At 63.0% G+C, this 110767-nt stretch carries 109 protein-coding genes, 1 tRNA gene and 7 pseudogenes (2 of these 117 cut by a window edge); 55 read left to right on the top strand and 62 right to left on the bottom strand.

What is annotated here, in order from left to right:
• From NLY44_RS01050 to NLY44_RS01035, 4 genes are all read left to right on the top strand, one after another.
• Positions 1-404, top strand: the 3' portion of a protein-coding gene (locus NLY44_RS01050; protein WP_023827490.1) for an NUDIX hydrolase. It extends 4 nt beyond the left edge of the window; the window shows 404 of its 408 coding nt (coding positions 5-408); the start codon falls outside the window, past its left edge; its stop codon occupies positions 402-404.
• A gap of 67 nt (positions 405-471) precedes the next feature.
• Complete coding sequence (locus NLY44_RS01045; RefSeq protein WP_023754767.1) at positions 472-849, top strand: TIGR02301 family protein; 378 nt, start codon at positions 472-474, stop codon at positions 847-849.
• 327 nt (positions 850-1176) lie between these two features.
• Positions 1177-1434 (top strand): hypothetical protein, encoded by a 258-nt coding sequence (locus NLY44_RS01040; protein WP_023673564.1) that lies wholly within the window; start codon positions 1177-1179, stop codon positions 1432-1434.
• Positions 1435-1540: 106 nt separating this feature from the next.
• Complete coding sequence (locus NLY44_RS01035; RefSeq protein ID WP_023705384.1) at positions 1541-2344, top strand: hypothetical protein; 804 nt, start codon at positions 1541-1543, stop codon at positions 2342-2344.
• Between the two features lie 21 nt (positions 2345-2365).
• Here NLY44_RS01035 and NLY44_RS01030 read toward each other — a convergent pair whose 3' ends face one another.
• The 3 genes from NLY44_RS01030 to NLY44_RS01020 all read right to left on the bottom strand — a co-directional run bounded on the left by NLY44_RS01030 (position 2366) and on the right by NLY44_RS01020 (position 4770).
• Positions 2366-3094, bottom strand: coding sequence for a nucleotidyl transferase AbiEii/AbiGii toxin family protein (locus tag NLY44_RS01030; protein ID WP_023684480.1), 729 nt, complete (start codon positions 3092-3094; stop codon positions 2366-2368).
• Between the two features lie 62 nt (positions 3095-3156).
• The gene (locus NLY44_RS01025; protein WP_027049982.1) at positions 3157-3384 is read right to left on the bottom strand and encodes a hypothetical protein; all 228 of its coding nucleotides are present in this window, start codon (positions 3382-3384) and stop codon (positions 3157-3159) included.
• Between the two features lie 54 nt (positions 3385-3438).
• Positions 3439-4770 carry a dihydroorotase gene (locus NLY44_RS01020; protein ID WP_023709773.1) on the bottom strand — a complete coding sequence of 444 codons (1332 nt, stop codon included), beginning with the start codon at positions 4768-4770 and terminating at the stop codon, positions 3439-3441.
• An 81-nt stretch (positions 4771-4851) separates the two neighbouring features.
• On the opposite strand from NLY44_RS01020, the gene ygfZ reads away from it, so the two are divergent.
• The 4 genes and pseudogenes from ygfZ (at position 4852) to NLY44_RS01000 (ending at position 8549) form a co-directional block, all read left to right on the top strand.
• The gene (ygfZ, locus tag NLY44_RS01015; RefSeq protein WP_023805689.1) at positions 4852-5712 is read left to right on the top strand and encodes a CAF17-like 4Fe-4S cluster assembly/insertion protein YgfZ; all 861 of its coding nucleotides are present in this window, start codon (positions 4852-4854) and stop codon (positions 5710-5712) included.
• Entirely contained in the window at positions 5712-6350 is a 639-nt protein-coding gene (locus NLY44_RS01010; RefSeq protein ID WP_023670260.1) for an HD domain-containing protein, read from the top strand. The genes ygfZ and NLY44_RS01010 overlap by 1 nt, the downstream gene beginning before the upstream one ends.
• Before the next feature lie 67 nt (positions 6351-6417).
• Positions 6418-7686, top strand: a pseudogene (locus tag NLY44_RS01005) (PAS-domain containing protein); the annotation flags it as partial.
• Between the two features lie 14 nt (positions 7687-7700).
• Entirely contained in the window at positions 7701-8549 is an 849-nt protein-coding gene (locus NLY44_RS01000; protein ID WP_353654476.1) for a putative bifunctional diguanylate cyclase/phosphodiesterase, read from the top strand.
• On the opposite strand, the gene NLY44_RS00995 is transcribed toward NLY44_RS01000, so the two are convergent.
• Complete coding sequence (locus tag NLY44_RS00995) at positions 8518-9366, bottom strand: AraC family transcriptional regulator (RefSeq protein WP_031356081.1); 849 nt, start codon at positions 9364-9366, stop codon at positions 8518-8520. The genes NLY44_RS01000 and NLY44_RS00995 overlap by 32 nt on opposite strands.
• 91 nt (positions 9367-9457) lie before the next feature.
• Between NLY44_RS00995 and NLY44_RS00990 the strand changes: the two genes are divergently transcribed.
• Positions 9458-10624: an amidohydrolase gene (locus NLY44_RS00990; RefSeq protein WP_023805692.1), complete on the top strand. Its 1167-nt coding sequence runs from the start codon at positions 9458-9460 to the stop codon at positions 10622-10624.
• A 12-nt stretch (positions 10625-10636) separates the two neighbouring features.
• Here NLY44_RS00990 and NLY44_RS00985 read toward each other — a convergent pair whose 3' ends face one another.
• Positions 10637-11554 carry a fatty acid desaturase family protein gene (locus tag NLY44_RS00985; RefSeq protein WP_023743772.1) on the bottom strand — a complete coding sequence of 306 codons (918 nt, stop codon included), beginning with the start codon at positions 11552-11554 and terminating at the stop codon, positions 10637-10639.
• An 87-nt stretch (positions 11555-11641) separates the two neighbouring features.
• Here NLY44_RS00985 and NLY44_RS00980 point away from each other — a divergent pair, with 87 nt between their 5' ends.
• Positions 11642-12541 (top strand): LysR substrate-binding domain-containing protein, encoded by a 900-nt coding sequence (locus NLY44_RS00980; protein ID WP_023805693.1) that lies wholly within the window; start codon positions 11642-11644, stop codon positions 12539-12541.
• A 13-nt stretch (positions 12542-12554) separates the two neighbouring features.
• Here the strand turns inward: NLY44_RS00980 and NLY44_RS00975 are convergent, their stop codons facing one another.
• The 8 genes from NLY44_RS00975 to NLY44_RS00940 all read right to left on the bottom strand — a co-directional run bounded on the left by NLY44_RS00975 (position 12555) and on the right by NLY44_RS00940 (position 20541).
• Positions 12555-12827, bottom strand: a complete 273-nt coding sequence (locus NLY44_RS00975) for a DUF3303 domain-containing protein (protein ID WP_023670254.1) — start codon at positions 12825-12827, stop codon at positions 12555-12557.
• A gap of 38 nt (positions 12828-12865) precedes the next feature.
• On the bottom strand, positions 12866-14329 hold the full coding sequence (locus NLY44_RS00970) for a RimK family ATP-grasp domain-containing protein (RefSeq protein ID WP_023692866.1): 1464 nt from the start codon (positions 14327-14329) through the stop codon (positions 12866-12868).
• 5 nt (positions 14330-14334) lie between these two features.
• Complete coding sequence (locus NLY44_RS00965; RefSeq protein WP_023692865.1) at positions 14335-15432, bottom strand: peptidase C39 family protein; 1098 nt, start codon at positions 15430-15432, stop codon at positions 14335-14337.
• Positions 15433-15591: 159 nt separating this feature from the next.
• Entirely contained in the window at positions 15592-16383 is a 792-nt protein-coding gene (locus NLY44_RS00960; RefSeq protein WP_023687291.1) for an anti-sigma factor family protein, read from the bottom strand.
• Complete coding sequence (locus NLY44_RS00955) at positions 16380-16898, bottom strand: RNA polymerase sigma factor (protein ID WP_023692862.1); 519 nt, start codon at positions 16896-16898, stop codon at positions 16380-16382. Before NLY44_RS00955 ends, NLY44_RS00960 begins: the two co-directional genes overlap by 4 nt.
• 162 nt (positions 16899-17060) lie before the next feature.
• Positions 17061-17477 (bottom strand): type II toxin-antitoxin system VapC family toxin, encoded by a 417-nt coding sequence (locus NLY44_RS00950; protein ID WP_023692861.1) that lies wholly within the window; start codon positions 17475-17477, stop codon positions 17061-17063.
• A complete protein-coding gene (locus NLY44_RS00945) occupies positions 17477-17719 on the bottom strand; it encodes a type II toxin-antitoxin system VapB family antitoxin (RefSeq protein ID WP_023670248.1) in 243 nt (80 codons plus the stop codon). Before NLY44_RS00945 ends, NLY44_RS00950 begins: the two co-directional genes overlap by 1 nt.
• A gap of 47 nt (positions 17720-17766) precedes the next feature.
• Positions 17767-20541, bottom strand: coding sequence for a DUF2339 domain-containing protein (locus NLY44_RS00940; protein ID WP_023805694.1), 2775 nt, complete (start codon positions 20539-20541; stop codon positions 17767-17769).
• 248 nt (positions 20542-20789) lie between these two features.
• On the opposite strand from NLY44_RS00940, the gene NLY44_RS00935 reads away from it, so the two are divergent.
• Complete coding sequence (locus tag NLY44_RS00935; RefSeq protein WP_023670246.1) at positions 20790-21254, top strand: NUDIX hydrolase; 465 nt, start codon at positions 20790-20792, stop codon at positions 21252-21254.
• A gap of 100 nt (positions 21255-21354) precedes the next feature.
• On the opposite strand, the gene recO is transcribed toward NLY44_RS00935, so the two are convergent.
• From recO to rpoZ, 11 genes and pseudogenes are all read right to left on the bottom strand, one after another.
• Positions 21355-22146 carry a DNA repair protein RecO gene (recO, locus tag NLY44_RS00930; RefSeq protein WP_023805695.1) on the bottom strand — a complete coding sequence of 264 codons (792 nt, stop codon included), beginning with the start codon at positions 22144-22146 and terminating at the stop codon, positions 21355-21357.
• 102 nt (positions 22147-22248) lie between these two features.
• Complete coding sequence (locus NLY44_RS00925; RefSeq protein ID WP_023805696.1) at positions 22249-23142, bottom strand: aminoglycoside phosphotransferase family protein; 894 nt, start codon at positions 23140-23142, stop codon at positions 22249-22251.
• A gap of 44 nt (positions 23143-23186) precedes the next feature.
• On the bottom strand, positions 23187-24113 hold the full coding sequence (gene era, locus NLY44_RS00920; RefSeq protein WP_023670243.1) for a GTPase Era: 927 nt from the start codon (positions 24111-24113) through the stop codon (positions 23187-23189).
• The gene (gene rnc, locus NLY44_RS00915; protein WP_023684493.1) at positions 24110-24826 is read right to left on the bottom strand and encodes a ribonuclease III; all 717 of its coding nucleotides are present in this window, start codon (positions 24824-24826) and stop codon (positions 24110-24112) included. The genes era and rnc overlap by 4 nt, the downstream gene beginning before the upstream one ends.
• A complete protein-coding gene (gene lepB / locus NLY44_RS00910; protein WP_023805697.1) occupies positions 24826-25575 on the bottom strand; it encodes a signal peptidase I in 750 nt (249 codons plus the stop codon). The genes rnc and lepB overlap by 1 nt, the downstream gene beginning before the upstream one ends.
• Before the next feature lie 90 nt (positions 25576-25665).
• On the bottom strand, positions 25666-26079 hold the full coding sequence (gene acpS, locus NLY44_RS00905; RefSeq protein ID WP_023670240.1) for a holo-ACP synthase: 414 nt from the start codon (positions 26077-26079) through the stop codon (positions 25666-25668).
• Complete coding sequence (locus tag NLY44_RS00900; RefSeq protein WP_023670239.1) at positions 26076-26660, bottom strand: DUF2062 domain-containing protein; 585 nt, start codon at positions 26658-26660, stop codon at positions 26076-26078. Before NLY44_RS00900 ends, acpS begins: the two co-directional genes overlap by 4 nt.
• A 264-nt stretch (positions 26661-26924) precedes the next feature.
• Positions 26925-27301 (bottom strand): annotated as a pseudogene (locus tag NLY44_RS00895) (VOC family protein).
• 11 nt (positions 27302-27312) lie between these two features.
• On the bottom strand, positions 27313-27891 hold the full coding sequence (gene pyrE / locus NLY44_RS00890) for an orotate phosphoribosyltransferase (protein WP_023805698.1): 579 nt from the start codon (positions 27889-27891) through the stop codon (positions 27313-27315).
• An 87-nt stretch (positions 27892-27978) separates the two neighbouring features.
• Positions 27979-30210 carry a RelA/SpoT family protein gene (locus tag NLY44_RS00885; protein ID WP_023670236.1) on the bottom strand — a complete coding sequence of 744 codons (2232 nt, stop codon included), beginning with the start codon at positions 30208-30210 and terminating at the stop codon, positions 27979-27981.
• A gap of 127 nt (positions 30211-30337) precedes the next feature.
• The gene (rpoZ, locus tag NLY44_RS00880) at positions 30338-30739 is read right to left on the bottom strand and encodes a DNA-directed RNA polymerase subunit omega (protein WP_023670235.1); all 402 of its coding nucleotides are present in this window, start codon (positions 30737-30739) and stop codon (positions 30338-30340) included.
• A gap of 331 nt (positions 30740-31070) precedes the next feature.
• Between rpoZ and NLY44_RS00875 the strand changes: the two genes are divergently transcribed.
• Both NLY44_RS00875 and NLY44_RS00870 read left to right on the top strand, forming a co-directional pair.
• Positions 31071-31652: a LabA-like NYN domain-containing protein gene (locus NLY44_RS00875; protein ID WP_023670234.1), complete on the top strand. Its 582-nt coding sequence runs from the start codon at positions 31071-31073 to the stop codon at positions 31650-31652.
• Complete coding sequence (locus NLY44_RS00870; RefSeq protein ID WP_023805699.1) at positions 31649-32314, top strand: uracil-DNA glycosylase; 666 nt, start codon at positions 31649-31651, stop codon at positions 32312-32314. Before NLY44_RS00875 ends, NLY44_RS00870 begins: the two co-directional genes overlap by 4 nt.
• A gap of 10 nt (positions 32315-32324) precedes the next feature.
• On the opposite strand, the pseudogene NLY44_RS00865 reads toward NLY44_RS00870, so the two are convergent.
• A pseudogene (locus tag NLY44_RS00865) lies at positions 32325-32788 on the bottom strand (zinc-binding dehydrogenase); the annotation flags it as partial.
• Positions 32789-32796: 8 nt separating this feature from the next.
• On the opposite strand from NLY44_RS00865, the pseudogene NLY44_RS00860 reads away from it, so the two are divergent.
• Positions 32797-32904: pseudogene (locus NLY44_RS00860) on the top strand (winged helix-turn-helix transcriptional regulator); the annotation flags it as partial.
• 89 nt (positions 32905-32993) lie between these two features.
• Here the strand turns inward: NLY44_RS00860 and NLY44_RS00855 are convergent.
• A complete protein-coding gene (locus tag NLY44_RS00855) occupies positions 32994-33482 on the bottom strand; it encodes an Lrp/AsnC family transcriptional regulator (RefSeq protein WP_050588913.1) in 489 nt (162 codons plus the stop codon).
• A 132-nt stretch (positions 33483-33614) separates the two neighbouring features.
• On the opposite strand from NLY44_RS00855, the gene NLY44_RS00850 reads away from it, so the two are divergent.
• The gene (locus NLY44_RS00850) at positions 33615-34520 is read left to right on the top strand and encodes a DMT family transporter (protein ID WP_023805702.1); all 906 of its coding nucleotides are present in this window, start codon (positions 33615-33617) and stop codon (positions 34518-34520) included.
• Between the two features lie 35 nt (positions 34521-34555).
• On the opposite strand, the gene NLY44_RS00845 is transcribed toward NLY44_RS00850, so the two are convergent.
• The 3 genes and pseudogenes from NLY44_RS00845 to dapA form a co-directional block, all read right to left on the bottom strand.
• A complete protein-coding gene (locus NLY44_RS00845) occupies positions 34556-35296 on the bottom strand; it encodes a glycoside hydrolase family 25 protein (RefSeq protein ID WP_023670227.1) in 741 nt (246 codons plus the stop codon).
• A 72-nt stretch (positions 35297-35368) separates the two neighbouring features.
• Positions 35369-35847, bottom strand: a pseudogene (smpB, locus tag NLY44_RS00840) (SsrA-binding protein SmpB).
• A gap of 25 nt (positions 35848-35872) precedes the next feature.
• Positions 35873-36754, bottom strand: coding sequence for a 4-hydroxy-tetrahydrodipicolinate synthase (dapA, locus tag NLY44_RS00835; RefSeq protein ID WP_023747466.1), 882 nt, complete (start codon positions 36752-36754; stop codon positions 35873-35875).
• A gap of 277 nt (positions 36755-37031) precedes the next feature.
• On the opposite strand from dapA, the gene NLY44_RS00830 reads away from it, so the two are divergent.
• Together NLY44_RS00830 and NLY44_RS00825 are read left to right on the top strand one after the other, a co-directional pair.
• On the top strand, positions 37032-39065 hold the full coding sequence (locus tag NLY44_RS00830) for a lytic transglycosylase domain-containing protein (RefSeq protein WP_023805703.1): 2034 nt from the start codon (positions 37032-37034) through the stop codon (positions 39063-39065).
• 276 nt (positions 39066-39341) lie between these two features.
• On the top strand, positions 39342-40262 hold the full coding sequence (locus NLY44_RS00825) for an alpha/beta fold hydrolase (RefSeq protein ID WP_023805704.1): 921 nt from the start codon (positions 39342-39344) through the stop codon (positions 40260-40262).
• Positions 40263-40302: 40 nt separating this feature from the next.
• On the opposite strand, the gene NLY44_RS00820 is transcribed toward NLY44_RS00825, so the two are convergent.
• Positions 40303-41379, bottom strand: a complete 1077-nt coding sequence (locus NLY44_RS00820) for a tyrosine-type recombinase/integrase (RefSeq protein WP_023805705.1) — start codon at positions 41377-41379, stop codon at positions 40303-40305.
• 240 nt (positions 41380-41619) lie between these two features.
• Positions 41620-42792, bottom strand: a complete 1173-nt coding sequence (locus tag NLY44_RS00815; protein WP_286456457.1) for a porin — start codon at positions 42790-42792, stop codon at positions 41620-41622.
• A 463-nt stretch (positions 42793-43255) separates the two neighbouring features.
• On the opposite strand from NLY44_RS00815, the gene NLY44_RS00810 reads away from it, so the two are divergent.
• The 3 genes from NLY44_RS00810 to NLY44_RS00800 all read left to right on the top strand — a co-directional run bounded on the left by NLY44_RS00810 (position 43256) and on the right by NLY44_RS00800 (position 45155).
• Positions 43256-43346 (top strand) — tRNA-Ser (locus NLY44_RS00810).
• A gap of 270 nt (positions 43347-43616) precedes the next feature.
• Positions 43617-43859: a GIY-YIG nuclease family protein gene (locus NLY44_RS00805; RefSeq protein WP_023805707.1), complete on the top strand. Its 243-nt coding sequence runs from the start codon at positions 43617-43619 to the stop codon at positions 43857-43859.
• Positions 43860-43982: 123 nt separating this feature from the next.
• Complete coding sequence (locus NLY44_RS00800) at positions 43983-45155, top strand: porin (RefSeq protein ID WP_286456454.1); 1173 nt, start codon at positions 43983-43985, stop codon at positions 45153-45155.
• A 277-nt stretch (positions 45156-45432) separates the two neighbouring features.
• Here the strand turns inward: NLY44_RS00800 and NLY44_RS00795 are convergent, their stop codons facing one another.
• The gene (locus NLY44_RS00795; protein WP_023805708.1) at positions 45433-47085 is read right to left on the bottom strand and encodes a tetratricopeptide repeat-containing sulfotransferase family protein; all 1653 of its coding nucleotides are present in this window, start codon (positions 47083-47085) and stop codon (positions 45433-45435) included.
• Between the two features lie 196 nt (positions 47086-47281).
• On the opposite strand from NLY44_RS00795, the gene NLY44_RS00790 reads away from it, so the two are divergent.
• The 9 genes from NLY44_RS00790 (at position 47282) to NLY44_RS00750 (ending at position 55747) form a co-directional block, all read left to right on the top strand.
• Positions 47282-48394: a pyridoxal phosphate-dependent aminotransferase gene (locus NLY44_RS00790; protein WP_023805709.1), complete on the top strand. Its 1113-nt coding sequence runs from the start codon at positions 47282-47284 to the stop codon at positions 48392-48394.
• A gap of 146 nt (positions 48395-48540) precedes the next feature.
• The gene (locus tag NLY44_RS00785; RefSeq protein WP_023805710.1) at positions 48541-48831 is read left to right on the top strand and encodes an acylphosphatase; all 291 of its coding nucleotides are present in this window, start codon (positions 48541-48543) and stop codon (positions 48829-48831) included.
• Between the two features lie 69 nt (positions 48832-48900).
• Complete coding sequence (locus tag NLY44_RS00780; protein WP_023692832.1) at positions 48901-49545, top strand: TetR/AcrR family transcriptional regulator; 645 nt, start codon at positions 48901-48903, stop codon at positions 49543-49545.
• Positions 49514-50677 (top strand): isovaleryl-CoA dehydrogenase, encoded by a 1164-nt coding sequence (locus NLY44_RS00775; RefSeq protein ID WP_023805711.1) that lies wholly within the window; start codon positions 49514-49516, stop codon positions 50675-50677. Before NLY44_RS00780 ends, NLY44_RS00775 begins: the two co-directional genes overlap by 32 nt.
• Before the next feature lies 1 nt (position 50678).
• Positions 50679-52286 carry a carboxyl transferase domain-containing protein gene (locus tag NLY44_RS00770; RefSeq protein WP_023805712.1) on the top strand — a complete coding sequence of 536 codons (1608 nt, stop codon included), beginning with the start codon at positions 50679-50681 and terminating at the stop codon, positions 52284-52286.
• Position 52287: 1 nt separating this feature from the next.
• Complete coding sequence (locus NLY44_RS00765; RefSeq protein ID WP_023805713.1) at positions 52288-52818, top strand: O-acetyl-ADP-ribose deacetylase; 531 nt, start codon at positions 52288-52290, stop codon at positions 52816-52818.
• A 120-nt stretch (positions 52819-52938) separates the two neighbouring features.
• Positions 52939-53313: a hypothetical protein gene (locus tag NLY44_RS00760; protein ID WP_023670207.1), complete on the top strand. Its 375-nt coding sequence runs from the start codon at positions 52939-52941 to the stop codon at positions 53311-53313.
• Positions 53314-53358: 45 nt separating this feature from the next.
• On the top strand, positions 53359-53736 hold the full coding sequence (locus NLY44_RS00755; RefSeq protein WP_023684512.1) for a hypothetical protein: 378 nt from the start codon (positions 53359-53361) through the stop codon (positions 53734-53736).
• A gap of 49 nt (positions 53737-53785) precedes the next feature.
• Positions 53786-55747 carry an acetyl/propionyl/methylcrotonyl-CoA carboxylase subunit alpha gene (locus tag NLY44_RS00750; protein ID WP_023805714.1) on the top strand — a complete coding sequence of 654 codons (1962 nt, stop codon included), beginning with the start codon at positions 53786-53788 and terminating at the stop codon, positions 55745-55747.
• 66 nt (positions 55748-55813) lie between these two features.
• Here NLY44_RS00750 and NLY44_RS00745 read toward each other — a convergent pair whose 3' ends face one another.
• On the bottom strand, positions 55814-56935 hold the full coding sequence (locus NLY44_RS00745) for an ABC transporter substrate-binding protein (protein WP_023670204.1): 1122 nt from the start codon (positions 56933-56935) through the stop codon (positions 55814-55816).
• Positions 56936-57321: 386 nt separating this feature from the next.
• Positions 57322-57588 carry an SEL1-like repeat protein gene (locus NLY44_RS00740; protein WP_006199745.1) on the bottom strand — a complete coding sequence of 89 codons (267 nt, stop codon included), beginning with the start codon at positions 57586-57588 and terminating at the stop codon, positions 57322-57324.
• 437 nt (positions 57589-58025) lie between these two features.
• Here NLY44_RS00740 and NLY44_RS00735 point away from each other — a divergent pair, with 437 nt between their 5' ends.
• The gene (locus NLY44_RS00735) at positions 58026-58367 is read left to right on the top strand and encodes a DUF2147 domain-containing protein (RefSeq protein ID WP_023687258.1); all 342 of its coding nucleotides are present in this window, start codon (positions 58026-58028) and stop codon (positions 58365-58367) included.
• Positions 58368-58503: 136 nt separating this feature from the next.
• Here NLY44_RS00735 and NLY44_RS00730 read toward each other — a convergent pair whose 3' ends face one another.
• Positions 58504-58734, bottom strand: coding sequence for a hypothetical protein (locus tag NLY44_RS00730; RefSeq protein ID WP_156935551.1), 231 nt, complete (start codon positions 58732-58734; stop codon positions 58504-58506).
• A gap of 51 nt (positions 58735-58785) precedes the next feature.
• Here NLY44_RS00730 and NLY44_RS00725 point away from each other — a divergent pair, with 51 nt between their 5' ends.
• The 3 genes from NLY44_RS00725 (at position 58786) to NLY44_RS00715 (ending at position 61868) form a co-directional block, all read left to right on the top strand.
• The gene (locus tag NLY44_RS00725; RefSeq protein ID WP_023670200.1) at positions 58786-58980 is read left to right on the top strand and encodes a hypothetical protein; all 195 of its coding nucleotides are present in this window, start codon (positions 58786-58788) and stop codon (positions 58978-58980) included.
• 273 nt (positions 58981-59253) lie between these two features.
• Positions 59254-60714 (top strand): AMP nucleosidase, encoded by a 1461-nt coding sequence (locus NLY44_RS00720; protein WP_023731828.1) that lies wholly within the window; start codon positions 59254-59256, stop codon positions 60712-60714.
• 140 nt (positions 60715-60854) lie between these two features.
• On the top strand, positions 60855-61868 hold the full coding sequence (locus tag NLY44_RS00715; RefSeq protein ID WP_155922474.1) for an endonuclease/exonuclease/phosphatase family protein: 1014 nt from the start codon (positions 60855-60857) through the stop codon (positions 61866-61868).
• A 25-nt stretch (positions 61869-61893) separates the two neighbouring features.
• On the opposite strand, the gene NLY44_RS00710 is transcribed toward NLY44_RS00715, so the two are convergent.
• Positions 61894-62640 (bottom strand): DUF922 domain-containing protein, encoded by a 747-nt coding sequence (locus NLY44_RS00710; protein ID WP_348524362.1) that lies wholly within the window; start codon positions 62638-62640, stop codon positions 61894-61896.
• Positions 62637-64315: pseudogene (locus tag NLY44_RS00705) on the bottom strand (electron transfer flavoprotein-ubiquinone oxidoreductase). Before NLY44_RS00705 ends, NLY44_RS00710 begins: the two are co-directional and overlap by 4 nt.
• A 303-nt stretch (positions 64316-64618) precedes the next feature.
• Here NLY44_RS00705 and NLY44_RS00700 point away from each other — a divergent pair.
• The 3 genes from NLY44_RS00700 (at position 64619) to NLY44_RS00690 (ending at position 67237) form a co-directional block, all read left to right on the top strand.
• Positions 64619-65173 (top strand): hypothetical protein, encoded by a 555-nt coding sequence (locus NLY44_RS00700; RefSeq protein WP_023698594.1) that lies wholly within the window; start codon positions 64619-64621, stop codon positions 65171-65173.
• 141 nt (positions 65174-65314) lie between these two features.
• Complete coding sequence (locus NLY44_RS00695) at positions 65315-66193, top strand: uracil-DNA glycosylase (RefSeq protein WP_023805716.1); 879 nt, start codon at positions 65315-65317, stop codon at positions 66191-66193.
• Between the two features lie 231 nt (positions 66194-66424).
• Positions 66425-67237 (top strand): helix-turn-helix domain-containing protein, encoded by an 813-nt coding sequence (locus tag NLY44_RS00690; RefSeq protein WP_023731034.1) that lies wholly within the window; start codon positions 66425-66427, stop codon positions 67235-67237.
• A gap of 18 nt (positions 67238-67255) precedes the next feature.
• On the opposite strand, the gene NLY44_RS00685 is transcribed toward NLY44_RS00690, so the two are convergent.
• The gene (locus NLY44_RS00685) at positions 67256-68158 is read right to left on the bottom strand and encodes a DMT family transporter (protein WP_084013026.1); all 903 of its coding nucleotides are present in this window, start codon (positions 68156-68158) and stop codon (positions 67256-67258) included.
• Positions 68159-68475: 317 nt separating this feature from the next.
• On the opposite strand from NLY44_RS00685, the pseudogene pepN reads away from it, so the two are divergent.
• Positions 68476-71114, top strand: a pseudogene (pepN, locus tag NLY44_RS00680) (aminopeptidase N).
• A 308-nt stretch (positions 71115-71422) separates the two neighbouring features.
• A complete protein-coding gene (locus tag NLY44_RS00675; protein ID WP_023684522.1) occupies positions 71423-73744 on the top strand; it encodes a PAS domain-containing sensor histidine kinase in 2322 nt (773 codons plus the stop codon).
• Positions 73745-73847: 103 nt separating this feature from the next.
• Here the strand turns inward: NLY44_RS00675 and NLY44_RS00670 are convergent, their stop codons facing one another.
• The 5 genes from NLY44_RS00670 to NLY44_RS00650 form a co-directional block, all read right to left on the bottom strand.
• The gene (locus NLY44_RS00670; RefSeq protein ID WP_023754798.1) at positions 73848-74321 is read right to left on the bottom strand and encodes an EF-hand domain-containing protein; all 474 of its coding nucleotides are present in this window, start codon (positions 74319-74321) and stop codon (positions 73848-73850) included.
• 64 nt (positions 74322-74385) lie between these two features.
• Positions 74386-77352: a bifunctional [glutamine synthetase] adenylyltransferase/[glutamine synthetase]-adenylyl-L-tyrosine phosphorylase gene (locus tag NLY44_RS00665; protein WP_031356082.1), complete on the bottom strand. Its 2967-nt coding sequence runs from the start codon at positions 77350-77352 to the stop codon at positions 74386-74388.
• A complete protein-coding gene (locus tag NLY44_RS00660) occupies positions 77352-78827 on the bottom strand; it encodes a sensor histidine kinase (protein WP_023805719.1) in 1476 nt (491 codons plus the stop codon). The genes NLY44_RS00665 and NLY44_RS00660 overlap by 1 nt, the downstream gene beginning before the upstream one ends.
• Positions 78828-78934: 107 nt before the next feature.
• Positions 78935-79609: a response regulator transcription factor gene (locus NLY44_RS00655; RefSeq protein WP_023670185.1), complete on the bottom strand. Its 675-nt coding sequence runs from the start codon at positions 79607-79609 to the stop codon at positions 78935-78937.
• Positions 79610-79863: 254 nt separating this feature from the next.
• The gene (locus NLY44_RS00650) at positions 79864-81417 is read right to left on the bottom strand and encodes a Do family serine endopeptidase (RefSeq protein ID WP_023670184.1); all 1554 of its coding nucleotides are present in this window, start codon (positions 81415-81417) and stop codon (positions 79864-79866) included.
• 190 nt (positions 81418-81607) lie between these two features.
• Between NLY44_RS00650 and NLY44_RS00645 the strand changes: the two genes are divergently transcribed.
• A complete protein-coding gene (locus NLY44_RS00645) occupies positions 81608-81877 on the top strand; it encodes a CopG family ribbon-helix-helix protein (protein WP_023670183.1) in 270 nt (89 codons plus the stop codon).
• Positions 81874-82182 carry a type II toxin-antitoxin system RelE/ParE family toxin gene (locus NLY44_RS00640; RefSeq protein ID WP_023670182.1) on the top strand — a complete coding sequence of 103 codons (309 nt, stop codon included), beginning with the start codon at positions 81874-81876 and terminating at the stop codon, positions 82180-82182. The genes NLY44_RS00645 and NLY44_RS00640 overlap by 4 nt, the downstream gene beginning before the upstream one ends.
• Here the strand turns inward: NLY44_RS00640 and NLY44_RS00635 are convergent.
• The 8 genes from NLY44_RS00635 to NLY44_RS00600 form a co-directional block, all read right to left on the bottom strand.
• Positions 82179-82643: a cytochrome c-type biogenesis protein gene (locus NLY44_RS00635; RefSeq protein ID WP_023670181.1), complete on the bottom strand. Its 465-nt coding sequence runs from the start codon at positions 82641-82643 to the stop codon at positions 82179-82181. The two genes, NLY44_RS00640 and NLY44_RS00635, sit on opposite strands and share 4 nt — an antisense overlap.
• The gene (locus tag NLY44_RS00630; RefSeq protein ID WP_023805720.1) at positions 82640-84631 is read right to left on the bottom strand and encodes a heme lyase CcmF/NrfE family subunit; all 1992 of its coding nucleotides are present in this window, start codon (positions 84629-84631) and stop codon (positions 82640-82642) included. The genes NLY44_RS00635 and NLY44_RS00630 overlap by 4 nt, the downstream gene beginning before the upstream one ends.
• Positions 84631-85074 carry a cytochrome c maturation protein CcmE gene (ccmE, locus tag NLY44_RS00625; RefSeq protein ID WP_023705431.1) on the bottom strand — a complete coding sequence of 148 codons (444 nt, stop codon included), beginning with the start codon at positions 85072-85074 and terminating at the stop codon, positions 84631-84633. Before ccmE ends, NLY44_RS00630 begins: the two co-directional genes overlap by 1 nt.
• 3 nt (positions 85075-85077) lie before the next feature.
• On the bottom strand, positions 85078-86232 hold the full coding sequence (ccmI, locus tag NLY44_RS00620) for a c-type cytochrome biogenesis protein CcmI (protein WP_023805721.1): 1155 nt from the start codon (positions 86230-86232) through the stop codon (positions 85078-85080).
• 85 nt (positions 86233-86317) lie between these two features.
• Positions 86318-86761, bottom strand: a complete 444-nt coding sequence (locus tag NLY44_RS00615) for an RT0821/Lpp0805 family surface protein (RefSeq protein ID WP_023687241.1) — start codon at positions 86759-86761, stop codon at positions 86318-86320.
• 174 nt (positions 86762-86935) lie between these two features.
• Entirely contained in the window at positions 86936-88354 is a 1419-nt protein-coding gene (locus NLY44_RS00610) for an ATP-binding protein (protein WP_023747490.1), read from the bottom strand.
• Entirely contained in the window at positions 88338-89003 is a 666-nt protein-coding gene (locus NLY44_RS00605) for a response regulator transcription factor (protein WP_023670175.1), read from the bottom strand. The genes NLY44_RS00610 and NLY44_RS00605 overlap by 17 nt, the downstream gene beginning before the upstream one ends.
• Before the next feature lie 82 nt (positions 89004-89085).
• Positions 89086-89346, bottom strand: a complete 261-nt coding sequence (locus tag NLY44_RS00600) for a hypothetical protein (protein WP_023670174.1) — start codon at positions 89344-89346, stop codon at positions 89086-89088.
• Between the two features lie 280 nt (positions 89347-89626).
• Here NLY44_RS00600 and NLY44_RS00595 point away from each other — a divergent pair, with 280 nt between their 5' ends.
• Positions 89627-90013, top strand: coding sequence for an ester cyclase (locus NLY44_RS00595; RefSeq protein WP_023684533.1), 387 nt, complete (start codon positions 89627-89629; stop codon positions 90011-90013).
• Between the two features lie 6 nt (positions 90014-90019).
• On the opposite strand, the gene NLY44_RS00590 is transcribed toward NLY44_RS00595, so the two are convergent.
• On the bottom strand, positions 90020-90427 hold the full coding sequence (locus NLY44_RS00590) for a DUF3168 domain-containing protein (RefSeq protein WP_023670173.1): 408 nt from the start codon (positions 90425-90427) through the stop codon (positions 90020-90022).
• Between the two features lie 217 nt (positions 90428-90644).
• Here NLY44_RS00590 and NLY44_RS00585 point away from each other — a divergent pair, with 217 nt between their 5' ends.
• Together NLY44_RS00585 and NLY44_RS00580 are read left to right on the top strand one after the other, a co-directional pair.
• On the top strand, positions 90645-90854 hold the full coding sequence (locus tag NLY44_RS00585) for a hypothetical protein (protein ID WP_023727640.1): 210 nt from the start codon (positions 90645-90647) through the stop codon (positions 90852-90854).
• A 7-nt stretch (positions 90855-90861) separates the two neighbouring features.
• Positions 90862-91053 carry a hypothetical protein gene (locus NLY44_RS00580; RefSeq protein ID WP_023684535.1) on the top strand — a complete coding sequence of 64 codons (192 nt, stop codon included), beginning with the start codon at positions 90862-90864 and terminating at the stop codon, positions 91051-91053.
• Between the two features lie 43 nt (positions 91054-91096).
• On the opposite strand, the gene NLY44_RS00575 is transcribed toward NLY44_RS00580, so the two are convergent.
• Positions 91097-91363 carry a DUF1488 family protein gene (locus tag NLY44_RS00575; RefSeq protein ID WP_023670170.1) on the bottom strand — a complete coding sequence of 89 codons (267 nt, stop codon included), beginning with the start codon at positions 91361-91363 and terminating at the stop codon, positions 91097-91099.
• Entirely contained in the window at positions 91360-91623 is a 264-nt protein-coding gene (locus NLY44_RS00570) for a hypothetical protein (protein WP_023670169.1), read from the bottom strand. Before NLY44_RS00570 ends, NLY44_RS00575 begins: the two co-directional genes overlap by 4 nt.
• A 247-nt stretch (positions 91624-91870) precedes the next feature.
• On the opposite strand from NLY44_RS00570, the gene NLY44_RS00565 reads away from it, so the two are divergent.
• The 3 genes from NLY44_RS00565 to NLY44_RS00555 all read left to right on the top strand — a co-directional run bounded on the left by NLY44_RS00565 (position 91871) and on the right by NLY44_RS00555 (position 94226).
• Positions 91871-92233 carry a co-chaperone GroES gene (locus NLY44_RS00565; RefSeq protein WP_023698577.1) on the top strand — a complete coding sequence of 121 codons (363 nt, stop codon included), beginning with the start codon at positions 91871-91873 and terminating at the stop codon, positions 92231-92233.
• 64 nt (positions 92234-92297) lie between these two features.
• Positions 92298-93926 (top strand): chaperonin GroEL, encoded by a 1629-nt coding sequence (groL, locus tag NLY44_RS00560; protein ID WP_023687238.1) that lies wholly within the window; start codon positions 92298-92300, stop codon positions 93924-93926.
• A gap of 135 nt (positions 93927-94061) precedes the next feature.
• The gene (locus NLY44_RS00555; RefSeq protein ID WP_023687237.1) at positions 94062-94226 is read left to right on the top strand and encodes a hypothetical protein; all 165 of its coding nucleotides are present in this window, start codon (positions 94062-94064) and stop codon (positions 94224-94226) included.
• Positions 94227-94238: 12 nt separating this feature from the next.
• Here NLY44_RS00555 and NLY44_RS00550 read toward each other — a convergent pair whose 3' ends face one another.
• A complete protein-coding gene (locus NLY44_RS00550; RefSeq protein ID WP_023805722.1) occupies positions 94239-95792 on the bottom strand; it encodes a trimethylamine methyltransferase family protein in 1554 nt (517 codons plus the stop codon).
• A complete protein-coding gene (locus NLY44_RS00545) occupies positions 95774-96079 on the bottom strand; it encodes a glycine cleavage T C-terminal barrel domain-containing protein (protein WP_023727644.1) in 306 nt (101 codons plus the stop codon). Before NLY44_RS00545 ends, NLY44_RS00550 begins: the two co-directional genes overlap by 19 nt.
• A gap of 127 nt (positions 96080-96206) precedes the next feature.
• On the opposite strand from NLY44_RS00545, the gene NLY44_RS00540 reads away from it, so the two are divergent.
• The 4 genes from NLY44_RS00540 to NLY44_RS00525 all read left to right on the top strand — a co-directional run bounded on the left by NLY44_RS00540 (position 96207) and on the right by NLY44_RS00525 (position 100972).
• Positions 96207-98366, top strand: coding sequence for a transglycosylase domain-containing protein (locus tag NLY44_RS00540; protein ID WP_023805723.1), 2160 nt, complete (start codon positions 96207-96209; stop codon positions 98364-98366).
• A 73-nt stretch (positions 98367-98439) separates the two neighbouring features.
• On the top strand, positions 98440-99024 hold the full coding sequence (locus NLY44_RS00535; RefSeq protein ID WP_023670163.1) for a DUF1214 domain-containing protein: 585 nt from the start codon (positions 98440-98442) through the stop codon (positions 99022-99024).
• Positions 99017-99565 carry a DUF1254 domain-containing protein gene (locus NLY44_RS00530; protein ID WP_023702197.1) on the top strand — a complete coding sequence of 183 codons (549 nt, stop codon included), beginning with the start codon at positions 99017-99019 and terminating at the stop codon, positions 99563-99565. Before NLY44_RS00535 ends, NLY44_RS00530 begins: the two co-directional genes overlap by 8 nt.
• A 396-nt stretch (positions 99566-99961) precedes the next feature.
• Positions 99962-100972, top strand: a complete 1011-nt coding sequence (locus tag NLY44_RS00525; protein ID WP_286456430.1) for a hypothetical protein — start codon at positions 99962-99964, stop codon at positions 100970-100972.
• Here the strand turns inward: NLY44_RS00525 and NLY44_RS00520 are convergent.
• The 3 genes from NLY44_RS00520 to NLY44_RS00510 all read right to left on the bottom strand — a co-directional run bounded on the left by NLY44_RS00520 (position 100959) and on the right by NLY44_RS00510 (position 103888).
• A complete protein-coding gene (locus tag NLY44_RS00520) occupies positions 100959-101306 on the bottom strand; it encodes a DUF1491 family protein (protein ID WP_023698568.1) in 348 nt (115 codons plus the stop codon). The genes NLY44_RS00525 and NLY44_RS00520 overlap by 14 nt on opposite strands.
• Before the next feature lie 73 nt (positions 101307-101379).
• Positions 101380-102168, bottom strand: coding sequence for a peptidoglycan-binding domain-containing protein (locus tag NLY44_RS00515; RefSeq protein ID WP_023732036.1), 789 nt, complete (start codon positions 102166-102168; stop codon positions 101380-101382).
• The gene (locus tag NLY44_RS00510; RefSeq protein WP_023732037.1) at positions 102143-103888 is read right to left on the bottom strand and encodes a sensor histidine kinase; all 1746 of its coding nucleotides are present in this window, start codon (positions 103886-103888) and stop codon (positions 102143-102145) included. Before NLY44_RS00510 ends, NLY44_RS00515 begins: the two co-directional genes overlap by 26 nt.
• A gap of 532 nt (positions 103889-104420) precedes the next feature.
• On the opposite strand from NLY44_RS00510, the gene NLY44_RS00505 reads away from it, so the two are divergent.
• Complete coding sequence (locus tag NLY44_RS00505; RefSeq protein WP_023732038.1) at positions 104421-104789, top strand: DUF5330 domain-containing protein; 369 nt, start codon at positions 104421-104423, stop codon at positions 104787-104789.
• Between the two features lie 117 nt (positions 104790-104906).
• Positions 104907-105335 carry a SufE family protein gene (locus NLY44_RS00500; RefSeq protein ID WP_023684547.1) on the top strand — a complete coding sequence of 143 codons (429 nt, stop codon included), beginning with the start codon at positions 104907-104909 and terminating at the stop codon, positions 105333-105335.
• 126 nt (positions 105336-105461) lie between these two features.
• Here NLY44_RS00500 and NLY44_RS00495 read toward each other — a convergent pair whose 3' ends face one another.
• Positions 105462-105887, bottom strand: coding sequence for a Ros/MucR family transcriptional regulator (locus NLY44_RS00495; protein ID WP_023673680.1), 426 nt, complete (start codon positions 105885-105887; stop codon positions 105462-105464).
• 412 nt (positions 105888-106299) lie between these two features.
• On the bottom strand, positions 106300-106674 hold the full coding sequence (locus tag NLY44_RS00490; protein ID WP_023673681.1) for an SH3 domain-containing protein: 375 nt from the start codon (positions 106672-106674) through the stop codon (positions 106300-106302).
• A gap of 114 nt (positions 106675-106788) precedes the next feature.
• Here NLY44_RS00490 and NLY44_RS00485 point away from each other — a divergent pair, with 114 nt between their 5' ends.
• The 3 genes from NLY44_RS00485 to NLY44_RS00475 all read left to right on the top strand — a co-directional run bounded on the left by NLY44_RS00485 (position 106789) and on the right by NLY44_RS00475 (position 110095).
• Positions 106789-108936 (top strand): S9 family peptidase, encoded by a 2148-nt coding sequence (locus tag NLY44_RS00485; protein WP_023805724.1) that lies wholly within the window; start codon positions 106789-106791, stop codon positions 108934-108936.
• Positions 108933-109559, top strand: coding sequence for a LysE family translocator (locus NLY44_RS00480; RefSeq protein ID WP_023673683.1), 627 nt, complete (start codon positions 108933-108935; stop codon positions 109557-109559). Before NLY44_RS00485 ends, NLY44_RS00480 begins: the two co-directional genes overlap by 4 nt.
• A gap of 146 nt (positions 109560-109705) precedes the next feature.
• The gene (locus tag NLY44_RS00475) at positions 109706-110095 is read left to right on the top strand and encodes an SET domain-containing protein (protein WP_023673684.1); all 390 of its coding nucleotides are present in this window, start codon (positions 109706-109708) and stop codon (positions 110093-110095) included.
• 20 nt (positions 110096-110115) lie between these two features.
• Here NLY44_RS00475 and NLY44_RS00470 read toward each other — a convergent pair whose 3' ends face one another.
• On the bottom strand, positions 110116-110767 hold the 3' portion of the coding sequence (locus NLY44_RS00470) for a cytochrome c (protein ID WP_023673685.1). 299 nt of this gene lie beyond the right edge of the window; only the last 652 of its 951 coding nucleotides appear in the window; the start codon falls outside the window, past its right edge — the gene reads right to left on this strand; its stop codon occupies positions 110116-110118.

Here is a 110767-nt window from a genome sequence, read left to right as displayed (position 1 = left end):
ACGAGCAGCGCAAGACACTTCCCGCAGTCTCGGTCGCCGTCGTGCGCGGCAGGACGGTGCTGCTGGTCAAGCGGGCGCGCCCGCCGTCGCAGGGGCTTTATGCCTTTCCCGGCGGCAAGGTCGAGCCCGGCGAGACGCTGCAAGAAGCAGCGTCGCGCGAATTGCTGGAGGAAACCGGGCTGCGTGCGCAGGACTATCGTCCGCTTCGCGACATCCGCATCGACGGCAGCGGCGAGAATCACCCGGTCGACTATCTGCTGACCGTGTTCGGCGCCGTTTATGCCGGCGGCGAAGCGACGGCCAGCGACGATGCCGAGACCGCTGCCTTCTATAGTCTTGATGAAATGGCGACGCTGCCGCTCGCGGGTGACGTCATGGAGGTGGCTGAAGAGCTTTTGGCCTGAAGCAGGCCCATATCTGCCGCTCCGAGAATCGCCTTGCAGGCGACAAAATGTTTCGTCAGATAGACTTATGACCCGCACCTCGCTGTTCCTTGCCGCATGCATCGCCACCGCCACGGCTGTTGGCGTGCAGCCGGCGCTGGCCGCCGAGTCGCCGTTCGAGCCCGGGCTGATGCGACTGGCCGAGGTGCTGGGGTCGCTGCATTTCCTGCGCAATCTGTGCGGCGAAAAGGGCGACCAGTGGCGCACCGAGATGGAAAAGCTGATCGATTCGGAAAATCCCGATCCGGAGCGGCGTGCCCGCTTCATCGCCAGCTTCAACCGCGGTTACCGTTCCTTCGGCGGCACCTATACCCAATGCACGCCGTCAGCGACCGAAGCCATCAGCCGCTACATGAAGGAAGGCGAGACGCTGTCGCGCGACATCGCCTCGCGTTACGGCAACTGACGAGCGCCAGACGGCGTTTAGCCAACGCCTTTTCGAGCACCCGCCTTGTATCCACGGCACGTTGATGCAATCTTGGTGTTGCACTTGCGCAACAGTATTAACGAAACGTTAGCGCGCGAATGCGGAATTAACTCAAACTGAAGGTTTTCATCCCGCTCACCGGTCTAATCGGCTAAGTTTGAATCGGACCGAACGCAGGCGACGAAGTTGTAAAGACGATCAAAAAAATGTCGTATTTACAGATACTTACTTAGCCTGCGTGAGATAGGGGCAGCCCAAGCCGGATCCGACCCGTCGGACCGCCGCTTGAAAAGGTGGACATCGCAAATGGAACATGGCGTCAACGACATCGACGCGCTGGTCAGGGAAGAAAAGCGCCTGACCGCGGTGGAAAGCCATAGCGAGGCCTGGGCGGAAGGTCTGTCGGCCGGCATAGAACCTGAGATCATCGCCGAGGCAGCGCTTGAAACCGCGTTCGGCGAGATGCTGCGTGCCAATGGCGAAACCTCGGCCCTTGCCCTGCTCGATCGCATGCGTGAAAAGGTGATCGCCGGCGCCTTCGAGCCGGAGCGGTTTCGGCACTAGGCGTCGCGCGTCTCAGAGGGTGCACTGCCAGCTTACCGGTTCTTTGACGACGGCGAGTCGTTTGGGCATCATGCCTGAAGAGCCTAGGCCCGAGGAGAGGCAAGCGGTGAATTTTTCGATGTCAGGCCGGCCTCGCGGCGTGGTCCTCAGCATCTGGCTTGCCGCTTCCTGCGCCGCGGTTCCGCTGGCGCTTGTCCTGACCAGCAACCCTGCCTATGCGCTGAGCGAGATCAAGCGCGAGGAGCTTCCAGCTCCTGCCGGGCCACCAGCCAATGGTGAGACGGCGCCGTCTGAAAATTCAGTGCCAATGCCCGATCTGCCCGGCACGGCGCCACCGGCCGCCAGCCAGCCGAAATCGCCCACGGAGCCCGAACAAAGCCAACCGGAAGCCCCCGCCAACGATGGCGGCGTGGCCAACCCAAGTGCCGATCCCGAAGGGCCGGTGCCTGAAGTCGTCTACGACCTTTCCAAATTGCCGGAGCCCGTCAGGCGCATGCGCGATCTGATGGTCGAGGCCTGCGTCAGCGGCGACATCGAGAAGCTGCGGCCGCTGATCGGCAAGGGCGACACCATGACCCAATTGTCGCTGGGCGAAATCGAGGGCGACCCGATCGCGTTCCTGAAAGGGCTATCGGGCGACAAGGAAGGTCAGGAAATCCTCGCTATCCTGGAAGAGGTGCTCAATGCCGGCTATGTCCATGTAGACGTCGGCACACCGCAGGAACTCTATGTCTGGCCGTATTTCTTCGCCCTGCCGCTGGACAAGCTCAACGCCAGACAGCGGGTCGAACTGTTCAAGATCGTCACCGCCGGCGACTATGACGACATGAAGCAGTTCGGCGCCTACATCTTCTACCGCGTCGGCATCACGCCGGCCGGGCAGTGGACATTCTTCGTCGCCGGGGATTGAACGGCGATTCCCCTGGGATGGCTACTGGCTAGGGCTAGAAAGCTCGAGGCCTGTGTCAGGCCATATGCGGATACCTTCATTTCGAAGGGCCGAAATCGCTTCGACCGCCGCGTTGGGATCCATTTGCAGCACCTCGGCGGCATGCCGCAATTCTTCCTTGTCCCGCAGCCTGTTTACCACCCAAGCCACCTTGCGCTCGATATCCACGCCATAGGCCGCCTTCGCCTTGCCAACAGCGTCGCTCGGGATTTCCTTATAGATGCCAACCAGCACTCCAAGATCGATGGCATCGCGATATGCAATTGCACGGTCCTGACATCGATCCGCGTTCGCCAGCAACTTCTCGGCAAACATATCCGCCGGGACCAGGGCGGATACATTCAGATCGTCGTCGAAATGGCCTCGCAGTTTTATGCGGCCTTCGCGGATGACTTCAAACTTGATCGTTTGGCCTTTCAACCGCACGATCGTCCGCAAGCCATATTGATCGATCTGGAAGTCCCGAACAGCCTCGACCGGCTCAGGAAAGAATGCTCTGACGCCACGTTCGGCTGCGGAGGTCCGCAATTCGCGATAGCCATCACTGTCGGCACACAGGAAGTCCACATCCAGTGAGCGGCGATATTCCCCGAATTTCATAACGATCGCAGTGCCACCGCCGAACCAGCACTGGTTTGCGGTCAGGAAATGGCGATCCATCAACCCGAGCGCTTCGGCAATGATCTGGTGCTCGGGCCTCTTGAATTCCATCATGACGCTCGCGGTGTGTCCTGTTGATATTCCGGCTGCGAGGAACGATCAGGTGAGGGAAATCAGCCGGCGGTCAAGAGCACGCCGTGACCGAATTTGTCTGCCAAACTTTGGATAAGCATCTTCTCACGCACAGTAAGACGCTTTTGATCGACAAACCGCCAATTACGCTCATACAGCGCAAATGCCTCTTCGGCCGGAATCGGGCGTGCCGCATCGCGGTTCCAGGCGAGCGCCTGGAGCTCCGGAAACTCCGCAGGGACAATCATGGGCGCGATATCTGCGTTCATAATGCCCTTAACGTAGTGGATAGCGCTTAAAAAATCCAACGCAGCAAGAAACCGCTAAGCCGGCAGCGCCTCGGAAAACTCTACCGGCCTGCCCTGCCCGGGCGTGACGATCTCGCCTTCCCACATCACGCGACGACCGCGCACGATGGTGCCGATCGGCCAGCCGGTGACTTCCTTGCCGTCATAGGGCGTCCAGCCGGCCCTGGAGCCGGCTTGCGCATTGGTGATGGTCTCGCGCCGCTGGAGGTCGACAATGGTGAAATCGGCATCGTAGCCGGCGGCGATGCGGCCTTTCCTGGCCATGCCGAAGATGCGCTGCGGGCCGTGGCTGGAGAGGTCGACGAAGCGCTGCAGGGTCAGCAGGCCTGAATTGACATGGTCGAGCATGATCGGCACCAGCGTCTGCACCCCGGTCATGCCGGACGGCGAGGCCGGATAGGGCTTTGCCTTCTCGGCCGGCGTGTGCGGGGCGTGATCGGAGCCCAGCACGTCAATGATGCCTTGCGCAATGCCGTGCCAGACGCCGTCGCGATGGCGGGCCGCGCGAACCGGGGGATTCATCTGGATCAGCGTGCCCAGCCGCGCATAGTCGTCGGCGGCGAGTGTCAAATGGTGCGGCGTCGCCTCGCAGGTGGCGACATCCTTGTGCTGTTGGAGGAAGATGATTTCCTCGGCAGTGGAGATATGCAGCACATGGATGCGGGCGCGGGTGTTTCGCGCGATGCGCACCAGCCGCTCGGTACAGCGAAGCGCCGCGATCTCGTCGCGCCAGACGGGATGCGATGACGGGTCGCCCTCGACGCGCAGGCCCAGGCGCTCGCGCAGCCGGAACTCGTCCTCCGAGTGAAAGGCGGCACGGCGGCGGGTGTTGCGCAGGATCGATGCGACACCCTCGTCGTCCTCGACCAGCAGGTCGCCGGTGGACGAGCCCATGAACACCTTTATCCCGGCAGCACCCGGCAGCCGCTCGAGCTCACCGACATCATCGGCATTCTCGCGCGTGCCGCCAACCCAGAAGGCGAAGTCGCAATGCATCCGGCTGGTGGCGCGGCGCACCTTGTCGGCAAGCGCCGCCTCGCTGGTGGTCAGCGGATTGGTGTTGGGCATTTCGAAGACGGCGGTGACCCCGCCCAGCACAGCCGCGCGCGAGCCCGTCTCCAGATCTTCCTTGTGCTCCAGCCCCGGCTCGCGAAAATGCACCTGACTGTCGACGACGCCTGGCAGGACGTGCAGCCCGCGACAGTCGATCGCTTCGCCGGCCGAAGCTTGGCGAAGATCGCCCATTGCGACGATGCGACCACCCTTGACGCCGACATCGCCCGCGCCCTCGCCATCATGGTTGACCACCGTGCCGCCAGTCAGGATGAGGTCGTAGGTGGTGGCCATGGGCGTTCGGTCTCTTGCGGGGGAGTATCGTCGGCTTACGTAAAGGCCGACCGTTTTGCAAGATCAGGTTCTTTGCCGCCCATGCCTTTTGCCCTGCTCAAAGACCGCGCTCTCATTTCTGTGTCAGGCCCGGAGGCCGAGCATTTTTTGCAGAACATCCTCACCACCGACCTCGACACGCTGGGCGCCGGTGCGGCAAAACCCGGTGCGCTGCTTTCGCCGCAAGGCAAGATCCTGTTTGATTTCCTGATCTCGCGTAGCGGCGAGGACGGATTCCGGCTGGATTGCCGTGCCGACGTCGCAGACGACTTCCTGCGCCGGCTGATGCTTTACAAGCTGCGCGCCAAGGCCGAGATCGCGAAGCAGGATCAAGTGCTTGTGACGGTTGCGTGGGGCGATGATTCAAGCGCCTCACCTTCTGATTCAACGACACTTGCCGATGCCCGCTTCCGCGATGTGGTTGTGAGCCGTTCCTATGGCGGCGCATCCGTAGGTGGCGATCCGGCTGCATGGCAGACGCTCCGCATCGCCAACGGCATTGCCGAAAGCGGTCCCGATTATCAGCTCGGCGATGCCTTCCCTCACGACGTGCTGCTCGACGAGACCGGCGGCGTCGGCTTCAAGAAAGGCTGCTATGTCGGCCAGGAAGTGGTCTCGCGCATGCAGCATCGCGGCACCGCCAGGCGGCGCGTGCTGATCGTTTCGGCCGACCATGCCTTGCCCGCGCCGGGCTCGGAGCTGACGGTTGCGGGGCGGCCGGTCGGCACGCTCGGTTCCATCGCGGGCACGGCCGGACTCGCCATTGCCCGCATCGACCGGGTCAAGGCGGCGCTCGACGCTGGCCAGCCGGTACTGGCCGGTGATGTCACCGTCTCGCTCGCCATCCCGTCCTGGGCGAAGTTCAGCTTTCCCAGGGAAGCCATCGGCGCGGAGGACGCCTGATGGCTGCCGATCGCGTCGGAGCGCCACCGCGCGCGTGGCAGCGCATGCTGTCGGGGCGGCGGCTCGACCTGCTCGATCCCTCGCCGCTCGACATCGAAATCTCAGACATCGCCCACGGGCTTGCCCGCGTTGCCCGCTGGAACGGGCAGACCCGCGGCGATCACGCCTTTTCGGTCGCCCAGCATTCCCTGCTAGTCGAGGCGCTGTTCAGCGAGTTGCAGCCGGACGCCTCGGCCAACGCTCAGTTGGCAGCACTGCTGCATGACGCGCCGGAATATGTCATCGGCGACATGATCTCGCCGTTCAAATCGGTAATGGGCGGCTCCTACAAGGAGTGTGAGCTGCGTCTCCAGCGCGCCATCCATCAGCGCTTTTCGCTGCCGCCCGAACTCGGCGTCGGCTTGCGCAAGGAGATCAAGCGCGCCGACCAGATCGCCGCCTATTACGAGGCGACGCTGCTTGCCGGTTTCTCGACCGCAGAAGCAACCGAGTTCTTCGGCCGGCCGCGCGGGTTCAATGCCGACCGCTTCGACTTTAAGCCGCACTCGGTAACCTCGGCGCAAGCTGCCTTCCTCAAACGCTACGCAACGCTTGAAAAGCAACGCCAGGCAACGGTTGCCGTGCATTCGGCGCAGTGAACATACGCTAAATTAACCAGCGGTAACCACAGTACCGGGTTTCGATCACGGTCAGCAGGCACGCCTCATGTCCGTTGCGCACGTCAAGGGTGGTTCGCCCGTCCGCAGACGGGGAGCCGGAGGCGTCGCCGCGCCACGGCAGATCGCCGACGAACTGCGCCACCAGAACGAGCGCTTTTCGGCGGCCGTCGAGAATATGTCGCACGGGCTGTGCATGTTCGACGCCGACGAGCGGATGATCATCTGCAACGGCAACTATATCAGCATCTTCTCCCTCGACGCGAAGATCGTGCGGCCCGGCATCGCGTTCCTGGACATTCTAAAGCACAGCGTCGACATCGGTGTCGCCTCACAGAGCGCCGAAGACCTGTATGCCATCCGCAAGCCCTATATCGAGCGCGCGCAAGCCTCGACCTACGAAGAAATACTGTCGGACGGACGCATCGTTTCCATCACGCACCGGCCGCTGGCCTCAGGCGGCTGGGTGTCGATCTATGAGGACATTACGGAGCAAAGGCGGGCCGAGCAGGAACTGAAGGAGCAGCACCGCCGCTTCGATGCGGCGCTCGCCAACATGTCGCAAGGCCTGTTGATGTACGACGCCGAAGGCACGCTGATCGTGCGCAACCAGCGCTTCCTCGACCTCTACAAGGTCACGCCTGACGACTTCCCGCTCGGCGTGAGCCAGCGCGCCCTGCTCGAACAGATGGTGCGACTGCGCATCTATCCGTCGATGGACATCGACGGCGAGATCGCCAACACCAGAGCCAGCCTGCAGGCCGGTGAGGAGCGTTCGACCGACCGCAGCCTTGCCGATGGCCGAACGCTGCTGGTTGCGCGCCGGCCGCTTACCGGTGGCGGCTGGGTGGCGACCTTCGAAGACATCACCGAGCGCCGGCGCGCCGAAGAGCGCATGAGCCACCTTGCCCATTACGACACGCTGACCGACCTGCCCAACCGCTCGATGTTTCGCGAACGGCTCGACCAGGCGATGGCCGGCGATACACCGTTGGCGATCTTCTCGCTCGACCTCGATCGCTTCAAGGCCGTCAACGACACCTGGGACACCCGGCCGGTGACTGGCTGCTGAAATGCGTGGCGGAGCGGTTGCGGCACAGCCTGCGCAGCGACACCGATGTGGTCGCCCGCCTCGGTGGCGACGAGTTCGCCATCCTGCAGTTCAATCCCAAAGGCGCCACCGATGCGGAACAACTGGCAAAACGCATCGTCGCTGTCGTCAGCCAGCCGTTTCGCGACAAGGGCCGCGACATGCATGTCGGCATCAGCCTTGGCATCGCGCTGTATCCCGGTGACGGCAAGGACGCCGACACGCTTTTGAAGAACGCCGACATGGCGCTTTACAGCGGCAAGAGCGAAGGCCGCAACGTCTACCGCTTTTTCGAGCCCGGCATGGATGCCTTGGTGCGGGCGCGCCTGGCGCTCGAAACCGATCTCGAGACGGCACTGAAACGGCGGGAGTTCGTGCTGGAGTTCCAGCCGATCACCAACATCGCGTCGGGCAAGATCGTCGGCGCCGAAGCGTTGATGCGGTGGAATTCACCGACGCGCGGCCTGGTGGCGCCCGACGATTTCATCGCAGCCGCCGAAGACAGCGGGCTGATCGTTCCGCTGGGCGAATGGGCGCTGAAACAGGCCTGCAGCGTGGCCGCCGGCTGGCCGCCTGGAATGCGCATCGCCGTCAATGTCTCGGCAGTGCAGATCAGAAGCGCCGACTTTGCCCGCAGCGTGATTTCGGCGCTGGCCGTTTCCGGTGTGCCGGCCAGCCGGCTCGAACTGGAGATCACCGAGACCGTGCTGATGGATGAGAGCGAGAGGGTGCTGAAGACGCTGAGGCAGCTGCGCGAACTCGGTATCCGCATCGCGCTCGACGATTTCGGCACCGGCTATTCGTCGCTCGGCTATCTCAGGCGTTTTCCCGTCGACAAGATCAAGATCGACCGCTCCTTCATCCACGATATCGACAACAAGGACACGGCGGCGATCGTGCGCACGATCATCGGGCTTGGTGCCGAACTTGGCATCACCGTCACCGCCGAAGGCGTCGAGACCGAAGCGCAGCTCGACATATTGCGCAAGGCTGGCTGCGTCGAGGCGCAGGGCTTTCTGATCGGCATGCCGTCAAAGGCCGCCGACATGGCTCGACTTCTCAAGACGAGGGCAGCGTCCCGGCGCGCCTGAACATCCCCGGCGTCATTCCATGCGCGGCGCGGAAGGTGCGCGAGAGATGGCTTTGGTCGGAGAAGCCGGCCGCAAAGGCGGCACCGGCGAGATCTGAACCTTGCCGGATCAGCAGATCGGCACGGCGCAGCCTGCGGTCACGGATGAAGGCAGCAGGGGTGAGACCCAGCACTTTCCTGAAATCGCGGATAACTTGAAAGCGCGTCACGCCTGCGGCTTCAGCGAGCCGCTGCAAATCGAGGCCCGAGTTCAGATGGTCTTCGATGACCTGTTCATAGACCCGGAGCCGGCTTTTCGATCCGAAGCTTTCGACCGCCTCGCGCCGCCGGCCGCCCCAATCGCCATGGCGCAGGACGAGCTTGCGCAAGGCGATCAGCATGGATGTTTCGGCGCTCGTGGCATCACCCGATGTCGAAGCCAAGTGCGCGACGCCTACTGCCTGGACGAGATCGGCATCATCGACGATCGCTTGCGAAAACAACGGCGGGCGATCCTGCCCGAGTTCGTCCGCGATCGCACCCATGAGCGAGGCCGACGGATAGAAGGTGCGGTAAGCCCAACCCTGGTCGGCACCCGCCTCGCCGTCATGCCATATCTCCGGATTGACGAGCAGAACCGTGCCCGACGGCGCGAGGACAGTCTCGTTGCCGATGCGGACCCGCTCGCACCCTTGCGTGATCAGGGCGACGACATAGGTCGGGTGCGTGTGCAGCTGGTAGCGATGCCGCGTGAAGCGCGCCTTGAGCATGCCAAGATCGCGAAAGCGCGGATGACGCCAGAACTGCGTCGTCTCCTGAGGCTGTTGAATTCCAGACACGGTCAATCCTGTTCAAGACGCTGCCGGCGCAAATCCTTTACGTGCTGGCATCGACAAGGCCGAATTTACGATAGCCGGCAAGGAGAGCGCAATGCTGCACAACGACCCCATCGCCGCCCTCACCCCGCAGGTGGTGGAATGGCGGCATCACATCCACGCCAACCCCGAACTCGGTTTCCAAGAGTATGACACCGCGCGCTTCGTCGCCGACAAGCTGCGCACCTTCGGGCTCGACGAGGTTCATGAAGGCAAAGGCGGCACCGGCGTGGTTGGCGTCCTCAGAGGACGACCAGGCGTGCGCGCCATCGGGCTTCGGGCCGAACTCGATGCCTTGCCCGTGCTGGAGAAGACAGGATTGCCATATGCGTCGAAGAAAGACGGCGTGATGCATGCCTGCGGCCACGACGGGCACATCGCGATGCTGCTCGGCGCCGCCAAGCTGCTCGCCGACAACAGAGCCTTCGACGGCACCGTCTGTTTCATCTTCCAGCCGGCGGAAGAAAATGAAGGCGGCGCCATGCGGATGATCGAGGACGGACTGTTCGAGCGCTTCCCCGTGGAAGCCGTCTACGCCGTCCACAACTGGCCGGGGCTGCCGCTCGGAAAGATCGCGGCCCGTGCCGGGTCGATGATGGCGGCCGTCGACACTTTCGAACTGACCTTCGAAGGGACCGGCGCGCATGCCGCCATGCCGCAGCTAGGCGACGATCCCGTGCTCGCGGCCGGCGCCTTCGTTCAAGCCGTGCAGCGCATCGTCAGCCGTTCGGTCGACCCGCAAATGGCGCTGGTCGTTTCGATCACCCAGATCCATGGCGGCAATGTCGGCAACATCGTGCCGGGCAAGGTCTGGCTGCAGGGAACCTGCCGCTTCTTCGAGCCCACTTTGTCGGACCATTGCGAAAGGCTGATCGGCGACATCGCGCAAGGCATTGCCTCGGCGCATGCACTCACCGCCAAGCTCGCCTACAAGAAAGGCTACCCGCCGCTGGTCAACACGTCGGCTGCCACTGACCGGGCCGTCCAGGCGGCAACCGCGGTTGTCGGCCGCGAGCAGGTGGAGACCGCATTCAACCCGAGCCTCGGCTGCGAGGATTTTGCCTACATGGTCCGCGAAGCCGGCGGCTGCTATGCCTGGGTCGGCGCAGGAGCGGTCAGACTGGGCGAAGGGCTGCACGGCGATCGCTATGTCTTCAACGACGCCATCGTCCCCACCGTGCTCCGCTATTTCGTCACGCTCGTTGAGCAGACGCTACGCTGACGGCCGAGCGCCTCAGCGCAAGGTCTCGACGTATTTCTCGTGGAAGCTGACATAGCCGGGTTCGACGACTTTGAGATGGCGCTCGATCAGCTGGTGGAAGGCCGGCAGCTGATGGAAGGGCACGCCGGGATTGGCGTGGTGCTCGGCGTGATACGGCATGTTCCAGGCGACTTTGCGCACCAGCCAGTTGGTCAGCGTGGTGCGGGTGTTTTCCAGCATGTTGGCGACAAGCGGGCAGCGGCCATGCTCGGCCAGCAGATAGAGCCTGAGGAAGGGCTGGCCGAGCAGCGCCGGCACGATCCAGACATAGAGCAGTACACTTGCCTCGAACCACAGGGCTAGCGCGGCGACCACGACATAGAAAGCGATCATGGCGCGGGCTTCAGTGCGCACCTTGGGCAGGCCTTTCGGCGGCACGTAGCTGTCGTGGCAGCCGCCAATCGCGTTGGTGTAGAGTGTCTGCAAATGCCCCCACCACACCGGCAGGCCCGAGACGTGGACGATGTATTGCCGCATCGTCTCCGGTTTCGGGAAGGCGAGTTCCGGATCGTTCTCGGGATCCTGGGTGAAACGGTGATGGGCGAAGTGGAAATAGCGAAACCAGTCGGCGGGCAGCGCGATCGCCAGGCTGCAGACCCTTGCGGCGGCATCGTTGAGCCACTGCGTCTCGAACGCCGTCCTGTGCACCGTCTCATGCAGCAGCGTGAACAGGAAGACGATAAGAATGCCTTGCGGCAACATCAACAGCGGCCAGTACGACACCTTGGCCGCAATCAGCCCGCCGATAGCCACAATCGCGCCGAGATGGAAGGCGAGTTGGACCAGACCCGGCCCGTCCGACTTGCCGGTCAGGCGGCTGCGCTGCTCATTGGTCAGGAACGCGATGACGTCGCGATGGTCTCTGGGTTCAAACTGGGCCGATACGGTCATGGCGCCAAGCTACTCGAATAAGAAAGCTTTCGAAAGACGAGGATTTCTGCGACACAGATAAGCTGACCTTACCTATCGGATCACCCAATGACCGCGCTTCCTTCCCTGAGAGGACTTCAAGCCTTCGAGGCGGCGGCGCGCTCGGGGAGTTTCGCCGCAGCGGCGGATGAGCTCTCGATCTCGGCGGCTGCGGTCAGCCAGCTCATTCGCACCGTCGAGGAGCAGATGGGTCGAAAACTGTTCCATCGCGTCAACCGCCGCGTGGTGCTGACGGAAGCCGGCGTCGAGATGCTGCCCCGGCTGACCCTGGCTTTTCGGGAGATCGGCAGCATCGCGCGTGGCAGCGATGCCTTCCGCCCGCGGCTTGTCGTATCGGTGCCGCCGTCCATGGCGATGGGCTGGCTTTCCGAACGTCTCGCCGGCTTTGTGGCCAGCCACGGCGCCGTCGACATATCCCTGCGCGGCGATGACGATCCGGTGCCGTTCGACCGCGAACTGATCGACATCCGGCTGTCCTTCGGCCCGCACTATCGTGAACACCCGACCGAAGACATTGTCAGGGACGCCGTCTACCCCGTCTGCGCGCCAGAACTCACCGCCAAAACCGACAGCCTCGCCGGCCTGCCACTGATTCACACCGACTGGGGACCGACCGGCGCGTCGTTTCCGTCTTGGCGCACCTGGTTCGAGGCGGCGGGCATAGAACCCGGCCGCGCAGTGCAGCGCGGCCTGTCGGCGAACTCGTCGCGGGCAGCGCTCGACCTTGCCATTTCAGGGCTGGGCGTGGCGCTGGCGCAAGGCATTTATTGCGCCGGGGCGCTGGAAGAGGGCCGTTTGGTCCGGGCTAATGCTCTATCGATCGCGCTGCGTCAGCCATATTGCCTGACGATCCCGGAACGCAGTGCAAGGCGCGACCTGGTGGCGGCGTTTCGCAATTGGCTGATTGAGGAATGCCGGCGGTCGGTGGGTTCGCCGGTGCTCGGCTGATGGACCGAACTGCTCAGAGATGGCCGGCCAGTGCGGCGACCATGTCCTTGTTCGTCGCCACGGGAATGATCTCGAACTCCACCAGGTCAGACCATTCGATGACCCAGCGCTGCAGCAGCGTGACGTCATCGGCTTCGACCAAAAGGAAGCAGCGGCTCATATCAGCCGCGATCCAGGAGTGGTGCACGACAAGCGCGTCCGGCTTCAATCGGCCGCGCTCGCCGAAACGGCGGTAGATCTCCTTGCGGTCGCAGCCGGTGAAATCCTCGATGACGATGAACTGCATTTTTCCCCCTCGGTTGAATTACCGCCCGGGACCGCAAACTAACGCCCGGGACGGTCCAGCCGCTCCAGGAACCATTGCGTCAGCCGCACCCAGACTTCGTCCTTTTCGCCGGAATCCTCCCAGCCATGGTCGAGGTTCGGGTTGTCGTTGACCTCGATGACGAAGACGCCATCCTTGGTTTCCTTGAGATCGACGCCGTAAAGCCCGTCGCCGATGCAGCGCGCCGCCTTCACCGCGGTGTCGACGACATGCGGCGGCGTCTCTTTCAGCGTGAAGGTCTTGATGCCGCCCTGGTCGGGCTTGCCGCTGGCCTTGTGGTTGACGATCTGCCAGTGTTTTTTCGCCATCAGATAATGCACGGCAAACAGCGGCTGCCCGCCGAGCACGCCGACGCGCCAGTCATATTCGGTCGGGATGAATTTCTGCGCGATCAGGAGATCGGAATCCTCCAGCCACTCGGTGGCGAGCGTCTTCAGTTCTTCGAAGTTGCCGCATTTCTTGACGCCGCGCGAGAACGATGAATCCGGGATCTTCAGCACCAGCGGAAAGCCCAGCGTCTGCGCCGCCAGTTCGAGGTCCGAGGTGCCGGCTATCATCACCGTCGGCGGCACCGGCACCTTGTTGTAGGCCATCAGTTCGTTGAGATAGACCTTGTTGGTGCAGCGGATCATCGACAGCGGGTCGTCGATCACCGGCATGCCTTCCTGCTGGGCGCGGCGCGCGAAGCGGTAGGTGTGGTTTGAGATCGAGGTGGTCTCGCGGATGAACAGCGCGTCGTAATTGGCGAGCTTGGCCAGGTCCTTCCTGGTGATCGGCTCGATTTCGACGCCCATCTTTTCGGCGATCTTGGCCCAGTAACGCAGCGAGGAAATCTCCGACGGCGGCAGTTCCTCATGCGGATCGACCAGCGTGGCGAAGGTGTAGCGTGCCGGCGTGCGGCCCTTGGTGTCGCGCCACTCGCGGTTGGTGTACGTCTCGAGCGCCTGCACGAAGAGGGCTTCTTCCTCCTCGGCCATCCTGGCCAGCGGCAGGAAGCCGATCTTGCGGATCGAAGCCCATTCGGCGCTGTCCTTGATGTGAACCTCAAGCGCCGGAGCGCGGAACCAGTCGAACAACAGCTTGGCGAAGCGGTCCCAGACCTTCGACGGTCCGATGCCGAAGAAGATGCAGATTTTTTGCGGGAATACGCCACCGAGATCCTTGCGACATTTGTTGAGCGCCAGCTCCAGTTCCGGCAGCGCGTGCTCGTAGAGCTTGCGCTCGGACAGGTCGATCATCGTCTCGACCGTCGGGATGACCTTGTGGCCGCGCGAACCGGCGAGCAGAGAGGCATAATAGCCGCGGCTCTGGTAGGCGTAATTGTTCGACAGGTTGATGACCTTCGGCTGCTGGCCGCGAAACAGCGCCGGATGCGCAAGATAGTCACGGTTGGTGATGATCTTGTGCGGCGTCGCCGCCGGGTCGAGATCGTTCTGACGGCCGGTGAGGATGACCCAGGTCATTGTTATCAGCGTTTCCCAAGAGTGATGGCAGCACGCAGTCCGTCGCGGCCAAATTGCGCCATGTTCATGAAGATGCCGTGCGGCACGGGAATGTTGGCGGCATCGAGGATGGTCTCCTGTCTTTCGTCCTCGACCCAGGGATCGTGGATCAGGATGTGGTCGCCATCGTCGCCGATAGCCAGCACCCAATGCGGCACCTTCTTGCCGAACATCAGGAAGCCGCTGATCAGCACCAGCACCAGTTTTCCCTGAGCCAGGGCGCCGCGGATATCGTCGATGGTGAATGGACGGTAATTCACCGGGATGCCGTAAAGTTCCGCGCGGCGGCGAAAGTCCACCTGGGCAAGTTCCATCACCCGGCGCTTGTCGTCGCTGCGCACCGATTGCAAGAACAGCGCGCCATAGAAGGACACGAAGATTTCCGCCGCAAGCCCGCTTTCGTAGCCGGAAACCGCAAGGCCGAAGGGCTCGCAGCCGCCCGGGCCGGACATCATGAACACGGTCGTTGCCTCGCGCCATAGGCGGATTTCCATGACCGGATCGGGCACGAAGCCGGAATCGAAATTGGCCATCGCCATCATCAGGCAGCATGGACCGCAGGTGAACTCGCAGGTCTGCTGGTAGAACGGGACTTTGGTGGCGACCGGAATATCGCCGCGCAAGGTCTTTTCGTAGCGCAGCGCGGTGGCGCCATCCTCGTAATAGTGAGGCTCGCGACCGATCTTGCGGTAGCCGCTCTGCTCATAGATGCCAATGGCGCGAAGATTGTCCTCGCGCACTTCGAGACGCAACATCATGCGGTCATGCTCGAAGGCAGCTTCTTCGGCCGCTGCAAGCAGCATGCGGCCAATGCCGCGGCCGCTGAAAAACGGGCTGGTGGCAAGCGAATAGAGCCGGGCGACGCCGCTGCCCTTGCGAAACAGCACGATGGCGTAGCCGGCGACACGACCATCGCTTTCGGCGACCAGCATCTCGGCTGTCTCGCGTTCGATCAACAAGCGGAAGGAGCGCCGGGAAATGCGGTCACTGGAAAAGACCGCCTTCTCGATGGCGGCGAGGTCATCGACGTCGGACGCGCGGGCCTTGCGAATCTCGGCAGGCATGCGGGTTTGGAAAACCTCGATTGGGTGGAGGAAAAGGCCGCGGTCAAAAACGTCGCAAACATCAGCCGAAACGCCGATATCCATCAAGCGCTATCGCACTTCGAATAGGGCCGAATTGTGACACTTTCTACCCAGGCGCATTCCCGAAACGGAATGCGCTTAACTGGCGATACCCGCCAGAAGCTGACCGTAGGCGCGCTTGGCGACCGCAGCCAGCTGCTCTCGCGGCAGCGAGCCGACGACGGCGCAGGCATAGCCCTTGTCCAGCCAGTAGACCGCCTCGGGACCGTCGGCGTCGGCCATGTAGGTGCCCTTGGACTTGGCTGAGGAATCAGCGGTAACGAACAAGGAGATGCGCTGACCCTTGGCGTCTTCGTAAAGCAGCATCGCTGCCTTGCCCTGGCCGGCGGGCAGCAGCCGGCCGCCAACCAGCTGGAAGCCTTCCGCCACCAGATCCGGCGCCACCAGTTTCAGGCCGACGCGGTTGGACAGCCAGGTCTGCAGGTGATCCTTGTCGCTTGCCGGCACTTCCACCGCATGGCGCTGTTCGGCGGCATAGATGACATGGGCGGCGATCGCCTCTTCGGCCAGTTGGTCATCGGCGCCATCTTCCCTGCCGATGCCGTCGATGCCGGCAAAATAGCCGCCAAGACCGCCGATGACGAGCACTGCGGCCGCCGCGGCCGCAAGCCACCAGCGCGACTGCCGCGCCGCCGCTTTGGTCGCGCCTTCACCGCTAACGATCTGCTTGAACAGCACCGGCACGGGCTCGTCGAGCACACCGGCAAAGGCGGCGCGCAACGCGGCGCGGTCGGCGGTGTAGCGGGCGCTTTTCGCCTTCATTTCGGGATTGGCGTCGATCCAGGCGTCGTAGGCGGCGCGCTCGTCGCCCGGCAGCTCGCCGTCGAGAGCCATGTGGATATCGCGTTCGGAAAAATCGCGGCGGGTCATTTCTCGACGATCCTTATCGAGCGGCGGCGCGCCGTGTCATCGAGCAGGCTGCGCAGCTCCTCGCGTCCGCGCGCTATGCGCGACATCAGCGTGCCGGCGGGCACGCCGAGAATGTTGGCGGCTTCGGCATAGGAAAACCCTTCGATGGCGACCATGACGAGGGCGGCGCGGCGGTCGGGGCTGATCGCCTGCAATGCGTCGATGATCTCGCGCGAGGCGGCGTTCTCCGCCTGCTCGGCGGGGACTGTCTGCGCCTCGTTTGCGTCGAGCGGCAGGATCGCCGCCTCACCGCGCCGGTTCACCTTGCGCATCTGATCGATGAACAAATGATGCATGATCGTAAACAGCCACCTCCGGGGGCTTTCTCCTGTCTGCCAGCTTTCAAGCCGCAAGAGCGCTCGTTCGAGGCAATCCTGGACGAGATCGTCAGCGGATTCGCGGTCGCGCAGAAGCGAGCGTGCGTAGCGGCGCAGGCGCGGTATTTCGCCAAGGATTGCTGCCTTCTTTTCGTCCATGACCGCTGGTTCTGAGGTCGCCCTTGTTTAACCCGATTGAACGCGCCTTCCCGGCGCGGCGCTAGCGGCCAGCGCGAAGCGGTCTGCCGCCCCGGTCACCCAAGCAGTGAGATAACGAGTTGATCTGCTAAATTATTCCCCGCAATCAACAAAAGGGCCGAATTATCCTAAATCGGTCAGTGCGAAATCATGGCCTTTGTACAGCAGTGGAAGATCGCGGCTTTTCGCGCAGGCGTAAGCAAAACAGTCCCCGAGATTCAGATCCGCCTTGTGGCCAACGGCTTTGCCGTAACGGGCGCTCGCGTCAATGGCCCGAGAGCCGATGTTGTCGTCAATGGCCAGACTCTCTCCCATGATCTCCACAATGAACTCATCGATCAGATCGCGGGCATGGAGAAGGGCTTCAGCGCTGGGTCTGCGCGGGCCGGCGCCGGCCCTTGCCAATGCCTGTGTTGCTTCGAAGTGAACCAACGGAGAAACCCAGACCTGCCCGGAAAAACCGGATAGCTGCTTCAGCAATTCCTCCCACCCAGGTTCCTGGTTGAGAATGGCGACGATCACCGACGCGTCGACAAACATCAGTCTTCCCACATCTCGTCGGTGAACTTCTTCATATCGAAATCGGGATTGGGCAGGCCAAGCTTCCTGGCCCTGTCCTGAAGACTGGCGATCCGATCGCGCAGCGGCACCTTCGCCCGATTGCGCTCAAGTTCGTGCACGAGCGCGACCCGCACCGCCTCCGTTTTGCTCGGAGCGTTCGTCTCGCGTTGCAATCTGCTGGCCAGCGCATCCACTTCGTCGTCGCGGATATAGAGCGGCATCGAATATCCTCCGTTGGATATTCATATATTCCATCTCGTATATCACTTCAAGTTGCAGCGTTGGCCTCCCTCGCCGCCCGCGTCAGCAGCCGCTGGTAGAACAGGCCGATGCCGATCAGCACGGCGCCAAGACCGATGAAGGACAGCGCCCTGAGCACGCCTTCCAGTTCCGACATGTCGAACAGGAAGACTTTTACCACGGCAATCGCGATCAGCGCCGCCGAGGCGATGCGCGGCACCTGCGACTTCAGCCAGACGCCGGCGGTGAGCAGCACGACGCCAATGACCAGCCAGAGCGCCGAATAGGTGTAGGTCTCGAGCTGGCCGAGGCCGCTCCACAGGCCGATGAACTCGCCCTTGAACACGCGCCTGACCGACAGTGTGGCGTAGGCGAAGACAAGCAATGCCGCCACCACCGCCAGCATCTGCGCATACCATGGCGGCCGCTTGTCCCTGGCATAGAGCGCCAGCCCGCCGACAGCGATGGCCGGCAGGAGATAAGCCAGGAACAAGAGGTTGAACACCGGGATCTGGCCGGTCGATTCGTCGGTGAACAGCGGATTGAGCACCAGGAAATGCTGGAGGATGATGAAGGCGACCGAGAGCACGCCGGCAGCCATCGAGCCGTAGCGCAGCACAGAGCTTGGCGAGCGCATGTCGATGGCCACCAGTATCGCGCCGGCGCCGATGGCGATCAGCGTATAGATCGCCTGTTCGGCGAGCGTCACCGGGCCGGTGTCGATGACGCCGCCATGCATGGCGTGGCGCACCAGCATGGCGACGGTGAGCAGCGCAAACAGGGCTGCACCCGCCTCCATCGCTAGGCGCGGCCGGCCATTACCAGTTGTTGGTAGTGCGGGGGTGGTACGCGCGAGTTGCCAGGCGGCAAAGCCGAAGGCTAACGCCGGTACGCCGTATCCCGGCAGCAGCCAGTTGAACACCCGCGTCGTCGTCAGGAACTCGGCGCCGACGATGGTCGGATCGAAGGCGACGCGGCCGAGCACGGCGACGACCGCGCCGACCGAAATCCAGCCCAGCACCGGATAAGAACGCCAACGCGTCGCCAGCGCCGGCACGATGGCGGCAACGCCGGCAAGCAACGTGGTCCAGCCGGAACCGAAGGCCATGTGCAGCATCAGGAGCCCGGCCAGAGCCGAGCCGCAAAGCGCGAAGGAGACGGCGACGTCGCCCTTGAGCGGCGGCTGTTCGGCGCGCGCAATCCATTCGCCGCCGGCGGCGAAGACGACGACCAGAAGGGCAGCTATCGCTGCGTAGACAAGGTCGCGGTCGAGATTGCCGTAGGCGAGCCACAGCGTCAGCAGAATAAGCAGCGGCGCAGCGACGCCCCATGCCGCCCAGCATGCCGCGCGGACCCGTGCTGAGGCGGCGAAGCGGCGTGCGGCCCAGAAGCCGGCGCCGATGAAAACCAGGCCGAGGGCAATGCCGATGCGCAGCGTCAACGGATTTCCGGCCGCCACCGGCATGCCGTCAAAGCCGATATTCCCCTGGGTTATGTCGGAGCCGATGGTGGTGGGCGGAATGATGCCGAGATGGATCATCACGCTCACCACGCCGGCGGCATGCAGCAGCGGCAGCGCGCGCGGCCGGTAGAGTGCGGTGGCGACAAGGGCGACGAGGACGAAGGCGCCCGGCAAGGCGCCACCGGCGGCGACCAGCGTCGTGTCGACGGACAGGCCTAGCGCTGAAAACGCAACGAAAACGCCTGGCACGATCGAGGGCCAGTCGAAGCCGGTCTTCGCCGTCTCCGCTTCGCTGTCACGTGTGCCCAGCCAGACAAAGGCAAGCACCGCCAGCGTCACCGCGTCGATGAACAGGATGACGGCAAGGTCGGCGACTAGCGTGCTCATCATGTAGACGATGGTCCAGGCGCCGGTGCCGAAGAAGGCCGCCGCAATCAGGAATTTCCAGTCGCGAATGCGGGCGATCACGGCTGTAGCGGCAAGCACGATCGCCAGGTAGACGAACAGCGCCCATGGGTTGGGCGCCTGCGAGGACACAAGCGCCGGCGTCGCCATCGAGCCGACGAGACCGATGCCGGCCAGGGCCTGGCCGTGGACGAGGGCGGCGACAATGGTCGCCACGCCGATGGCGCCGAGCACGGTGAAGGCGAAGGCCGGCCCGACGAAACCGTAAATGGCATGCGCGGCATAGACCGTACCGAACAGGATGAAGGCGCCGGCAGCCGTCAGGATCGCCGGAATATAGGCGCCTGCAGCCCCTTGCACCGGCACCTTGAAGCCGGTGCGGCGGATGAACTCGCCGCCGCCGATCAGCACCAGGCCGAGCAGCGCCGCCAGGGACAGCCGCACTTCAGGGCCGAAAATGCCGGCCTCGATGGTGTAGCGGATCAGGAACAGGCCGCCCAGGGCCAGCGCGACGCCGCCGACCCAGACCGCCCAACGGGTGCCGAGCGCCGTTTCGACCTCTGACTGGCGGGCTGCCTTCGCCGTGGCGGCAGGCGCGGATCCGGTGAATGCCGCCTTGGCCGCGGCCGACAGTTCTGGCACGGCCTCGCTGGTGGCCGCATCGGCTTCGGCGGCCGGGGCCTGGGCATGTGCCGCGTCTGCTGTTGTTGGCGAAGCTATGTCGGCAACTGGTGCGCTAGCGTGAGCGGCATCCGCCGGTGCGCTTGCAGCCTGCTCGGCCGGTTTGGCAACGGGCGGTGTCGCATGCACTCCGGACAGAACCAGGCTGCGCAGCGCTCCGAGCTCGCGCTCGATCAGACTGACGCGGCCCTGCTGGCGCAAGACGAGGACAAAAAGCACGATAACGACGACGGCGCCAATCAGGCTTTCAAACATGGCGGTTCCCCCAAACCAGGCCAGTTTTTCACTGACAATTGCGGCGGCCACACGGCCACCCCAGACGGCTATTCAAGTCACGCCACCGCAATGGTGGCCGAAAAGAAGTTATCGAGCATGTTTCGTCGGCAAATTCCAGCGGCCTACGGTCTTTATCCTCACCCATCATCTGAGATAGCCAGGAATGGCATGCCGCCGCCACTTGCCCAGGAGCCATGCTATCCTCGGATGAACTACGAGGAAATCGAATGCCGAAACGAAGTGCAGGGCTGCTGATCCACCGGACAAGGGCCGGCATTCTCGAATTTCTGCTCGTCCATCCCGGCGGCCCGTTCTGGGCAAGGAAGGATGAAGGCGCTTGGTCGATCCCCAAGGGCCTCGTCGAGGACAATGAAGATGAGTTGGCCGCCGCCCGGCGCGAGGCTGGGGAAGAACTCGGAGTCAGCATCGATGGCGATTTCGAACCTGTCGGCAGCTATCGGCAAGCCGGCGGCAAGATCGTCATCGCCTGGAGTGTCGAAGCCGATTTCGATCCCGATGCCGTTAAAAGCAACATGTTCACGATGGAATGGCCGCCCAGGTCAGGCGTGACGAGGGAATTTCCCGAAATCGACAGGGCCGGCTGGTTTTCCTTCGCCGAGGCCAGCCTCAAGATCCTCGGCGGTCAGCGCGCCATCCTCGATGATTTCATGGAGCATCGCAAAGCCGGCTGAGGCTCTTGCCCTATGAGTACCCCCACCCTAACCCTCCCCACAAGGGGAGGGAATGCTGCCGCATGCAGCTTTTGGTGTGAACCTGGACGGTTTGCGGAGGTCAGCACCCACCGAGTCTCCCTCCCCCTTCTGGCGCAGCGTCTGCCGTAAGGGCGGCCTTGCCGCCCGAATGATGCTTGCGCAAGGCGGCGAGGAAGCCGGCACGGGCATCGGGCTGTTCGATGCCGCGCGGCTCGTAGACATGGCGGGTGAAAAAGAAACCGGTCAAATGGAAGGCGTCCTCGAGTGCCGCGTGGTCCGCCCGCAAGCCGGAGCCGCGCTGCAGGAAGGCCGGCAGCGCCAGCATCTTGTCGCGCCACGGCGCACCGGCGGCTCGCGACACCGCACGGCCGGATTTCGGCGAGACGTAGGCCAGATCCTGCCTGGCGCCGGTCGCCGCGCACTGGCTGAGATCGAGGCCGAAGCCGAGTTCGTCGAGGATGAGCAGTTCGAAGCGCGCCACCAGTTCCCCGGCGGCATCCGAATCGTCCAGATGGGCGATCATCACGGCAAGCGTCTCATACAGGCCGCCATGGGCGTCGCGCTCCGGCAGGAGCCTGAGATGCGCGACCATGGTCTGCAGGCCGTAGACGGCGACTGCGCTGTCCATCAACCGGGCGGCATTCATCTCGATCGCCTCGGCCTGGAAGGTGCCGAGATGCTCGTCGAGGCGTGCCCGCCACAAAAGGTCGACGCGGTTGCCGGGCTGCAGCACCGGCTGCTGCTTGCGCGAGCGCCCGCCGCGCACCAGGCCGAGATGGCGGCCATGCGCACGCGTCATTACCTCGAGAATGGCGCTGGTTTCGCCATGCTTGCGGGTGCCGAGTATGATTCCCTCGTCGCGCCATTCCATGGCAGGAGCTTGTCACCGGTTGCGTGGCTAAATCAAGATTTTGGCGCGCCGCGTGCGATCTGTGCTGACATTGGATCCCCACACATCGTCGAAAGGCTCTGATCACGCGAATTCCCGGTGATCGGCCAGGACGTCGTCGATGACGCGGCGCGATCGCTCGGCTTCGGCTTGGTTGGCGTCGTGTCCGGCAACCGTGATCAGCGCCTTCCACAGCGTCCAGCCGCGGCCGCGCGCCCAGGTCGCTTCATCGACGTCGATGGCGGCGCGGAACGCCTCCCGGCTCTCGCCCTGGAAGAACGTCCAGGCGATCGCCAGGTCGCAAGAGGGATCGCCGATGCCTGAGGTGCCGAAGTCGATGATGGCGCTCAAACGGCCGTTTTGGACCAGAAGGTTGCCCCAGGCGACGTCGCCGTGAAACCAGACGGGCGACCCTTGCCAGGTGGCGGCAAGGGCCGCATCCCAGACAGCGGTGGCCGCCTGGGTGTCGATCTGCCCCTCCAGCGCCTGGAGTGCTTCCCTTGTCTGGTTGTCATACACGCTCGGCGATCCGCCGCGGAAGAAATTGTGCTGGCCCGCGGGCGGCCCGCCCGCCGGATCGATCCGCCGGAGCGCAATGAGGAACTTGGCCAGATCGACCGCGAACTGTGGGCGATCGGCGATTTCGGCGGTCTTGGCTGTTTCGCCGTCGATCCAGCGGTAGACGGACCAATGCCAGGGGTAGCCCTCCCCGGGCTCGCCCATCGTCAGTGGAACCGGGATCGGCAGCGGCAGAAGCGGCGCCAGCCTGGGCAGCCAGCGGTGCTCTTTTTCGACCTGCAAGGCATATGGTGCGGCACTCGGCAGCCGCAGAGTCATATCATTGCCGAGGTGGAAGGTTCGGTTGTCCCAACCGCCAAACGTCACCGGGCTCACCGGCAGATGCCGCCATTGCGGAAACTGCGCGTTGACCAGCCGGCGCACGAGATCGGTATCGATGGTCGGTTTTGGATCAGGCATGTCATCGTCTCAAACTGCCGGGCGGCACTTCTAGACGATGAAGCTCAATGGGGAAACTCAAGCCCCATCTCACGGTAGCGCTCGGGGTCGTCGCCCCAGTTTTCACGCACTTTGACGAACAAGAACAGGTGCACTTTCTGCTCGAGAATGCCGGCTATCTCCATGCGCGCCGACTGGCCGATGGCGCGGATGGTCTCGCCCTTGTGGCCGAGCACGATCTTCTTCTGGCTGTCGCGCTCGACATAGATGGTCTGGTCGATGCGCACCGAGCCGTCCGGTTTCTCTTCCCATTTCTCGGTCTCGATGTGCGAGGAATAGGGCAACTCCTGATGCAGCCGCAGATACAGCTTCTCGCGGGTGATCTCGGCGGCCAGTTGGCGCATCGGCAGGTCCGAGATCTGGTCTTCCGGATAGTACCAGGGGCCGACCGGCAGCGCTTGCGCGAGATAGTCGAGCAAATCCTTGCAGCCGGAGCCGGTCAGCGCCGAGACCATGAAGGTGCGCTTGAACGGCACCTTTTCGTTTGCTGCCGCAGCCAGGGCCAGCAGCGCCTCGTGCTTGACCCGGTCGACCTTGTTGAGGATCAGCACCATCGGCTGGCGGACGTCCTTCAGCCGCTCGAGGATGGCGTCGGCGTCACCCCTGATGCCGCGCTCGGCATCGATCAGCAGCAGCACGATATCGGCGTCCTTGGCGCCACCCCAGGCTGTGGTCACCATCGCGGTGTCGAGCCGGCGCTTCGGCTTGAAGATGCCGGGCGTATCGACAAAGACGATCTGCGCGTTGTCATGCGTGGCGATGCCGCGCACGATGGCGCGGGTGGTCTGTACCTTGTGGGTGACGATCGACACCTTGGCGCCGACCAGTTGGTTGACCAGCGTCGACTTGCCGGCATTGGGCGCCCCAATCAGGGCAACGAAGCCGGAATGCGTGGCCTCCGCTGCCGGAGGGAGATCTTCGCTGCCGGTCATGCCGCACTCCCTTGGTTGGCCCAGATGCCTTCGCGCGTAAGAAACGCCGATGCCGCCGCTTCTTCGGCTGCGCGGCGAGAGCCGCCCGTGCCGCTTGCCGGCGCAAAACCGCCGACCTTCACGGACACCGTGAAAACCGGTTGATGTTCAGGTCCTTCTCGTTTCTCGATCGCGTATTCGGGCCTGACATCGCTGGTCTTGGCGATCCATTCCTGCAGGTCGGATTTCGGATTGGGCGGCTTGGCCACCACCTTTTGCGAGCGCGGCTCCCAGTAACGCAGGACGAATTGCCTTGCCGCATCGAGGCCGCCATCGATATAGACCGCCGCGATCAGCGCTTCGACTGCATCCGCCAGATAGTTTCCGCCCGAGCCACGCGAGCGCGCCTTCAAGGCAGCGTCGGCCCGAACCAGATCTTCGAGCTGCATTTCAATGCCGATCTCGGAGCATGTCCGCGCATCGACCAGGGCATTGAAGCGCGGGGCGATTTCACCTTCCGGCGCCTCAGGAAACTTTTCAAAAAGCAGGTCGGCAACGATCAGGCCGAGCACGCGGTCGCCAAGGAATTCGAGGCGCTGGTTGTTGCTGCTTGCCTTGACCGCGCTGGAATGGGTCAGCGCGGTCTCGAGCAAACGGACGTCCCGGAAGGAATGGCCGGTTTTGGCTGTCACCAAATCGGCCAGAGTTTCACCCGTCGGGCGCTTCAAAGCCATCAATTCACGAAATGGAACAGGCGCGACAGGCGCACCAGCGACGGCCATTTCCAGATCTCGAGCGGGCTCGCCTTCCCGGCGATCGAGAAGAAGACGATGTTGGCGCGGCCGACAAGGTTCTCCGCCGGCACGTAGCCGACGCTGAGGCGGCTGTCGGAGGAGTTGTCGCGGTTGTCGCCCATCATGAAATAGTTGCCGGGGGGCACGACGAACTCGCGGGTGTTGTCGGTGATCGAATTCGGTGTCAGGTCGAGCGTGTCGTAGCTGACGCCGTTGGGCAGGGTCTCGCGATAGACGTCGACCGGCTCAGGCACTTCCGTGATATCAGGATTTTGGATCTGGCCGGTTTTCACACGAGGCACGCCCTGGCCGTTGATGAACAATTGGCCGTCCTTCATCTGGATCTTGTCGCCGGGCAGGCCGACGACGCGCTTGATGTAGTCGAGCGACGGATCCGGCGGGAACTTGAAGACCACCACGTCGCCGCGCTTCGGATCGGAACCCCAGATGCGGCCGGAAAGGATGTCGGGGCCGAATGGCAGCGAATAGCGCGAGAAGCCGTAGGACCATTTGGTGACGAACAGATAGTCGCCTTCGAGCAAGGTCGGCCGCATAGAGCCGGACGGAATCGAGAAGGGCTGGAACAGCAAGGTGCGGATGACCATGGCCAGCAGCAAAGCCTGGATGATGACGCTGACGATTTCGCCAAGCCCGCCGGATTTCTTCTCGGATTTTTCAGCCACGCTCATGTCGTCCTCGATTGTGCGTTGGATGGTATAGAGTCTCGGCGCGCGCTGGGCAACGTCAAGTCGGCGTTAGATAGCGGTCGTCTGATGCAATCAATGTGGCGCTTGTTCGGCGGGCAACGCCTCGATGATCACAAAGGCTTGAGCAAGCGGGAAATCATCGGTGATTGTGAGGTGGATCGCCGCTCTGTGCCCCTGTGGCAGGATTTTGGCCAGCCGTGCCGCCGCTCCCCCGGTCAGCGCCATCGTCGGCGCGCCGCTGGGCAGGTTGGCGACCCCCATGTCGCGCCAGAACACGCCCTGCGCCAGGCCGGTGCCAAGCGCCTTGGCGCAGGCCTCCTTGGCGGCGAAGCGCTTGGCATAGGAGGCGGCGCGGCCCTTGCGGCCTTCCGAGCGGACCTGTTCGACCTCGGTGTAGATGCGCTGGATGAAGCGCTGACCATGCCGTTCCAGCGACTTTTCGATGCGTCTGATGTCGATCAGGTCGCTGCCGATGCCGATGATCATTCCGCCGGAACTTCCCGTCCGCGGTGCCCGGCCTTATGCGCCCGCTCTGCCATGCGCTTCCTGCGCTGCTCGCGAAAGGCTGTCATCCCCCAGCGGGTAATGCCGTAGAAGATCAGCCCGAAGATCAGGCCGAGCGGCACAGCGCCGATCAGCATCGGCTCGAGCACCGGGTGCCACAGCTTTGCAAACGACAGCGTGTGCATCATCTCACCAAGATGCGCAGGCGGTCCGTTCTTGGGCAGGCGTTCATGCAGGATCAGCTTGCCGACTTCCCAGGACGCTCCCCACAGCAGCGGGAAAGTCAGCGGATTGCCGAAGAATACCGCGCCGAGGGCGGCGGCCACCAGATTGCCGGCGACCACCCAGCAGAGCACGGCGGCGACGGCGAAATGGAAGCCGAGCGGAAAGAAGGAGGCGAAAACGCCGGCCGCGACGCCGGCCGCCACTGCATGCGGTGTCGCCTTCAGCCGCAGGATGCGCTTGGAGAAATATTGCAACGAGCGCGAAAACGAGCGGCGCGGCCACAGATAGGTACGCACCCGCTCCAGAATGCCATCAGGCTTTCGGCGTCGAAAAAGCACTCTGTTCCAGTTCCCGGTTCATCACGCCCAAATTGCAACCATCCCTGGCCGGGCGCGGTCGCTCCATCTTGCGCTTCGAGGGCGCAGAAAGGCAACACCGACTTTGATATAGCGACTGCCTTGCGGCGGAACAATGAAACGCCGCCGCGATGGTCTGCCGCAGGCGGGTAACAAGAGCGCCATTGGGGCGAAACTGAGGACAATATCGATGAAAGCTCCCCGACGACGGCAAGGCCCGCGCGAGACGACGCCGAGGCGGATAGATTATTCCCGATATTCGCTGACTTCGACCAAATTGCTGTCCGGATCGCGGAAATAGACCGACATCATCTTACCGCGGGCGCCGATGCGCTCGACCGGACCGACTTCGATGGCAACGCCATTGGCTTCCAGACGGGCGCAAATCTCGGCAAGCGGCCTTGCGGCGACCAGGCAGAAATCGCCGGAGCCAGGCATCGGCACCTTGGCCTTGGGCTCAAAGGTGCGGCCCACCTGATGCAGATTGAGTGCGATCCGAACAGCAACGCCGTCGGCCGGTTCGGCTCGTCGAGGCGCTTGAGGCCAAGCACCCGCTGGTAGAAGGCGCAGCTGTCCTCCACAGAGCGGACCGTCAGCACGAAATGATCGATGCCGGCGATCATGGTGATGTCCCCTAGATGTTGCGGCTTCCTGGCTTAACGGCGGGAATGGCGGCAAGTTCCGGCGGCAGGCGGTCGGCGGGATAAGCCGGGACCTCGTATTCGGCAAGCGCGATCAGCGGCACGCCGACATTGGTCTTGCCGGCCGAGCGGTCGATGATGCAGGCCGCCGCCACCACCTCGGCGCCAATCGTGCGCAGGCAGTCGATGGTTTCGCAGATCGAGAGACCAGTGGTGACGATGTCCTCCACGATGACGACGCGCGATCCCGGCGCGATCTCGAAGCGGCGCAGCCTGAACTCGCCGCCTTCGCGCTCCACCCAGATTGCTGGCACACCGAGATGGCGCGACGTCTCATAGGCCGGGATCAGGCCGCCGATCGCCGGGCCGACGACGTAGTCGACCTTGCCCGGCACCGCCTTGCGGATCTTTTCGGCCAGCGCCTTGCAAAGCCGCTCGGTCTTGTCGGCATGCATGAAGACGCGCGCCTTCTGCAGGAAGACCGGGCTGCGCAGACCCGACGTCAGGATGAAATGTCCCTCCAGAACAGCGCCTGCCTCGCGGAAAATGCCCAGAACTTCGTCGGTATTCATAACTCGCCCCATGTCCATGGTGAATGGTGAATGGTGAATGGTGAATGGTAGTGAGAACGCCTTCTTTCACTATTCACTATTCACTATTCACCCATTCACACGCCGCGCATCGCTGACGCTCGAATTATCCTTGAGCTGCGACAGCAGCCGGTTGAGGTGCTTCAGATCCCAGACTTCGAGATCGATCAGCATTTCGGTGAAGTCGGGCGCGGTGCGCACCATCGACAGCGTATGAATGTTGGCGTCGTTGGAGGCAACGACCTGGGCGATGTCGGCGAGCGAGCCCGGCGCGTTGATGGCGGTGACCGAGACGCGCGCCGGAAAGCGCTCCTTGGTCTGCTCGTCAATGTCCCAGCGCACGTCGATCCAGCGCTCCGGCTGGTCGTCGAAGGCCTGCAGCGCCGGCGACTGGATGGGATAGATGGTGATGCCGGTGCCCGGCTGGACAATGCCGACGATGCGGTCGCCAGGCACGGCCCCTTCCGGCGCGAAACGCACCGGCAGGTCGCCGCGCACGCCGCGGATCGGCACCGCGCCATCGCGCGGCTGGTCCTTGTCCTTGCGCGCGGCTCGTGTGCCGGGCATCTGGAACAGCATGCCGGCGGCGTTGCGGATCTTCGACCAGCCCTCCTCGCGCTGCTTGGGGGCGCTGACGGTGACGCGCTCGTCCTTGTAGTCTGGGAAGACGGCCTTCATGACGTCGGTCGAGGCAAGTTCGCCGCGCCCGACCGAGGCCAGCACATCCTCGATGTCCTTGCGCGCCAGCCGGTGCAGCACCGGCTTCAGGCTTTCCTTGGTGAAGGTCTTGCCGGCGCGTTCGAAGGCGCGCTCGAGAATGCGGGCACCAAGACCTGAATATTGCTTGCGAATGGCGTTCTTGGTGGCGCGGCGGATGGCTGAACGCGCCTTGCCGGTGACCACCACCGACTCCCACGCCGCCGGCGGCACTTGCGCCTTGGAGCGGATGATCTCGACCTCGTCGCCGTTCTTCAGTTCCGTCATTAGCGGCATGATGCGGCCGTTGACCTTGGCACCGACGCAGGTGTCGCCGACATCGGTGTGCACGGCATAGGCGAAGTCGATGGGCGTGGCGCCGCGCGGCAGCGCAATCAGCATGCCTTTCGGCGTGAAGCAGAATACCTGGTCCTGGAACAGCTCCAGCTTGGTATTTTCGAGGAAGTCTTCCGGGTTGTCGCCTTCTGCCAGTTGCTCGATGGTGCGCCGCAGCCAGGCATAGGCGTTGGTCTCCTTCGAGATCGCATGGGCGGCGCCGTTCGTCTTGCCGCCGGTGTCCTTGTAGATCGAATGGGCGGCGACGCCATATTCGGCGATCTTGTTCATCTCGCGGGTGCGGATCTGCAGTTCGACGCGCTGGCGCGACGGGCCGACAATGGTGGTGTGGATCGAACGGTAGTCGTTCTGCTTGGGCGTAGAAATGTAGTCCTTGAAGCGGCCAGGAACCATCGACCATGTGGTGTGGATGGCGCCGAGCGCGCGGTAACAGTCTTCGACGCTGTCGACGACGACGCGGAAGCCGAAGATGTCCGAGAGCTGCTCGAAGGACAGCGCCTTGGCCTCCATCTTGCGGAACACCGACCACGGCTTCTTCTGCCGGCTCTTCACCCCGGCATTGATGGCATGCTTCTCGAACAGCGCCGACAGCGCCTTTTCGATGTCGGTCAGCACACCCTTGTTGCGCTCGAATATCTCGGCAAGCCGCGCGGTGACGGCGCGGTAGGCTTCCGGATTGATGAAGCGGAAGGCGATCTCTTCCAGCTCCTCACGCATGCCTTGCATGCCCATGCGCCCGGCCAGCGGCGCGTAGATGTCCATCGTCTCCTCGGCGATGCGCAGGCGCTTGGCCTCGGGCATGTGGTCGAGGGTGCGCATGTTGTGCAGCCGGTCGGCGAGCTTGACCAGCAGAACGCGGACATCCTCCGAGATGGCCAGCAACAGCTTGCGCAGGTTTTCCGCCTGCTCGGCCTTCTTGGAGACGAGATCGAGCTTCTTCAGCTTGGTCAGGCCTTCGACCAGCTTGCCCATTTCGGGGCCGAACAGATCGTCGATCTCGGCCCGCGTCGCGGTGGTGTCCTCGATCGTGTCATGCAGCAAGGCGACGGCGATCGTCGCCTCGTCCATGTGCATTTCGGTGAGGATGGCGGCGACTTCGAGCGGATGCGAGAAATAGGGATCGCCGGAAGCGCGCTTCTGGTGGCCATGCTTCTGCATGGCGTAGACATAGGCCTTGTTGAGCAACGCCTCGTTGACGTCAGGCTTGTAGCGCGCAACGCGCTCGACAAGCTCATACTGACGCATCATGGGCGGGTTCTCACGGTGCTGAAATGATTGATGCGCCGCACTGATGTACGGCGCATCTCATAGATAGCCACGAAACTCACGGGACGGAAGTGCCGGAACCATATTCCCGGCAGGTCCAGGGCAGCGATTAGTAGTCGTCGCTCTTTTCCGGGGGAACCAGGCCCTCGATGCCGGCCAAAAGGTCTTCCTCGGTCATGCGATCGAAGGTGACGTTTTCTTCGGCGTCGTCGGCATCGGTAGCTGCAACTGCGTTGCCGGTCTGGTCGGCGATCGCCTCGCCGTCGGCCTCGGGCTCGTCGACCTCGACATGCTTCTGCAGCGAGTGGATCAGATCTTCCTTGAGGTCGTCGGGCGACAGCGTCTCGTCGGCGATCTCGCGCAGCGCCACGACCGGGTTCTTGTCGTTGTCGCGCGGCACGGTGATCGGCGCGCCCTGGCTGATCTGGCGGGCGCGGTGGCCGGCGAGCAGCACGAGTTCGAAGCGGTTGTCGACCTTGTCGATGCAGTCTTCAACGGTTACGCGGGCCATTGATTGCCCCTTTCATGCCTGGATTTGATGGAAAACAGGCGCGGTCCATAACCCGAATGCCGCCAAAATACAAGCATTATGGCGATGTGGCCTCGTGGGCTGGCGGATGCCAGTTTCTGGGCGCAGGTGAATGCCTTGCCGGCGAAGCCCGCCTACCGGCGACGACACCGCTCCGATCACAATTGCTTGCAGTGCGCCCCGGCACCCTTGGATTGCCGTAAAACTGGCGCTATCTCGGTTGACGGTAGGTCAGCCGGTTTATTTACGAGCCGAGCGATATAACGACCCATTTCGATTAGTCCGCCACCTATTTCGAAAAAGGAATATTGCCATGTTCGACCCCCGTGAAAAAATCGCTCTATTCATAGACGGCGCCAATCTCTACGCCACCTCGCGCGCACTCGGCTTCGACATAGACTACCGCAAACTGCTGTCCAGCTTCCAGAAGCGCGGCTATTTGCTGCGGGCCTATTACTACACCGCTCTGGTCGAGGATCAGGAATACTCTTCGATCCGCCCTTTGATCGACTGGCTCGACTACAATGGCTTCAAGGTGGTGACCAAGCCGGCCAAGGAATTCACCGACTCGACCGGCCGCCGCAAGATCAAGGGCAATATGGACATCGAACTGACCGTCGATGCGCTCGAACTTGCCGATGTTGTCGATCACTATGTCATCTTCTCCGGCGACGGCGATTTCCGCACACTGGTCGAAGCGCTGCAGCGGCGCGGCCGCAAGGTCTCGATCGTCTCGACCATGGCCTCGCAACCGCCGATGATCTCGGACGATCTGCGCCGCCAGGCCGACCATTTCATCGATTTGACCTCGCTGAAGAACGAGGTCGGCCGCGATCCCTCCGAACGGCCGGTGCGCAGGCCCGAGCCGGCCGAAGTCGAAGAGGAAGACTATTGACGGCGGTGGCCTTGGAGGCCGCTCCCGAACCCGACCGCGACTGCCCCCTCTGCCCGCGCCTGCATGATTTCATCGCAGACTGGCGGCAGCGCGAGCCGTCGTGGTTCAATGCGCCGGTGCCGACTTTCCTGCCGCCTGATGGCGAGGACGCCGTCGAGCTGCTGATCGTCGGGCTGGCGCCCGGCCTGCGCGGCGCCAACCGCACCGGGCGACCGTTCACCGGCGACTATGCCGGCGACCTGCTCTACTCAACGATGATCGCTCACGGTCTTGCCCGCGGCGAGTTCAAGGCGCGGCCGGATGACGGGCTCGAACTGATCGGCACCGCGATCACCAATGCGGTGCGCTGCGTGCCGCCTGAAAACAAGCCGGTCGGCGCCGAGATCGCCACTTGCCGCAGCTTTCTGGTGCCGACGATTGCACGCTTTCCCAAACTGCGCGCCCTGCTGGCGCTGGGCTCGATCGCCCACCAGTCGACCGTCAGGGCGCTCGGTCAGCGCGTCGCTGCCTATCCGTTCAAGCACGGCGGTCGGTTGCCGACCGGCGGCGTCACGCTGTTTTCCAGCTATCACTGCTCGCGCTACAACACCAACACTGGGGTGCTGACCGAAGCGATGTTCGTCAAGGTATTCAGCGAGATCGCGTCGTTCCTGCGGAACTAGACGCTGCCTCTCAAAATCCCTCGAGCACGATCTTGCCCTTGGCCTTGCCGGTCTCGATCAGCGCATGGGCGCGCTTCAGATTGGCGGCATTAATTGGGCCGAACGTCTCGCCCAGCGTGGTGCGGATGGTGCCGGCGTCGACAAGGCGCGCCAGTTCGTTGAGATGTTCGCCCTGCGCGGCCATATCGGGCGTTTCATACAGCGAGCGGGTGAACATCGGCTCCCAGTGGACCGAAACGCTCTTGCGACCCAGTCGCGGGTTTCGGGCCGCGATGCGGTGGCGATCATCGTCAGATCGGTCAGCTGGCGCGCGAGCTGGACCGCGATCGACCCGACGCCGCCGGCGCCGCCGACGATCAGGATGGTGTTCGCGGCGCCGATGACTAGCTTCTTCACATCGAGGCGGTCGAACAGCGCCTCAAAGGCGGTGATCGCCGTCGTCGGCAGTGCTGCCGCCTGCGCATAGCCGAGCGAGCCAGACTGGGCTCATCGCCCGCAAGGTCTATGCGCAGATGCCGCCGAAGGTCGAGTACAGCCCGACGCCTCGTGGCCGAAGCCTGGAGCCCGTGATCACCGCGCTGAAGGTCTGGGCGATGCGAATGTGACGCTGGCGCCGAAGGAGTTTCCCAGGCTGCTTGAAGCGGAGGCGTGGCAACCGCTTGCGTTGGTCCGGCCCGTCTCACACCGGCAGCAGCGCGTCCGGCTTTATATCCGATATCGACGTATAGGTGTGCGTTTCCCTGACACCGGGCAGCGGCAGGATCACGCGCTTCAAAAAATCCTGATAAGCGGCCATTTCTGAAATGCGCGCCTTCACCAGATAGTCGAAGCCGCCAACGACCATGTGGCATTCCAGCACTTCGGGAGCTTTCGCCACCGCTTCGGCGAAACGGTCGAACACATGCGGCGCCGCCTGGTCGAGCCTGACTTCGATGAAGACAAGCGTGCCACGGCCGATCTTTTGCGGGTTGAGCACGGCCCGGACCGCGGTGATGAAACCCTCACGGAAAAGGCGCTTCACGCGCTGGCTGGTGCCGGTCGGCGACAGGCCGACACGGGCTGCCAGGTCAAGCGTCGTGCGACGCCCGTCCTCCTGCAGCAACCGAAGCAGGCTGCGATCGATGGCGTCGAGCTGATCGGATTCATGATTCACGTTTGCAGCGCCCATATCGCGTGACTTTCACTTCCAGATTGCGAAAACAGCATATTTTGACGCACCATTTTCGACAATAGGCTGCGTTTTCAACGAAAGCCGTCTGGAGGAAGTACCCTTTCGCTGGCAGGATCGAGCGGGACAAGAATGCGCGTGACAGAGGACCGAAACACGAAGCCGGCAATCCTTGCTGGCCTGGCCATGATCGGCATCTACGCCGTGCAGTTCGTCGCCGCCCGCTTCAGCCTGCGGGAACATCTGACCGCGACCGATTTGGCAACGTTGCGCTTTGCCGGCGCCGGCATGGTCATGCTGCTGGTCGTCTGGAGAAACGGCCGGGCGACTGGCAAGGCATTGGGCTGGAGGCGTGCCTTGACGCTGGCGGCACTGGCCGGACTGCCCTACCCTATCATCATCAATTGGGGACTGACCTATGCGCCGGCAGCGCATGGTGCCGCACTTTGCCCTGCCTCGATCGTGTTCTTCTCATTCGTGCTGTCGCGCATCGCCACGAGGGAGAAAACCTCGCGCCAGCGAACCATCGGCGTCGCAGCCATCATCGCCGGGCTGATCCTGTTCATTGCACCCGTCCGCACTGGCGGCGGCATGAAGGATGTCCTCTTCGGCGATCTTCTGTTCGTCGGATCCGGCGCGATGTTTGCCGCCTATGCCGTTCTCGTGCGGCGCTGGCGCGTCGATCCGGTTGCGGCGACCGCAACGGTGGTGCTGCTGTCATGCGTGCCGCTGCCGTTGCTCTATTTCTTTGCCCCAAGCGGCCTCCGCGCGGCATCAGTGGCCGAGATTGCCAGCCAGATCGTCATTCAAGGGTTTTTGGCAGGTGCGGCCGCCATGTTCCTGTACACCTATATCGTCCGGCAGCTGGGGTCGCAGGCGGCATCGCTGTTCATGCCATGCGTGCCGATCGCAACCGTGCTGATCGCGATGACGGTGCTCGGCGAGACGCCGACCGGCGCCCAGTTCGCCGCCGTACTGATCATGGCCGCGGGGATGGCTTTTTCGGCTCTTTCCAGGCCTGTTCCCAAGCCTGCGTAAGACTGCGGATGCCAACTCAAGGCCAGATGATTCGTTCAAGGCGATGGAGGCTTTTGCGAAGAGAGCGATGCGGGCGCAGCAAATAGCTCGGCCAGCGTTTGCTGCCCACCCTGCAGGACGTTGAGATCGACATCGCCCTCGATCCCGTCGACACGGCCCATATTGTGGTACTGCCAGTAAATCCAGCCGTCCTCGCTCGGCTTGAACGCCAGCGAGCGCAGCCAGCGCTGCCGCACAGCCATCTGTCCGGCATAGGCGTCCTCAGCCTCGTCGGTCAGGTAGATGATCGCCGGCTTGCCGAACGCAGCTTCAACCGGTCCGAGGAAGGCCTGGAGTTCCGCGCTCAGCTGTTCCGGCGACGGGCGTTGCGGGCAGTTGCCGCCGAATTCGATGTCGACGACCGGTGGCAGCAGCGGCTGGTCGTGCGGCACCACCGCGATGAAATTTTTCGCCTGGTCGGCGCCCGGCCGGCAGAAGGTGAAAAAGTGATAGGCGCCGACGGCAAGTCCGGCCGCGCGCGCCTCGCGCAGGTTTTTGGCGAAGGCATCGTCGACATGGTCGCCGCCCTCGGTCGCCTTGATGACCGCGAAGGCGACATCGTCGGCGGCAACGCGGCGCCAGTCGATTTCACCCTGATGATGGGAAACGTCGATACCCCTGACCGGATAGCTGTCACGATCGGGCGAGAAGGTCCGGAAATAGAAGAAGCCGCCTGCCGCGACGAGGCCGGCAAAGACCAGACTGGCCGCACCCCAGAGGATGATCCGGTTCTTCAAACCTTTCCCCATCGTGTGTCGCTGGAAACTTGAAAGCCGATGTGGCTTTTGTGGGGCTGTGGCTCGAGGTTCTTAGCCTCGCTCCTTCATAAGCCGGCCCTTTTCGCGCGACCAGTCGCGCTGCTTTTCGCTCTCGCGCTTGTCGTGCAGTTTCTTGCCGCGGCCGACGGCGAGCAGCAGCTTGGCACGGCCCTGGTCGTTGAAGTAGATTTCAGCGGCACCAGCGTCATGCCTTCGCGGTCGATGCTCTGCGCCAGTTTTGCCATCTCGCGCTTGTTGAGCAGCAGCTTGCGGCGCCGTCTGGGCTCATGGTTGAAGCGGTTGGCCTGCAGGTATTCCGGCAGATAGGAATTGATCAGCCAGATCTCGCCGCCCTCCACCGAGGCGTAGCTGTCCTGGATGTTGGCCTGGCCCTGGCGCAGCGACTTGACCTCGGTGCCGGTCAGCACAAGGCCGGCCTCGACGGTGTCGAGCACCTCATAGGAAAACCGCGCCTTGCGGTTTTCCGCAACGGTCTTGTTGTTGGGATCGGCTTTTCTGACCTGGTTCATGATGCGGAGAGGTGGCGCCTCATCCTTAATTTATCAAGCCGGCGTGTTTCATCGCCGCATCGATCTTCTCGGCGGTCGACGCCTCGATGGTCACCAGCGGCGAGCGCACCACGTTCTCGACCTTGCCAATCTTCGACAGCGCGTATTTGACGCCGCACAGGCCGGGCTCAAGGAAGATCGCCTTGTGCAGCGGCAGCAGACGGTCCTGCAATTCCAGCGCCTTGGCGCTGTCACCGGACAGTGTGGCTTCCTGGAATTCGGCGCACAGCCGCGGCGCGACATTCGACGTCACCGAGATGCAGCCGACGCCGCCATGGGCGTTGAAGCCGAGCGCCGAGGCATCCTCCCCTGAAAGCTGGATGAAATCCTTGCCGCAGGTGGCGCGCTGTTCGGACACGCGCTCGACCTTGCCAGTGGCATCCTTGACGCCGACGATGTTCTGGAAGTCGTGCGCCAGCCTGCCCATCGTCTCCGGCATCATGTCGATCACCGAGCGCGGCGGGATGTTGTAGATGATGATCGGCAGCTTGGTCGCCCTGGCGACGGCGGCGAAATGCTCGTACAGGCCGCGCTGCGTCGGCCTGTTGTAATAGGGTGTCACGACCAGAGCGGCGTCGGCGCCCGCCTGCTCGGCATATTGCACCAGACCGACCGCTTCCGCGGTGTTGTTGGAGCCGGCGCCGGCGACGACCGGAGCGCGGCCCTTGGCCACCTCGATGCAGACCTTGACGACATGGCGATGCTCGTCATGGGACAGCGTCGGCGACTCGCCGGTGGTGCCGACCGGGACGAGGCCCGTCGTGCCCTCGCCAAGTTGCCATTCGACGAAGGCGCGAAAGGCTTTCTCGTCGAAACGCCCGCTCTTTTCGAACGGTGTCACGAGCGCAGTAAGCGAGCCTCTCAGCATGTCGTCCAACTCCTTGGGACTTGTTTGTTTATGCATGTCGTCGTCCCAAAACCGGTTCCCACTTTTGGGCGACTGCATCGGGCGCCTTCTAGCCGAAAGCGAAGCCGCGCACCATAGTCTCGACACTGTTGCGCGGCAAGCATGCCGATCGTGCCAGCAAGCGCAATTCGAACGGCCTGGATAACCCTTTGTTTACGGGCTCTTCACGACCTAAGTCTAGGCTCTCGGGCACCTGGGCTTGCCATCTAAAGTGCCGCAACAGGGAAAGATCAGGATCATGCCGGCCAGTCGGCCACTCCGCTTCATATTGCTTGGCGCCGTTGCCCTGCTGATAGTGGGGACGGCGGCAAACGAGAGCGTCGACGAGCAGACGACCTCATCGATCCCGATGCCTGACATGCAAGATGGAGCGCAGACCGATGCGCCCTCCGCCAATATCGCCGTGTTGAAAGGCAGTCTCGACGCGTTGGCGACCGGCGATATCGCCGCGGCGCGAGCGGTGCGCGAAACATTGCCGGCCAATTCGCTGGACCGCCATATCCTGGCCTGGGCGATCGCGCTCTATGGCGGCGGCCGTGTGCCGAGCAGCGAGATTGCCGATACCGCAAAGATGTTGCCGAATTGGCCGGGCACCATCGCTCTGCGCAAGAACAGCGAGCGCGCGCTTTATCGCGAAAACCCCTCGCCGCAGACCGTGGTGAAAGCCTTTGACGGCAGCCAGCCGCTGAGCTTTCAAGGCGTGGTCATCCTTGCCCGTTCTTATGTAGCTCTTGGCAACACCAAGGCTGCGCTTTCCGTGCTGTCGCCATTCTGGCGCACCGAGAAGCTGGAAGCCAGGGACGAGGCGGCCGTCAGCAAGGAGTTTGGCGCCATCATTCCGGCTGCCGACCATCGTTTCCGCATGGAACGGATGTTTTATGCCGACCGGGAGAATTCGGCACTGCGGGTCGCAGCACTTGCCGGCGCGCAATCGCTGGCCGATGCCTGGGCCGCCGCCTCGCGTGGCGACAAGAACGCGGCCAAGCTGTTGAAAGCGGTGCCTGCCGCGCAGCAATCGGCCGGCTATTTCTTCGCGCAAGCCGAATATCTGCGCAAGCAGCGGAAGTTTGCGGACGCCGCCGCGGTGATGATGAAAGCGCCAACGAGCCGCGACGCGCTGGTCGATCCCGATGCCTGGTGGGTCGAGCGCCGCGTGCTGTCGCGCGCACTGGTCGACCAGGGCGACTGGAAGACCGCCTACAAGATCGTTGCCGCGTATGCCGCCGAAAGCCCCGCCAGCGCCGCCGAGGCCGAATTCCACGCCGGCTGGTATGCGTTGCGCGGCCTCAACGATCCTGCGACGGCCTCGACCCATTTTGCCCGCATCGCCGATCTCGCGCAGGGACCGATGTCGCTGTCACGCGCCTATTACTGGCTTGGCCGCGCGGCGGAAGTCGGCGGTCCCGGCAATGCGAAGGATTATTTCACCAAGGCGGCAGCCTATGGCACCACTTTCTACGGGCAGTTGGCGGCGGAACGGGTTGGCTTGCGCACGCTGAACATCGTCTATCCCGAGCCAAGCACTGCCGACCGCCAAAGCTTTGACGGCCGCGAAGCCGTCAGCGCCATCAAGCGGCTGCAGGAGGCGGGCTACGACCGCTATGCCGAGACGCTTTACCGCGACCTCGCCGGGCAGTTGACCAGCCCCGGCGAGCTGGCGCTGCTTGCGGTGCTGGCGGAAAAGCAGGGCAATCATTTCATGGCGCTGAAGATCGGCAAGATCGCCGGCGCGCGCGGCATCGATGTCGGCGCGCTGTCGCATCCGCTGGGCGTCATTCCCGACACCGCCGACATATCCGGCTCGGGCAAGGCGCTGGCCTATGCGATCGCCCGCCAGGAAAGCGAATTCAATGTCGGCGCCGTCTCCAGCGCCGGCGCGCGCGGCCTGCTGCAGCTGATGCCGGGCACCGCCAAGCAATTGGCGAAGAAGGCAGGACTGAGCTTTTCCCAGGATCGGCTGACCAGCGATGCCGGTTACAATGCGACGCTGGGGGCTGCCTTCCTTGGCGAGCAGCTCGACCGCTTCGGCGGCTCCTATGTGCTGACCTTCGCCGGCTACAATGCCGGCCCTAACCGCGCCAGCCAATGGGTAGCCAAGTACGGCGACCCGCGCGGCAAGGGCATCGACGCCGTCGTCGACTGGATCGAGCGAATTCCCTACACCGAAACAAGAAGTTACGTGCAGCGCGTGATGGAGAATTACGAGGTCTACAAGATGCGCATTTCGGGGAAGTACGATATCGTTGGGGATTTGGTGAACGGAAGAGGCTGAGGCCGCAGAGCTGTCGCCACGGGCAGACGTTGGCGATCCTTCGCGCCCCCCTTGCCGGCCATCTCCCCCACGAGTGGGGAGATCAGCTGTCATTGCCGATTTCGCCGATCTCCAACGTCGAAGGAAGGGCGTAGCGCCTGAACCGCCAATCTCCCCCCTCGTGGGGGAGATGTCTGGCATTTCCAAGAGTGTCAGCTTGCCGACAACCCTCGATTTGACCGCTCCCACCCTCGCCTGTAGCAGACGGAGACAATCCGGACAGGGAGTCCTTTTAATATGTCGAGCACCGACGGCTTCTCCGACTTTTTCTACACCGCGCCGGACGGGCTCAAGCTTCACGCCCGCGTCTATGGCGAGACCAATTCGGCAGACTGGCAGGTCGTTTGCCTGCCCGGCCTGACCCGCAACGCGCGCGATTTCCATGAGCTGGCGCTTTATCTGTCGCAGCGAACCGACAATCCGCGCAAGGTCATCGCCTTCGACTACCGTGGCCGCGGCCAGTCCGCTTACGATCCTGATATCTGCCACTACAATGTCGGCATCGAAGCCGGCGATGTCCTCGCCGGACTGGCCGCTCTGAACGTCGAGGAAGCGGCCTTTATCGGCACCTCGCGCGGCGGGCTGATCATCCACGTGCTCGGCGCGCTGCGGCCGGCCGCGCTGAAAGCCATCGTGCTGAACGACATCGGACCGGTGATCGAGGCCGCGGGGCTCGCCTATATCCAAACCTATCTCGACCCGGCACCGAAACCGAAGAGCCGCGCTGAGGCGATCGATGCCCAACGCGTCGCTCACGGCGCGGATTTTCCCGCTCTGACCGCAGCGGATTGGGAGCGGATGGTGTCGGCCCTCTACCGCGAGACGGACGAAGGCCTCCTGCTGCCGGATTTCGACCCCCAGCTGGTCGAGACGGTGGCGGGCCTCGACCTCAGCAAGCCGTTGCCGGATCTGTGGCCGCAGTTCGCGGCGCTGGCGGCCATACCTTTGCTTGCCATTCGGGGCGCCAACTCGAAACTCTTGTCGGCCGACACACTCGACGAGATGGAAAAGCGTCATCCCGGCATGGAAGCGATCACCGTCGAGGGCCAAGGCCATGCCCCCTTCCTGGAGACAGGCAACCTGCCGGGCGCTATCGCGGCTTTCCTGGATGAAGCGGAATGTTTGGATCGGATAAGTAAACCCCAAGATCAAATCTGATCCTGGGGTTGTCGTGGCAGTATATGAAAGCCTTGGGTAACTATTTGGCTTTCGAGCTTTTCCGGGACGCCTTGGGTGCCTTCGCCGCTGCCGCTTTGCTTTTTTGAGCAGGCGCTGGCACTGAGGCCGTGGTCAGCGGCGATGCGAAGGCCGAGCTTTTTCCGTCGCCGGACAGCCCTTCGCCGCGGGGCGTTTCCAGCACGACGACGCAGCCGTCGAGATCGTTGGTGGCCAGATGGGCGTAGCGCATGGTCATCGAAAGCGTCTGGTGGCCGAGCCACATCTGAACGCGGCGGATGTCGATGCCGCCCTGGACCAGACGTGACGCGCAGGTGTGACGCAAGATGTGCGGCACCACCTGGTCGTCGGCGCCGAGACCGACTTCGGCCTTCGCATCGTTCCAGATGGCGCGAAATTGTGCCTGGCTGAGTTTGGTGAACGGACCCTTGGGCCGGCGGCCCTCTGACGGGGGCAGTTTGATCACCTCCTTGACCCGCTCGGTCATCGGGATGGTGCGGCTGCGGCCGGATTTGGTGATCCAGAACGAGACGCGATGTTCCTGGATATCGTTCCAGATCAGTCCGAGCGCCTCGCCGAGACGGCAACCGCTGTCGACGAGAAAGACCGAGAGACGGTAGGCATCCTCGCTGCGGGTCCTGATGGCGGCGAACAGCCTTGCTTCTTCGTCCCTTTCGAGGAAACGAATCCGTCCCGCCCGCTCCTTCTGGCGGCGGAACTCGGGCAGGCTGTGGATATCCCCCATCTTGTAAGCCTTGCGCAGCAGTTTGCTGAGGGCAGCCATCTTTCGATTGATGGTTGCATTGCTGTTGCCGCGCTGGCGCAAGGTGCCGATAAGATTATCAAGGGTGCTCTGGTCAAAGGCGCTGAACCGTTCTCCGAGGAGAATCTCGTCTATTTCGCCGATGAAGGAGCTGACATTGTATTTATGTCGCCCATCATCCCAGAGTATGTCTCGGTACGCTGAAAAAAGCTCTCCGACCCGGTGCGACTTTACTTCTCTGATCTTGTTGTAGCTGTATTTTATCTTCGCAGTTTGAGAAGAGAACATTGAGAAATGCTCGGAGGGGTCGCCCTCTTGTATCGCTTCGATGGTCATAAATTGCCACACCCCCGAGTGGATAGAGTCAGACCTACCCGCTTGGAAGCGTCCTTTCAAGAGATTTAATCACGCAGTTGTGAATTCATCCGCCCATCAGCGGATCCCACGAACTCACCCTACGGACTGTTCAGCTGCCGATTCCCCCTGTTCCTTCTGCTTGTCTTGTCCAGTCACGAAACAAAAACAGCCCGGGCGTCGAAGCGCCCGGGCTGGTATTCACCTGTATAGAACCAGCCCTTAGAACGAGCGCTGGAAGCGGAGCATGCCGCCGATGGCGTCGTCGTCCCGTGCATCGGTCCAATCGGAGTCGCCAACGTTGATGTAGTCGACTTCGGCCGTGACCGTGAGGCCGGGGACGACGTCATAGGCGATGTTCGCCGCGGCGCCGAAGTTCTTGTCCTCGTCATACGAAAGCTGGACGTTGAACGAGGTCTTCTCGTTGATGGTGTAGGTGCCACCACCCCAGACTGCCCAGTTGCCGCCCCACTGCTTGTAGAAGCCGCGGCCGCCGGCCGGGATTGCCCAGGTCGGATCCGACAGATTGTCGTCGGTGCCATAGCCGCCAATGATAAACAGCGACAGGTTCTGCATCGGGGTGATGTCCAAACGAACCTTGCCAGCGACTTCTTCGTAGTTGCTGTCGTAAGCAATGACGCCGGTGATGGCGCCCCAGCCCTGCGTGTACTTCAGACCGCCGACGACATGCGGAACATAGCTGTCGATGGTGCCGACGACGCCGGCGCCTTCTTCGAGCGAGAGGACGGCGGAGAAGCCGTTGCCCGCATCGAAGTAGTACTGGATGACGTTGGTGTCGAAGCCGCCGTAAGGAACCAGCGTATCCTGGATGACGTTGCCGGCGTAGCCGATGAACGTATTGAAGGCCGATTCGTCTTTACCGACGCGCAGACCACCGAGCTGGATCCAGGCGAAGTTCAGCGAAACGCTCTTCATGCCGGCCGGATTGCTATCGAAAGCGGTTTCATCGATGTCGGTGGTGGCCGGATCATCAGCGATGTTGGTGGCGTACCGATTGTTGTTGCCGAAGTTGAAGCGGGTCTCGGTGTAGGTCTTCAAGGTGCCGAGTTCGGTTTCCTGGTTGGTCCAGGTCTTGAAGGTGGCGCGGGCATTCTTGTACCAGGTGTCCTGCGCGTCACCATCTTCGTGGTCGAGCGACTCCGCACCCGTGAATGCGCCGACGTCGCCGGCGCCGATGTCGTAGCGGACATAGCCGCCGATGCGCAGGCAGGTTTCGGTGCCGGGAATGTAGAAGTAGCCCGAGCCGTAAACGTCGCAAATCTTGACGTATTCAGCCGGTTCCGGCTCGGCGACGACGACGGCGTCGGCGGCGCGCGCACCGGAAACTGCGATCAAGGCCGCAGCGGAGCCGAGGAGAAGGCTCTTAATGTTCATTTTCTGACCTCCAGTCAAAAGTTAAAAAACGGGTCTGGGTATTCTTTGCTGAAGGACAGCGTTCCCTGCCCCATCCCCACTACCGAAAAAGATGCGCACCGCGCCGCTCCTTCGAAATCGACATTACCCATGAGGCGGCGACGTTCAACCACGATCGTACCGGCAAAAGGGCTGTGCGGGTGCTATCCCCCGGCGTTGTTGCACAAATGACACGATTTGGCCTCAGTCAGAAAGCTCTCATTAACTATCGAGGGCCCGGAAGTCTTTGCCGCAGCGCCGGAATGCGGCCGAATCCGGCGATGAACGGCCGAGATTGCGGCCATGTCGTCGACTCGCCAGCCAGGGAACCGCCGCAGAATCGCCGCATGCAAAAGGCGGCGCTGCGACCGAATCCGGAATTTTCAGAGATAATGTCGCCGGCTTGTTGATTGTGCCCGCGCTTTTCTTTATCCAGCGGCGCAACGGAGAGGTGGCCGAGTGGTCGAAGGCGCTCCCCTGCTAAGGGAGTAGAGGTCAAAAGCTTCTCGTGGGTTCGAATCCCATCCTCTCCGCCATCCTGCTTCGCTCTTCGAGCTTCGCAGGACAAGCCCAACCCTCAGCGCGAAGCAGGATGGCGGAGAGGATGCCCTCCGAAGCCTTGGCGTAGGAGGGCCGGACCGTGTGGTGTGCTACGTGCCGCACAGCGTAAGCCCAGAGAATCCCTCTGCAAAATTCGATGGAGTCCTGCTTCGCTCTTCGAGCTTCGCAGGACAAGCCCAACCCTCAGCTCGAAGCAGGATGGCGGAGAGGATGCCCTCCGAAGCCTTGGCGTAGGAGAGCAGCTCATGTGGTATGTGTATCTTCTGGAGAGTACGGCTGCGGAAGGCGAACGCTATATCGGCATAACGACGGACCTGAAACGACGGCTTGTCGAGCACAATGCGGGGAAATCCAGCCATACATCCAAGTTTCTGCCGTGGCGGATCGTCACCTATATGGCCTTTTCGAACCAGGCTAAGGCAGCTTCATTCGAGCGCTATCTCAAATCCGGTTCAGGGCATACTTTCACCAACAAGCGCCTGTGGTGATGGCCGCATCACCTGCCGCAAAGTTCCATTTTTTCAATAAACTTCAACAATAACAATTGATTACAGCGAAAACGCCTGTCGCCGGCTTCACTGTCTTGTTCGATTCTGACTGGAGGTCAGAAAATGAACATTAAGAGCCTTCTCCTCGGCTCCGCTGCGGCCTTGATCGCAGTTTCCGGTGCGCGCGCCGCCGACGCCGTCGTCGTCGCCGAGCCGGAACCGGCTGAATACGTCAAGATTTGCGACGTTTACGGCTCGGGCTACTTCTACATTCCCGGCACCGAAACCTGCCTGCGCATCGGCGGCTATGTCCGCTACGACATCGGCGCCGGCGACGTCGGCTCGTTCGACGGTGCGAGGTCCTTCGACCATAAGGATGGCGACGAGCAGGACACCTTCTACAAGAACGCCCGCTTCACGCTGAAGACCTGGACCGGCCAGGAAACCGAACTCGGCACCTTGAAGACCTACACCGAGACCCGCTTCAACTTCGGCAATCGTAACGGCTATCCGTCGGCAGACGATCCGGCAACGGAAGCAGACGAGTTCAACTCCAACCCTGCCGGCAACAAGAACGTTTCGCTGAACTTCGCCTGGATCCAGCTCGGTGGTCTGCGCGTCGGTAAAGACGAATCGGCCTTCGACACGTTCATCGGCTACGCCGGCAACGTCCTTCAGGATACGCTCGTTCCCTACGGCGACTTCGACACCAACGTCGTCCAGTACTACTTCGATGCGGGCAACGGCTTCTCGGCCGTGGTCTCTCTCGAAGAAGGCTCGGGCTTCGACACCATCGACAGCTACGTTCCGCATGTCGTCGGCGGCGTGAAGTACACGCAGGGCTGGGGCGCCATCACCGGCGTCGTCGCTTATGACAGCAACTATGAAGAAGTCGCCGGCAAGGTTCGGTTGGACATCACCCCGATGCAGAACCTGTCGCTGTTCATCATGGGCGGCTACGGCACCGACGACAATTTGACGGACTCGAGCTATGCGATCGACGCCGGCGGCCGCGGCTTCTACAAGCAGTGGGGCGGCAACTGGGCATTCTGGGGTGGCGGCACCTACACCATCAACGAGAAGACCTCGTTCAACGCCCAGGTCTCGTATGACGAATGGAAGAATCTCGGCGTCGCCGCCAACATCGCCTACGATGTGGTTCCCGGCTTCACGGTCACGGCCGAAGTCGACTACCTCAACGCAGGCAAGTTCGACGACGCCAACTTCTCCAACTTCACCAATGCCGACAAGAAGAGCAGCATCGGCGGTCTCCTGCGCTTCCAGCGCTCGTTCTAACAGGCTCTGCCTGGCTGAAAATCGAACCCGGCGGGCAACCGCCGGGTTTTTGCATTGAGCGAAATGCTTTGGATCGAACGGTGCGGGTGATCGCCGCTGCTGAGGCCGGTTCAGAGGACCAGTCGGATCTCGACCATCGAAGACGACCGGCAGCCCACAGGCCACCGCTTGGGAGGCCGGCCGGCCCGGGGCTGCTTGCCGTGGCGCGCAGATCGATCAGCAAGGCGCACGCGCGCATCAACTCGCAACTTTGGAAACCTGACCCGTCTAAACCCGATCAGGTCTCTGCAAGATCGCCCAAGGCATCGATCAGCGGCTGGATCTTACCTTCGTAGTTTTTCCAGCGTTTGACGGACGATTTATAGATCGGTTGCCGAACTTGCCAGCGGCTGGCAGTTCTAACAGATCCACCTTTGGCGAAGAAGCGAAGGCAAGCATCATCCCAAGTCAAGCCAAGGTGGTCTATCAGCTTGCGCGATTGCCCTTCTTGATCTGAAATAAGATCTTCGTAGCGATTTTCAAAAATTCGCCTAGGAAAGACCGTCTTCCAATGGTGCATAAGGCGATCATATTCTCGATAATACAAACCAAGGCCCTCAAGATCGGAAGTGTAACGATGCTCCTTGTTCAGGTTTGAAATGAAGCATGACAAACAGTTGTCAATTGCATCGCGCCGGCAATGAATGATGCGGGCGTTGGGAAATAGAATTCCGATGAGGCCGATTAGTTCGAAATTATGCGGCCTCTTGTCGACTATGCGCAGCGCGCCCGGAGCCCGCTGCCGCAGATAAGACAGGTGTTCTTCAGCCAGGGTCCTCGACAGATCGGCGGTTATCGACGGCACTGATCCTTGCGCCGCGCCTGCAGAGCGCGTTGCGTAGCCGATTGCGTTCGCGACCCGTCGCAGCTTCGTAAGTTCCCCAGCGCCATGAACATCCGGATGGCTCGAGCAGATTTGCTCTGTCAGCGTCGTCCCCGAGCGGGGCATGCCGAGCACAAAAACAGGCACTTCAGACGGATTGCCGTAGCCAGCCTTGGCCGTCAACATTTCTGGAGTGAAGAAGTCGATTATGGAATCGACCCGGCGACGGTAAGATTCTATGTCGAAATCGTTGCCTGTACCCCTCTTTGCTTTCTGGAAGTGCTCCATCGCCTCTTCGTAGCGCTGGAGGTCGTCAAGCACTTTGCCTGCGGCATGATGGAGTGGTTGCGCACTATCTGCGGTAAACTTTGGATTGGCGATCTCGCTCAGGATGGATCCGAGTTCGGGCGGCTCATCGGTGAATTTGCGTGTGTACACCAAGTCGCGGTATGCCCCCGGCATATCGAGGCGACGCTCGATCGCTTCCTTCAGGTAGACTGCGGCTTCGTCCATGCGGCCGAGGCCGATGAGCGCTCTGGCCAGACTCGTTCGAACCAGGGGATGACTGCCGTTGACCTTAAGCGCTTTTTCGTAAAGCGGCAAAGCCATGTCAGCTTTGTCAAACAGGACATATGCACGCCCCAACCCACACAGCGCTTCCACCAGATTTGGTTTCAGTTCGCAAGCACGCTGCAAATGCTTGATGGCATGCTCATGCTCGCCGACCTTTAGATAGGTCTCGCCTAGACAGATATGAAAATAAGGATTTAGAGGCGCCTCGCCGACCGCGCGGGCTAAATATCTGATAGCCAGCTCATCATCAAAACCGAGCCCCAAGGTGCCAAGAATGTATAGCGAAAGGGGGTGATTGGGTGTGCGTGCCAGAACGCGGTGACACAGTTCTTCCGCCTCGAACAGCCGGTTGGCTTGCTGAAGTTCCAGCGCCTGTTTCAGCAACACATCGTCGACCTGCGCACGCGACAGTGGTTTCGCTTTCGGCGCCTCCACTTTCGACGCGGACCGGCTCTTTAGATGCTTGGACCAGACGGGGGGCAACCGAGTGTTCATTCTGCCTCGCTAGCAAAATCGGCGGGCAAAATCCAGCACTCGGGCAAGCCAGCGAGACAGTCACGTCGGATACGGCAGCGAAGCCCCTGTGGCACATGTTCTTCGCGGTATTGGTCGGGAAATGTCTCCACCGGCAACTTGCACGCCCCAGCTGCTCAGGCTAGCAAGAAGGCCCATCTTCTCGTGAGCCTTTGCCATGCGCCAGCGCCCTGCCCTCACGCCGCTTGTCGGTGCGCTTCCCTCGACGGTGCCGTTTGTCGGCCCGGAAGCGCAGGAGCGCGAGCGCGGACGTGCGTTTCGCGCCCGCATCGGCGCCAATGAGAGCAGTTTCGGGCCTTCGCCGCGCGTTATCGCCCGTATGGAGCGCGTCGCGCGTGACCAGTGGATGTATTGCGATCCCGACAATTACGAGCTGAAGCAGGCCGCGGCCCGCCATCTCGGCATCGGCGCCGAAAACGTCGTGGTCGGCGAAGGCATAGACGGGCTGCTCAGTCTGGTGGCGCGCATGTATGTGGCGCCCGGCGACGCGGTGGTCACCTCGCTCGGTGCCTATCCGACCTTCAATTTCCACATTGCCGGCGTCGGCGGCCGGCTGGTCACGGTGCCTTACGAAAACGACAAGGAAAGTCTGGACGGACTGCTCAAGGCAGTTATCAAGGAGAAGGCGCCGCTGGTCTATCTCTCCAACCCGGACAATCCGATGGGCAGCTGGTGGGAAGCGAGCGAGATCATCGGCTTTATCGAAGCCTTGCCGGAAACCACCATGCTGGTGCTCGACGAGGCCTATGGCGAATTGGGGCCGGCCTCGGCCCTGCCGCCGATCGATGTCGCGCGGCCCAACGTCATCCGCATGCGCACCTTCTCCAAGGCCTATGGGCTGGCCGGCATACGCTGCGGCTATGCGGTGGCCGAGGCTGAGGTGATCCGCGATTTCGAGAAGATCCGCAACCATTACGGCGTCAGCCGCATGGCGCAGATCGCCGGCGTCGAGGCGCTGGCCGACCAGGACTGGCTGCACAGCGTGGTGGCGCGAGTCGCTGCCGGACGCACACGTATAGCCGGGATTGCCGAGACGAACGGGCTGAAGCCGCTGCCATCGGCGACCAATTTCGTCACCATCGATTGCGGCAAGGACGGCGCCTTCGCGCTGAAAGTGCTGCAAAATCTTTTGTCGCGCGACGTGTTCATTCGCAAACCGATGGCGCCAGGCCTCGACCGTTGCATAAGGGTCAGCGTCGGCCTCGATCATGAGCTCGACATCTTTGCCGGGGAACTGCCCGGCGCGCTCGCCGCTGCGCGGGGAAATTAGCCCGGCCGATTGCCATCGCGACACGGCCTGCCGACGCCGCCAAAGACCAAGACAGAATCAGCCGGGTCCCCGGCTTCCGTCGATCCAACAACAATCCAACCGTTCAAGGCTGTTGCTTTCGTCCGATCCCGCGCCAGTTCTTGAGCATGGGAGATAACGACCGGCAAAAGGCGGTGCAGGCGCGCGTGCATGGTAAGGTGCAAGGCGTCGGCTACCGGATGTGGGCGCGACGCGAAGCGATAGGGCTTGGCCTCGTAGGTTGGGTACGCAATGAACGAGACGGCACGGTGACGGCCTCGATTGCCGGTGCCGATGCTGCGATTTCCACAATGATCGAACGGCTCCGGCAAGGGCCAAGGGGAGCTTCGGTTTCGAAGGTCGAGATCGAAGAATTCGAACTCCTCGACGCGCCCATCGACTTTCGGATCATTGCCTAGACGGAACCACTTTATTGCCGCTTGAATTAATTGAACGTTCGTTTTATTACTAAATACCGGGAGGCGATCATGGCGCGCACCACGGGATCCGACGGCGAAAAGACTGAAGCGGCCGTCCGCGAGGCAGCGGTCAGCCTGATCGCCCGCTTCGGCTACGAGGCGATGTCGATGCGGCAGCTTGCCGCCGAGGTCGGCGTCCAGGCCGCCGCGCTCTACCGCTATTTTCCGACCAAGGAAGACCTGCTGTTCACGCTGATGCGCGAACATATGGAAGGGCTGATCGAAGCGTGGGACGCCGCACGCCCCGACGCTGCCGATCCGGCAACGCGGCTTGCCGCCTATGTCGAAAACCACATCGCTTTCCACATCGAGCGCCGCCACTCCACCCATGTCTCGAATATGGAATTGCGCAGCCTGTCGCATGACCGGCTGACGCAGATACTGCGCATGCGCACCGCCTATGAGAAGGAGCTGCGCGCCATCCTGCGCGACGGCGCGGAGGCCGGCGCCTTCAGTGTCGATGACACCGGGCTCACTGCCATGGCCCTGATCCAGATGATGACCGGCGTCATCGTCTGGTTCCGGCCGGGCGAGCGGCTGTCGATGGCTGAAGTCACGGCGACATATCTTTCAATGACAATGCGCCTGGTTGGCGCGAAGATCGAAATCGGAGAGGAACGGCATGTACACGAACACACTCAGCTTCGGGCATGACGAGGACATCGAGGCGCTGCGCGATCTGGTGCGCCGCTTTGCCCAGGAGAAAATAGCGCCGATCGCTGCCGAGATCGACCGCAGCAATCAATTCCCCACGCATCTGTGGAAAGAGCTCGGCGCGCTCGGCCTTCTCGGCATCACCGCCGATCCCGATTTCGGCGGCAGCGGCATGGGCTATCTTGCCCACGTCATTGCGGTGGAAGAGATTTCGCGCGCCTCGGGCTCGGTTGGTCTCTCCTACGGCGCCCATTCGAACCTCTGCGTCAACCAAATCAACCGCTGGGCGACGCCGGCGCAGAAGGAGAAATTCCTGCCGGCATTGTGCTCGGGCGAAAGGGCAGGTGCGCTGGCCATGTCGGAATCGGGCGCCGGCTCCGACGTCGTCTCGCTCAAGCTGCGCGCCGAAAAGCGCAACGATCGCTATGTGCTCAAAGGCTCGAAAATGTGGATCACCAACGGCCCCGACGCCGAAACGCTGGTGGTCTACGCCAAGACCGATCCGGAGCGGAAATCGCGCGGCATCACCGCCTTCATCGTCGAAAAGACCATGGCCGGCTTCTCGGCATCGCCAAAGCTCGACAAGCTCGGCATGCGCGGCTCCAACACCGGCGAACTGGTGTTCGACAATGTCGAGGTGCCCTATGACAATGTGCTGCATGAGGAGGGCCGCGGCGTCGAGGTGCTGATGTCGGGCCTCGACTACGAGCGCACCGTGCTCGCCGGCGGCCCGCTCGGGCTCATGGCGGCCTGTCTCGACGTGGCGATCCCCTATGTGCATGAGCGCAAGCAGTTCGGCCAGCCGATCGGCGAGTTCCAACTCGTGCAGGGCAAACTTGCCGACATGTATTCGACGATGAACGCCGCGCGCGCTTACGTTTATGCTGTCGCGGCTGCCTGCGATCGCGGCCAGACGACACGCAAGGATGCCGCCGGCTGCGTGCTGTTTGCCGCCGAAAAAGCGACGCTGATGGCGCTCGACGCCATCCAGCTGCTTGGCGGCAACGGCTATACCAACGAGTATCCGACCGGCCGGCTGTTGCGCGACGCCAAGCTCTACGAAATCGGCGCCGGCACCAGCGAGATTCGACGCTGGCTGATCGGGCGCGAGATCATGGCGGAAGGGGTTTAGCATGGCCGTACTCCAAACCCAGATCTCGCCCTCCTCCGAAACCTTCCGCGCCAATGCTGAGCGCATGCGGGCGCTGGTTGCCGACATTGCGGACAAGGCGGCAACCGTCGAGCGCGGTGGCTCGGAGGAGGCGCGCGAGCGTCATGTTTCGCGCGGCAAGCTGTTGCCGCGCGAGCGGCTGGCGCAATTGCTCGACACCGGCTCGCCTTTCCTCGAGATCGGCCAGTTCGCGGCATGGTCCATGTATGGCGAGGAGATTTCCTCGGCCGGCATCATCGCCGGCGTCGGCCGTGTCGAAGGGACCGAGGTGATGGTCGTGGTCAACGACGCCACGGTGAAGGGCGGCACCTATTATCCGCTCACGGTGAAGAAGCATTTGCGCGCGCAGGAGATCGCGCTGCAAAACAATCTGCCTTGCGTCTATCTGGTCGACAGCGGCGGCGCCAACCTGCCCAACCAGGACGAGGTGTTTCCCGACCGCGAGCATTTCGGCCGCATCTTCTACAACCAGGCCAACATGTCGGCGGCCGGCATTCCGCAGATCGCCTGCGTCATGGGCTCATGTACTGCGGGCGGCGCCTATGTGCCGGCAATGTCGGACGAGACGATCATGGTGCGCAACCAGGCGACCATTTTTCTCGGCGGCCCGCCTCTGGTGAAGGCGGCTACGGGCGAAGATGTCAGCGCCGAGGAGCTTGGCGGCGCCGACGTGCACACCAGGCTGTCCGGTGTCGCCGACCACTATGCGCTGGACGACGAACATGCGCTCGCGATTTGCCGGCGCATCGTCAAGAACCTCAACCGGCGCAAGACCGTAAGCCTGAGCTTACAGGAACCCGCGCCGCCGCTTCACGATCCGCGTGAACTCTATGGCATCGTGCCGACGGATCTGCGCCAGCCCTATGATGTGCGCGAGGTGATCGCGCGCGTCGTCGACGGCTCCGAGTTCGACGAGTTCAAGCAGAATTACGGCACCACGCTGGTCACCGGCTTTGCCCATCTTCAGGGCATGCCGGTCGGCATCATCGCCAACAATGGGGTGCTGTTTTCCGAAAGTGCTGTGAAGGGCGCGCATTTCATCGAACTGTGCTGCCAGCGCAAGATCCCGCTGATCTTCCTGCAGAACATCACCGGCTTCATGGTCGGGCGAAAATACGAGGCCGGCGGCATCGCCAAGGACGGCGCCAAGCTGGTGATGGCGGTCGCCACCGCCAAGGTGCCGAAGGTGACGATGATCATCGGCGGGTCGTTCGGCGCCGGCAATTACGGCATGTGCGGCCGCGCCTACTCGCCGCGCTTCCTGTGGATGTGGCCGAACGCGCGCATTTCGGTGATGGGCGGTGAACAGGCGGCGACCGTGCTGGCGGTGGTCAAGCGCGAGGGCATCGAGCGCAAGGGCGGTGAGTGGAGCGCGGACGAGGAAGCGAAATTCAAGAAGCCGATCCTGATGAAATACGAGCATGAGGGCCACCCGCTCTACTCCTCGGCGCGGCTGTGGGACGACGGCATCATCGATCCGGCGAAAACGCGCGAAGTGCTCGCGCTCAGCCTTTCGGCCGCGCTCAACGCCGACATCGAAGAAACGAAGTTCGGCGTGTTCAGGATGTAGGATGAGCAAGTTCGGCGAACGGATACATGGCCACACCGGTGACATCACCAGGCTTGCGGTCGATGCCATCGTCAACGCCGCCAATTCCTCGCTGCTGGGCGGCGGCGGCGTGGACGGCGCCATTCACCGCGCCGCAGGCCCGGAGCTCGAATTCGAATGCCGGATGCTGAACGGCTGCAAGGTCGGCGAAGCAAAGCTTACCAAGGGCTATCACCTGCCGGCACGTTACATCATCCACACGGTCGGACCTGTCTGGCAAGGCGGCGGAAAAGGCGAAGCCGGGCTGCTCGCCTCCTGCTATATCAGGTCGCTCGAAATCGCCGCCGCCAGGGATTGCCGGGCCTTGGCATTTCCGGCGATCTCCACCGGCATCTACCGTTATCCGAAAAATGAGGCGACGCAGATTGCCGTTGGCATCGCAGGTACCTTCGTCGGACAGAACTCAACGCCCGAAACAGTTATTTTCTGCTGCTTCGACGAGCCAACAGCTCAACTATACCGACAAGCCGTTGCTGCCATTGAAGGATGCTAGTCTGCATGGATAAGATGGTTTATCCACCTACGCAAAAGAAATTTTCGGTGAGCAGGCTGGCGGCACTGGAGAATAGACGCTATTGTTCATCCCGCATTGGGCAACGGGGATGGGGTAAAGATGAGGCCGAAATATTCGGGAAAAACGACTGCGTCGGTACTTGCAGTCTTGCTTATATTTGCGGTACCCGGCGTTGGCGCCGCGGCATCGCTGGCGGGAAGCAAAGGCGACATCCATTTCTATCCGTATTTGCCGAAAAGCCCGAAAGACCAGTGCACCATGGCTTACAACGCCTATGTGGCCGCCGGCGGCCATTCGGCCTATGCGACCACGCCCTATGCCCGGATCCGTTCGTTGTACATCATCTGCGGCTCGGGCTTGAATGCACCGTCACAGAAGGCTGCCGAAGAACGGGCGATGAAATCCTGCGAGTCCGCCCGCAGCCATTACAAGGTCATTACAGGTGCGGGCTGCGAAGTTGCGGCATCGAAGTAGGCCGACAAGCATCGGCTTGGGCATTTTTCAAATGGGCGGCGCAAGATGAAATCGACACGCATCAAACGAATTACTGTATCGATGCTTGCCGGCCTGCTCGTATTTACGGCACCCGGTATCGGGGCGGCTGGATCGCTGGCGGGCAGCAAGGGAGACACCCGGTTCTGGCCTCCGTTGTCACTGAATCCAAAGGAGCCCTGCACGAAGTCGTACAACGCCTATGTCGCGGCGAGTGGCCACTCGGCCTACGCGACCACATTCTACTCGCGCGTCGACGATCTTTACATCATCTGCGGTGCGCGGCTGAACGCGCCATCTCAGAAGGCCGCGGAAGAGTTGGCGTTGCGAAGCTGTCAGGTTGGCCTGAAAAAGTGGAAGGTTCAGACCGCGAGCGGCGGCTGCAAAATCGCGGCTTCGAAATAGGCTCATTCCTGCCAGACCGGCGCTGCCCGAGACAAACCCGGGAGGCTCCATGTTCGCCAAGATCCTGATCGCCAATCGCGGCGAGATCGCCTGCCGGGTGATACGCACGGCCAAGAAGATGGGGGTGCGCACCGTTGCCGTCTATTCCGACGCGGACGCCAAGGCCCTGCATGTCAAAATGGCCGACGAGGCAGTGAGTATCGGTTCCTCGCCGGTCGGCGAAAGCTATCTGCGCGGCGACGAGATTGTTGCGGCGGCGCTGGCGACCGGCGCCGAAGCAATTCACCCCGGGTACGGCTTCCTCTCGGAAAACCCCGATTTCGTCGACCTGGTGGTGGCGGCGGGGCTCACATTCATCGGCCCGTCGGCCGCCTCGATCCGCGCCATGGGGCTGAAGGATGCGGCCAAGCGGCTGATGGAAAAGGCCGGCGTGCCGGTGGTGCCGGGCTATCATGGCGAGGCGCAGGAGATCGTGCTGCTGGCGTCCAAGGCGCGTGAGATCGGCTATCCCGTGCTGATCAAGGCGCGCGCCGGCGGCGGCGGCAAGGGCATGCGCCGCGTCGAACATCCCGAAGATTTTTCGGAAGCGCTGTCAGGCGCACGGCGCGAGGCCAAGGCCGCGTTCGGCGACGATCGCGTGCTGGTCGAAAAATACGTCGACAAGCCGCGCCACATCGAGGTCCAGGTGTTCGGCGACAATTTTGGCAATGCCGTGCATCTCTACGAGCGCGACTGCTCGGCGCAGCGCCGCCACCAAAAGGTGATCGAGGAAGCGCCGGCGCCCGGCATGACGCTGGCGCTGCGCGAGGCGATGACGGAAGCGGCGGTCAAGGCCGCCAAGGCGATCAGCTATTCCGGCGCCGGCACCATCGAATTCATCGTCGATGCCTCGCAAGGGCTGAAGGCCGACCGCTTCTGGTTCATGGAAATGAACACCCGCCTGCAGGTCGAGCATCCCGTCACCGAAATGGTCACCGGCACCGACCTGGTCGAGTGGCAGTTGCGGGTAGCCGCCGGCGAAAAGCTGCCGAAGACGCAGAGCGAAATCACGCTTTCCGGCCACGCCTTCGAGGCGCGCATCTATGCCGAGGACGCGGCGAAAGGGTTTCTGCCGGCGACCGGCACGCTGCATCACCTGGCGTTTCCCGACAACGCGCCCGAAGGCGCCAGCATGCGCATCGAGACCGGCGTGCGGGCCGGCGATGCGATCTCGCCCTTCTACGATCCGATGATCGCCAAGCTGGTCGTCCACGCCAAGGACAGGCAGGCGGCACTCGATGCGCTCGGGACTGCGTTGTCGCAGACCGAGATTGCCGGCTCGACCGTCAACACCGCCTTTCTCGCGGCACTTGCCGCGAACACCGATTTTTCGGCCGGCGACGTCGATACCGGCCTGATCGGCAGGCATCAGGAAGCGCTGACCGCGGTCGCCCCGCCGCGCAGCGAGATCGTTGCCGCGGCGGCCCTTGCCGCGGCGGGCGCCGGTGCCTTGCCGCCGTCGAACGATCCGTGGTCGTCGCTTGCCGGCTATGCGCATTTCCACAGCATTGCGCGCCGCACGCGCCTGCGCCATGGCGAGGACGATATACTGGCGCGTGTTTCAGTGCGGCCGGACGGGCGCTTCGAGGTGGCGCTGGACGCGCCCTATGACAGCGTCAATTCGCATGATCTTCGCGCCGCCCCTCGCCTTGCCCGCTGGCCAGGCCACGTCACCGTGTTCGAAGGTGCGGTCGGCTACAGTTTCCTCGTCCCGGATCCGCTGGCGCGCACCGACGAGACTGCCGCCGCTTCCGGCAGCCTGCGCGCGCCGATGCCGGGCGTGGTCAAGCTGGTGCGCGCGGCAAAGGGCGAAAGGGTGATCAAGGGCCAGCCGCTACTGATCCTGGAAGCGATGAAGATGGAGCACACGATCGCGGCCAGCCATGACGGCGTGATCGCGGAAATCGCCACCGAGGGCGAGCAGGTCACCGACGGAACGGTGCTGGTGCGCTTCGTTGAAGAGGCTTCATAGCCGGCTGGAGGCTTGAATGAAAAATGGCCGGGACAAGCCCGGCCATTGCCATGAGTACGCGGCCGCTTACTGCGCGATCGGTGCGTATTTGCCGTCGTGCCACTGGTTGATGTCGTAGCTGGCGTTCTTCAGATCGCCCTTCTCGTCGAAGGTCACGTCGCCGACCACGGTGCTGAACGGCGTGCCGTTCTTCAGCGCTTCGGCTACCTTGACCGGATCGTCCGTTCCGGCGCGCTTGACGCCCTCTGCAAACGCCTGAACGACGGCGTAGGAGAACAGCGTAAAGCCTTCCGGCACGAAGCCGCCCGCCTTGATCTTGGCGATGGCCTCCTTGGCTTCCGGCTTGGCCTGCGGGTCCGACGGGAAGACGAACAGGGTGCCTTCACCGGCGGGGCCGGCGACCTGCCAGAATTCTGGCGAGGCGATCGAATCCGGCATGATCAGCTGGAACTTGACGCTCTGCTCGGCCGACTGACGCAGGATAAGCCCGGCTTCCGGGTGATAGCCGCCGAAATAGACAACGTCGGCCTTGAGGTCCTTCAGCTTGGTGACGAGAGCCGAATAATCCTTCTCGCCGGCATTGATGCCTTCATAGTCGATCTCCTTGAGGCCACCGGCATTCATCGTCGCCTTCACGGCATCGGCAACGCCCTGACCGTAGGCGCTCTTGTCATGCAGGATAACGACATTCTTGCCGGCATATTTCTTGGCGATCCACGGGCCAATGAAGGCGCCCTGCGCATCGTCACGCGTATAGAGACGCATGATCGTCGGCCAGCCGGCCTTGGCGGCGGCATCGGTCAGCTCGGGATTTGAAGAGGCCGGGCTCATCATCAGCGCGCCGGCCTCGGCGTAGACGGCGGAAGCCGGGATGCTCGAACCTGAACAGGCATGGCCGTCAATAAACTTGACGCTGTTGGCAACGATCCGGTTGGCCACCGAAACCGCCTGCTTGGGATCGCACTGGTCGTCCTCGATGTCGAGCTTGATCATCGAGCCGTTGACACCGCCGGCGGCGTTGATCGCGTCGGCGGCTGCCGTTGCGCCCTGCTTGAACTGGTCGCCGATCGTGGCGAGCTGTCCGGTCATCGGGCCGACCACCGAAATGGTGATGTCATCGGCAAAGGCAACCGGCGCGCTCATCATCAGGCCAAATACGGCCGCGCTCAAAATACCCATTTTTTTCATGGTGATAGAACTCCTCCCACACTCGCGCAGCCGCTCTGGCCGCGCTTCTTTCCGAAGGCGGGACAATTTCATCCTTCATTGGGCCTGTCTAGGCGCATCGGCGCCGCTCGATTGGGCCTCATCAACGCAAAAAGCCACGCCAGCCTGTTCCGGCCGGTCGTGGCTTTTTGCTCGTAGCAGTCCCCATGCGCCCCCGCGCCACGAAAACCTGCCCGCCGTCCCCATTGTGCACGACTGGACCGTGCCGGCCTGCCGCGTTCTTGTTCTTTCATGGTCGGCCGTCTTGTCGCGGCCTTGTCGTTTCACCGGTTCCGACCGTCTTTGCGGTCTTGATCCCGGGGCTTCCCTGTTTTCGATAATCTGCCTGCGATAATCTGCTCGCGATCTCAGTGCATCGTCATCCATTCGCGGGCTTCGCGCAGCGCCTTGGCGATCTCGACCTTGGACATTGCGGCCGACAGTTCCGAGCGCAGTTCCGCGGCGCGGACCGAGCCCTTGATGGCGGCGATGTTGAACCATTTGTGGGCGGCAACGACATCGGTCTCGCAATCGCGGCCGGTCGCATACATCATGCCCAGTTCGAAAAGAATGTCGGCCTGGGCAGTTGCCCCCATGGCGCCGAAGCCGGCTTCAAGCATTTCAAAACGTGCCATTTTAGTCCCCTGTCTGGCTCCCGAGAGCGGGCCTCTTCTGTCCCCCGGTGTTCCCTGGGGAGCCGCTCTTTCGATGCTTCCGAGAATGAGGCCGAGCCTTGAATCCGTCGTTAAATGGCGTGCTTAATTTGGAGAAAACAAAGCTAAAACAAGAGGTAAACGCGGAAATTCGTTAAGGATACAAAGTCAGCAATCCCGCCGTTTCTCGACCGATTTGACGAAAATTTGCAAGGCGCCGATCAACACTCTGCTAACCACGCGAACCAAAGCCAACGCCTCGATCGTTTCATTTCCACGGGCTGCACTCTCCCGACCCTGCATGAAAATTGCGAAACCTTCCGTCGCGGTACGCTTTTGTTTTGCCAGGAGCTGGATTAGCTTACGTTTGCGTAAGGGGCAGAGAGGCGGCTGCCCCATCTAAACCAGGGAGGACAGATATGTTTCGCAAAGTGAGCTTGGCCCTGGCGGCCGCCGTGATGATGGCTGGTGCGGCTTGGGCCGATCCGATCGAAGGCAATTGGAAGACACAAGCCGGCGACACAGCAGTTATCGGCGGCAGCGGTTCATTCTCCATCACCCTGAAGACCGGCAAATATGCCGGGAAGACCATCGGTTCGCTCAAGGCGGCCGGGGCCAACAAATATGCCGGCAACATCACCGATCCGGCAAACGACAAGACCTATTCGGGCAAGGCAACACTGTCGGGCACCTCGCTCAAAATGAGCGGCTGCGTGCTCGGCGGGCTGATCTGCAAGAGCCAGACCTGGCACAAGCTCTGATCTTGCTGCTTTGAGTTGACCAACGGGGCCTTCACAGGCCCCGTTTTCTTTTGCAGGACGGTCCGCGCCATAGCGACGACCGTGCCGTTTGCGGCGGCGCAAACCCGAACCGACGCTCTCTCTAAGACCTCGTCAATCACTTTGAACCGCAGATGAACGTCGGCATCAGCGCCGGTTCAGTCGCATCAGGGCATTTTGATGGCGTGTTCAAGGAGACACTACGCAAATGCTCGCTCGCCGCTTCACCATCGTCTGCCTGTTGATGAGCCTGTTCGGGATGCTCTTCGCCATCCTCGTGGCCGAAGCCGGCCGCCCGGCCCGTTCCTGGGATGCAGCCAGTTCCTGCCAATTCGATTGCATGAACCATTTTCGCCCCTGAGACGACAAAGACATAGATCCAAACAGAAAAGCAAAAGCCATGAACCGCATCGCCATCAACGCCCTCCAGACCCTTCGGCTCCTGCCGCGGGCGGCGCTCGTTCTGGTCGTGCTGTCGGCGCCGGTCCTGGCCATGCCGATGATGCGGGCCAATGCCGACACAACGATCGACGCGCCGGCGACGAAGAAGCATGGCGTCGGCTTTGTCTTGCTGGTCAGTCTGCAGCGCGGCTAGTGCCGGTATTAAGGTGGTGCCGGCCTGCAAGTGGCGGCCTTGGTGCTCACATGCTTCGAGTACGCTCCGCTCCGGTTCTCGAAGCCAACCAGTTTGGTCGCTTCGCGCCCGTCCTCGACTCCGGCTCAGCCTTACCTGAATCTCAGCACACCTTGGGCGTGGATGAATAAATCGACCACTTGGCGGCCACCCTCCCCTCCCAAGTGCGGCCTCAAGTCTCTATATTGGGCCATGGAAAAGCGAATCTACCCACAAGCTATCGAATCGGTCGTCATGCCGGAGCCTTTCGGCAAGCAGAGCTTTGACGACGCCAAAAAGGCCGTGGCCGCCTTGCAGGTGCTCTACGACCGCAACACCAAGTTTCTGCGCGACTCCTTTGCCACGCTTGCCGCCGGCGGCGACGAAAGCAAGCGCTACCGCGCCTTCTACCCGGAGATCGGCGTCACCACCAATTCGTTCACCCAGATCGACTCGCGCCAGGCCTACGGCCACATGCCGACCCCCGGGCATTTCTCGACCACCATCACCCAGCCGGTGCTGTTCGAACGCTATCTCGTAGAGCAGCTTCGCCTGATCATGCGCAATCACGGCGTGCCGGTAACGGTTTCGGAATCGACCACGCCGATCCCGCTGCATTTCGCGTTCCTTGAAGGAACCCATGTCGATGGCGCCGCCGCCGACCGCATCAAACGGCCGATCCGCGACCTGTTCGACGTGCCGGATCTCGACGGCACCGACGACCAGATCGCCAACGGCACCTTCGAGGTCGCGTTCGGCGAACCAAGGCCGCTGGCGCCGTTCACGGCGCAGCGCATCGACTATTCGCTGCACCGCATGACGCACTACACGGCGACCAGCCCGCAGCATTTCCAGAACTTCGTGCTGTTCACCAACTACCAGTTCTACATCGACGAGTTCGTCGCCCGCGCGCGGGCCCAGATGGCTGAAGGCGGCCACGGCTATACCGAATTCGTCGAACCAGGCAATGTCATCACCAAGGCAGGGCAAAACGCACCCAGCGAAGGCGTGGCGGCGCCGCGCCTGCCTCAGATGCCAGCCTATCATCTGAAGAAGCCGAACCATGGCGGCATCACCATGGTCAACATCGGCGTCGGCCCGTCCAACGCCAAGACGATCACCGACCATGTCGCGGTGCTGCGGCCACATGCATGGCTGATGCTCGGCCATTGCGCCGGCCTGCGCAACACTCAGGCGCTGGGCGACTATGTGCTGGCGCATGCCTATGTCCGGGAAGACCATGTGCTGGACGATGACCTGCCGGTGTGGGTGCCGATACCGCCGCTGGCCGAGATCCAAGTGGCGCTGCAGGAGGCGGTCGCCGAAGTCACCGGACTTTCCGGCTACGATCTCAAGCGCATCATGCGCACCGGCACCGTCGCCACCATCGACAACCGCAACTGGGAACTGCGCGACCAGCGCGGACCGGTGCAGCGGCTGTCGCAGTCGCGCGCCATCGCGCTCGATATGGAATCGGCCACGATCGCCGCCAATGGCTTCCGCTTCCGCGTGCCCTACGGCACGCTGCTTTGCGTCTCCGACAAGCCGCTGCATGGCGAGTTGAAGCTGCCCGGCATGGCGACCGAATTCTACAAGCGGCAAGTGGCGCAGCATCTGACCATCGGCATCAAGGCGATGGAGAAGCTGGCGGAAATGCCGATGGAACGGTTGCATTCGCGCAAGCTGAGAAGCTTTTCGGAGACGGCCTTTCAGTAGACCGGCTTGCCGTAAATGTTTGCCGCGAGGCGTTTCGTCATCTTGATTGGGCCGCATTTCAGCCGATAAAGGCCTGATACCTCGGCAATGTATTACCCGGTCTATGGGCAAAACCCGGTCTGATGGCACGCGTGCGAAAGATGATGGCTTCAATGGCGTTCCTGGCAATGCTCGGCCTCTCGGCCGCGCTTGTAGCCGGGTTCTTTGGCGCACTGCATCCGGCCTTCGATTCCTTCGCCCATTTCCGCATCCATTTTGCCGTGCTGATGGGGCTGATTGCGCTGCCGCTGCTCGCCACCTCGTTTCGCCTGCAGGCGGGCGTGGGCCTGCTGCTGGCCGTGGCCGCCTTCGCCAGCACGTTGAGCACCTTGCCGCGCCTGTGGCCGGTGCAGGCCGCCAATGACGCCGCGCCCGGCAACGAACCGGTCTACCGGCTGCTGCAGATGAACCTGCGTTTCAACAATCCGACACCCAAGAAGGTTCTTTCGCTGATCGCCAGGACCAACCCAGACGTGATCACGCTCGATGAAGTATCGGCCATGTGGGCGACCGAACTCGGCTATATCCAGAACGCCTATCCCTATCGCATCCTGTGCGCCCATCCCGACGGCGTGTGGGGCGTGGCGCTTTTGTCCCGGCGACCTTTTGCGGCCGGCACCGAGCCGCATTGCGAACCGCGCGGCGCGATGGCGGCCGCCACCGTCGATTTCGGCGGCACTCCGGTCGATGTCGCGGCGATCCATTTGAGCTGGCCGTGGCCGAAGGAACAATACTGGCAGATCGGCGAGTTGACCGAGACGCTCACCTCGCTCGGCGAGACGGCGATCATGGCCGGCGACTGCAACGCCGTGCCGTGGAGCGCCGCGGTACGGCGCGTTGCCTCGCTCGGCGGACTGACCGTGATGCCGTCGGCCGGACCGACCTGGATCCACCGGACCCTGCCCGATTTCCTGCGGCGCTATGCGGGCCTGCCGATCGACCAGGTGTTTTCGAAGGGCGGGGTGACCATCCTGTCGTCGACGCAGATGGAAGAGACCGGCTCCGACCATCTGCCGGTGATGGTGGAATTTTCATTGATGCGCGACGAGACCAAGCCGGTCGACGAGGATTCTACCGCGACTGTGTCGCTGATCCAGCCCAGCATGGGCGGCTAGATCGTACGCCACGGGGCTTACGGTTTCACAAGCCTACCAAGGCCTCGATGATGCGCTCGACATGGCCGCCTTCACTGTGCTCGCGCGCGTCGAAGGCGATCTGTTTTGCCTCATAGAGCTTGGAAGTGGCTTGCAAGCGCCGCGTGGCTTCGACGCGCGTTTTGTTGCATTGTGGATCGTTGGCAAATTTCAGGCCGCGAACCGACCGCTCGGCAGCCTGCATCATCTGCCCGGCGATACGGCCATGGGTTCCTTCATGAGCGAGAACGCCTGTGAAAAACCGGTTCCAGCGTTTGCGTAGCGCCGGCGTGACGGCCGAGGCGACGCGCGGGTAGGTGTAGGCGATGTTGAGCGTTCCATTGGCCTGGCGCAGGCGGCAGACGCCGTTGACCTGACCCACGTCCAGGCTCCAGTCGGCGGTGTAGCTTGTCTGCGCGATGGCGTGGGTCATGAAACCGTGCTTGGGGCCCCTGCGGTTCATGGCGATAACCAGACCGGCACCTGTCATGCCGGTGATGTCATAGGTTCGCGTCTTGACGACGGTTTTCACCCCCGCCGACGCCGTCCCGACGACGCCGCAGGCCGCGCTTATGACGGCGACGCAAAACAAGACCAACACGCGCATGCCATTTTCCCCATGGACGCGGCAATGAGACCACAAGCAGACGACGGTTTCAACAATCTTTGGCGCCGAGCGCCTTACATGCCTTGGTAAACCCGGCCATCGCCGCCATTTTTGCTGGTTGAGACGGCCCCGGTCGGTGAGGCTCACATGCTCTGATAGACCGGGCCTTCGCCGCCTTGTGGCGGCACCCAGTTGATGTTCTGGTTGGGATCCTTGATGTCGCAGGTCTTGCAGTGCACGCAGTTCTGCGCGTTGATGACGAAGCGCACATCCTTGGCAGACGGATCGGCGGCGGCGTTGCCGTCCTTGTCGACCCATTCGTAAACACCGGCCGGGCAATAGCGGGTCGAAGGCCCGGCAAAGACATCATGCTCGGAACGCTTCTGCAACTCCATGTCGCCGACGATGAGATGCACCGGCTCGTTTTCCTCGTGATTGGTGTTGGACAGGAACACCGAGGACAGGCGGTCGAAGGTCAGCACGCCGTCCGCTTTGGGATAGGCGATCTTCTTGTGCTTGGCCGCGGGCTCAAGCGTGGCATAATCGGCCTTGCCATGTTTCAGCGTGCCGAAGGGCGAGAAGCCGAACAGCGTGTTCAGCCACATGTCGAGACCACCGAGGCCGACGCCGATAATGGTGCCGAAGCGCGACCAGAGCGGCTTGACGTTGCGGACCTTCTTCAAATCCTTGCCGATATCGGTCGCGCGCCAGGCGTCCTCATAAGACGACAGTTCGTCATTGGCGCGGCCGGAGCCGATCGCTTGCGCGACATGCTCGGCCGCCAGCATGCCGGACAGCACCGCATTGTGCGAACCCTTGATGCGCGGCACGTTGACGAAGCCCGCCGCACACCCCATCAGCACGCCGCCGGGGAAGGAGAGTTTCGGCACCGACTGCCAGCCGCCTTCGGTAATGGCGCGCGCGCCGTAGCCGATGCGCTTGGCGCCCTCGAAGGTGCGCGATATCGCCGGATGCGTCTTGAAGCGCTGGAATTCCTCGAAGGGCGACAGCCAGGGGTTCTTGTAGTTGAGATGCAGGACGAAGCCGACCGCGACCTGGTTATCCTCGAGGTGGTAGAGGAAGGAGCCGCCGCCTGTCTTCAGGTCGAGCGGCCAGCCGAAGGAGTGCTGCACCAGGCCCGGCCGGTGGTTCTCGGGCTTGACCTGCCACAGCTCCTTGAGGCCGATGCCGTACTTGCCGGGCTCACGGCCGTCGGACAGTTTGTATTTTGCGATCAGCTGCTTGGACAGCGAACCGCGCGCGCCCTCGCCGATCAGCACGTATTTGCCCATCAGCGCCATGCCCGGCGCAAAGCCCGGGCCATGTGTGCCGTCTTTTCGACGCCCATGTCGCCGGTGACGACGCCCGTGACCGCGCCGGCATCGTTGTAGACGAGGCTGGCGGCAGCAAAGCCCGGATAGATTTCGACGCCTAGCGCTTCAGCCTTGGTTGCCAGCCAGCGGCAGACATTGCCGAGCGAGACGATGTAGTTGCCGTGATTGTTCATCAGCGGCGGCATCAGGATATTGGGCAGACGGAACGAGCCGGCGGGGCCGAGCACCAGGAAATCGTCGGCCGTAACCGGCGTCTTGAAGGGGTGGCCATCTTCCTCGCGCCAGCCCGGCAACAGGCGGTCGACGCCTATGGGATCGACGACGGCGCCTGACAGAATGTGGGCACCAACCTCGCCGCCCTTTTCCAACACCACGACGGAAAGCTCGGGATTGACCTGCTTGAGACGGATCGCTGCGGCAAGGCCCGCCGGGCCGGCCCCGACGATGACCACGTCGAATTCCATGCTCTCGCGTTCGATCTCGCTCATCAACCCCTCCGCACTGGCCGACCGTTTCCGGGCATTTTGCTGGCTCCTGCGCTGCATAGCGCATCAATCCGCGACAGGAAACCGGCGCTGACGTGACAATGCCGATTTCGACAAAAAGTCGCGGATGACAACTCTGCCGCAAGCGTTTTGCGCGCGGCCGCGCTCAGCGTCCCATATTTTAATTGTTCGACGGCTCTCTTATCGGCCATACTTATTTCCATGCGCACGCCGTCCGGCTATTCATTGACGCGCTTCCCCCTTCCGCCCGGCCGGACCTGCCGAGCGATCCTTCTCGCCCTTTCAATGCTTACGCCGGTTCGCGCTCAGGCCGAGCCGGTGAAGGTGTGGGCGACCGGCGCCTATTCCTTTTCCGACGAGCTTGGCGGTTTCCACATCACCGGCGCCTCGGGCACCGGCACCAAGGAAGATCCGTTGGTCATCTCCGAGGAGCTGAATTCGTCGACGCCGGTGACGCTCACCATCCGCACCACCAAACCGATCCAGCCGTTCAGCACCAACGGCGAATTCGCCAACGGCATCCTGTACATGCGTATCGAGGTGCTCAACAACAGCGGCCAGGCCTGGGTCGAATTCCAGTTCGAGCTGCAGGAGATACTCAACCAGCCGAGCGTGTTCGGCGACGGCCTGTCCTTCGACCAGCGCAACAAGACGCCCGACAACATCCTGTCGAGCGCGTACGCCGATTTCGACCGCGATTTCGAACCCTATGACCGGCTCTTGTTCAAGAGTGGACAGATCGACCCGCTGAAGAGGGGACGCTTCGAGTTTCTGATCACCGACTACACGCCGCGCTGGACGTTCTATCTGGTGCAGGATCCGCGGATACCGACGGGGTAAGCGGCAGACGCCGTGAAAATCGCCACGAAATGCCCTTCGTGATTGGCGAAAGCCGACGAGCGCGTAATCTCCCTCCTTGAGGGGGAGATTACTAACCGCCCAACCTTGCAAATCGTCTCTCGGCGGACGAATGTGCCCGGCATGACTGCCGCCTCCCCCAACAACCGATCCGACCTGGCCGAGTTGCTCGCCTTCTACGCCTCTGCCGGTGTCGACGAAGCGTTGGAGGACGCGCCGGTGAACCGGTTTGCCTGGGCAGCACCGGAGCGCCCCGAGCGCACAACGGCGCCTGCCGCGCCGCCTCGCGAAAACAAGTTTCCGGAACAAGCCGCCGCCAGCCCCGGGCTGGACGCAAGCCGGGTGCCGGACGCGCCGGCGCGTTCCGTTCCGGCCATGGCGACGGTGCCCGACGAGGCACAGGCGGCCCTGGCCCGGCAAATGGCGGCAAGTGCCTCGACGCTCGACGAACTGCGCCAGCACATGGCGTCGTTCGATGGCTGCAACCTCAAATTCACCGCCAAGAACCTGGTCTTTGCCGACGGCAATCCGGAAGGTTTGGTGATGTTGGTCGGCGAGGCGCCCGGCCGCGACGAGGATATTGAGGGCCTGCCCTTCGTCGGCCGCTCCGGCCGGCTGCTCGACCGCATGCTGGGGGCGATCGGGCTTGACCGGACTTCGGTCTATATCGCCAACGTCATTCCCTGGCGGCCGCCCGGCAACCGCACGCCGACGCCGCACGAGACCGAAATCTGCCGCCCCTTCATCGAGCGGCAGATCGAGCTGGTCAATCCGAAGGTGCTGGTCAATCTCGGCGGCCCTTCGGCCAAAACCCTGCTCAACACGACCGAGGGCATTCTGCGCCTGCGCGGCAATTGGCAGGTGCACACGACGGTGTCGGGCACTGCCATTCCGGCCATGCCGACGCTGCACCCGGCCTATCTCTTGCGGACGCCGGCGCACAAGAAACTGGCGTGGCGGGATTTTCTCGAGGTGAAGGCGAAGTTGCGGGAGCTGGGCTAGCTGATCTCCCCCTTGAGGGCCCTTGGAGGGGGAGATGTCGCCGAAGGCGACTGTGGGGTCGTTGCGCGTGGAGCGCCAACGTCCATTTCCGTAAGAAGGTCGCATCCCGTCGAACCCCTTCTGGCCTGCCGGCCATCTCCCCCTCAAAGGGGGAGAATAGATTTCGCCTCGGCCTCCGCTATAACCTCCGACGTAATTGAAATCCCTCTCCCGCCGCCTTAATCCTGCCCGATGACAACAGTCCAAACCTCCGCCGGCAGCCTGATCCGCGAATGGCGCACGCGCCGGCGCATGAGCCAGCTTGATCTCGCAATGGAGGCTGAGATTTCGCAGCGTCATCTCTCCTTCGTCGAAAGCGGCCGCGCCGCGCCCTCGCGCGAGATGGTGCTGCATCTGGCCGAGCAGCTTGAGATTCCGCTGCGGCAGCGTAATCAGCTGTTGCTGGCTGCCGGCTTTGCGCCGAGCTTCAGCGAGCGGCCACTCACAGACAAGACGCTGGCGCCGGCGCTTGCCGCGGTCGAGAGCGTGCTCAAGGGGCATGAACCGTTCCCCGCGCTCGCCGTCGACCGGCACTGGAACCTGATTTCCGCCAATGCCGCCATCGGCCCATTTCTGGCCGATGTTGCCGAGCCGTCGCTGCTCCAGCCGCCGGTCAATGTGCTGCGCCTCAGCCTGCACCCGAACGGCATCGCACCGCGCATCGTCAATCTCGCGGAATGGCGGGCGCATCTGCTGGAGCGGCTGAAACACCAGAACGATGCCGCCGGCGATCCCGTCCTGGTCGAGCTGGAGCGCGAATTGCGAACCTATCCGTCCGGGCTCAAGGGTGCGCGGCCGGTGCCGGTCGAGCCCAACGGCATCGTCCATCCGCTGCGGCTGGCGCATGGCGACCAGGTGCTGTCCTTCATCAGCACCATCACCGTCTTCGGCACGCCGCTTGACGTGACGCTGTCGGAACTGGCGATCGAGTCTTTCTTCCCGGCCGACGAGCAGACGCGAGCGGTGCTGGTGCGGCTGGCGAAGGAACGTGCGGAAGCTAACTGAGCCAACCCGCGGACCTCCTCACCCCTGTGGTGGCGCTGCCTTGCGCGTTCGGGTGCGTTCCAGGCCGAGTTGGCGCTCGCGCCAGATGATGAACATGCCGGCGGCAACGACGATCACACCGCCGACGAGCGTGTTGATGGTGGCGACATCGCCGAAGGCGAAATAGCCGACGACGACACCGAGGATCATCGAGGTGTATTCGAACGGCGCCACCACCGAGGCCTCGGCGTGGCGATAGGCTGCCGTCATCAGGATCTGCGCCAGCCCGCCGCAGAAGCCTGCGGCGATGAGAAGACCGGCCTGCAGCGGCGTCAGCGCCTGCCAGCCGAAAGGCAGCGTAAACAGCGCCATGACGCTCGCCGTTGCCGAAAACCACAGCACGATGGTCGCTGTTCGTTCAGTCTGGACAAGATTGCGCACGAGCAGGATGGCGTTGGCGGAGATCGCTGCGGAGACCAACGCCGCAATCACGCCCAGCACCTCCTGATCGCCGAGTGCGGCGCCCGACGTGAGCAGCGTCAGCTCCGGCCAGGAGATGATCAGCACGCCGACCAGACCGACCGCAACCGCGCTCCAGCGATAGATGCGGATAGCTTCGCCGAGGAACAGCGAAGAGAACATAACCACCAGCAAAGGCTGGGCATAGTTCAGCGTGATCGCCTCAGGCAGCGGCAGCCGGGTCAGCGCAAAGAAGCCGAGCCCCATGGCGCAAACGCCGACGACACCGCGCGCAATGTGGTTCAGCGGGCGTTTGGTGGCAAACGCCGTACCGAGTTTTCTCTTGTAGGCCAGGAAGGCGATGATCGGGAAGATGGCGAAGAAGGAGCGGAAGAAGACGATCTGGCCGGCCGGCAAAGTGCCGGCGGCCTTGATGCAGGTTTGCATGCCGACGAAGACCGCCACCGACATCACCTTGAGCATGATCCCGGTCAGCACACGCCCTGGATGATCGGACAGTTTCCCTGCCGCCTCGTCTCTCGGCCCTAAAGTCACGCCTCCGCCGCTTCCCGAATCGTTGCCCAGATATGTATCGTAGGACGCAGCACAGAGGCACCCATGCCGAATTTCGGTGTGACGACGGTCATCAAGGCCTCGCGATGAAGATGGAAGGGGAACGCCGTGAAATAGGCATTGGCGCAGTTTTGTCGAGTGACCGTTTCGTGTAAAGAGCGCGCAACTTTAGATTAATGGGCCAGGACACGTCAGCGGCTCCGATAGCGACAGGGAAACCCAAGGGAATGCGAACCGATACCGGCCAGGTCTTCAAGCTCGAAGACTACCGCCCCAACGACTTTTCCATCCCGCAAACCCGCCTCACCTTCCGCCTTTCGCCAGACGCAACGCGTGTCACCGCAGTGCTGACGATCGAACGCCGCGATGGCGCCGCCGCCTCGACGTCGCTGGTGCTGGACGGCGACGGGCTGGTGCTCAAGCGCATTGCCATCGACGGTCGCGAGCTTGCCCCGGCCGAGTATCTCGCCACGCCGGACCAGCTGACCATTTTGAGGCCGCCGGCCCGTTTCCAGCTGCTGCTCGAGACCGAGATCGCGCCGGCCAGCAATGAGGCGCTGATGGGCCTCTACCGCTCCCGCAATGTCTATTGCACGCAATGCGAGGCCGAGGGCTTTCGCCGCATCACCTATTTCCTCGACCGCCCCGACATCCTGTCGGTCTATACCGTGCGTATCGAGGCGAGGCTGGACGAAGCGCCGCTGTTGCTTTCCAACGGCAATCCGGTCGAAAGCGGCGCGCTTGCCGACGGCTGGCACTTTGCAGTCTGGGACGACCCCTTCCCCAAGCCGTCCTATCTGTTTGCGCTCGTGGCCGGCAATCTCGGCAAGGTCGCCGACAGTTTCGTCACCATGTCCGGGCGCGAGGTCGAACTCGGCATCTATGTCGAGCCAGGCAAGGAGGGGCTTGCCGGCTACGCCATGGATGCGCTCAAGCGCTCGATGCAATGGGACGAGCAGGCCTTCGGCCGCGAATACGACCTCGACGTCTTCAACATCGTCGCCGTTTCCGACTTCAACATGGGGGCCATGGAGAACAAGGGCCTCAATATCTTCAACGACAAGTATGTGCTGGCCGACCGGGAAACCGCCACCGATGCCGATTTCGCCAATATCGAGGCGATCATCGCGCATGAGTATTTCCACAACTGGACCGGCAACAGGATCACCTGCCGCGACTGGTTCCAGCTCTGCCTCAAGGAAGGGCTGACGGTCTTTCGCGACCATGAATTCTCCGCCGACCAGCGCTCGCGCGCGGTCAAGCGCATCGCCGAAGTGCGCACGCTGAGGGCGCACCAGTTCCCGAGGACCAGGGACCGCTGGCGCATCCGGTGCGGCCGCGCCGCTACCGCGAGATCAACAATTTCTACACGGCGACGGTCTACGAAAAAGGCTCGGAAGTCGTGCGCATGATCCGCACTATCCTCGGGGCCGAGGCTTTCCGCGCCGGCATGGACCTCTATTTCGAGCGCCATGATGGCGAGGCCGCGACGATCGAGGACTTCCTGAAGGTGTTCGAGGACGCTTCCGGGCGCGACCTGTCTCAGTTCGCGCTCTGGTATCACCAGGCGGGCACCCCGAACCTGACCGTCAGTTCGACGCACAATCCGGCGACGCGCGAGTTTACCCTCGAGATCGAGCAGTCGGTGCCGCCGACACCGTCGGAGAGCCGCAAGCGCCTGATGCACATTCCGCTCGCCTTCGGCTTGGTCGGCGCCGGCGGCGAACCGGTCGCCTATGGCGGCGTCGAAGGCGCCACCGTCGAAGACGGTGTCATCCATATCCGCAAGCGCCGACATATGGTGCGCTTCTCAGGCGTCGCCGAGCGGCCGGCGGTGTCGCTCAATCGCGGCTTTTCGGCGCCGATCACACTTTCGGTCGAGCAGAAGGCCGACGACCAGTTCTTCCTCGCCGGCCATGACAGCGATGCCTTCGCGCGCTGGCAGGCGTTCAACACGCTGCTCACCGATGCGCTGATAGCGGCCTTCCGCCAGATCCTCGGCGGCGCGAAGCCGGCTTTCACCGCCAGGCTGACCGGACTTGCCGGCAAGATCGCCGGCGACGAGACCCTGGAACCTGCCTACCGGGCGCTGGCGCTGTCACTTCCGGGCGAGGCCGACATTGCCCGCGACATCGGCACGAACATCGATCCCGACGCCATCTTTGCCGCTCGCGAGGCGTTGGCGCTGGCAATCGCGCGCGCCAATCAGCAAACGTTCACCGACCTATACGGCCGCCTCGCCGGCGACGGGCCGTTCAGCCCCGACGCGGCAAGTGCGGGACGCCGCGCGCTGCGCAACATCCTGCTCGACTACCTCTCGCTGCTGCCGAAAGGTGCTGCGCTCGCCGCCCGGCATTTCGAAACCGCGACCAACATGACCGACCGCGCCGCAGCGCTGACCGTCCTTGCGCACCGCCATGACGGTTCGCCGGAGGCGATCAAGGCGCTGGCCGATTTCGAGGCGCGTTATGGCGCCGATCCGCTGGTCATGGACAAATGGTTCCAGATCCAGGCCAGCGTGCCGGGACGCCGGACAGTCGACACGGTACGCGAGCTGACTGGTCACGCAGCTTTCTCGATGGCCAATCCGAACCGGGTGCGCTCGCTGGTCGGCACATTCGCCAGCGCCAACCAGACCGGCTTCCACCGCGCCGATGGCGAAGGCTACCGGTTTTTTACCCAGACCGTACTCGAGGTTGAAAAACGCAATCCGCAAGTGGCGGCCAGGCTGGCGACAGCGCTGCGCTCGTGGCGCTCGCTGGAGCCGGGCAGGCAAGCCAAGGCCAGGGAAGCGCTGCTGGCCATCGCCGGTGCCGAGAACCTGTCGGCGGATTTGCGGGACATTGTGGAGCGAACGCTGGCCTGATCCCTCCCCCTTGAGGGGACGGTGGACAGCCGCCGAAGGCGGATGGACGGGTGGGGTCGTTGCGGCAGTGCGCGACCTCGACCAACTTCGACCGTGATTGAGAGAGTCGAGCGCTTCGCCGAGGACCCCACCCGGCCCTTCGGGCCACCCTCCCTCAAGGGAGGGATTTCAGCGTTATTTCAATCAATTTTTAATGTTTTTCGGCCGCGCCTCTGGACAAGGCGAATCACCTTTGATTCTTTACAGACGATTCGGATGTGCGGTGTTGCCGGATCGTCAAGCGTACGGAAATTCGGGGAGTGCCATTTATGGCCAAGGCGGACGCGTGGGGCGCGCCCGAAGGGACGGCTTTTGAGCGGCGCAAGGCGCGAGGCGACGGCCTCGCCGGCAATACGCGGCTCATCGCTGAACCAGCCTACCGGCGGCTCCTGGCTGCCGAACCCCTTCTGCGCCGTTCGATACCGGCTCTCATCATCATCTTCCTGATCGTCATCGCCGCACTGCGCGTGCTGTCGCTGATGAACGAGCGCGACGAGGCCGAGCGCGACGGCAAGGCGGTGCTAGGTCTCGCCGCCGGCCAGATGGCGAACGCAATCTCGGCCGACCCGACCGCGGCATCCAGCGGTGCAATTGATCTTCTGGAAAGCACGAGCCGCCAGGGCGCCATGGGCAGAAGCCATGTGCTTGTGATCACCGACAGCGCCTTCAAGATCATTGCCGTGTCGCCGCTGTCGACCGGCTGGCAAGGGCGATCGCTGGACAGCCTGGTGCTGGACGGCCAGCCGCTGTTCATGTTCGGCGACCGCGCCGGGGTCATGGATGTCAGCATCGGCGGCCAGGACTGGTACGCGGCGGTGAGCCTGACCCGGGACCGCAAGAACGCCGCCGCCGTGCTGGTGCCGCAGGAAGCGGCGTTCGACAACTGGCGCAAGACCGTCTCGCTCAACGTCACGCTGTTTGTGCTGACAGCCGGCGTGCTGATCATCATCCTCTACGCCTATTTCGGCCAGGCATCGCGCGCCCAGACAGCCGACCGCATCTATCTCGAAGCCCATCAGCGCATCGACATGGCGCTGGTTCGCGGTCGCTGCGGCCTGTGGGACTGGGACATGGTGCGCGGCAAGATGTACTGGTCGCGCTCGATGTACGACATGCTGGGCTACGAGCCCTGCAACTCGATGCTGTCGTTCGGCGAGGTCGACGACATCATCCACCCCGAGGACGGCGACCTGTTCGAGCTGGCCAACAAAATCGTCGAGCGCGAGATCGACCATATCGACCAGGTGTTCCGGATGCGTCACGCCGACGGCCAGTGGGTGTGGATGCGCGCCAGGGCCCAGGTGATCGACCCGGAAGCGCCTGAGATCCAGCTGATCGGCATTGCCGTCGACGTCACCGAGCAGCGGCATCTGGCGCTGCGCTCGGAGGCGGCCGACCTGCGCCTGCGGACCGCGATCGAAAACATCAACGAATCCTTCGTGCTGTGGGATGCCGCCCAGCGCCTGATCATGTGCAATTCCAAATACCAGAAGGACAACGGCCTGTCGGACCGCGACGTCATGCCGGGCGCTGCGCGCGCCGTGCTTGAAGAGCGCATGCTGGCCTTCGCCTCTGAACGGCGGCTGGCCAACACCAACGGGCCGCAAGGGGGCGCAACCTTCGAGCGGCAGCTCTCCGACGGCCGCTGGCTGCAGGTCAACGAACTGAGGACCCGGGACGGCGGCACGGTCTCCGTCGGCTCCGACATCACCCAGATCAAGCTGCACCAGGAAAAGCTGGTCGACAGCGAGCGCCGGCTGATGGCGACCATCCACGACCTCAGCCTCGCCCGCCGGGCCGAGGAAGAGCGCGCCAAGGAACTGGTCGAGCTCAACCGCGAATATATGAAGGAAACCGAGCGCGCCGAGGCCGCCAATCGGGCCAAATCCGAATTCCTAGCCAACATGTCGCACGAGCTGCGCACGCCGCTCAACGCCATCATCGGGTTCTCCGAACTGATGGAACAAGGCCTGTTCGGGCCGCTCGGTTCGCCGCGCTACGAGGAATATGCCAACGACATCAACGGCAGCGGCAAATATCTGCTCGGCGTCATCAACGACATACTCGATATGTCGAAGATCGAAGCCGGCCAATTCTCGGTGGACCGCGAGGAAATCGATCTCTGCCCGCTGATCCGCGAGACGGTGCGGGTGATCTCGCTGCAGGCGGCGGAGAAATCGATCACGGTCGAAACCCGCATCGCCGATACGATGACGCTGTTCGCCGACCGCCGGGCGATCAAGCAGATCGCCATCAATCTGCTGTCGAATGCGGTGAAGTTCACCGGCCAGGGCGGCCATATCTCGGTGCGCGCCCGCAACACGTCAGGCGCGCTGGTGCTGACCATCGAGGACAATGGCTGCGGCATTCCGAAGGAGGCACTGAGCAAGCTTGGCCGCCCCTTCGAACAGGTGCAGAACCAGTTTTCGAAGAACCACGCCGGTTCCGGCCTCGGCCTTGCCATCTCGCGCTCGCTGGCCGAGTTGCAAGGAGGAGCGCTGAAAATCCGCTCGACCGAAGGCGTCGGCACGATCGTGTCGGTGCGCATCCCGGTGAAGAAGGCGCAGCCGGCGGTGAAGGCGGCGGCCTGACGGCCCGCCAATGCCAGCGGTGCTCTCCGCCGCGTTCAAGGACTGAGTAGCCGCGGTCATGTAAGGGCTCCGGCGGCTTTCGCCGCCGGAGACATATCGCCACTCACTCCATGCTGTCGTCGCCGCCGTCCCATTGGTGGTGGCGGCCCATGCGGCCGTTCTTCGGTAGTTCGTTGCGCTCGATCTTGCCGTCATTGTTGCGGTCGAGCATCGCGAACACCTTTTTCTCGCGCCCGGTGATGTCGTCCGTGGTCAGCGTGCCGTCGCCCTTGCTGTCGTAGCGGGCAACGATGCGCTTGGCCATTTCCTCGAACCGCGCCTTCTCCAGCGCGTCAGCGAGCTGGGCGACTGTCAGCTTGCCGCCATTATCGGCGACCAGCTTCTTCAGCCGCGCGTTCATGGCGTCGGAAAACTGGTCGAAGCTGATGGTGCCGTTGGAATCCTTCATCGCCTTGTCGAGGCGCATCATGGTGCCCTCGCGCATTCTGGCGCTGGCATTGTTCTCGGCATAGGCGGTGGTGCCGACGGCGCCGGCAAGCGCGATGAAGGCAAGGGCAAGTCCGGTTGTCTTTCTCATGGGTATCTCCTGTTGCATCGTCACCCCCGATGCGATCCGAAACAGCCGCCAGCGCTTCACGCCCTCACGACCGTTTCGTACGAAGCAAAAGGTCGAAATCCTTTCTGACCTTTTGCGACGTCTCCTTGAGGTGTGCTTCCAGCACACCGAAATCCGGCAGGTCAGTCACCGCCAGAAGCAGATCCGACAGTCCCGGCGGAACATCATTGCGTTCGAATGCGCCGGTGAGGCAAAGCCGCGTCATCTGGGTCAGCGCCAGATAGAGCTGGTAGGCTTCGCAAAGCTGCTGCCTGACGTCGGCCTCGGCGAAATCCGGCGACAGATGCGCCAGGATTTCGCCGGTCGCGGTCACCCTGCGGCCGCCTTCGACCTGCCCGGTTATAACCGCCACCTGCGCGATGAACTCGAGGTCGATGAGGCCGCCGGAGATGAGCTTGATGTCCCAGAGATCGCGCGGCGATTTTTCCTTCTCGATCAGCGCGCGCATCTCGGATGCCTCTGCCCTCACCTTGGCGGCGTCGCGCGGCAAGGCCAGAAGTGCCGCCACCTCGGCCTCGACCTCGGCGCAAAGGGCCGCGTCGCCGCCGATGGCGCGCGCCCGGGCCAGCGCCATGTGCTCCCAGGTCCAGGCCTCCTGGCGCTGGTATTTCGTGAAGGCATCGATGTGGGTGGCCACCGGCCCCTTGTTGCCGGATGGCCGCAAGCGCAGGTCGAGCTCGTAGAGAACGCCTTCGGCGGTCGGCGCCGAGACAGCCGCGATCAGCCGCTGCGTCATCCTGGTATAGTAGTGCGATGGTGCGAGCGGCTTGTCGCCGTCGGACTCGTCGGCATCCGCGTCGTGGTCGTAGAGCAGAATGAGGTCGACGTCCGAACCAGCCGTCAATTCGCGGCTGCCGAGCTTACCCATGCCGAGCAGCGACACGGTGCCGCCGGCGATGCGGCCATGACGCAGCGCGAATTCGGTGGTCACCGCCTGCAATGCGGCGTCGATGGTGAGGTCGGCGAGATCGGAAAAGGCGCGGCCGGCGCGCGCCGGGTCGATCGAGCCGGCGAGCAGCCTGACACCGATCAGGAATTTCTGCTCGGAGGCAAAGATGCGCAGCCGGTCAAGCACATCCTCGTAGGGCCTGTCGCCATCGATGAAAGCGGCCAACCGCGCTGAGAGATAGGCGCGGTTGGGCAGTTCGGTGAGCAGCGCCGGGTCGAGCAGACCGTCGAAGACATGCGGGCGCCTTGTGATGATTGCCGCCAGCCGAGGCGCGGCGCCCATGATCGTCGCCATAAGCTTCAGCAGAGCGGGATTCGACTGCAGCAGCGAAAACAGCTGGATGCCGGCGGGCAGGCCGGCGAGGAATTCATCGAAGCGAACCAGCGCCTCGTCGGCCCGTCGCGTCTGGCCGAAGGCTTTGAGCAGCGCCGGCGTCAGTTCGGTCAGCCGCTCGCGCGCTTCCGCCGACTGGGTGGCGCGATAGCGGCCGAAATGCCAGCCCCGAATGACGCGGCAGATGTCGCTTGGCCGCTGGAAGCCAAGGCCATGCAAGGTCTGCAGCGTGTCGGGATCGTCGACATCGCCGGTGAAGACCAGATTGCCGACGCCGGCCGACAATTCAGGCGCAGTCTCGAACAGCGCGGCGTAATGGCGCTCGACCTCATGCAAAGCCGCGCGAAAGGTTTCGGCAAATCTGGCGGCATCGGCAAAGCCCAGCATATGGGCGATGCGTTCCAGCCCTTCATCATCGTCGGGCAGAATATGCGTCTGCTCGTCGGCGACCATCTGGATGGCGTGTTCGACGCGGCGCAGAAACCAATATTGCTGCGTGAGCGCGTCGCGTGCATCGGCGGTGATCCAGTTGCGCGCCGCCAGCGCACCCAGCATCGGCACCGTCTCGCGGCCGCGCAGCTCCGGAAAACGGCCGCCGGCGATCAGTTGCTGGGTCTGGACGAAGAACTCGATTTCGCGAATGCCGCCGCGGCCGAGCTTGACGTTGTGTCCTTTGACCGCGATCTCGCCATGACCCTTGTGGGCATGGATCTGGCGCTTGATCGAATGAACGTCGGCGATCGCCGCATAGTCCATGTATTTGCGCCAGACATAGGGCTGCAATTCTCGCAGGAACGCGTCCCCGGCATCGAGATCGCCGGCCACGGGACGCGCCTTGATCATGGCGGCGCGCTCCCAGTTCTGGCCGCGCGCCTCATAGTAGCGAAGTGCTGCCTCGACCGGGATCGCCAGCGGCGTCGAGCCTGGATCGGGACGAAGCCTCAAATCGGTGCGGAAGACATAGCCGTGCCCGGTGCGGTCCTGCAGGATGCGGACCAGCCTGCGGGTCAGGCGCGCAAACAGCTCTGTGGCGTCGAGCGGATCGACGATCGCCGGCGCATCCGGATCGAAGAAGACGACGAGGTCGATGTCGGAGGAGAAATTCAGTTCATGCGCGCCAAGCTTGCCCATGCCGAGCACGATCCAGCCGGATTGCCGTGACGGATTTTCGGGATCGGGCAATTTGAGCTTGCCTTGGCTGTGCGCCTCGCGCAGCAGGAAGTCGACCGCCGCGCAGGTGCAGGCATCGGCGAGATTGCTGAGGCGCCTTACCGTCAGCGCGGCATCGGCCTCGCCGGAGAGGTCTGCAAGTGCGATCAGGAAGTGAGCTTCACCCTTCCACTGCCTGAGTTCCATCATCAGGCTGGATTCGGAAACGGTCTCGGAAAAGGCGGCCTTGCCGATCGCTTCGGCGATGGCGAGCAGCCGAGCCTCGACACTGCCATCGAACAGCGCGTCGAGGATTTGCGGCCGGCGGCGCGCGACATCGCGGAGGAAAGGCGAGAGATCGAAGACGGCAGCGAGAAACTCCTGGGCCGCGCCCTTGCCTCCTAGGAATTTCGCCAGCCGCGGCAGGTTCTCGTCCTTGGCATCGCCAGCGATCTCCGACAGTTCACGCAGGGCGCGGGTCTCATCCAGCGGCGCGAGCTGCGCCGCCAGTTGCAGGCGCCATTCGGTCTCGATCCGTTTCGCAGCCATCCGCACCGCCATCAATGGTCCTCCCGCCCCGGGAAGCTCATGATAACGGACAATCCGGGATTGGCAGGCAGAAGTTCAAGCCGGCCATTGTGAAAAGTCATGATCGCCTTGGCGAGGCTGAGGCCAAGACCGGATCCCGGCTGCGAGCGGCTCTTTTCCAGCCGCACGAAGCGCTCGGTCGCCCTGGCGCGGTCGGCATCGTCGGGGATGCCATGGCCATTGTCGGAAACGGAGAGGCGGATTTCGTGACCGACGCGCTGCAGGGCTACGCGCACGGCAGGCTTTTCCGTCGCATCGGTCGAGTATTTGATGGCGTTGTCGACGATGTTCGACAGCGCCTGGCCGATCAGCTCGCGGTTGCCATTGACGGAAAAATTCCCGTCCGCGGCAGTTTCGAGCACCACGCCAGCCTCCTCCGCCACCGGCTCATAAAGCTCGACAACGTCATGCACGGCGGCGGCGAGATCGACCTTGCTGGTGCTCTCCGAGGAATAGCCGGCCTCCAGCCTGGAGATCATCAGGATGGCGTTGAAGGTTTTTATCAGCTGGTCGGATTCGGCGATGGTGCCTTCCAGCGCCTGCCGGTAGTCGGTGGTCTTGTGCTTGCCCGAAAGTGTCGCCTCGGCGCGGTTGCGCAGTCTGGTCAGCGGCGTCTTCAAATCATGGGCGATGTTATCGGAGACCTGCTTCAGCCCTTCGTTGAGCGTCGCGATCCTGGCCAGCATGGTGTTGAGGTTTTCCGACAGGCGGTCGAACTCATCGCCGGCGCCGGTCACCGGCAGCCGTCCCGTGAGATCGCCGCCCATGATGCGGCGGCTTGCCTCCGAGACGCTGTCGATGCGCTTCAGCGCGGCGCGGCCGACAAAGAACCAGATCAGCAGCCCGCCAAGGCCCATCATGCCCAGCGCCAGCATCAGGGCGCGGCGGACGACGGCGCGGAAGCGCTCGGGCTCGCCGAGATCGCGGCCGACCAGCATGATCATCTGGTTGGGCAGCCGCAGCACCAGCGCGATGGCGTTGTGGCCCTTCTCGCCCTCGGGCTGAATTTCGGTCTCGCCGGGCTGCGCGCCATTCGGGTCAGAAGCCTGGTTGCGCTGCCGTTCGAGCTCACCTTCGCCGAAACGGCGATAGGAGAAGGGTTCGGTCGTCCAGCCATCGGTCTCGAGCACCCCCGGTGCCAGGCTCTGCACGTTGCCGGTGAGGATCTGGCCGTTGACGTCGGCAATGAGATAGAGGTTGGCGCCGGGCTGGCGCGAGCGCTGCTCGACGACGCGCACCAGCCGCGGCAGGCCGCCGCTCTGATAGGCACGGGCGAGGCCGAGCACCTCGTCATTGATGGTCTGCTGGGTCTGGCCGGTCAGCATGCGGGCCGACAACGACGTCATGTAGAAGACCAGCAACACGGCACATAGCGCGAAAAGCAGGAAATAAAGCGCTGAAAGCCGCGCCGCCGTCGTCCTCATGATGGCCGGCAGGGAAAGGGCCATCGAGTTCTAGCTCATGATGAGATTTGGCTGAAATCTCATCATGACCTACCCCTTTGTCGGAGCATGATCTTCTCCAAAAACCGGTACCTACTTTTTGGGATCATGCTCTAGCCGCTCTTCAGCATATAGCCGGCGCCGCGAACCGTATGCAGGATCGGCTTGTCGAAACCCTTCTCGATCTTGCCACGCAGGCGCGAGACGTGAACGTCGATCACGTTGGTCTGCGGATCGAAATGATAGTCCCAGACATTTTCGAGCAGCATGGTGCGCGTCACCACCTGGCCGGCATGGCGCATCAGATATTCGAGCAGGCGGAATTCGCGCGGCTGCAGCGTGATCTCGCGCGCCGCGCGCTTGACCGAATGGGACAGCCGGTCAAGCTCGAGATCGCCGACCCGGTAGACGGTTTCGGCCTCCCTGGCGCTGGCGCGGCGGTTCAGCACCTCGACGCGGGCGAGCAATTCGGAAAAGGCATAGGGCTTGGTCAGATAGTCGTCCCCGCCGGCGCGCAGACCGGTGACGCGGTCATCGACTTCGCCCAGCGCCGACAGGATCAGCACCGGCGTGGTGTTGCCGCGCGAGCGCAGGCCGGCAATGACGGAGAGCCCGTCGCGGCGTGGCATCATGCGGTCGACGACCATCACGTCATAGTCGCCGGCATCGGCCAGCGCAAAGCCGGTTTCGCCGTCGCCGGCGACATGGGCGGTGTGCCCAGCCTCGGCAAAGGCCTTCTGCATATAGTCGGCCGCCTCGCGATCGTCTTCTATGACGAGAATCTTCATAGAGCCGTTATACGCGATTTCGCCGGAAGATTGAGGGGCCGCCATGAGCGCAAAAGCTTTCGTTCAAGCATGTCGTTTTGCCAAAACCGCCGTGCACTTTTGGGCGACATGCTTCGATGTTAGAGCGGCAGCGGGCGATGGGGGCCCGCTGCCGCCGGGGGCAGAACACGATGACTGACTAACGCGTTCGGCCCCTTGCTTCCCGTGCGGCGGCTCGGGGGTGTTGAAACCGCCGCACTGGAAACTGTGTGATGTCAGCCTTTGGCGACTGGCAGCGCGACGAAGCGGTTTGAATCGTCGCGGGTGATCTGCATCAGCACCGCCTTGCGGCCGGACTTGACCGCATCGGCCATCGCCTTGGCGACGTCTTCGGTGCCGTTCACCTCCGTCGAATTGACCGAGGTGATGACATCGCCGGGCTGGATGCCGCGGTCGGCGGCATCGCTGTCTGGATCGACATCGGTCACCACCAGGCCCTTGCCGTTTTCCGACTTGGTGACGGTGAGGCCGAGATCGGCCAGCGCGGCGGGCTTTGCCGGTGCCGCGGGCTGCTGCGGGTCGGCCGAGGCCTGCTTGTCGGTGGACGGCAGCGTGCCGAGATCGACCTTGATGGTCTGGCTCTTGCCGTCGCGCCACACCGTGACGTCGACCGACTTGCCGGGTGGGTAGGCGCCGATCAGACGAGCCAGTTCCTTCGGCGATGCGACGTCCTTGCCTTCGACCTGGGTGATCACGTCACCGGCGGTGATGCCGGCCTTCTTGCCGGGGCCACCGTCCTGGGCGCCCGAAACCAGAGCCCCGTTCTGCGACTTCAGGCCCAGCGATTCGGCGATGTCCGATGTAACCGGCTGGATTTCGACGCCGAGCCAGCCACGCTGCACCGAGCCGCTCTTCATCAGATCCTGCACCACCTGCTTGGCGGTCGAGGCCGGAATGTCGAAGGCGATGCCGACGCTTCCGCCCGACGGCGAGAAGATCGCGGTGTTGATGCCGACGACCTGGCCGTTAAGGTTGAAGGTCGGGCCGCCCGAATTGCCGCGGTTGACCGAAGCGTCGATCTGGATGAAGTCGTCGTAGGGACCGGCGCCGATATCACGGCCACGGGCCGAGACGATGCCGGCGGTGACGGTGCCGCCGAGGCCGAACGGATTGCCGACGGCCACCACCCAGTCGCCGACGCGAACCTTGGAATCGTCGGCGAAATCGACATAGGTGAACTTGCCGACGCCATCGACCTTGAGCACCGCCAGATCGGTGCGCGGATCGGTGCCGATCAGCTTGGCGTCAAGCTCCTTGCCGTCATTCATTACCACTGTGAAGGCGGAGCCTTCCTCGACGACATGGTTGTTGGTGACGAGATAACCATCATCGGAGATGAAGAAGCCCGAACCCTGCGCCACCGGACGCGGCTGGTCGTTGTTATGGTCGCGGTGGCTGAAGCGACGATTGCCGCCGCCTTGGCCGTTCTGATCGCCAAAGCCCCGGAATTGCTTGAAGAACTGGCGCAGCTGAGGATTGTCGGGCAGGTTGTTCATGCCGTCCGGATCGTCGGACTGGTCGGAGCCGTCATCAGCGGCAGGCTCGATCTTGGCCTTGACCTTGACGCTGACCACGGCCGGCGAAACGCGCTCGACGACATCGGCAAAGCCCGGCACCTGGGGCGCTTCGACCCGCACGGCATCGGCCAGAACGGGAGCTGTACCAGTGGCAACGGCGCCGAAACCGATGCCGCCGGCAATGGCCAGCGAAGCGGCGGCCGCCAACAGGCGCTTGCGGGTGCGGGAATATGGGTTGGGGGCGATAGTCATGGTCTCATATCCTCTTTTCACTGGATGCGGCTCAGGCAGAGCATCCTCGGACAAGAGAAATAGAGAGGCGCACATTACCGCGCCATTTCCGAAGCATGAAAGTTTTGTAATGTTGGGCGGACGCACAAATCGCTTGGTTGCGCTCGCCTGCTGCCCTATGTTGTACACAACTCAGCACAAGGCTTTCACAATGACAGCAAGCACCACCATGACCATTCGAGTCTCGTCCGAGACCAAGCTGAAGCTGGAGCAGATCGCTACCGATACCAGGCGTAGTAAATCGTTCCTCGCCGCCGAGGCGGTCTCAGCCTATGTCGATCGCGAGCTGGATATCATCGAAGGCATAAAACGTGGCATGGCCGACGCAGAGGCTGGCCGCGTCGTGCCCCACGACGACGCCATGGCGGAGGTCGACGCGGTGATCGAAGCAGCGAAAGCTAGGCGCGCAGGCAAGGCGTGAAGCGGTTCGTCACCTGGTCGCGAGAAGCGCTGGACGATCTCACGCAGCAAGTTGCCTTTATCGCTCAGGACAATCCTGCCGCCGCCCGACGCCTCGCGGACCGTATCCGTGAAATGGGCCGGGGCCTTGGTGATATGGCGACGGGCCGACCTGGCCGGGTAACAGGCACTTATGAGAAGCCCATCGGCCGCCTGCCCTACATCATTGCCTATGAATTGCGCCTGATCGCCGGCCGTCAGAGCATTGTTATCCTGCGCGCCATCCACACGTCGCGGGACTGGCCTTTGGAGGAATGGCCGAGCTAGTCGCTCAGCATCTTGTCCAGCGCCGCCTGTTCCTCGGCGCTCAGCGCCTTGGTTGCCAACGAGCGGCGGGAGCGTGTGGTCAGCACAATGAAAATGCCGCCGACTAGAAGCAGAAGCACCGGCGTGCCCCAAAGCAAGGCGTTGCGCGGGCTGAAGCGCGGCTTCAACAGCACGAACTCGCCGTAGCGCGACACGATATAGTCCATCACCTGCTGGTCGGTATCGCCGGCAACCAGGCGCTGGCGCACCAGGATGCGCAGGTCGCGGGCGAGGTCTGCATCGGATTCGTCGATGGACTGGTTCTGGCAGACCATGCAGCGCAGGCCTTCCGACAGTAGCCGCGCCCTCGCCTCGAGCGCCGGATCGGTGAGAACCTCGTCCGGTTTCACCGCTTGCGCCGCGCCGGCAAACAGCAGCGCCAGAAGCAGGGTGAGCGAGGCCAACGAGAACCTGGTGCTCACGGCGCGCCTGCCGACGGCATGGAGGCTGCCTGCTTGCGGCGGCGCGAGGGTGCGCCAACCCGCAGGCGACGGTCGAGCAGCGACATTGCGGCTCCCGCCATCATCACCAGAGCTCCGCCCCAGATCAGCGTCACCAGCGGCTTCCACCACAGGCGCACCACGACGGATCCATCGGTGCCATCATCGCCCAGCGACAGATAGAGCTGGCTGAAGCCGATCGTCTCGATGCCGGATTCGGTCGTCGTCGTCTGCCGCACCGGAAAGAAGCGCTTGGCCGAGGTGATTTCGGCTGAAACGCCGCCATCGGCGCCGATCAGAGAAAAGCGGCCGCGCTGCTCGCTGTAGTTCGGACCCTGCGCCGGGAAGAGGCCGTCGAAACGCAGCGTGTGGCCGGAGAGTTCGACGCTCTCGCCGGCATGCATCGACAGTATCCTTTCGGTGCCGAAGCACAGCGTGCCGACAATGCCGAGCGTCGTCAGCCCGAGGCCGAGATGGGCAAGTGCAGTGCCGAACACCGAACGCGGCAGGCCGGCGAAACGGCGCAGCATGATGGCGTGCGACACATTGCCAAAGCCGGACTTGACGGCGAGGTCGGTGAGCGCGCCGCAGACCAGCCAGCAGGCGAGGCCGACACCAAGGGCGGCGAACACCGACGCGCCGTCGATGAACAGCCCAGTGACCAGCATCGCCAGGAGAGCGGCGCCGAAAGCCGCCATCAAGCGCTGGGCGACGGCATAGAGGTCACCGCGCTTCCAGGCGAGCAATGGTCCGAAAGGAACCACGACCAGCAGCGGCACCATCAGCGGGCCGAATGTCAGGTTGAAGAAGGGGGCGCCGACCGAGATCTTGCCGGCCGAAAGCGCCTCGACCGCGAGCGGATAGAGCGTGCCGACCAGCACGGTGGCGGTGGCCGTGGTCAGGAACAGATTGTTGAGGACAAGCGCGCCTTCGCGCGAGATCGGGTGGAACAGGCCGCCGGCCGTCAGCCGCGAGGCGCGCAGCGCAAACAGGGCCAGCGAGCCGCCGATGAACAGCGTCAAAATGCACAGGATGAAGATGCCGCGGGTCGGATCGGTGGCGAAAGCATGCACCGAGGTCAGCACGCCGGAGCGCACCAGGAAGGTGCCGAGCAGCGACAGCGAGAAGGTGAGGATGGCAAGCAGCAGCGTCCAGATCTTGAGCGCCGAACGCTTCTCCATGACGATCGCCGAATGCAGAAGAGCCGTGCCGGCCAGCCACGGCATAAAGGAGGCGTTTTCGACCGGATCCCAGAACCAGAAGCCGCCCCAGCCGAGCTCGTAATAGGCCCAGTAGGAGCCCATCGCGATGCCGCCGGTGAGGAACATCCAGGCGACCAGCGTCCACGGCCGCACCCAGCGCGCCCAGGAGGCATCGATGCGGCCTTCGATGAGGGCGGCGACCGAGAAGGAAAAGCAGATAGAGAACCCGACATAGCCGAGATAGAGCAGCGGCGGATGGATGGCGAGGCCAAGATCCTGCAGGACCGGGTTGAGATCGCGGCCCTCGATCGGCGCCGGATTGAGCCGGGTGAACGGATTGGATGTCGCCAGGATGAACAGGAAGAAGGTGGCGCCGATAGCCCCCTGCACGGCCAGCACATTGGCGCGCAGCGTCGCCGGAAGGTTGGAGCCGAAGACAGCGACCAGCGCACCGAAGAAGGTCAGGATCAGCACCCAGAGCAGCATCGAGCCTTCGTGATTGCCCCAGGTTCCGGTGATCTTGTAGATCAGCGGCTGCAGCGAATGCGAGTTTTCCCACACGCTCGCCACCGAGAAATCGGAACTTGCATAGGCGCCGGCGAGTGCTGCGAACGATAGCGCCGTGAGCGCGAAGCCTGTGACCGTGACGGGACCGCCGACAGCCATCAGCCTCTGGTTGCCGGTACGGGCGCCGATCAGCGGCACCAGCGTCTGCACCAGCGACAGCACAAAGGCGAGGACGAGCGCGAAGTGTCCGGTCTCAACCATTACTGGCTCTTGCTCTCTTGCCACACGCCCTTGGCCTTCAGCCCGTCAGCGACTTCCTTGGGCATGTAGCGCTCGTCATGCTTGGCCAGCACGCTGTCGGCGACGAAAACGCCGTCGGCGCCAAAGCTGCCTTCGGTGATGACGCCCTGCTCCTCGCGGAACAGATCGGGCAGGATGCCGGTATAGCTGACCTTGACCGATTTGTGCGCGTCGGTGACCGAGAACGCAACCGTCGCGCCCTGCCCGCGCACGACTGTGCCCTTTTCGACGAGGCCGCCGAGCCTGATGCGCTGTCCCGGCTGCAAGCTGGCGGTGGTCAGATCGGCGGGCATATAGAAATAGGAGGCCTTCTGGCCCAACGCATAGAAGGTCAGCCCGGTGGCGGCGCCGAGGAAGGCAAGACCTCCGACAATCACCGACAATCGCTTCTGCTTGCGCGTCATGTCCTACTCCGTCGCCGTCAGGCCGAGCGAGGCGGCAAAGGCGGTGAATTTCTTCGCTTCCTCACTGTCGGCGCCAAACACGGCGATACCGCGATGCAGCGCGTCGCGCGCCTGGTCGGCCTTGCCCAGCACAACATAGGAACGAATGAGCCGCATCCATCCTTCCGTGTCGCGCGGTTTTTGCCGCAATTTTTCGTCGAGGCCGGCGACCATGGTTTCGATCATGGCCTGCCTGTCCTGCGGCGCCATTGACGAGGCGGCGTCGACGGCCGCGGCATCGGGGCCTTTCGCCGGCTCTCCTGAGGCGACGCTGCGGTTGGCAGCCTCGGCTAACGCCTGTTGGACAGCTCCGCGCCATGGCGAATCCTGCGGCAGGGAATCGAGCATTTTCTGCCACCCCGCGGTTGCCTCGGGTATGCGGCCTTCCTGGGCCAGCGCCATCGCCAAATAGAACGAGGCTTTCGCGTTTGCCGGGTCGAGTTTTAGCGCCTGTTCGAAAGCGGATTGCGCATCGGCCGAAACGATGCCGCCGGCCGCATTGGCAATCGCTTCGCCGAGGCCGGCCTCGCGGGCGGCCGTGTCGCCATCGAGGCGGATGGCATTGCGATAGGCGGTCACGGCATCGGGAAAGCGCTGCAGGCGCAGATAGATCGGGGCGAGCACGTCCCAGCCGCGTCCATCGCCAGGGTTGGCGGCAAGATGGGCCTCGGCGCGCGCCACCAACTCGTCGACCGAACTATCGGCCGGATTCTTGGCCAGCCGTTCGGCGAGCGGCTGCGACGGCAGATCCGGCGAGCCGAGCTGGCTGTACAGGCCCCAGCTGAGCAGCGGGACCACCAGCACCGCTGATGTTGCCATCAACCTGGCCGCCCTCGACGGCTGCCGCGCGCCAGGTGCATCGGCTTGACCGACATTGGCTTGACCAACATCTCCCAGGCGAAGGATGCGGCGGGCGATCTCAGTGCGCGCCTCCTCGGCTTCGGCCGGCTGAATCAGGCCGCGCGCGGCGTCACGCTCAAGCTCGGCCAATTGGTCGCGATAGACTTCGAGATCATGGTCGCTGCTGGTCGGAGCGCCCTTGCCGCCGCTGGTCAGCGGCAGCAGCACCGCCAGGCTTGCGCCCAGCGTGAGGAGTGCGGCTATGACCCAGAACAGCATGGTTCTTCCAATAGAGCGAGAGCCCTGCTCTCACAACATGAGGGTGCTGCGACGCTTTGACGGGATTCCGGCCCCGGCCCAATGTTCAGGTCAGCGGCGTCCAGCTGCCGTCGGCGTTGCGGCATGCGGTGCCCCGCGCGGTCTGGCCGGCCGTGCCGGTAAACACCGTATGGGTGTACTGGCGGCAATCCTGCGAGCCGACGCGGTAGGGCTGGGCCGCGACGACTTCGCCGGAATGAGCCGAACTGTCGCTCTTCCACGTCACCTTCTGGCCGCTCGCCGTATATTCGAGCGCCTTGTATTCCGCCTCGAGCGCCTTGCGCTTCTCGGTGCTGTTCAGGCCGCTGCCGATCGATCCGCCGACGAGCCCGCCGGCCATGGCCGAGATGATCGTCGTCGCGACTTTGGCCCCTGAAGGAGGCGACGCGGGCGGGTTGGTGATGGAGATATCCGGGCCACTGCCCTTGCCCAGCGTTCCGCAGCCGGAAAGAGCGAGCAGTGCGGAAACGAGCGCAACGCGAATCTTCATGCCAACAACCGGTTTTCTTGAACGGGATGCGCTGGGGGCCGCGTCATCGGGGGCGTCAGGACGTCATACTATTGATATTTGTCGGAAATTTGGCCGTTCTTAACGGCTTTTGCGCAATCGAGGGGCCGCCATAACACAGGCATTCGGCCGTGTCGATTGGCCCTGGGCAGTACATCATTGCAAGCTCCGCAAGCGCACAACCGCCTTCAGCCCGCCCATCGTGGAGCGTTCCAGCGCCAGCGCCCCGCCATACTCGTTGACGAGGTCGGCAACGATGGCAAGTCCGAGCCCGGTTCCCGGCTTTGTCTCGTCGAGGCGCCGGCCGCGTTTCAAGACATCGCGGGCCTTGTCCTCGGGGATGCCGGGACCGTCATCCTCGATCGATAGCTCGAACAGGCCGGCTGCGGCCGGCGTGACGGATACGGCAACAGTGCTCTTCGCCCATTTCATCGCATTGTCGAGAAGGTTGCCGAGCAGTTCCTCCAGATCCTCGCGCTCGCCGGCGAAGACGATGTCGGCCGCCGGCAACACAAGCGACAGGCTGACATCAGGCTTGAGTTTTTGCAGCACGCGCACCATGCGCTGCACCAGCGGCGTCACCGGCGTGCGGTAGACGACGCTGTCGCGCTGCGCCGCGACCCGTGCCCGCTGCAGGTAGTGGTCGACCTGTTTCTGCATCGACGCCGCCTGGTCGGCGATGAGCTGGCCCTTGGCGCCGCCGAGAGCCCGGCCCTCATTGATCAGCACGGCGAGCGGCGTCTTCAGCGAATGGGCAAGGTTGCCGACCTGCGTACGCGAGCGCTCGACGATGCGCTTGTTGTTTTCGATCAGCGCATTGGTCTCGTTGGCGAGCGGCTCGATCTCGGCGGGAAACCGGCCATCGAGCCGCTGCGCCGTGCCTTCGCGCACCTGGGCAAGCGCGTTGCGAACCCGGCGCAAGGGCTGGAGGCCGAGCAGGATAGCAATCGCATTGATGGCGATCATGCCGACGCCGAACAGGCTGAGATAGGTCAGCAATCGGCCCTGGAAGGTGGCGATCTCCTGTTCGAGCTCGGTCTTGTTGCCCATCACGCGGAAGCGCGCGGCGCGGTTCTTGGCATCGAGCACGAATTCGCTCTCGAACACTTCGAGCTGCTCGTCGCCGATACCGTCGGTGGAGTAGCTGCGCTGGAAGCTCGAATTGAACGGCACCTCGGCGACGGTCGGCGACGGGATCGTCGTGGTCATCGAGGACGAATGAAGGTTGCCGTGCACACCTTCGGAAGCCGGCTCCACCGACCAGTACCAGCCCGAATTCGGCTCCGAGAAGCGCAGGTCGCCAAGGTCGGGAGCACCGGTGAGCTGGCCGGATTCGGAAACGCCGACCGAGCCGATCAGATTGAACAGATGCGCCGACAGCAGGCTGTCGAAGCCGCGCTCGCTGGCCTGGCGGTAGAGCGTGGTGATCAGAGTGAAGATGACGATCAGGGTGAGGATCGCCCAGATCGTGGAAAAGCCGATGACGCGGAAGGCCAGCGAGCGCGGCCAGAGCCGCGCCGAAAAAGGCTTCCTTGCTGGTATGGGGAGCGGTTCCGCCTTACGCCTCCGGCTCACGCATGCGATAGCCCATGCCGCGCACGGTTTCGATCATGTCGATGCCCATCTTCTTGCGCAGCCGGCCGACAAAGACCTCGATGGTGTTGGAATCGCGGTCGAAATCCTGGTCGTAAAGATGCTCGACCAGCTCGGTGCGCGACACCACCTCGCCCATATGGTGCATCAGATAGGCCAGCAGGCGGAACTCATGCGAGGTCAGCTTCAGCGGCACGCCGTTGACATCGGCCTTGGAGGCCTTGGTGTCGAGGCGCAGCGGCCCGCAAGTGAGCTCGGACGAGGCATGGCCGGCGGCGCGGCGGATCAGCGCCCTCACCCTGGCCAGCACCTCCTCGATGTGGAACGGCTTGGTGACATAGTCGTCGGCGCCGGCATCGATGCCCGACACCTTGTCGCTCCAGCGGTCGCGCGCTGTCAGGATCAGCACCGGCATCTTGCGGCCGTTGCGGCGCCAGCGCTCGACGACGCTGATGCCGTCCATCTGCGGCAGGCCGATGTCGAGCACGACGGCATCGTAGGGCTCCGTGTCGCCGAGGAAATGCCCCTCCTCGCCGTCATAGGAGCGGTCGACGACATAGCCGGCATCGACCAGCGCGTCGGCCAGCTGCCGGTTGAGATCCTTGTCATCTTCTACGACGAGTACGCGCATGATCGGTCAGGCCTGTTGATGTGTCAGCTATAGGCCGATTCCGGTGGTCTGGGAAACGAGCCCTGCAAGAGGGAAGATTGGATCAGTTCGCCGGGACGACGATCTCGGAACGGCGCGGACGCTGGCCGTCCTTGCCCGGCACAAGCACGACGATGACGCAGACCTCCTGGCCGCCACGCGTCGTCTGCGAAGCCTTGGCCAGCGTGCCGCCATTCTGCTCGGCAACCTGCTGGCCGATCGCGTAGCAATCCGCCGCGGCTGCCGGCGTCGCTTGCGACGCCAACAGGCCGGCCGCTGTGAGCGCCAGTATCGCGGTTCTGACATGAGAGCGAAGCGTTTTCATGGTCGGCGTTGTAACGCAACTGTGCTGAACGTGAAATGAACGGTGAACGGGTGAAAATCCATCCCCGCAATACCCCCTGCGCGCGCAACGAATGAATGCGATCCTACCGCCCAGTCCCTCAGACCGGGCAATGGATTCATAACCGGAAAACCGGCTGCGCGGCTATGGTGTTTGCGCGCAGGTTCTCAATTCGCAGCCAGATTGGGAACAGGTCAAGGCGAGACCATTCTGAAGGGCCGCCCTAAATAGCGCGGGAAACGCCAAATCATCGGAGTGCGCCATGACGGATAAAGACCTTGCCGACCTTTACCGGGGCTATATCGCTTGCCTGAATGCCCAGGACTGGGCGAAACTTGGAGACTTTGTCGGCGACGAGGTGCAGCACAATGGCGAAATGCTCGGCCTGTCGGGTTATCGCCGTATGCTCGAAGGCGATTTCGAGGCGATTCCCGACCTCCGCTTCAACATCGAACTGCTGGTCTGCCAGCCGCCGCGCGTGGCGGCGCGCCTGCATTTCGACTGTCATCCCAAGGGCGTGCTGTTCGGCCTGCCGGTGAACGGCAAGCGCGTGTCGTTCGCTGAGAATGTTTTCTACGAATTCGGAGAGGGTCGCATCCGCGAGGTGTGGTCAGTCATCGACAAGGCCGAGATCCAGGCGCAAATCTAGGTTGCTTCAATCACTTTGCTCGGTGAGGGCGCGTATCCGCAGCACCCCGTGGTAGAGCGCCAGGTCCTCGTCGTAGCGGGCCTCGGCGAACTCCAAGGACAGGCGGGTCTGGTCGCGCGAGCCGGTGGCGAAAGCGGCGCCGTCAAGGCGCGCCCGGATGCTGTCCATGATCAGACGCGTCTCGGCCTCGCCTTGCGCCTTCGACCAGACATGCAGCGTGATGAGCTGGTCGTCATCATTGTCGGCGCCGGTGTCCAGATCGAATGCGCTGGTCCTGCCATAGGTCACATAAGGGAAGGCGGCACTGTCGGCCGCCTGCTCGCGCAACCCGGCGCCGCCGAGCAGCGCCGTCAGCGAGGCATCGCTCTTCAATCTCATGAACAAGGCTTGCAGCAAATCGCCGGGCGCCGTCATCGTCGTCTCCGTTCGCCTGTCACGCTTTGAACAACCTCAGTTTCGCGCGCAACCTAACCGCGTTGCACGGATTTCGCCAGATGACGATCCGCCTGATGGAAGGCGGCGAATCGGGCGGCATGGCCCTTTCACGGACCGGGTTCTATTTGGCATGCGGGGAGTTTCAAGAAGGGTGTTATGAGGAGCCCTGTTTTCTCCGGCAATTCGAGGTCATTTCATGCGAACGCCACCGCTGCTGCCGGCTTTTGGAAAGCTCGGCGTCAAGCCCCCGGTCGCGATTGCGGCAGCACCCGCCCTGTCGAAGAGGACCGTGGCCCTGCGCATGCGCGAGATACTTTCAATGCATGGCGGCCTGGCCTTGAAGCTGTCGGTGGTGGCCTGGACAATCCTGATCCTGGCGGCGGCATTTTTCATGTCAAAGGCCTGATGCCGATATGACAAACCGCTACGCGTTGCGCATGGACGAGCCCGAGAGCTGGACTATCTTCGACATCTTCACCGGCCAGCCTGTCGAGCTTAAGCAACAGGTGATGGTGGCCATGAATTTGCGCGATGCGGAAGCGATGGCCGACCGCCTGAACAGCCGGGACGTCAAGCGGCGGGCAAAAGCCGACCGCAAGTCCTGACGCACGCTGATCTCAGCCGCTCTGATTGCAAGACGAACGCGCGCTAACCGAAATCCGCGGCTGTGAGCACATATATGCTCTTGCGGGTGCGGGCGTAGGCCTTGCTGGCAATGTCATGGATGGAGCTGGACGCGGTGTCGAAAGCCGCCAGATAGGTGGCTTCCGCGGTCGCCGTCCCTGATGGCGCCTTCGAGAGGGCATCGGCTGCGACAGAGAAGGAAATCTGGAACATGCCGTCGTGGCCGACAAAGCGGATGCGCTTGCCGGCCTCGTCATAGAAGCGACTTGGATTGGGGAATGTCAGGCTCATGACGTGCCCCCCTTCGGCGCGGCGGCGGCTTTCTTGACTGTCGCCCGCTTCTTCTTCGGTGTCGGGTTCAAGGCTTCCGCGACGCGGTCGGCCTCTTCCTTGGCCAGGCGCAATTCCCTGAGCCTTGCTGTCTTGATCTCCCTGGCCCTCGCTTCGGACATGTAGTCGGAGGTTGCCTTGTTGCGCTCGGCCGTCTTCTTCTGCTTGTCCATGAAGCGGGCTTCAGCTTTTTCCATGATGCTCTGATTGCCTTCGGCCATCGCCTAAATCTCCTTCGTGCCTGAAATTGTGAAATCGAACTTACGATATAAATAGTCACTTTTGCCTCGAAATTCAATTTTTTGAAATATCTAGGCGCCTCGCGACGTTTCGAACCCTGCAGACATCATAATACTTTTTAATATTTAATTTTGGCCACGAATAATTTTTGGCACTCCTATCTATCGAGTGCCAACACGCCTATAAGAACGGCGCGGTCGCCTATGCCGGCCCCAGAAAGAAGTTCTCATGAAGTTTCGGCCACTCCACGACCGCGTCGTCATCCGGCGCGCCGAAGGCGATGTCAAATCCAAGGGCGGCATCATCATTCCCGACAATGCCAAGGAAAAGCCGCAGGAAGGCGAAGTCATCGCCGTTGGGCCGGGCGCACGCGACGAAAACGGCGCGCTTGTTCCGCTCGACGTCAAGGCCGGCGACTTCATCCTGTTCGGCAAATGGTCGGGCACCGAGGTCAAGATCGACGGCGAGGACCTGCTGATCATGAAGGAAGCCGACATTATGGGCGTCATCGACAAGAGCGAGACGGCCGCTATCGGCAAGAGCGGGACGGTCGTCACCGAGAAGAGCGTCAAAGCCAAGAAGGCTGCCTGACCGGCCTGGCTTTGCCAGGCTCCGGCGAGCCGCTTGCTTCACCACACCAACGGGATTGAAAAAAATGTCTGCCAAGGAAATCAAATTCGCCACCGACGCGCGCGACCGCATGCTGCGCGGCGTCGAGATCCTCACCAATGCGGTGAAGGTCACGCTCGGCCCCAAGGGCCGCAACGTCATCATCGACAAGGCCTATGGCGCGCCGCGCATCACCAAGGACGGTGTGACGGTGGCCAAGGAAATCGAGCTTGCTGACAAGTTCGAGAACATGGGCGCGCAGATGGTGCGCGAAGTGGCTTCGAAGACCAACGACCTCGCCGGTGACGGCACCACCACCGCCACGGTGCTGGCCGCATCGATCCTGCGCGAAGGCGCCAAGCTGGTTGCCGCGGGCATGAACCCGATGGACCTCAAGCGTGGCATCGACCAGGCTGTCGCCGCCGTGGTCAAGGACATCAAGGCGAAGGCCAAGAAGGTCAAGTCGTCGGCCGAGATCGCGCAGGTCGGCACCATCGCCGCCAATGGCGATGCCAGCGTCGGCGCCATGATCGCCAAGGCGATGGACAAGGTCGGCAATGACGGCGTCATCACCGTCGAGGAGGCCAAGACCGCCGACACCGAACTCGACGTCGTCGAAGGCATGCAGTTCGACCGCGGCTATCTCTCACCCTATTTCGTCACCAATGCCGACAAGATGCGCGTCGAACTGGAAGAGCCTTACGTGCTCATCCACGAGAAGAAGCTCGGCAATCTGCAGGCGATGCTGCCGATCCTCGAAGCAGTGGTGCAGAGCGGCAGGCCGTTGCTGATCATCTCGGAAGACGTCGAAGGCGAAGCACTGGCGACGCTGGTCGTCAACAAGCTGCGCGGCGGCCTCAAGGTCGCGGCCGTCAAGGCGCCGGGCTTCGGCGATCGCCGCAAGGCGATGCTGGAAGACATCGCCGTGCTGACATCGGGCCAGATGATTTCCGAGGATCTCGGCATCAAGCTCGAAAACGTCACCATCGAGATGCTTGGCCGCGCCAAGCGCGTACTGATCGAGAAGGACACCACCACGATCATCGACGGCGCCGGCACCAAGGCGACCATCCAGGCGCGCATCGCGCAGATCAAGGGGCAGATCGAGGAGACCACGTCCGACTACGACAAGGAGAAGCTGCAGGAGCGGCTGGCCAAGCTCGCCGGCGGCGTCGCCGTGATCCGCGTCGGCGGCGTCACCGAGTCTGAAGTGAAGGAAAAGAAGGACCGCATCGACGACGCGCTGAATGCGACGCGCGCGGCGGTGGAAGAAGGCATCGTGCCCGGCGGTGGCGTGGCGCTTCTGCGCGCAAGATCGGCTCTGGCCGGCCTGACCGGCGCCAATGACGATGTGACCGCCGGCATTTCGATCGTGCTCAGGGCGCTGGAAGCGCCGATCCGCCAGATCGCCGAGAATTCCGGCGTCGAAGGCTCGATCGTCGTCGGCAAGCTGTCCGACAGCAAGGACCAGAATCAGGGCTTTGACGCCCAGAACGAGGTCTATGTCGACATGATCAAGGCCGGCATCGTCGACCCGGCGAAAGTGGTGCGCACCGCGTTGCAGGACGCCGGCTCGATCGCCGCCCTTCTGATCACCGCCGAAGCGATGATCACCGACGTTCCGGCCAAGGATGCGGCGCCTGCGGGCGGCGGTGGCGGCATGGGCGGCTACTGACCATCGCCCGAAAATTGCCCGCTGGGAATCTGGGCGGGCATAAATCAAAACAGGCTGCCGGGGACATTTCCCCGGCGAGCCAGGAATTTCCGTCAGTCAGTCAAGACCAGTCATCAACGACAGGGAGATCGACAGATGATCACATTCGCCCCGAAGCCAAACGCTGTATCCGCGACCAAGCCGGCGGAGGAGAGCCGCTTCGATCGCATCCGCCGGATTGCCGCCGACAAGCACAGGCAGGCCGATGCCGGGCCGATTCGCCGCGAGCCGTCGAAGACCGGCGACAAGCGGCCGACGTGACGGCTGCCAACCTCACGACACCGGCAACGCTCCGCCCTCTTCGGTGCGGCGGGCAATGAACTCGTCGAGCACATCGGATGTGGCAACGGCCGACGCCGGCGGCTGGAAGTCGGCCAGCGTCCGCTTCCAGATGCCGGTGGCGCGCTCGGTGGCCGACTTCGAACCGGACTGCGTCCAGCTGCCGAAATTCGACCAATCGGCGACCAGCGGCTCGTAGAAGGCGGTGCGGTAGCGCGTCATGGTGTGGCCGGCGGAGAAGAAATGCCCGCCCGGCTGGACTTCAGCGATCGCCTCGAAGCCGATCGAATCCTCGTCGCCGGGGGTCGTAGCGCAGAGTTCGGCAACCGTCTGCAATGCCTCGAGATCGGTGATCAGCTTCTCGTAGGAGACGCTGAGGCCACCCTCCAGCCAGCCCGCGGCATGGATGCAGACGGTGGCGCCGGCAAGCACCGAGCCCCACAGCGCGAACTGCGTCTCGTGCGCCGCCTGCACATCGGAAATGTTGGCCGCACTGCCGCCGCCGGACCGCCAAGGCAGGCCGGTGAAGCGCGCCAGCTGGCCGGCGCCCAGCGTCGCCTTGACGTGCTCGGGCGTGCCGAAGGCCGGTGCGCCGGACTTCATGTCGACATTGGAGGAGAAGGATCCGTAGACCACCGGTGCGCCCGGCCGCACCATCTGCGCCAGCGCGAGACCAGCCAGCGCCTCGGCATGCTGCAGCGTCAATGCGCCGGCGACGGTGATCGGCGCCATGGCGCCGGCCAGGCAGAAGGGCGTGATGACAGAGACCTGGCCGGCGCTGGCGAAGTCGATGATGCCTTGCGCCATCGGGATATCGAGCTGGCGCGGCGAATTGGTGTTGATCACGGTGTAGCAATGGACGCCGGCCAGGAACTCGTCCTGCGAGAGCCCGCGCGCCAGCCTGATCATCTCGAACCCATCCTCGACCTGCGGCGTGCCGCGGGCGAAGACGAAGGGGAACTTGTCCGACAGGGTCAGCTGCGCACGGTTGACGGCATAGTGGCGCAAATGGTTGTCGACATCCTGCGGCTCGATCCAGGGGCCGAGCATATGCAGCACGTCGAAATTCTGAACAAGCTTGGTCAGTTCTTCGAAAGCGGCGAGCGTGCCCGGACGCCGTCCGCGTTCGAGATCGGTGACGTTGGGCGCCCCGGCTCCGGCCAGGAACGTCATCGAGCCGAGCTCCAGCATGAGATCGCGGCTACGGTTGCCCGCCAGCGCCCGGATGGATTTCGGCGCCGAGGCCAGTGCCGCAGTGACAATATCGCGGCCGATGCGCACCATCTGGCTGTCCTCGTCGACCAGCGCACCGGCTTTGGCGTAGATCGCCCGTGCCTCCGGCAGCAGCACCTTGATGCCGAGCTCTTCCAGCACGCGCAACGCCGTGTCGTGGATGGCCGCGACCTGGTCGTCCGAAAACACCGGCTGCGGCAGGAACGGGTTCTTGAGCGAGCGATAGTTCGGGTGGCGGCTTGACCCGCTGCCGGCCTCACCGGTGTGCCCGCGCCGGCGCTCGCGCCTGGTCTCCCTTATAATGTCATCGACCATGGCCAAAACTCCTCATTGCCGCATCGCCTGCCCTCGGGGTCGTATGGCGAGGCCGGAATAATTCGCGCCGGCCGCTCGACGCCGACAATGTGCACCCAAAGCGCGGTCCCCTCCCCGGCGAATTCGTCGCCCAGCAACGTCAGCGCGACGCTTTTGCCTATTGTGTAGCCATAGCCGGCTGAGGCGACGAAGCCGACGCGCCGGCCCTTGTGCCAGACTGGCTCGAAGCCACTGGCGTCGGCATCGACGGCGTCGACCTCCAGCGTCACGATCCGGGCGGCGCTCAACAAACCGTGCGGTGTGGCCTGGCTGCCCTTGTGAGCCGGGCTGAAATGGAAGAATAGTCTTCGCCGGGTATGCCCGCCCTGAAATTGCCCGCTTGCGGTTCTCAGGTGGGTGGGGTGAGTTTCGGGAATGGCCAGTCCTTTAGAACGACGTCCAAGACGAAGAGGTCCGATCGCCGCCGCACTGCTGGCGGTGGACGCGTGGATCGATTCCTCGCTCTACGAAGTCGGCTTCAAGGCCGGCCAGTTCTGGGAATCGGCGACCATTTTTTCGCGGCGCTTCCGAGTCACCGGCTGGCGACGCGGCATCATCGAGGTGCTGAGCGAAGGTTTTACGATGGGCGCCGGCGGCGTCGTCGTGCTGCTCGCACTCGCGATGCCGGCCTTCCAGATCACCACCGGCGACTGGCGCAGTCAGGGCGATTTCGCCGTCACCTTCCTCGACCGCTACGGCAACGAGATTGGCCAGCGCGGCATCATCCAGCGCGATTCCGTGCCTGTCGACGAGATGCCGGACCATGTCATCAAAGCAGTGCTGGCGACCGAGGACCGGCGCTTCTTCGAGCACTACGGCATCGACGTGCTCGGCCTGTCGCGCGCCATCTTCGAGAATGTGCGGGCCAATTCCGTCGTCCAGGGCGGCTCCAGCATCACCCAGCAGCTGGCCAAGAACCTGTTCCTGTCGAATGAGCGGACCTTCCAACGCAAGATCAAGGAAGCCTTCCTGTCGCTGTGGCTGGAGGCCAATCTGTCGAAGAAGGAGATCCTGCAGCTTTATCTCGACCGCGCCTATATGGGCGGCGGCACGTTCGGCATCGAGGCGGCGGCGGATTTCTATTTCGGCAAGAGCGTCAAGGATCTGAACCTCGCCGAGGCGGCGATGCTGGCCGGCCTGTTCAAGGCGCCGACCAAATACGCCCCGCACATCAACCTGCCCGCCGCCCGTGCTCGCGCCAATGTGGTGCTGTCGAACCTCGTCGATTCCGGTTTCATGACCGAAGGCCAGGTGCTGCAGGCAAGGCTGCATCCAGCCGAGATCGTCGACCGCGGCGAGCAGAAGAGCCCGGATTATTACCTCGACTGGGCCTTCGATGAGGTCAAGAAAATCGCCAAGCCCGGCCAGCATTCGCTGGTCGCCCACACCACTTTCGACGCCAACATCCAGAAAGCGGCGGAGGAATCCGTCGAATTCCATCTCCGCCAGTTCGGCAAGGAATACAACGTCACCGAGGGCGCCGTTGTAGTGATCGAGACCAATGGCGCGGTACGCGCCATTGTCGGCGGCCGCGACTATGGCGCAAGCCAGTTCAACCGCGCCACCAAGGCGCTGCGCCAGACCGGCTCCTCGTTCAAACCTTACGTCTACGCCACCGCCATGGAGCACGGGTTCACCCCGGACTCCGTCGTCTCAGGCGGGCCGATCAGCTGGGGCGGCTGGTCACCGCACAATTACAATGGCGGCTCGGCCGGCAATGTGACGCTGATCACGGCGATCGCCAAATCGATCAACACCGTGCCGGTACGGCTGGCCAAGGACTATCTCGGCATCGAACCGATCAAGGCGATGGCCGAATCATTCGGCGTGGAATCGCCGCTGGAGTCGCACAAGACCATGGTGCTCGGCACATCGGGCATGACGGTCATGGACCAGGCGACGGGCTACAGTGTGTTCGCGCAGAACGGCTTCGCCGGCTCGCGGCACGGCATCACCCAGCTCGTCACCCGCACCGGCGATGTCGTCTACGACTTTGCCAAGGATGCGCCGGCGCCGCATCGGGTTCTGTCGGAACAGGCTCTGAAATACATGAACACCATGCTGGCTGCGGTGCCGGCGATCGGCACCGCGCGGCGCGCGCAGCTGCCCAACATCGTCGTCGCCGGCAAGACGGGGACGACGCAATCCTACCGCGACGCCTGGTTCGTCGGCTTCACCGGCAATTACACCGCTGCCGTCTGGCTCGGCAATGACGACTTCACCCCGACCCGCAACATGACCGGAGGCACGCTGCCGGCGATGGTGTGGCAGCGGCTGATGGTCTACGCGCACCAGAATATCGACCTGAAGCCGATCCCCGGCCTCGACAAGCCCTTCGTCGACGAAGAGATCGCGGCCAAAGCCGAGGAAGCGGAGAAGAAAAACGCCGATCAGGCAGCCGCCGATGCCGCGGCCGAGCGCCCGGCGGTGCTGTCCAGCCGCACGACACAGACGCTGCGCGAGATGACCAAGGTGTTCCAGGCCGCGCCCGTGCTCGGCTCGCCGCAGACACCGGAGACCCTGTCGGCGCTTTGATTCCACAGCGCTGCTTGCTCTGTGGCCTGCCCCGCTATATCCCCGAACGATAATTCTCTCGTCCCGGTTCTTCATGCTCAAGACCGCCTTTTTCACGCTGCTTTCGCTTGCCATAGCCATCGGCCTCGGCGGCGGCAGCGTCTGGTATGCGCTGCAGGCGCAGAGCGGCGTCGGCGCGATCAGCATCGGCCAATGGACCGCCTTCCCCGAGATCGGCACGCAAGATGCCGACCCCTATTCGAAGGCGCGCGTGGCGCGCGAGGGCGTGCTGGCGCTCGGCAAGGCGGAAGGCTTGTCCTTCATCGCCGAACGCGATGCGGCCGGCGATGAGCTTCAGCGGCAATGCGACTACAGGATCGAAGGCAGTTTCCCGACCGCCCGGTTCTGGACGCTCTATGCCGCGGATCAATCGCTCGGCGTGGTCGACACCGGCAAGCCGAGGCTGGCGGCGCTGCAATCCTACCAGGTGCTGCGTCAGCCCGACAATTCGGTGATCATCGCCGTCGGCAACCGTCCGGCCCCCGGCAACTGGCTTCTGACCGAAGGTTTTGGCCGGATGTATTTCGTGCTCACCTTCTACGACACGCCGATTGCCTCAAGCACCGGCCTTTCCGACGTGTCGCTGCCCCGGATCGTCAAGGCTGGCTGCAATGCGTAGGTTGCTGCACGCCATCCTGCTCGGCCTGCTCGGCGCCGGCATCGTCCACATCGTGGTGCTTTTGCTGGTGCCGGAATTTACCGAGCGCGATGCCTGGTCACGGCTGGCGATGGCGTCCGACCTCTACAAGATGACCAGGCTGGATGCCGAGGCGGGCGGCGCGCCGGTGGTGAAGTCGGTGGATCCGCTGTTTTACGCCGCCGCCTGCCGCTTCGACCTTGCCGAAGGCGTGGTGCGGATCAAGGCGCCGGGCAGCGTGCCGTTCTGGTCGGTGTCGGTCTATGACCGCAACGGCCACAATTTCTATTCATTCAACGACCGCACGGCGACCGGCAACAAGCTGGACACCGTGGTGCTGACGCCGGCACAGATGATCGACGTGCGCAGGGAGCTTCCCGAAGACCTGCAAGGGGCGATCTTCGTCGAGGCGCCGATCGAGGAAGGCATCTTCGTCATCCGCGCCTTGGTGCCTGACGACAGCTGGAAGCCGGTTGTGTCGCAGTTCCTGGACCAGAGCTCCTGCGAACTGCAGGACTACTGACCTCACCCCGACGACCAGCAAATTCAGTGGTGCGGAACAGGCGTCCGTGGTGTGCCCGGCTGGTCCGCCGGTCGCGCCTGGCCCGCCAATGGCGGATGCTCGTAGCGGACGCCGGGAAAAATGATCACCGCCGCCGGCGTACCGGTGTCCTGAACTGCTCGATTGACTGGTGCCGATCGCGGCACGAAAGACAGTACCATGCCCATGGTTCGCGTATTCCTCTCGGTTGCCCCGGAGCACAACGCAACGCCTCCAAATGTGATTAAGGCCGGCAGAGGGTTAACGGAGCGCTAACGGATCGCGGCTAATTTGATGTTTGTTCCAGGCCTAGCGCGAAACCGACATAGTTGCGGTTGAGCATGGTCCGGGTTGTGTCGAGTGTCAGGCGTATCTTCCGTGTCAGCTTCGGATTTCAGGCAAATCGCCATACGGACGGAATCGGGAAAAGCCAAAAGGCTGTTTCGCGCCGCCGTGTCGGCGTTCTGCTCGCTGACCCGCCCGTCGCGCCGCGAGATCGCCCAGCTCGAGGATCTGACGCTGCCGCTGTTCGACAGCGTGCCGGTCGAATCGCGCCGCTATGTCGCCGCTGCCCTGTCCGAATGCGAATATGCGCCGGCCGCCCTGGTGCGGCGGCTTTGCGAGGAGCCGGTCGATGTCTGCGCGCCCTTGCTCGTCCGTTCGCGGGCGCTGGGCGACATCGACCTGATCGCGTTGATCGGCCGCCACGGCCTGCCGCATGCGCGCGCCATTGCCCGCCGCAAGGATTTGAACCCGACCATCGCGCAGTTGATCAAGGCGCTGGAAAAGCCGACCCTGGTGCGCGTGCGGCAGCCCGAGCCGATCGCCGACGTGGCGGGTGCCGACGCCGAAGCCGCTGCCGCCGCTCCCAGCGCACCAAAACTGCCCGGCAGCGCCGCCGAAACCGCCAGGCGCCGCCTGCGCTCGATGATGCTCGCCGAGGGCGAGGCGACATCGGTCACTCCCTTCGTCGGCTCAGCAACTTACAGCAAACTGCGCGAGACGGCGCTGACCGGCAACGCCGCCTTCTTCCAGACCGCGCTTGCCGACGCGCTCGATATCGACTTCTCGACGGCGCGGTCGCTGACCGAGCATTCGAGCTATGTCTCGCTGCTCGCCGCGCTGCGGGCGCTCGACCTCAGTGAGGACAGGGCATTCCTGATCGTGGTCGCGGTTTACCCCCGGGAGTTTCCGCACCCGCAGGCGATCCGCATCTTCCTCGACCGCTACCGGCTGCTGCACCACGAGGCGGCGCTCGACAAGGTGCGCGGCTGGAAGGCCGAAACATTGTCGCGAGCGGTGCGCGGCAACACCCCTGTCGCCGCGAATGGCGACCAAGCGCCGGACGTCGACAAAGCCAGCTTAGGGGCCAGCCTCAAGGCGTCTTGACGGAGAGAAGCTCCTCGACGGAAACCGTTCCGGCCTCGATCTCGACCACCCAGATGTCGGGATCGAATTTTTTCTCCCGCTCAAGCCTGGCGTCAAGCGCGGCGGCATCGTCGCCGGCGCCGAGCAGCGTGAAAAAGCGATCATCCGGTTTGTCCGAATCGTAGCTCGTCTGCGGCGCCGGGCCGAACAGGGAGACGTCGCCCAGCCTGCCGCGGGAGAGCACGAAGACAGCGCCGGCCTCGGTCGCGCCGCGCTTGACGACGGCCGCAAAGCCGCCGGCGCCGAAAACACGGCGCAGCAGGGCCGACACCCAAAACTCGGTGGTTACGCGCATGACGAGGCTCCGGAGGACATGCGCGGCGTCTTAGCCGGATTTTCGTCTATCCGCGAGCGGTCGTCTTGACCACTCAATTGGTCAGGCCGATGTCGCGCATCTTGACGTAGACGACCTCGTCGGGCTCGCCCGTTTCCGGCAGGCCGAACAGCGACTGGAATTCCTTGATCGCCGCCTTGGTGCGGGCGCCGACGACGCCGTCGAGCTGCATGTCGTCATTGCCGAATGCCTTCAGGCCGGCCTGGATCTTGACGATGCGGGCATCGGGCGCCTGGGCGGATACCGGCGCGGAAACCGGGATGGGCGCAGGCGCGGCCTCGGGCGCGGCAACTCGAGCGGCGGCCATATCCACGGGCCTCGGCACAGGATGCGGGATGCCAGCCGTTGTCTGCTTGGCGCCGAGCTGGTCGAGCAGGACGGCGTCGATCTCACCGGAGGCCGGCAGGCCAACTTTCTGCTGGTATGCCTGGATCGCCTTTTGGGTATTCGGCCCGGAAATGCCGTCGACCGTTCCCGTGTAGAAATCGAGATCCTTCAGGATGCCCTGGACCTGCTCGACGGTCGGATCGCTTTTGACCGGAGCCGGGCCGGGCCGCAGGATGTTGATGGTGGTTTCGGGTTCGTCCGCGCCGGGGTGCGGAAAACCCTCGATGCTGCGGGTGGCGAAGAAGGCGCCGGCATGCGGAAACGGCTGGTACCACAGCGCGTTGGCGGAAACGTAGAACAGCGTCACCAGGAAGGCGGTCGAGCCGCCGACCAGGACCGGATTGCGCGAGATCGCGCCGCCCAGCGCAATCGCGCCGGCCTCGAACGCGCCGCTGCGGCGCTTGACCGCCTTAGGCTGTTTTGCGGAGCGAGCCATTCCTGTCCCCTTTCGCGTCGCCTTTCGTCCTGGTCGCGGGCATCGGCAGCACGCCGTTCCTCTCGGTCGCGCTCCTCTTCGGCCCGTTCACCGGCAGGCTGATCGTGACCGTCGTCCCCTCGCCCGGCATGCTTTCGATCGACATCGTGCCGTCGTGCAGCGCCACCAGGCCCTTGACCAGCGACAGGCCGAGCCCGGTGCCCTCGAAGCGGCGCGTATAGTCGTTCTGGATCTGCATGAACGGCTTGCCGAGATTGACAAAATCTTCCTCAGCGATGCCGATGCCGGTGTCCCTGACCCAGAAATGCAGCCGCGAGCCGATCCGCTTGGCGCCGACGACGACATTGCCGCCATCGGGCGTGAACTTGACCGCATTGGAGACGAGGTTGATCAGGATCTGCTGCACGGCACGACGGTCGGCATTGATCTCCCCGGCGTCCGGCGCAATCTGCGCCTGGAGACCGATGTTCTTGGCATTCGCCTGCAGCTGCATCATCGACTGGCACATCTCGACCGCTTCGATGAATCGGAACGGTTCGGGCTCGGTCGCGTAGGCGCCGGCCTCGATCCTCGAGACATCAAGGATGGAGGTGACGACGGCAAGCAGATGCTGGCCCGACTCCTTCACCAGGCCGACATACTCCTTCTGGCGCGGGTCCTTGAAGCCGCCGAACATCTCATGCAGCAGCATGTCGGAAAAACCGATGATGGCGTTGAGCGGCGTCCGAAGCTCATGGCTGACGACCGCCAGGAAGCGGCCCTTTGCCACCTCGGCCGACGCTGCGGCCTCATTGGCGGCAGCAAGCTCGTCGCGCAATTCGGCAGTCTCGTCGTTCTCGCGCAGCAGCAGAGTGAAGGTCTCCTGCTGCTCTTCGGCACGCATCAGTTCGAGCTGAAATGGCCGGTAATTGTCGGCCGTCGAGGCGCTGCCGTCCTGCGGCAGCCTTACCCGAAGATCGAGCCGGCGCGCCAGGGCGCCATCGCGCATGTCGGCAAGCGCGCTGAGATAAGCGACGCGATCGGACAGGTGGATGCGGTCGAACAGCCCGGCGCCGAAAAGCAGTTCCGGCGGCAGCTTCAGGATGGTGCGCGCCTTGGCTGAGGCATCCAGGACCTCGCCATGCCGGGCGACATGCAGGACAACGGCGTCGATCATGTCTTCAAGGCGGTCGTTTGGAAGCAGCGCGGGCTGCGCGCGTGCGGCATCGCCTAGGGCTGCGAGCCGGGGAACCAGCGTCAGGCCCCAGGCGAGCGGCAGCAGCCAGTGCCACGCCGCGACTTGCGCCCCGCCGAGCGGGACGACAGAGGCGACAAAGGGCTGCAGCAGCATTGCGGCCAAGGCCGAGAGGCCGCCCCAAAGTGCCGCGCGCTTTGAACCGCCGATCCACCAGGCCTCGAATGGCAGTGCCAGGGCCAGCAGCGCAACCGGCGACGCCAGGCCGCCTGCTGCCGCGACGGCGCCGGCAAGCGCAAGACCGCCGGCGGCAAGGGCAACCTGGGCTGCCAGCGTCATCTTGCCCGACGCCGCCACCAGCAAGGCGGCGAACCAGCAAAGACCGAAGGCGGCGAAAATGGTTGCGACGGTGACGGCGGCGCCCATGCCCGAGGTGACCAGTGTCACCGCCGCACCGGCGGCGAAGAACGGAGCGGCAAGCATGATGCCGATGAACCGGCGCTGGCGCAGGCGATCGCCCTGGCCGATGATGGCCGGATGGACCATGCGTTCGCAACCGGCCGCCAGCGCGCCAGGCAGTTCAATATATCTGGCAGTTGTCAAACTCAACGCACTCGCACCCGGTCGTGACTGCCCCTGCGTTGCAGGTCGCTTTTGCTTGTTTGAAACTCGCATCCAGCGTTTAAGGAATGAATAAGGCTGACCGGAACAACGAGCGCGCTGCGGCAAAAATTGGAGCGCCGGCACCGGAATGCACCGCCATTTGTAGCCATAGTAAACGGAGCGTTATGTGCAAAGGGCGTGCCCGTGGCTGCGAAACCCTGAGCCGGCATGCCTGCTCTTCTGAAGATATCCATGCGCAACAATCGCTTAGATGGTTACTGCAAGGTTAAGAAAATTGGCGGCATTTGAGGCTAATGCACTGCAAAACGCCTCGCTTCGAATTTGCCTAAAATTTGAGGAAAATTTTCACTGAGCAAGAAAGCCGTCCTTTGCGCCTCATGTGCCATTGTCGCTGATATAAAGAGGTCATTGCGCATGGACGCATGATCCGGTCATTGGACGAGAGGGCAGATCGATGGGCTTTTTGATAAGAATGGCGTTCTGGTTTTCGCTGGTGTTGCTGGCGCTGCCGCTGACCGTCGGCCCCGACGAGGATGGCCGCGAGAGCGTCGGGCCGTTCCAGGCGCTTTTTGCGGCGCGCGAAGCGGTCGGCGACATCGCCGGCATTTGCGAGCGTAAGCCGGACGTCTGCGAAACCGGCAAGTCGGCGATGCATACGATCAGCGCCCGGGCCAAGGAAACCGCCAAGATCGCCGCCGCCATGCTGGACGACAAGAGCGCCGAGACCTCGCCCGATACATCGCTGGCCACCGGCAGCGTCGCCGAGGACATCGTGCTGCCGGCGACAGTCAACATACCTGCCAAGCTGGTGGCGAAGAACTAAACACCGTTTCAGCTGGTATCTACAGCGACACCGCAGGCCGGTCGGACCTCTCGATGCCTGCGGTGCTTTTCTTCTTTTTCCGTGACGCCGCAGCCGCGGATGACTATATCCCGAGCAATGGCCACGACGATCCAGACGATCCGCGACGACTTCTCCCTGCTCGACGAGTGGGAAGACCGCTATCGCTATGTGATCGAGCTCGGCGAAGCGCTGCCGCCATTTCCCGACGCCGAACGCAACGCCGCCAACAAGGTGCCGGGCTGCGTCAGCCAGGTCTGGCTGACCACGAGCCGAGCGCCGGGCGCCGATCCGGTCATCACCTTCACAGGCGATTCAGACGCTCATATCGTACGCGGTCTGGTCGCCATCATGCTGGCGCTGTTTTCGGGACGGACTGCCAGCCAGATCCTTGAAACGGACGCCGAGGCGACGCTGAGGTCGCTTGGCCTCGACGAACATCTGTCGCCGCAGCGGGCCAATGGCCTGCGCTCAATGGTCAAGCGCATCAAGCGCGACGCCGAGATGGCTCTCAAGCAGACTGCTTGATTGCTCTATCTTCTCTTGTTTCGACGCAATTCCCAAGAGAAAGCGCTCGGCAGTTTTCCTGGAATTGTTCTAGAAACAAAACGGCGCCGTAAGGGGCGCCGTTGATCTTGTCCATTGGAGCCGGTGTTACCGCCCCTTGCGTTTGCGGCCGAGGCCCATCTTCTTGGCCAGCTGCGAACGGGCAGCGGCATAGTTGGGGGCAACCATCGGATAGCTGGCGTCGAGATTCCACTTCTCGCGGTATTCATCGGGCGTCAGACCGTAATGGGTCATCAGGTGGCGCTTCAGCGACTTGAACTTCTTGCCATCTTCAAGGCAGACGATGTAATCGTCATGAACAGAGCGCTTCGGGTTTACCGCAGGCTTCTGCTTGTCGGCCGGAGGCTGTTCGCTTGCTCCGCCCACGCGCCCGAGAGCGGCATGGACATCAGCGATAAGGTTCGGCAATTCGCCGACCGGCACGGGATTGTTGCTGACATAGGCTGCCACCACATCGGCGGTCAGCTCGATCAGCGCATCGCTATTTCTGGAAGGTGTTTCGACGATATCCATGGTTTAGGCCCCAACGAAGGATGTTTCTGTTTGCGCCCTTTTTGGAAGATCGGGCATGGCGCGAATTTCACGCGGGAAGAGCTTCATGGATTCGCGTCCGGGCATCTTAATGAGCCCACAGACAAAGTAAGTCAATTCGCATCTTGCGCTATATTCAACGATATTCATCGAATAGTCGCTCTTCAGCTTCAATCTTTCGTGCACTCTGTAACTTCGCGATATTTTCTGGTCGGACCAGGACTAGCATGACGTAAGGTCACACCACCGCTAAATCAGCAAGGACTCATAAAGTGGGCAGCGATGCTTGGTCTATGCTTCGAGGTTTGGGCGGCTGATTGTCGGATTCGTACCAAACTGTAAGTTGCAAAGCGTTGGCGAAACACGCCGAAGAAGATCTTCGGTCTGACCGGATTCAATACGGCGTGAGGTATTTTCCATAGACCCAGCCACTAACAAAACCACCATTTTGCGCCGGGTCGTGCCAAACTTGACACCATTGATAGCGAATTGCCTGTTTCTGTTTCCAGTGCGGCTGGCCGGCGATCTCCAGAAGATTCAAGCCGCCGGTGCACTTGCCGGTCATCTGCAGGATCGTCCCGTTAGGATAGGCGGCCTGCTTCCGCGAGGTGCCGGACGGATATTTGCGAACGTTGAGCGTGTCGCCGAACGGCACGCCAGCCACTTGCCAAGCGGCGAACGCGGTTGCATGAGACTGGCCGGTGAAAGCCAGAACGGTCGAAGCGACGACGGCGAGAGCCGCAGCGGTGTTGATATGGAAATTCATCATCCTCTCCTTTTGGCTCATCTCCCGAGCCCGCCGCAACCAATACATCCCGGCCCTTGAACCCGCGCTGATCGGCGTGTTCATTTGCCATTCAAGTAATTTCTTCAGTGAGACGCAATGACCAAGACCTCAGCTTTTCCGACCGCCAGCCCGCCGAGCCCCGAGAAACACCCCGTCTTCGACACGCATCACGGCATTACCCGCACAGATGACTATGCCTGGCTGAGGGCCGAGAACTGGCAGGCGATGTTCAGGGACCCTTCCCTGCTTGAGGGCCGCATCCGCGCCCATCTCGAAGCCGAAAACGCCTATCAAGCAGTGCTTATGGCCGATACGCTAGAGCTTCGGAAGCAGCTGTTCGGCGAGATGAAGGGGCGCATCAAGGAAGATGATTCGACGGTGCCGATGAAGGATGGCCCCTATGCTTACGGCTCATCCTTCAAGCTTGGCGGCGAACAGCCCCGCTATTTCCGCATGCCGCGCGATGGCGGCGATGAGCAGATCCTGCACGATGGCGACGCGGAAGCCGAGGGCAAGCCCTATTTCCGCCTCGGCGGCGTCGACCATTCGGCCGATCACCGCAAGCTGTTGTGGGCGTTCGACGACAAGGGCTCTGAATTCTTCACACTTCGCGTGCGCGATCTCACCAGCGGCAAGGAACTGAGCGACCAGATCGAGGCCACCAGTGGTGGCGGCGTCTGGAATGCCGCCGATGACGGCTTCTTCTACACAAGGCTCGACGACAATCATCGCCCGTCCAAGGTGCTGTTCCACGCGCTCGGCGGCAGCCCCCTTAATGACCGGCTGATTTATGAGGAAACCGATCCCGGCTTCTTCATGGATGTCGGCGGCACGCGCTCCAACGAATGGATCATGATCGGGATCAACGATCACGAAACCTCGGAATATCACCTGATGCGCGCCGATGAGCCTTTCGCCGAGCCAAAGCTGGTGGCAAAGCGCGAGACTGGCCTGCAATATGATCTGGAAGAAGGCGGCGACATCTTCTTTATCCTCACCAATGCCGACGGCGCCAAGGACTTCAAGATCATGACGGCGCCGGCTAATGACCCGGTTCGCGCCAATTGGGAAGAGCTGGTGGCGCACGAGCCAGGCCGGCTGATCCTGTCGGTGGTCGGCTTCAGGGATCATATGGTCAGGCTCGAGCGCAAGGAAGGGCTGCCGCGCATCGTCGTTCGCGATCGCCGCAGCGGCGAGGAGCATCTGATCTCGTTCGACGAAGAGGCGTTCTCGCTCGGCCTGTCGGGGTCCTATGAATACGACACCGAGATCATGCGCTTCACCTATTCGTCGATGACGACCCCGGCGCAGGTCTTCGACTACAATATGCGCAGCCGCGAGCGTGTGCTGCTGAAGACCCAGGAAGTGCCGTCCGGTCACAATCCGGATCATTATGTCACGCGCCGGCTGATGGCGCCGGCCGCCGATGGCGAACTGGTGCCGGTCTCGCTGCTGCACCACCGCGACACGCCGCTCGATGGCTCCGCACCGTGCCTGCTTTACGGCTACGGCTCTTACGGCATTGCCATTCCGGCGGCGTTCAACACCAACTGGTTCTCGCTGGTCGACCGTGGCTTTGTCTTTGCCATCGCCCATGTCCGCGGCGGCAAGGACAAGGGCTATGGCTGGTATGACGACGGCAAGCGGGCGCACAAGATGAACACGTTCACCGATTTCATCGCCGTCGCGCAGCATCTCGTCGCCGAGCGTTACACCCAACACGACCGCATCGTCGCGCAAGGCGGCTCGGCCGGCGGCATGTTGATGGGTGCGATCGCCAACATGGCGCCGCAAAATTTCGGCGCCATCGTTGCCGAGGTTCCCTTCGTCGACGTGCTGACCACCATGCTCGACGCAAGTTTGCCGCTGACGCCGCCGGAGTGGCCGGAATGGGGCAACCCGATCGCGTCGGCGGAAGATTACCAAACGATCGCCGCCTACTCACCCTATGACAATGTCGCCGATCACGACTATCCGCCGATCCTGGCGCTGGCCGGCCTCACCGATCCGCGCGTCACCTATTGGGAGCCGGCCAAATGGGTGGCGCGGCTGCGCGAGCGCAAGAGCGGCGACAATCCGGTGCTGTTCAAGATCAACATGGATTCCGGCCATGCCGGCGCCTCCGGCCGCTTTTCAAGGCTGGAGGAGATCGCCTATACCTACTCCTTCGCGCTCAAGGTTACGGCCAAGCCCGAACCCGAGGTTACGGGCAAGGCTGAGAATGCAACGGAGGCGTCGCAATGATCGATCTATCCACCTTGACGGCTTACATAGCGGTTGTGCTTGGCTTTGTGTTTATTCCAGGCCCAGCCACGCTTTTGACGGTCGCGCGAGCGACGAGTTCCGGAACCAGGGTTGGCGTCGCGACGGGCGCGGGCGTCGCGGCTGGCGATGTGTTCCATACCATCATGGCGATGGTCGGCATTTCGGCGATCATCGCCACTTCGGCAACGCTGTTCAGCGTCGTAAAATACATCGGCGCGGCGTATCTCGTTTACCTCGGCATTCGCGCAATCATCGAGAAAATACCGGCCGATCCTACTGCCGGTGCACTCGCGATCTCCGCCAGCAAGGCGTTTCGTCAAGCTGTCCTGACCGAAGTGCTTAATCCAAAGACGGCGCTTTTCTTCCTTGCCTTCCTGCCCCAGTTCGTGCGGCCTGAAAACGGATCGGTGATGCTCCAGCTGATGACGCTGGGCATAATCTTTGTTCTGCTCGGCCTTTTCAGCACAGTCGTCTTTGCCGTGAGTGCGGGCCGGCTCGGCACGTTCCTGCGCCGCAATCCGTCGGTGGTGAAATTGCAAGGCAAGGTGGTTGGCGGCATCTACTGCGCGTTAGGCGTCCGTCTGGCCTTGCAGCAGCGCTGATGTCGATGCGAAAGGCGCGCCCGTCGAGGCGCGCCGGTCGTCACTTTTTGAATTCCAGGCTGCTCATTTTCACTCGCATTTGCAATGGCTGCGCGCTACCCAATGCGCGCCACCTTCCAGACCATGACATACGCAAAGGGGCCACTATGTTGCTCGTCGACACCTATCTCGAGAAATCACCGATCCAGGGCATCGGGGTTTTCGCCAGGAACCACATTGCCAAGGGCACGCTGGTCTGGAAGCTCGACCCCAGATTCGACCGGATCATCGACGTCGAGACCTATGAAGGCGAGAGCGGCCCGGTGAAGAACTATCTCGACCGTTATTCCTATCCAGACCGCCGGGATCCGAACTACATCGTCTTCGAAGCCGACGACGCACGCTACATGAACCATGACGACGAACCGAATTGCGATGTCTCCTCGCCCGAGGAAACCTATGCCTTGCGCGACATCGCACCCGGCGAGGAACTGACCTGCAATTACAGTCATTTCTTCGAGACGGGCTTCGACTTCCTCGGTGATCGCCACCTGTAGATCGCCACCTGTAGCCGGGATCACTTGGCCGGCTTGCTGCGCACCGGGTAGCCGTTGGGATGCGGCGGCACCGCCTTGAGATAGGCGGCTATTGCCGCGCGATCTTCCGGCGGCAGTTCGGCCATGTTGTGCTGCACGTCGACCATGGCGCCGCCGACCGAATCGAAATCAGGGGTAAAACCGGTTTCCAGATAGTTGGCGATGTCGGCTTCCGACCAGTCACCGAGCCCGCCTTCGCCCGATGTGATGTTCGGCACGATGCCGCTGCCTTCGGCGGCCGCCGCGCCAGCCAGCCACTGGCTCTTCCTGGTGCCGCCGGTGATGTCGCGCGGCGTGTGGCATTCGCCGCAATGGCCAGGCCCCTCGACCAGATAGCGGCCGGCGAGTACCGGATCAGGCGTGCCATCGGCAAAGGCAATCACCGGCTCTTTGCTGAGATAGAGCCGCTTCCACAGGCCGAGGCCGCGGCGGATGTTGAAGGGGAAACTCAGGGAATTGTCCGGCGCCTTGCCGGCGACCGCCGGCAGCGTCTTCAGGAACGCATAGAGATCGGCAATATCAGCCGGCTTCATGCGGGCGTAGGATGTGTAGGGGAAGGCCGGATAGAAATGCTCGCCCGACGGCGACACGCCCTTCAGCATGGCGTTGGCAAGGTCCTCGACCGTCCAGGCG

Origin of the sequence: Mesorhizobium sp. C089B, from assembly GCF_030323125.1 — a bacterium.
Lineage (GTDB): Bacteria > Pseudomonadota > Alphaproteobacteria > Rhizobiales > Rhizobiaceae > Mesorhizobium.
Note: the sequence above shows the minus strand (reverse complement) of the source record. Positions and strands in the feature narration are given on the sequence as shown.

Bases quoted from the DNA above. Each gene is read 5' to 3' on its own strand.
- NLY44_RS01045 (WP_023754767.1), top strand. From the start codon at position 472: ATGACCCGCACCTCGCTGTTCCTTGCCGCATGCATCGCCACCGCCACG.
- NLY44_RS01040 (WP_023673564.1), top strand. From the start codon at position 1,177: ATGGAACATGGCGTCAACGACATCGACGCGCTGGTCAGGGAAGAAAAG.
- NLY44_RS01030 (WP_023684480.1), bottom strand. From the start codon at position 3,094: ATGGAATTCAAGAGGCCCGAGCACCAGATCATTGCCGAAGCGCTCGGG.
- NLY44_RS01025 (WP_027049982.1), bottom strand. From the start codon at position 3,384: ATGAACGCAGATATCGCGCCCATGATTGTCCCTGCGGAGTTTCCGGAG.
- NLY44_RS01020 (WP_023709773.1), bottom strand. From the start codon at position 4,770: ATGGCCACCACCTACGACCTCATCCTGACTGGCGGCACGGTGGTCAAC.
- ygfZ (WP_023805689.1), top strand. From the start codon at position 4,852: ATGCCTTTTGCCCTGCTCAAAGACCGCGCTCTCATTTCTGTGTCAGGC.
- NLY44_RS01010 (WP_023670260.1), top strand. From the start codon at position 5,712: ATGGCTGCCGATCGCGTCGGAGCGCCACCGCGCGCGTGGCAGCGCATG.
- NLY44_RS01000 (WP_353654476.1), top strand. From the start codon at position 7,701: ATGGCGCTTTACAGCGGCAAGAGCGAAGGCCGCAACGTCTACCGCTTT.
- NLY44_RS00990 (WP_023805692.1), top strand. From the start codon at position 9,458: ATGCTGCACAACGACCCCATCGCCGCCCTCACCCCGCAGGTGGTGGAA.
- NLY44_RS00985 (WP_023743772.1), bottom strand. From the start codon at position 11,554: ATGACCGTATCGGCCCAGTTTGAACCCAGAGACCATCGCGACGTCATC.
- NLY44_RS00980 (WP_023805693.1), top strand. From the start codon at position 11,642: ATGACCGCGCTTCCTTCCCTGAGAGGACTTCAAGCCTTCGAGGCGGCG.
- NLY44_RS00975 (WP_023670254.1), bottom strand. From the start codon at position 12,827: ATGCAGTTCATCGTCATCGAGGATTTCACCGGCTGCGACCGCAAGGAG.
- NLY44_RS00970 (WP_023692866.1), bottom strand. From the start codon at position 14,329: ATGACCTGGGTCATCCTCACCGGCCGTCAGAACGATCTCGACCCGGCG.
- NLY44_RS00965 (WP_023692865.1), bottom strand. From the start codon at position 15,432: ATGCCTGCCGAGATTCGCAAGGCCCGCGCGTCCGACGTCGATGACCTC.
- NLY44_RS00960 (WP_023687291.1), bottom strand. From the start codon at position 16,383: ATGACCCGCCGCGATTTTTCCGAACGCGATATCCACATGGCTCTCGAC.
- NLY44_RS00955 (WP_023692862.1), bottom strand. From the start codon at position 16,898: ATGGACGAAAAGAAGGCAGCAATCCTTGGCGAAATACCGCGCCTGCGC.
- NLY44_RS00950 (WP_023692861.1), bottom strand. From the start codon at position 17,477: ATGTTTGTCGACGCGTCGGTGATCGTCGCCATTCTCAACCAGGAACCT.
- NLY44_RS00945 (WP_023670248.1), bottom strand. From the start codon at position 17,719: ATGCCGCTCTATATCCGCGACGACGAAGTGGATGCGCTGGCCAGCAGA.
- NLY44_RS00940 (WP_023805694.1), bottom strand. From the start codon at position 20,541: ATGTTTGAAAGCCTGATTGGCGCCGTCGTCGTTATCGTGCTTTTTGTC.
- NLY44_RS00935 (WP_023670246.1), top strand. From the start codon at position 20,790: ATGCCGAAACGAAGTGCAGGGCTGCTGATCCACCGGACAAGGGCCGGC.
- recO (WP_023805695.1), bottom strand. From the start codon at position 22,146: ATGGAATGGCGCGACGAGGGAATCATACTCGGCACCCGCAAGCATGGC.
- NLY44_RS00925 (WP_023805696.1), bottom strand. From the start codon at position 23,142: ATGCCTGATCCAAAACCGACCATCGATACCGATCTCGTGCGCCGGCTG.
- era (WP_023670243.1), bottom strand. From the start codon at position 24,113: ATGACCGGCAGCGAAGATCTCCCTCCGGCAGCGGAGGCCACGCATTCC.
- rnc (WP_023684493.1), bottom strand. From the start codon at position 24,826: ATGGCTTTGAAGCGCCCGACGGGTGAAACTCTGGCCGATTTGGTGACA.
- lepB (WP_023805697.1), bottom strand. From the start codon at position 25,575: ATGAGCGTGGCTGAAAAATCCGAGAAGAAATCCGGCGGGCTTGGCGAA.
- acpS (WP_023670240.1), bottom strand. From the start codon at position 26,079: ATGATCATCGGCATCGGCAGCGACCTGATCGACATCAGACGCATCGAA.
- pyrE (WP_023805698.1), bottom strand. From the start codon at position 27,891: ATGAATACCGACGAAGTTCTGGGCATTTTCCGCGAGGCAGGCGCTGTT.
- NLY44_RS00885 (WP_023670236.1), bottom strand. From the start codon at position 30,210: ATGATGCGTCAGTATGAGCTTGTCGAGCGCGTTGCGCGCTACAAGCCT.
- rpoZ (WP_023670235.1), bottom strand. From the start codon at position 30,739: ATGGCCCGCGTAACCGTTGAAGACTGCATCGACAAGGTCGACAACCGC.
- NLY44_RS00875 (WP_023670234.1), top strand. From the start codon at position 31,071: ATGTTCGACCCCCGTGAAAAAATCGCTCTATTCATAGACGGCGCCAAT.
- NLY44_RS00855 (WP_050588913.1), bottom strand. From the start codon at position 33,482: ATGGGCGCTGCAAACGTGAATCATGAATCCGATCAGCTCGACGCCATC.
- NLY44_RS00850 (WP_023805702.1), top strand. From the start codon at position 33,615: ATGCGCGTGACAGAGGACCGAAACACGAAGCCGGCAATCCTTGCTGGC.
- dapA (WP_023747466.1), bottom strand. From the start codon at position 36,754: ATGCTGAGAGGCTCGCTTACTGCGCTCGTGACACCGTTCGAAAAGAGC.
- NLY44_RS00830 (WP_023805703.1), top strand. From the start codon at position 37,032: ATGCCGGCCAGTCGGCCACTCCGCTTCATATTGCTTGGCGCCGTTGCC.
- NLY44_RS00825 (WP_023805704.1), top strand. From the start codon at position 39,342: ATGTCGAGCACCGACGGCTTCTCCGACTTTTTCTACACCGCGCCGGAC.
- NLY44_RS00820 (WP_023805705.1), bottom strand. From the start codon at position 41,379: ATGACCATCGAAGCGATACAAGAGGGCGACCCCTCCGAGCATTTCTCA.
- NLY44_RS00815 (WP_286456457.1), bottom strand. From the start codon at position 42,792: ATGAACATTAAGAGCCTTCTCCTCGGCTCCGCTGCGGCCTTGATCGCA.
- NLY44_RS00805 (WP_023805707.1), top strand. From the start codon at position 43,617: ATGTGGTATGTGTATCTTCTGGAGAGTACGGCTGCGGAAGGCGAACGC.
- NLY44_RS00800 (WP_286456454.1), top strand. From the start codon at position 43,983: ATGAACATTAAGAGCCTTCTCCTCGGCTCCGCTGCGGCCTTGATCGCA.
- NLY44_RS00795 (WP_023805708.1), bottom strand. From the start codon at position 47,085: ATGAACACTCGGTTGCCCCCCGTCTGGTCCAAGCATCTAAAGAGCCGG.
- NLY44_RS00790 (WP_023805709.1), top strand. From the start codon at position 47,282: ATGCGCCAGCGCCCTGCCCTCACGCCGCTTGTCGGTGCGCTTCCCTCG.
- NLY44_RS00785 (WP_023805710.1), top strand. From the start codon at position 48,541: ATGGGAGATAACGACCGGCAAAAGGCGGTGCAGGCGCGCGTGCATGGT.
- NLY44_RS00780 (WP_023692832.1), top strand. From the start codon at position 48,901: ATGGCGCGCACCACGGGATCCGACGGCGAAAAGACTGAAGCGGCCGTC.
- NLY44_RS00775 (WP_023805711.1), top strand. From the start codon at position 49,514: ATGTACACGAACACACTCAGCTTCGGGCATGACGAGGACATCGAGGCG.
- NLY44_RS00770 (WP_023805712.1), top strand. From the start codon at position 50,679: ATGGCCGTACTCCAAACCCAGATCTCGCCCTCCTCCGAAACCTTCCGC.
- NLY44_RS00765 (WP_023805713.1), top strand. From the start codon at position 52,288: ATGAGCAAGTTCGGCGAACGGATACATGGCCACACCGGTGACATCACC.
- NLY44_RS00760 (WP_023670207.1), top strand. From the start codon at position 52,939: ATGAGGCCGAAATATTCGGGAAAAACGACTGCGTCGGTACTTGCAGTC.
- NLY44_RS00755 (WP_023684512.1), top strand. From the start codon at position 53,359: ATGAAATCGACACGCATCAAACGAATTACTGTATCGATGCTTGCCGGC.
- NLY44_RS00750 (WP_023805714.1), top strand. From the start codon at position 53,786: ATGTTCGCCAAGATCCTGATCGCCAATCGCGGCGAGATCGCCTGCCGG.
- NLY44_RS00745 (WP_023670204.1), bottom strand. From the start codon at position 56,935: ATGAAAAAAATGGGTATTTTGAGCGCGGCCGTATTTGGCCTGATGATG.
- NLY44_RS00740 (WP_006199745.1), bottom strand. From the start codon at position 57,588: ATGGCACGTTTTGAAATGCTTGAAGCCGGCTTCGGCGCCATGGGGGCA.
- NLY44_RS00735 (WP_023687258.1), top strand. From the start codon at position 58,026: ATGTTTCGCAAAGTGAGCTTGGCCCTGGCGGCCGCCGTGATGATGGCT.
- NLY44_RS00730 (WP_156935551.1), bottom strand. From the start codon at position 58,734: ATGGTTCATGCAATCGAATTGGCAGGAACTGGCTGCATCCCAGGAACG.
- NLY44_RS00725 (WP_023670200.1), top strand. From the start codon at position 58,786: ATGAACCGCATCGCCATCAACGCCCTCCAGACCCTTCGGCTCCTGCCG.
- NLY44_RS00720 (WP_023731828.1), top strand. From the start codon at position 59,254: ATGCCGGAGCCTTTCGGCAAGCAGAGCTTTGACGACGCCAAAAAGGCC.
- NLY44_RS00715 (WP_155922474.1), top strand. From the start codon at position 60,855: ATGATGGCTTCAATGGCGTTCCTGGCAATGCTCGGCCTCTCGGCCGCG.
- NLY44_RS00700 (WP_023698594.1), top strand. From the start codon at position 64,619: ATGCTTACGCCGGTTCGCGCTCAGGCCGAGCCGGTGAAGGTGTGGGCG.
- NLY44_RS00695 (WP_023805716.1), top strand. From the start codon at position 65,315: ATGACTGCCGCCTCCCCCAACAACCGATCCGACCTGGCCGAGTTGCTC.
- NLY44_RS00690 (WP_023731034.1), top strand. From the start codon at position 66,425: ATGACAACAGTCCAAACCTCCGCCGGCAGCCTGATCCGCGAATGGCGC.
- NLY44_RS00685 (WP_084013026.1), bottom strand. From the start codon at position 68,158: ATGCTCAAGGTGATGTCGGTGGCGGTCTTCGTCGGCATGCAAACCTGC.
- NLY44_RS00675 (WP_023684522.1), top strand. From the start codon at position 71,423: ATGGCCAAGGCGGACGCGTGGGGCGCGCCCGAAGGGACGGCTTTTGAG.
- NLY44_RS00670 (WP_023754798.1), bottom strand. From the start codon at position 74,321: ATGAGAAAGACAACCGGACTTGCCCTTGCCTTCATCGCGCTTGCCGGC.
- NLY44_RS00665 (WP_031356082.1), bottom strand. From the start codon at position 77,352: ATGGCGGTGCGGATGGCTGCGAAACGGATCGAGACCGAATGGCGCCTG.
- NLY44_RS00660 (WP_023805719.1), bottom strand. From the start codon at position 78,827: ATGGCCCTTTCCCTGCCGGCCATCATGAGGACGACGGCGGCGCGGCTT.
- NLY44_RS00655 (WP_023670185.1), bottom strand. From the start codon at position 79,609: ATGAAGATTCTCGTCATAGAAGACGATCGCGAGGCGGCCGACTATATG.
- NLY44_RS00650 (WP_023670184.1), bottom strand. From the start codon at position 81,417: ATGACTATCGCCCCCAACCCATATTCCCGCACCCGCAAGCGCCTGTTG.
- NLY44_RS00645 (WP_023670183.1), top strand. From the start codon at position 81,608: ATGACAGCAAGCACCACCATGACCATTCGAGTCTCGTCCGAGACCAAG.
- NLY44_RS00630 (WP_023805720.1), bottom strand. From the start codon at position 84,631: ATGGTTGAGACCGGACACTTCGCGCTCGTCCTCGCCTTTGTGCTGTCG.
- ccmE (WP_023705431.1), bottom strand. From the start codon at position 85,074: ATGACGCGCAAGCAGAAGCGATTGTCGGTGATTGTCGGAGGTCTTGCC.
- ccmI (WP_023805721.1), bottom strand. From the start codon at position 86,232: ATGCTGTTCTGGGTCATAGCCGCACTCCTCACGCTGGGCGCAAGCCTG.
- NLY44_RS00615 (WP_023687241.1), bottom strand. From the start codon at position 86,761: ATGAAGATTCGCGTTGCGCTCGTTTCCGCACTGCTCGCTCTTTCCGGC.
- NLY44_RS00605 (WP_023670175.1), bottom strand. From the start codon at position 89,003: ATGCGCGTACTCGTCGTAGAAGATGACAAGGATCTCAACCGGCAGCTG.
- NLY44_RS00600 (WP_023670174.1), bottom strand. From the start codon at position 89,346: ATGAAAACGCTTCGCTCTCATGTCAGAACCGCGATACTGGCGCTCACA.
- NLY44_RS00595 (WP_023684533.1), top strand. From the start codon at position 89,627: ATGACGGATAAAGACCTTGCCGACCTTTACCGGGGCTATATCGCTTGC.
- NLY44_RS00590 (WP_023670173.1), bottom strand. From the start codon at position 90,427: ATGACGGCGCCCGGCGATTTGCTGCAAGCCTTGTTCATGAGATTGAAG.
- NLY44_RS00585 (WP_023727640.1), top strand. From the start codon at position 90,645: ATGCGAACGCCACCGCTGCTGCCGGCTTTTGGAAAGCTCGGCGTCAAG.
- NLY44_RS00580 (WP_023684535.1), top strand. From the start codon at position 90,862: ATGACAAACCGCTACGCGTTGCGCATGGACGAGCCCGAGAGCTGGACT.
- NLY44_RS00575 (WP_023670170.1), bottom strand. From the start codon at position 91,363: ATGAGCCTGACATTCCCCAATCCAAGTCGCTTCTATGACGAGGCCGGC.
- NLY44_RS00570 (WP_023670169.1), bottom strand. From the start codon at position 91,623: ATGGCCGAAGGCAATCAGAGCATCATGGAAAAAGCTGAAGCCCGCTTC.
- NLY44_RS00565 (WP_023698577.1), top strand. From the start codon at position 91,871: ATGAAGTTTCGGCCACTCCACGACCGCGTCGTCATCCGGCGCGCCGAA.
- groL (WP_023687238.1), top strand. From the start codon at position 92,298: ATGTCTGCCAAGGAAATCAAATTCGCCACCGACGCGCGCGACCGCATG.
- NLY44_RS00555 (WP_023687237.1), top strand. From the start codon at position 94,062: ATGATCACATTCGCCCCGAAGCCAAACGCTGTATCCGCGACCAAGCCG.
- NLY44_RS00550 (WP_023805722.1), bottom strand. From the start codon at position 95,792: ATGGTCGATGACATTATAAGGGAGACCAGGCGCGAGCGCCGGCGCGGG.
- NLY44_RS00540 (WP_023805723.1), top strand. From the start codon at position 96,207: ATGGCCAGTCCTTTAGAACGACGTCCAAGACGAAGAGGTCCGATCGCC.
- NLY44_RS00535 (WP_023670163.1), top strand. From the start codon at position 98,440: ATGCTCAAGACCGCCTTTTTCACGCTGCTTTCGCTTGCCATAGCCATC.
- NLY44_RS00530 (WP_023702197.1), top strand. From the start codon at position 99,017: ATGCGTAGGTTGCTGCACGCCATCCTGCTCGGCCTGCTCGGCGCCGGC.
- NLY44_RS00520 (WP_023698568.1), bottom strand. From the start codon at position 101,306: ATGCGCGTAACCACCGAGTTTTGGGTGTCGGCCCTGCTGCGCCGTGTT.
- NLY44_RS00515 (WP_023732036.1), bottom strand. From the start codon at position 102,168: ATGGCTCGCTCCGCAAAACAGCCTAAGGCGGTCAAGCGCCGCAGCGGC.
- NLY44_RS00510 (WP_023732037.1), bottom strand. From the start codon at position 103,888: ATGGTCCATCCGGCCATCATCGGCCAGGGCGATCGCCTGCGCCAGCGC.
- NLY44_RS00505 (WP_023732038.1), top strand. From the start codon at position 104,421: ATGGGCTTTTTGATAAGAATGGCGTTCTGGTTTTCGCTGGTGTTGCTG.
- NLY44_RS00500 (WP_023684547.1), top strand. From the start codon at position 104,907: ATGGCCACGACGATCCAGACGATCCGCGACGACTTCTCCCTGCTCGAC.
- NLY44_RS00495 (WP_023673680.1), bottom strand. From the start codon at position 105,887: ATGGATATCGTCGAAACACCTTCCAGAAATAGCGATGCGCTGATCGAG.
- NLY44_RS00490 (WP_023673681.1), bottom strand. From the start codon at position 106,674: ATGATGAATTTCCATATCAACACCGCTGCGGCTCTCGCCGTCGTCGCT.
- NLY44_RS00485 (WP_023805724.1), top strand. From the start codon at position 106,789: ATGACCAAGACCTCAGCTTTTCCGACCGCCAGCCCGCCGAGCCCCGAG.
- NLY44_RS00480 (WP_023673683.1), top strand. From the start codon at position 108,933: ATGATCGATCTATCCACCTTGACGGCTTACATAGCGGTTGTGCTTGGC.
- NLY44_RS00475 (WP_023673684.1), top strand. From the start codon at position 109,706: ATGTTGCTCGTCGACACCTATCTCGAGAAATCACCGATCCAGGGCATC.